The sequence below is a fragment of the Methylorubrum aminovorans genome, assembly GCF_022179725.1.
GTDB classification, from domain to species: Bacteria; Pseudomonadota; Alphaproteobacteria; order Rhizobiales; family Beijerinckiaceae; genus Methylobacterium; species Methylobacterium aminovorans.
In genome coordinates, this window is record NZ_BPRC01000001.1 from 1 (window position 1) to 112408 (window position 112408).

104 protein-coding genes (1 of these 104 cut by a window edge) are annotated in these 112408 nt (G+C 69.3%); 49 read left to right on the forward strand and 55 right to left on the reverse strand.

The genetic code is table 11. The features are described 5' to 3' along the window. Window positions 1-133 precede the first annotated feature (133 nt). The 4 genes from MFF24_RS00005 to MFF24_RS00020 form a co-directional block, all read right to left on the reverse strand. Complete coding sequence (locus MFF24_RS00005; protein ID WP_238221476.1) at window positions 134-1624, reverse strand: DegQ family serine endoprotease; 1491 nt, start codon at window positions 1622-1624, stop codon at window positions 134-136. Window positions 1625-1816: 192 nt separating this feature from the next. After that, complete coding sequence (locus MFF24_RS00010) at window positions 1817-2635, reverse strand: phasin family protein (protein WP_238221479.1); 819 nt, start codon at window positions 2633-2635, stop codon at window positions 1817-1819. A 193-nt stretch (window positions 2636-2828) separates the two neighbouring features. Continuing rightward, entirely contained in the window at window positions 2829-3182 is a 354-nt protein-coding gene (locus MFF24_RS00015; protein ID WP_108940139.1) for a phasin, read from the reverse strand. A 273-nt stretch (window positions 3183-3455) separates the two neighbouring features. After that, window positions 3456-4718 (reverse strand): glycosyltransferase, encoded by a 1263-nt coding sequence (locus MFF24_RS00020; protein WP_238222851.1) that lies wholly within the window; start codon window positions 4716-4718, stop codon window positions 3456-3458. Window positions 4719-4948: 230 nt separating this feature from the next. Between MFF24_RS00020 and MFF24_RS00025 the strand changes: the two genes are divergently transcribed. Further along, window positions 4949-6223, forward strand: coding sequence for a glycosyltransferase family 4 protein (locus tag MFF24_RS00025; RefSeq protein ID WP_238221481.1), 1275 nt, complete (start codon window positions 4949-4951; stop codon window positions 6221-6223). Window positions 6224-6319: 96 nt separating this feature from the next. Continuing rightward, window positions 6320-6520 carry a hypothetical protein gene (locus tag MFF24_RS00030; RefSeq protein WP_108940141.1) on the forward strand — a complete coding sequence of 67 codons (201 nt, stop codon included), beginning with the start codon at window positions 6320-6322 and terminating at the stop codon, window positions 6518-6520. Between the two features lie 39 nt (window positions 6521-6559). On the opposite strand, the gene MFF24_RS00035 is transcribed toward MFF24_RS00030, so the two are convergent. From MFF24_RS00035 to MFF24_RS00045, 3 genes are all read right to left on the reverse strand, one after another. Beyond that, complete coding sequence (locus tag MFF24_RS00035) at window positions 6560-8893, reverse strand: putative bifunctional diguanylate cyclase/phosphodiesterase (protein ID WP_238221483.1); 2334 nt, start codon at window positions 8891-8893, stop codon at window positions 6560-6562. Between the two features lie 224 nt (window positions 8894-9117). After that, entirely contained in the window at window positions 9118-10806 is a 1689-nt protein-coding gene (locus tag MFF24_RS00040) for an acyl-CoA dehydrogenase family protein (RefSeq protein ID WP_238221485.1), read from the reverse strand. A 116-nt stretch (window positions 10807-10922) separates the two neighbouring features. Further along, on the reverse strand, window positions 10923-11813 hold the full coding sequence (locus tag MFF24_RS00045; protein WP_133089340.1) for a DMT family transporter: 891 nt from the start codon (window positions 11811-11813) through the stop codon (window positions 10923-10925). Between the two features lie 191 nt (window positions 11814-12004). Here MFF24_RS00045 and MFF24_RS00050 point away from each other — a divergent pair, with 191 nt between their 5' ends. Continuing rightward, window positions 12005-12907, forward strand: coding sequence for a YihY/virulence factor BrkB family protein (locus MFF24_RS00050; RefSeq protein ID WP_133089339.1), 903 nt, complete (start codon window positions 12005-12007; stop codon window positions 12905-12907). Here MFF24_RS00050 and MFF24_RS00055 read toward each other — a convergent pair. The 4 genes from MFF24_RS00055 to MFF24_RS00070 form a co-directional block, all read right to left on the reverse strand. Further along, window positions 12819-13859, reverse strand: coding sequence for an alginate O-acetyltransferase AlgX-related protein (locus MFF24_RS00055; RefSeq protein ID WP_238221487.1), 1041 nt, complete (start codon window positions 13857-13859; stop codon window positions 12819-12821). The two genes, MFF24_RS00050 and MFF24_RS00055, sit on opposite strands and share 89 nt — an antisense overlap. Window positions 13860-13936: 77 nt before the next feature. Beyond that, complete coding sequence (gene cysN / locus MFF24_RS00060) at window positions 13937-15343, reverse strand: sulfate adenylyltransferase subunit CysN (protein ID WP_238221488.1); 1407 nt, start codon at window positions 15341-15343, stop codon at window positions 13937-13939. Then, entirely contained in the window at window positions 15343-16269 is a 927-nt protein-coding gene (gene cysD / locus MFF24_RS00065; RefSeq protein WP_373322633.1) for a sulfate adenylyltransferase subunit CysD, read from the reverse strand. The genes cysN and cysD overlap by 1 nt, the downstream gene beginning before the upstream one ends. Next, entirely contained in the window at window positions 16269-17078 is an 810-nt protein-coding gene (locus tag MFF24_RS00070; RefSeq protein WP_238221491.1) for a phosphoadenylyl-sulfate reductase, read from the reverse strand. The genes cysD and MFF24_RS00070 overlap by 1 nt, the downstream gene beginning before the upstream one ends. A gap of 243 nt (window positions 17079-17321) precedes the next feature. Here MFF24_RS00070 and MFF24_RS00075 point away from each other — a divergent pair, with 243 nt between their 5' ends. The 3 genes from MFF24_RS00075 (at window position 17322) to MFF24_RS00085 (ending at window position 21687) form a co-directional block, all read left to right on the forward strand. Then, a complete protein-coding gene (locus MFF24_RS00075; RefSeq protein WP_133089335.1) occupies window positions 17322-17825 on the forward strand; it encodes an Lrp/AsnC family transcriptional regulator in 504 nt (167 codons plus the stop codon). A 112-nt stretch (window positions 17826-17937) separates the two neighbouring features. Continuing rightward, complete coding sequence (locus MFF24_RS00080) at window positions 17938-19710, forward strand: diflavin oxidoreductase (RefSeq protein ID WP_238221493.1); 1773 nt, start codon at window positions 17938-17940, stop codon at window positions 19708-19710. A 138-nt stretch (window positions 19711-19848) separates the two neighbouring features. Further along, window positions 19849-21687 (forward strand): NADPH-dependent assimilatory sulfite reductase hemoprotein subunit, encoded by a 1839-nt coding sequence (locus MFF24_RS00085; protein WP_238221494.1) that lies wholly within the window; start codon window positions 19849-19851, stop codon window positions 21685-21687. Between the two features lie 65 nt (window positions 21688-21752). On the opposite strand, the gene MFF24_RS00090 is transcribed toward MFF24_RS00085, so the two are convergent. From MFF24_RS00090 to curA, 6 genes are all read right to left on the reverse strand, one after another. After that, window positions 21753-23855 (reverse strand): TonB-dependent siderophore receptor, encoded by a 2103-nt coding sequence (locus tag MFF24_RS00090; RefSeq protein WP_238221497.1) that lies wholly within the window; start codon window positions 23853-23855, stop codon window positions 21753-21755. A gap of 455 nt (window positions 23856-24310) precedes the next feature. After that, entirely contained in the window at window positions 24311-25168 is an 858-nt protein-coding gene (gene panC / locus MFF24_RS00095) for a pantoate--beta-alanine ligase (protein ID WP_238221498.1), read from the reverse strand. 75 nt (window positions 25169-25243) lie between these two features. Beyond that, window positions 25244-25603, reverse strand: a complete 360-nt coding sequence (locus tag MFF24_RS00100) for a hypothetical protein (protein WP_166059308.1) — start codon at window positions 25601-25603, stop codon at window positions 25244-25246. Between the two features lie 83 nt (window positions 25604-25686). Next, the gene (locus MFF24_RS00105; protein WP_108940156.1) at window positions 25687-26292 is read right to left on the reverse strand and encodes a helix-turn-helix domain-containing protein; all 606 of its coding nucleotides are present in this window, start codon (window positions 26290-26292) and stop codon (window positions 25687-25689) included. A gap of 267 nt (window positions 26293-26559) precedes the next feature. Then, complete coding sequence (gene ssb, locus MFF24_RS00110; protein WP_133091127.1) at window positions 26560-27123, reverse strand: single-stranded DNA-binding protein; 564 nt, start codon at window positions 27121-27123, stop codon at window positions 26560-26562. Window positions 27124-27328: 205 nt separating this feature from the next. Further along, complete coding sequence (gene curA / locus MFF24_RS00115; RefSeq protein WP_238221500.1) at window positions 27329-28345, reverse strand: NADPH-dependent curcumin/dihydrocurcumin reductase; 1017 nt, start codon at window positions 28343-28345, stop codon at window positions 27329-27331. Window positions 28346-28436: 91 nt separating this feature from the next. On the opposite strand from curA, the gene MFF24_RS00120 reads away from it, so the two are divergent. Next, on the forward strand, window positions 28437-28856 hold the full coding sequence (locus tag MFF24_RS00120; protein ID WP_238221503.1) for a DUF4174 domain-containing protein: 420 nt from the start codon (window positions 28437-28439) through the stop codon (window positions 28854-28856). Between the two features lie 58 nt (window positions 28857-28914). On the opposite strand, the gene MFF24_RS00125 is transcribed toward MFF24_RS00120, so the two are convergent. Beyond that, on the reverse strand, window positions 28915-29487 hold the full coding sequence (locus MFF24_RS00125) for a hypothetical protein (protein WP_238221504.1): 573 nt from the start codon (window positions 29485-29487) through the stop codon (window positions 28915-28917). 255 nt (window positions 29488-29742) lie between these two features. Between MFF24_RS00125 and MFF24_RS00130 the strand changes: the two genes are divergently transcribed. Next, entirely contained in the window at window positions 29743-30528 is a 786-nt protein-coding gene (locus tag MFF24_RS00130) for a phosphodiester glycosidase family protein (protein ID WP_238221505.1), read from the forward strand. Window positions 30529-30623: 95 nt separating this feature from the next. Here MFF24_RS00130 and MFF24_RS00135 read toward each other — a convergent pair whose 3' ends face one another. Beyond that, entirely contained in the window at window positions 30624-31742 is a 1119-nt protein-coding gene (locus tag MFF24_RS00135; RefSeq protein ID WP_238221506.1) for an NADH:flavin oxidoreductase/NADH oxidase, read from the reverse strand. 169 nt (window positions 31743-31911) lie between these two features. Here MFF24_RS00135 and MFF24_RS00140 point away from each other — a divergent pair, with 169 nt between their 5' ends. From MFF24_RS00140 to MFF24_RS00160, 5 genes are all read left to right on the forward strand, one after another. After that, complete coding sequence (locus MFF24_RS00140; RefSeq protein WP_238221507.1) at window positions 31912-32904, forward strand: glutathione S-transferase family protein; 993 nt, start codon at window positions 31912-31914, stop codon at window positions 32902-32904. Between the two features lie 72 nt (window positions 32905-32976). After that, window positions 32977-33507: a hypothetical protein gene (locus MFF24_RS00145; RefSeq protein WP_238221508.1), complete on the forward strand. Its 531-nt coding sequence runs from the start codon at window positions 32977-32979 to the stop codon at window positions 33505-33507. Between the two features lie 118 nt (window positions 33508-33625). Further along, the gene (locus MFF24_RS00150; RefSeq protein ID WP_133091119.1) at window positions 33626-34534 is read left to right on the forward strand and encodes a thioredoxin family protein; all 909 of its coding nucleotides are present in this window, start codon (window positions 33626-33628) and stop codon (window positions 34532-34534) included. A gap of 85 nt (window positions 34535-34619) precedes the next feature. Then, entirely contained in the window at window positions 34620-35288 is a 669-nt protein-coding gene (locus MFF24_RS00155) for an LON peptidase substrate-binding domain-containing protein (protein ID WP_133091118.1), read from the forward strand. Window positions 35289-35355: 67 nt separating this feature from the next. Continuing rightward, entirely contained in the window at window positions 35356-35562 is a 207-nt protein-coding gene (locus MFF24_RS00160) for a Trm112 family protein (protein ID WP_096485204.1), read from the forward strand. Window positions 35563-35766: 204 nt separating this feature from the next. On the opposite strand, the gene MFF24_RS00165 is transcribed toward MFF24_RS00160, so the two are convergent. The 6 genes from MFF24_RS00165 to MFF24_RS00190 all read right to left on the reverse strand — a co-directional run bounded on the left by MFF24_RS00165 (window position 35767) and on the right by MFF24_RS00190 (window position 41925). After that, a complete protein-coding gene (locus MFF24_RS00165; RefSeq protein WP_238221509.1) occupies window positions 35767-36747 on the reverse strand; it encodes a Tim44 domain-containing protein in 981 nt (326 codons plus the stop codon). 157 nt (window positions 36748-36904) lie between these two features. After that, complete coding sequence (locus tag MFF24_RS00170) at window positions 36905-38023, reverse strand: ATP-binding protein (RefSeq protein ID WP_238221511.1); 1119 nt, start codon at window positions 38021-38023, stop codon at window positions 36905-36907. Between the two features lie 112 nt (window positions 38024-38135). Next, window positions 38136-38837: a transglutaminase-like cysteine peptidase gene (locus MFF24_RS00175; protein WP_238221512.1), complete on the reverse strand. Its 702-nt coding sequence runs from the start codon at window positions 38835-38837 to the stop codon at window positions 38136-38138. Window positions 38838-39071: 234 nt separating this feature from the next. Beyond that, the gene (locus MFF24_RS00180; protein ID WP_238221514.1) at window positions 39072-39731 is read right to left on the reverse strand and encodes a transglutaminase-like cysteine peptidase; all 660 of its coding nucleotides are present in this window, start codon (window positions 39729-39731) and stop codon (window positions 39072-39074) included. Between the two features lie 586 nt (window positions 39732-40317). Next, a complete protein-coding gene (locus tag MFF24_RS00185) occupies window positions 40318-40941 on the reverse strand; it encodes a PilZ domain-containing protein (RefSeq protein ID WP_108940170.1) in 624 nt (207 codons plus the stop codon). Between the two features lie 348 nt (window positions 40942-41289). Beyond that, window positions 41290-41925, reverse strand: a complete 636-nt coding sequence (locus MFF24_RS00190) for a PAS domain-containing protein (protein ID WP_238221516.1) — start codon at window positions 41923-41925, stop codon at window positions 41290-41292. A gap of 250 nt (window positions 41926-42175) precedes the next feature. On the opposite strand from MFF24_RS00190, the gene MFF24_RS00195 reads away from it, so the two are divergent. The 3 genes from MFF24_RS00195 (at window position 42176) to MFF24_RS00205 (ending at window position 44878) form a co-directional block, all read left to right on the forward strand. After that, a complete protein-coding gene (locus MFF24_RS00195) occupies window positions 42176-42997 on the forward strand; it encodes a rhomboid family intramembrane serine protease (RefSeq protein ID WP_238221518.1) in 822 nt (273 codons plus the stop codon). A 335-nt stretch (window positions 42998-43332) separates the two neighbouring features. Continuing rightward, window positions 43333-44217, forward strand: a complete 885-nt coding sequence (locus tag MFF24_RS00200; RefSeq protein WP_108940172.1) for a transporter — start codon at window positions 43333-43335, stop codon at window positions 44215-44217. Window positions 44218-44446: 229 nt separating this feature from the next. Beyond that, window positions 44447-44878 (forward strand): CBS domain-containing protein, encoded by a 432-nt coding sequence (locus MFF24_RS00205; protein ID WP_108940173.1) that lies wholly within the window; start codon window positions 44447-44449, stop codon window positions 44876-44878. A 36-nt stretch (window positions 44879-44914) separates the two neighbouring features. On the opposite strand, the gene MFF24_RS00210 is transcribed toward MFF24_RS00205, so the two are convergent. Genes MFF24_RS00210 through folE form a run of 3 tightly spaced genes read right to left on the reverse strand, consistent with a single transcriptional unit; the run spans window position 44915 to window position 47174 of the window. Beyond that, a complete protein-coding gene (locus MFF24_RS00210) occupies window positions 44915-45985 on the reverse strand; it encodes a patatin-like phospholipase family protein (protein ID WP_238221520.1) in 1071 nt (356 codons plus the stop codon). Further along, window positions 45982-46404, reverse strand: a complete 423-nt coding sequence (gene hisI, locus MFF24_RS00215; protein WP_238221522.1) for a phosphoribosyl-AMP cyclohydrolase — start codon at window positions 46402-46404, stop codon at window positions 45982-45984. Before hisI ends, MFF24_RS00210 begins: the two co-directional genes overlap by 4 nt. Window positions 46405-46424: 20 nt before the next feature. Continuing rightward, window positions 46425-47174: a GTP cyclohydrolase I FolE gene (folE, locus tag MFF24_RS00220; protein ID WP_486291635.1), complete on the reverse strand. Its 750-nt coding sequence runs from the start codon at window positions 47172-47174 to the stop codon at window positions 46425-46427. Between the two features lie 284 nt (window positions 47175-47458). Between folE and MFF24_RS00225 the strand changes: the two genes are divergently transcribed. Both MFF24_RS00225 and yidD read left to right on the forward strand, forming a co-directional pair. Next, window positions 47459-47935 carry an iron-sulfur cluster assembly scaffold protein gene (locus MFF24_RS00225; protein ID WP_238221524.1) on the forward strand — a complete coding sequence of 159 codons (477 nt, stop codon included), beginning with the start codon at window positions 47459-47461 and terminating at the stop codon, window positions 47933-47935. A 106-nt stretch (window positions 47936-48041) separates the two neighbouring features. Further along, window positions 48042-48362, forward strand: coding sequence for a membrane protein insertion efficiency factor YidD (gene yidD / locus MFF24_RS00230; protein ID WP_238221526.1), 321 nt, complete (start codon window positions 48042-48044; stop codon window positions 48360-48362). Window positions 48363-48601: 239 nt separating this feature from the next. Here the strand turns inward: yidD and MFF24_RS00235 are convergent, their stop codons facing one another. The 3 genes from MFF24_RS00235 to MFF24_RS00245 form a co-directional block, all read right to left on the reverse strand. Then, a complete protein-coding gene (locus MFF24_RS00235; protein ID WP_108940178.1) occupies window positions 48602-49378 on the reverse strand; it encodes a Bax inhibitor-1/YccA family protein in 777 nt (258 codons plus the stop codon). 216 nt (window positions 49379-49594) lie between these two features. Continuing rightward, the gene (locus MFF24_RS00240) at window positions 49595-52177 is read right to left on the reverse strand and encodes an ABC transporter permease (RefSeq protein WP_238221528.1); all 2583 of its coding nucleotides are present in this window, start codon (window positions 52175-52177) and stop codon (window positions 49595-49597) included. A 142-nt stretch (window positions 52178-52319) separates the two neighbouring features. Then, a complete protein-coding gene (locus MFF24_RS00245) occupies window positions 52320-53735 on the reverse strand; it encodes a sensor histidine kinase (protein ID WP_238221530.1) in 1416 nt (471 codons plus the stop codon). Between the two features lie 168 nt (window positions 53736-53903). Here MFF24_RS00245 and MFF24_RS00250 point away from each other — a divergent pair, with 168 nt between their 5' ends. The 7 genes from MFF24_RS00250 (at window position 53904) to MFF24_RS00280 (ending at window position 59735) form a co-directional block, all read left to right on the forward strand. Further along, window positions 53904-54653 (forward strand): pyridoxine 5'-phosphate synthase, encoded by a 750-nt coding sequence (locus MFF24_RS00250; RefSeq protein WP_133091106.1) that lies wholly within the window; start codon window positions 53904-53906, stop codon window positions 54651-54653. Continuing rightward, complete coding sequence (acpS, locus tag MFF24_RS00255; RefSeq protein WP_133091105.1) at window positions 54650-55060, forward strand: holo-ACP synthase; 411 nt, start codon at window positions 54650-54652, stop codon at window positions 55058-55060. Before MFF24_RS00250 ends, acpS begins: the two co-directional genes overlap by 4 nt. A gap of 165 nt (window positions 55061-55225) precedes the next feature. Next, complete coding sequence (gene lepB / locus MFF24_RS00260; protein WP_108940183.1) at window positions 55226-56032, forward strand: signal peptidase I; 807 nt, start codon at window positions 55226-55228, stop codon at window positions 56030-56032. Further along, window positions 55995-56825 (forward strand): ribonuclease III, encoded by an 831-nt coding sequence (gene rnc, locus MFF24_RS00265; RefSeq protein ID WP_373322635.1) that lies wholly within the window; start codon window positions 55995-55997, stop codon window positions 56823-56825. Before lepB ends, rnc begins: the two co-directional genes overlap by 38 nt. Before the next feature lie 20 nt (window positions 56826-56845). After that, complete coding sequence (gene era, locus MFF24_RS00270) at window positions 56846-57790, forward strand: GTPase Era (RefSeq protein WP_108940185.1); 945 nt, start codon at window positions 56846-56848, stop codon at window positions 57788-57790. A gap of 276 nt (window positions 57791-58066) precedes the next feature. Continuing rightward, entirely contained in the window at window positions 58067-58993 is a 927-nt protein-coding gene (locus MFF24_RS00275; RefSeq protein WP_238221532.1) for a class I SAM-dependent methyltransferase, read from the forward strand. A gap of 13 nt (window positions 58994-59006) precedes the next feature. Continuing rightward, the gene (locus MFF24_RS00280; protein WP_238221534.1) at window positions 59007-59735 is read left to right on the forward strand and encodes a pseudouridine synthase; all 729 of its coding nucleotides are present in this window, start codon (window positions 59007-59009) and stop codon (window positions 59733-59735) included. Between the two features lie 55 nt (window positions 59736-59790). On the opposite strand, the gene MFF24_RS00285 is transcribed toward MFF24_RS00280, so the two are convergent. Beyond that, window positions 59791-60414, reverse strand: a complete 624-nt coding sequence (locus MFF24_RS00285; RefSeq protein ID WP_238221536.1) for a Pr6Pr family membrane protein — start codon at window positions 60412-60414, stop codon at window positions 59791-59793. A gap of 107 nt (window positions 60415-60521) precedes the next feature. Between MFF24_RS00285 and MFF24_RS00290 the strand changes: the two genes are divergently transcribed. After that, window positions 60522-61313 carry a hypothetical protein gene (locus tag MFF24_RS00290; protein WP_238221538.1) on the forward strand — a complete coding sequence of 264 codons (792 nt, stop codon included), beginning with the start codon at window positions 60522-60524 and terminating at the stop codon, window positions 61311-61313. A gap of 210 nt (window positions 61314-61523) precedes the next feature. Then, window positions 61524-61826 carry a hypothetical protein gene (locus tag MFF24_RS00295; RefSeq protein WP_238221540.1) on the forward strand — a complete coding sequence of 101 codons (303 nt, stop codon included), beginning with the start codon at window positions 61524-61526 and terminating at the stop codon, window positions 61824-61826. Between the two features lie 6 nt (window positions 61827-61832). Here MFF24_RS00295 and MFF24_RS00300 read toward each other — a convergent pair whose 3' ends face one another. The 8 genes from MFF24_RS00300 to rlmH all read right to left on the reverse strand — a co-directional run bounded on the left by MFF24_RS00300 (window position 61833) and on the right by rlmH (window position 71921). Beyond that, window positions 61833-63755 (reverse strand): potassium transporter Kup, encoded by a 1923-nt coding sequence (locus MFF24_RS00300; protein ID WP_238221541.1) that lies wholly within the window; start codon window positions 63753-63755, stop codon window positions 61833-61835. Between the two features lie 94 nt (window positions 63756-63849). Further along, window positions 63850-64503 carry a DUF2939 domain-containing protein gene (locus tag MFF24_RS00305; protein WP_238221543.1) on the reverse strand — a complete coding sequence of 218 codons (654 nt, stop codon included), beginning with the start codon at window positions 64501-64503 and terminating at the stop codon, window positions 63850-63852. 27 nt (window positions 64504-64530) lie between these two features. Continuing rightward, complete coding sequence (locus MFF24_RS00310) at window positions 64531-65115, reverse strand: RNA pyrophosphohydrolase (protein ID WP_238221545.1); 585 nt, start codon at window positions 65113-65115, stop codon at window positions 64531-64533. 142 nt (window positions 65116-65257) lie between these two features. Further along, entirely contained in the window at window positions 65258-66946 is a 1689-nt protein-coding gene (locus tag MFF24_RS00315; protein ID WP_238221547.1) for a methyl-accepting chemotaxis protein, read from the reverse strand. A 411-nt stretch (window positions 66947-67357) separates the two neighbouring features. Next, the gene (locus MFF24_RS00320; protein WP_238222853.1) at window positions 67358-68557 is read right to left on the reverse strand and encodes a divergent polysaccharide deacetylase family protein; all 1200 of its coding nucleotides are present in this window, start codon (window positions 68555-68557) and stop codon (window positions 67358-67360) included. Window positions 68558-68707: 150 nt separating this feature from the next. Next, a complete protein-coding gene (locus MFF24_RS00325) occupies window positions 68708-70030 on the reverse strand; it encodes a S41 family peptidase (protein ID WP_108940196.1) in 1323 nt (440 codons plus the stop codon). Continuing rightward, the gene (locus MFF24_RS00330; RefSeq protein ID WP_238221548.1) at window positions 70030-71427 is read right to left on the reverse strand and encodes a murein hydrolase activator EnvC family protein; all 1398 of its coding nucleotides are present in this window, start codon (window positions 71425-71427) and stop codon (window positions 70030-70032) included. Before MFF24_RS00330 ends, MFF24_RS00325 begins: the two co-directional genes overlap by 1 nt. After that, complete coding sequence (gene rlmH, locus MFF24_RS00335) at window positions 71424-71921, reverse strand: 23S rRNA (pseudouridine(1915)-N(3))-methyltransferase RlmH (RefSeq protein WP_238221549.1); 498 nt, start codon at window positions 71919-71921, stop codon at window positions 71424-71426. The genes MFF24_RS00330 and rlmH overlap by 4 nt, the downstream gene beginning before the upstream one ends. Window positions 71922-72164: 243 nt before the next feature. On the opposite strand from rlmH, the gene MFF24_RS00340 reads away from it, so the two are divergent. After that, window positions 72165-73475 carry an MFS transporter gene (locus MFF24_RS00340; RefSeq protein WP_238221552.1) on the forward strand — a complete coding sequence of 437 codons (1311 nt, stop codon included), beginning with the start codon at window positions 72165-72167 and terminating at the stop codon, window positions 73473-73475. A gap of 242 nt (window positions 73476-73717) precedes the next feature. Next, window positions 73718-75670 (forward strand): putative bifunctional diguanylate cyclase/phosphodiesterase, encoded by a 1953-nt coding sequence (locus tag MFF24_RS00345; protein ID WP_238221555.1) that lies wholly within the window; start codon window positions 73718-73720, stop codon window positions 75668-75670. A gap of 46 nt (window positions 75671-75716) precedes the next feature. On the opposite strand, the gene MFF24_RS00350 is transcribed toward MFF24_RS00345, so the two are convergent. After that, on the reverse strand, window positions 75717-76343 hold the full coding sequence (locus MFF24_RS00350; RefSeq protein ID WP_108940201.1) for a 2-hydroxychromene-2-carboxylate isomerase: 627 nt from the start codon (window positions 76341-76343) through the stop codon (window positions 75717-75719). A 174-nt stretch (window positions 76344-76517) separates the two neighbouring features. Here MFF24_RS00350 and MFF24_RS00355 point away from each other — a divergent pair, with 174 nt between their 5' ends. Continuing rightward, a complete protein-coding gene (locus MFF24_RS00355; RefSeq protein WP_238221556.1) occupies window positions 76518-77759 on the forward strand; it encodes an argininosuccinate synthase in 1242 nt (413 codons plus the stop codon). A gap of 208 nt (window positions 77760-77967) precedes the next feature. Here MFF24_RS00355 and MFF24_RS00360 read toward each other — a convergent pair whose 3' ends face one another. The 3 genes from MFF24_RS00360 to gph all read right to left on the reverse strand — a co-directional run bounded on the left by MFF24_RS00360 (window position 77968) and on the right by gph (window position 80719). After that, window positions 77968-78963 carry a DUF4424 family protein gene (locus tag MFF24_RS00360; protein WP_238221558.1) on the reverse strand — a complete coding sequence of 332 codons (996 nt, stop codon included), beginning with the start codon at window positions 78961-78963 and terminating at the stop codon, window positions 77968-77970. 85 nt (window positions 78964-79048) lie between these two features. Then, on the reverse strand, window positions 79049-79714 hold the full coding sequence (locus MFF24_RS00365; RefSeq protein ID WP_166059343.1) for a hypothetical protein: 666 nt from the start codon (window positions 79712-79714) through the stop codon (window positions 79049-79051). Between the two features lie 303 nt (window positions 79715-80017). Then, window positions 80018-80719, reverse strand: coding sequence for a phosphoglycolate phosphatase (gph, locus tag MFF24_RS00370; protein ID WP_238221561.1), 702 nt, complete (start codon window positions 80717-80719; stop codon window positions 80018-80020). Between the two features lie 195 nt (window positions 80720-80914). Between gph and MFF24_RS00375 the strand changes: the two genes are divergently transcribed. The 5 genes from MFF24_RS00375 to gorA all read left to right on the forward strand — a co-directional run bounded on the left by MFF24_RS00375 (window position 80915) and on the right by gorA (window position 85567). Beyond that, entirely contained in the window at window positions 80915-81397 is a 483-nt protein-coding gene (locus tag MFF24_RS00375; protein ID WP_373322636.1) for a hypothetical protein, read from the forward strand. A gap of 183 nt (window positions 81398-81580) precedes the next feature. Then, a complete protein-coding gene (gene rpiA / locus MFF24_RS00380) occupies window positions 81581-82291 on the forward strand; it encodes a ribose-5-phosphate isomerase RpiA (RefSeq protein WP_238221565.1) in 711 nt (236 codons plus the stop codon). 41 nt (window positions 82292-82332) lie between these two features. Beyond that, window positions 82333-82929, forward strand: coding sequence for a DUF2059 domain-containing protein (locus tag MFF24_RS00385; protein WP_238221567.1), 597 nt, complete (start codon window positions 82333-82335; stop codon window positions 82927-82929). A gap of 68 nt (window positions 82930-82997) precedes the next feature. Next, on the forward strand, window positions 82998-84155 hold the full coding sequence (locus MFF24_RS00390) for an O-antigen ligase family protein (RefSeq protein WP_238222855.1): 1158 nt from the start codon (window positions 82998-83000) through the stop codon (window positions 84153-84155). An 11-nt stretch (window positions 84156-84166) separates the two neighbouring features. Beyond that, window positions 84167-85567 carry a glutathione-disulfide reductase gene (gene gorA, locus MFF24_RS00395; protein ID WP_238222857.1) on the forward strand — a complete coding sequence of 467 codons (1401 nt, stop codon included), beginning with the start codon at window positions 84167-84169 and terminating at the stop codon, window positions 85565-85567. Between the two features lies 1 nt (window position 85568). On the opposite strand, the gene MFF24_RS00400 is transcribed toward gorA, so the two are convergent. Further along, on the reverse strand, window positions 85569-86978 hold the full coding sequence (locus MFF24_RS00400; RefSeq protein ID WP_238221569.1) for a TAXI family TRAP transporter solute-binding subunit: 1410 nt from the start codon (window positions 86976-86978) through the stop codon (window positions 85569-85571). Window positions 86979-87073: 95 nt separating this feature from the next. Here MFF24_RS00400 and MFF24_RS00405 point away from each other — a divergent pair, with 95 nt between their 5' ends. The 6 genes from MFF24_RS00405 to MFF24_RS00430 all read left to right on the forward strand — a co-directional run bounded on the left by MFF24_RS00405 (window position 87074) and on the right by MFF24_RS00430 (window position 92945). Next, entirely contained in the window at window positions 87074-87712 is a 639-nt protein-coding gene (locus MFF24_RS00405) for a RecX family transcriptional regulator (RefSeq protein ID WP_238221571.1), read from the forward strand. A gap of 86 nt (window positions 87713-87798) precedes the next feature. Further along, window positions 87799-88230, forward strand: a complete 432-nt coding sequence (locus tag MFF24_RS00410; RefSeq protein ID WP_108940208.1) for an OsmC family protein — start codon at window positions 87799-87801, stop codon at window positions 88228-88230. A gap of 107 nt (window positions 88231-88337) precedes the next feature. Further along, window positions 88338-89549 (forward strand): putative DNA modification/repair radical SAM protein, encoded by a 1212-nt coding sequence (locus MFF24_RS00415; RefSeq protein WP_238221572.1) that lies wholly within the window; start codon window positions 88338-88340, stop codon window positions 89547-89549. Beyond that, on the forward strand, window positions 89549-90985 hold the full coding sequence (locus tag MFF24_RS00420; RefSeq protein ID WP_238221573.1) for a UdgX family uracil-DNA binding protein: 1437 nt from the start codon (window positions 89549-89551) through the stop codon (window positions 90983-90985). Before MFF24_RS00415 ends, MFF24_RS00420 begins: the two co-directional genes overlap by 1 nt. A 175-nt stretch (window positions 90986-91160) precedes the next feature. Next, window positions 91161-92333 carry a zinc-dependent alcohol dehydrogenase gene (locus MFF24_RS00425; protein WP_231346813.1) on the forward strand — a complete coding sequence of 391 codons (1173 nt, stop codon included), beginning with the start codon at window positions 91161-91163 and terminating at the stop codon, window positions 92331-92333. A 36-nt stretch (window positions 92334-92369) separates the two neighbouring features. Continuing rightward, complete coding sequence (locus MFF24_RS00430) at window positions 92370-92945, forward strand: cyclase dehydrase (protein ID WP_238221575.1); 576 nt, start codon at window positions 92370-92372, stop codon at window positions 92943-92945. Between the two features lie 188 nt (window positions 92946-93133). Here MFF24_RS00430 and MFF24_RS00435 read toward each other — a convergent pair whose 3' ends face one another. Further along, the gene (locus tag MFF24_RS00435; protein WP_238221577.1) at window positions 93134-94747 is read right to left on the reverse strand and encodes a DUF2336 domain-containing protein; all 1614 of its coding nucleotides are present in this window, start codon (window positions 94745-94747) and stop codon (window positions 93134-93136) included. Then, window positions 94744-95850 carry a transglycosylase SLT domain-containing protein gene (locus MFF24_RS00440; RefSeq protein ID WP_238221579.1) on the reverse strand — a complete coding sequence of 369 codons (1107 nt, stop codon included), beginning with the start codon at window positions 95848-95850 and terminating at the stop codon, window positions 94744-94746. The genes MFF24_RS00435 and MFF24_RS00440 overlap by 4 nt, the downstream gene beginning before the upstream one ends. A gap of 177 nt (window positions 95851-96027) precedes the next feature. On the opposite strand from MFF24_RS00440, the gene MFF24_RS00445 reads away from it, so the two are divergent. After that, a complete protein-coding gene (locus MFF24_RS00445; RefSeq protein WP_238221581.1) occupies window positions 96028-96666 on the forward strand; it encodes an aldolase/citrate lyase/malate synthase family protein in 639 nt (212 codons plus the stop codon). A gap of 37 nt (window positions 96667-96703) precedes the next feature. After that, the gene (locus tag MFF24_RS00450; protein WP_238221583.1) at window positions 96704-97291 is read left to right on the forward strand and encodes a glutathione S-transferase family protein; all 588 of its coding nucleotides are present in this window, start codon (window positions 96704-96706) and stop codon (window positions 97289-97291) included. Window positions 97292-97456: 165 nt separating this feature from the next. Here MFF24_RS00450 and MFF24_RS00455 read toward each other — a convergent pair whose 3' ends face one another. From MFF24_RS00455 to MFF24_RS00465, 3 genes are all read right to left on the reverse strand, one after another. Then, entirely contained in the window at window positions 97457-97738 is a 282-nt protein-coding gene (locus MFF24_RS00455; protein ID WP_238221585.1) for a hypothetical protein, read from the reverse strand. Between the two features lie 151 nt (window positions 97739-97889). Beyond that, window positions 97890-98498 (reverse strand): flavin reductase family protein, encoded by a 609-nt coding sequence (locus tag MFF24_RS00460; protein WP_238221587.1) that lies wholly within the window; start codon window positions 98496-98498, stop codon window positions 97890-97892. Between the two features lie 7 nt (window positions 98499-98505). Next, complete coding sequence (locus MFF24_RS00465; RefSeq protein WP_238221589.1) at window positions 98506-99093, reverse strand: nitroreductase family protein; 588 nt, start codon at window positions 99091-99093, stop codon at window positions 98506-98508. Window positions 99094-99239: 146 nt separating this feature from the next. Between MFF24_RS00465 and MFF24_RS00470 the strand changes: the two genes are divergently transcribed. Next, window positions 99240-100160, forward strand: coding sequence for an RgsD C-terminal domain-containing protein (locus tag MFF24_RS00470; protein ID WP_238221591.1), 921 nt, complete (start codon window positions 99240-99242; stop codon window positions 100158-100160). A gap of 6 nt (window positions 100161-100166) precedes the next feature. After that, window positions 100167-100559 (forward strand): hypothetical protein, encoded by a 393-nt coding sequence (locus MFF24_RS00475; protein ID WP_238221593.1) that lies wholly within the window; start codon window positions 100167-100169, stop codon window positions 100557-100559. 6 nt (window positions 100560-100565) lie between these two features. On the opposite strand, the gene MFF24_RS28765 is transcribed toward MFF24_RS00475, so the two are convergent. Continuing rightward, a complete protein-coding gene (locus tag MFF24_RS28765) occupies window positions 100566-100697 on the reverse strand; it encodes a hypothetical protein (RefSeq protein ID WP_283214466.1) in 132 nt (43 codons plus the stop codon). A 125-nt stretch (window positions 100698-100822) separates the two neighbouring features. Between MFF24_RS28765 and MFF24_RS00480 the strand changes: the two genes are divergently transcribed. The 3 genes from MFF24_RS00480 (at window position 100823) to MFF24_RS00490 (ending at window position 104589) form a co-directional block, all read left to right on the forward strand. Then, window positions 100823-102217, forward strand: a complete 1395-nt coding sequence (locus tag MFF24_RS00480; RefSeq protein WP_238221595.1) for an aminotransferase-like domain-containing protein — start codon at window positions 100823-100825, stop codon at window positions 102215-102217. A 113-nt stretch (window positions 102218-102330) separates the two neighbouring features. Continuing rightward, window positions 102331-102558, forward strand: coding sequence for a hypothetical protein (locus MFF24_RS00485; protein ID WP_238221597.1), 228 nt, complete (start codon window positions 102331-102333; stop codon window positions 102556-102558). 36 nt (window positions 102559-102594) lie between these two features. Further along, complete coding sequence (locus MFF24_RS00490) at window positions 102595-104589, forward strand: polyamine aminopropyltransferase (RefSeq protein WP_238221599.1); 1995 nt, start codon at window positions 102595-102597, stop codon at window positions 104587-104589. A gap of 1 nt (window position 104590) precedes the next feature. Here MFF24_RS00490 and thrS read toward each other — a convergent pair whose 3' ends face one another. From thrS to MFF24_RS00510, 4 genes are all read right to left on the reverse strand, one after another. Then, entirely contained in the window at window positions 104591-106618 is a 2028-nt protein-coding gene (gene thrS / locus MFF24_RS00495; RefSeq protein ID WP_238221600.1) for a threonine--tRNA ligase, read from the reverse strand. A gap of 319 nt (window positions 106619-106937) precedes the next feature. Beyond that, a complete protein-coding gene (locus tag MFF24_RS00500; protein ID WP_238221601.1) occupies window positions 106938-107732 on the reverse strand; it encodes a hypothetical protein in 795 nt (264 codons plus the stop codon). After that, window positions 107729-108646, reverse strand: a complete 918-nt coding sequence (locus MFF24_RS00505) for an ROK family protein (protein ID WP_238221602.1) — start codon at window positions 108644-108646, stop codon at window positions 107729-107731. The genes MFF24_RS00500 and MFF24_RS00505 overlap by 4 nt, the downstream gene beginning before the upstream one ends. Window positions 108647-108653: 7 nt before the next feature. Then, the gene (locus MFF24_RS00510) at window positions 108654-110054 is read right to left on the reverse strand and encodes a dicarboxylate/amino acid:cation symporter (protein ID WP_238221603.1); all 1401 of its coding nucleotides are present in this window, start codon (window positions 110052-110054) and stop codon (window positions 108654-108656) included. Between the two features lie 513 nt (window positions 110055-110567). Here MFF24_RS00510 and ileS point away from each other — a divergent pair. Next, a protein-coding gene (ileS, locus tag MFF24_RS00515) for an isoleucine--tRNA ligase (RefSeq protein WP_238221604.1) crosses the window boundary here: on the forward strand, window positions 110568-112408 show its 5' portion. The gene runs 1141 nt beyond the window's last position; the window shows 1841 of its 2982 coding nt (coding positions 1-1841); it begins with the start codon at window positions 110568-110570; the stop codon falls past the right edge of the window.

Here is a 112408-nt window from a genome sequence, read left to right on the forward strand (position 1 = left end):
CATCCGCTCCCACTGCGCGTCGCTGAGAACCAAGCGATCCTGAACGCTCAAGGCTGTCCTCCAAAAGACAGCCTTGAAGCACCGCTTACCCCGTCCGTGAACCCCAAGAGTCCACGCGGCCTAAGGCGATGCTCTACCCACCGAACACCGAGGTGAGCACCTCGCCGCCGCGCTTGATCGCGACCTCCCACAGGCCGAGATTGCGCTGCGTCAGCCGATCCAGATCCTTGGTCGAGGCGATCGGCATGCCGTTGACGGCCACGATCACGTCGCCCTTGCGGAAGCCTGCCCGGCCCGCGAGCGAGCCGTCGTCGACGGCGGTCACCGCCACGCCTTCCTCCGGCAGATCCGCCTGAAGCTCCTCGCTCACCGCGGGTGAGGTGTTGACGAAGGTCGCGCCCGAGAACGGCGTGCGGGTGCGGACCTTGAGGCTGTCGCGGGGGCGCGTCTCCGGGGCCGGGCCGAGCTTGACCGCAATCGTCTGCCGCTTGGTGCCACGCAGGATGCCGAGATCGGCCGTGCCGGAGATGCCCTTCAGTGCGTAGCGGTAGCCGAAGGCCTCCGGATCATCGACGCTCTGACCATCGACCGAGAGGATCACGTCACCGCGCTTGAGGCCGGCTTCCTCGGCCGGGCTCTTGGCCTGCATGCTCGCCACCAGCACGCCGGTCGGCCGGTCGAGCCCGACGCTATCGGCGATGTCGGGGGTCACCGTCTGCACCCGCGCCCCGAGCCAGGGCCGGCGCACGAGGCTGCCGCCGCTCTTGGCAGTCTCCACGACCGCGCGGACCATGCTGGCGGGGATGGCGAATCCGATGCCGTGGCTGCCGCCCGACTGCGAATAGATCGCCGTGTTGATGCCGACGAGGTGGCCCTTGAGGTCCACCAGCGCGCCGCCGGAATTGCCCGGATTGATCGCCGCGTCGGTCTGGATGAAGAACTGGTAATCCGAGGAGCCGACTTGGGTGCGGGCGAGTGCCGAGACGATGCCCTGCGTCACGGTCTGTCCGACACCGAAGGGATTGCCGATCGCCATCACGAAGTCGCCGACCTCGAGATGGTCGGAATCGCCGATCGGCATCGGCGCGATGTCGGCCGGGCTCTTGATCTTGAGCACGGCGAGGTCGGTCCGGGGATCGCGCAGCACGAACTGCGCCTCGAACTCGCGCTTGTCGGCGAGCGCCACCTTCACCTCGTTCATGTTCTCGATGACGTGGTTGTTGGTGATGACGAGGCCCGAGGCATCGACGATCACGCCGGAGCCCAGGGAGCGCTGTGCCCGCTCGCCGGGCATGCCACCGGGGCCGCCGGGGCCGCGGCCCGGACGGTCCTCGCCGAAGAAGCGGCGCATGAACTCCTCCATGGCGTTGGAGCGCGCGGAGCGCTTCTCGACATGCGAGGCGTAGACGTTGACGACGGAGGGCGCCGCCCGCTTCACCACGGGGGCGAAGGAGAGCTGGATCTCGCCCTTCGACAGGGGCACCGCCTTGTCCGAGGATTTATCCGACGCCGCCTTCTCGGGCGCGGGCTTTCCGGGCGTGTTCGCCATCTGCGCGCCGACGGGCGCGGCGGCGAGGAGCAGCGCGGATACGAGGCAGGCCGGCAGAAGCGGCGAGGACGGCATGCGGGGTCTCCCGGAGGTCGCTGGAGCAGTGCGGGCTATGTAGACCCCGCCGCGGCGGGGGGCGAGGGGCGGGAGCGCACCCCTCTCACCCGCTTCACCCGGCCGCGCGGCGGGAGAGGCGCGGACGAAAAAAAGGCAGCCGCCCATCGGACGACTGCCCCGATCGTTTCCGGTGATGCGCGAGCGCCGGCTTCAGTGCCGACGGGCGCTGTCGCTCAGGCGGTTGGCGCTGCGGACGATCTCGCTGAAGCAGGTCAGAGACGCGTCGGCCGCGCGCTGCATCTCGGTCACCTGGAGCCGGAGCGCCTCCGCCGGTGACTTGGCGCGAGCGAGCGCCTGGATGTGGGCGAGGGCGGCCTCGCCCTCGCCGCGGGCGAAGGCGAACAGCTTGGCATTGATCTCGGTGATGGGCGCGAAGCTGGGCACGAAGGCGAAGCTCGCACCGATATGGACGCTGTGCGACTGCGGCGCGGCCCCCTTGGTCGCCTTGGTCTCGGCCAAACCCGGCAGCAGCGCGGTCTCGGCCAGCGTTTGCGCGAGCGTCTCATTCGTCGTCTCGACCGCCGTCTGTGCGGTCTCCGCCGCGGCCTCGGCCGCCCCGGACACGAGGGACTCCGGAGCGGACGGTGCCACGGGTGCATCGTCCGGCACGGCGGCGGCCTCTACCGCGTCCTGAGCCGGCGGCTCGATGGGCTGATCGTTCTCGTCAGCCTGCGCCTCGACGGGAGCAGACCCGGTGGCAGAAACGGTGGCCGGCTCCGTGGAGGATGCACCGGTTTCGGCGGAAGCATCCCCGGCCGGCGGCTCGGCGGCGGCCTCGACGGCCGGAACTTCCGTCACCGCCGTCTCCGGCTCCTGTTCGGATGGCCGGGATTCGTTTTCCTGGCCCTTATCGGCCGAGGTCTCGGCCAGCAGCGCGTCGGCGACCTCGGATTGAGGCGCGGTCAGTGTCGGCGGCTGGGAATTGGCGGGCGCTCCCGGTGGGCGTCCTCTACGGCGGCTCGACGACATGGGCCTTCTCCTCGTTCGAAACCCTCAGCCTCAGCGCGATCCCGAGACGGCTGCAGAAGCCCGATGGCGCGCTGGGGCGGAGCATAGCGTCGGAGCACGGGGTGTGCCGAGCCCGCAGGTTGCGGGTTCGGCGCCTCGTGCTCCCGCAACAGGCCGTGGCGCCCTGGACGCCATGGCCCGAAGCCGGACCGGATTAGCGGGCGGCGCTCTGAGCGAGGGCACCGTATTCCTTGGCCTGGGCCTGGAACGCGGCAAACTGGGTCTTCAGGAACTCGGACTGGATCTCGAAGGCCTCGCGCGGGTCCTTCGCGCGCACGACGCGCTGCGCGTAGTCGAAGGTGGTTTCGGCGTTCGCCTTGGCGTGGTCGAGGCTCTTGAGAACCGCGGCATGCAGGGTCGATTGGACGGTCGAGGCCGAGTTCCGGAGCTGCTCGGAGGTCTTCACCGCGCCGTTCAGGAACGTGCCGAAGGCGTTGCGAGCCTGGTCGACGCTCTTGTCGGCGAAGTCACGGAACTCAGCGGGGATCTCGAAGCTCTGGGTGCTCATCTGTCTCTCCTGTCAGACGGACCGGGAGATTTCGGTTTCGGGGAACCTTGAAGGCCTCCCCGCGGCTAACCGGCCCGCACCTCGTATGTTGCGGTGCAACATAAAAGTCAAGGACAGTTTCCGACAGGTGATGAGCACTGTCCGGCCAACATCGCGGCCGCGCTTATGCTTTTGTTATAAATTCAGATTCAGCTGCGGGAACCTGTTCCCAAAGAGATTCGATGGTCGGCATTATAGTGACAAGAAACGTCCCTTGCCAAGGGTTCTGCCACTTTAATAAGCGGAGGCGGGCAGCGCGGCGGACCCCATCATGCCGCACTGCCGCATATTGTATTCTTCCTCCAGTCGCCGATAGAGAAGCAGCAGGGATTGGGCGTGGACGGCAAGCGTCATTGGCGCCCGCCAGTACCGGTCGTAGGCTTCCTGGCCGAGGTGGGCGGTCGTGGCATCGTCCTTGAGGCTGTTGAATGCGCTGGCGAGCGCCGCCACCTCCGGATCGACAACGAAGCCGGTCCGGCCGTCCACGACCTTCTCCGCGGCGCCGGAGCGCCGCGAGGCGACGATGGGGATGCCCTGAGCCAGCGCCTCGTACACGGTGAGCGGCCCGGTCTCGAACCAGCGCGAGGGAGCGCAGACGGAGCGCGCTCGTCGGCGCAGGATCGTCGCAACCGCCTCCGGGCTGCACCAGCCGAGCACTTCCGCGCCCTCCGCCCGCAGCCGGGCCTCCAGCGGCCCGGCACCGATGAAGAGCGCGGGCAGGCCGGCGCGGCGCGCGGCCTCGGCGACGAGGTCCGCACCCTTTTCCGGGGTGAGACGCCCGACATAGACGACGGCATCGCCGGCGGCCGGCTCCGCCGGCGCCTGCCGCTCCACCCGCACGGGGTTGTCGATGCGGTGGTGCCGCACGCGCAGGGCGCCGAGCCGTCCCTCCATCCGTGCCCGGCTGCCGTCGCAGACATGGACGACATCGAGTTCGGCCCGCCTCAGCCTCACCCGCAGGGCGGCGGAGCGGCCGACGCGCACCAGCTTGTGCAGCCGGCTCTTCGGATCGCAGGGCGCTGCGAGGCAGGCACCGGAGAGCGGGACGAGGGCGCAGGGCGCGCTCCGGTCGAAGCGGTAATCGACGCCGTTCGGGCAGGCGAGCGCGTAGTCGTGCAGCGTCAACACGACCGGAACGCCGCGGCCGAGCAGCACCGGCAGCACGGCGGGCGAGAGCGCGCGGGTCCACTGGTGCAGGTGCAGGCAATCGGGCGCGCGCGGCAGGCCGTCGAGCGCGGAGGCCAGGCGTGCGGCCGCCGCGCCGTTCCAGATCCCTGTGGCGGCCCCGCGCCATACTGGCAGCGACCACACGTCCGGTAGGCCGAGCTCGATCCGGCGCAGGCGTGGATGGTCGAGCAGCGGATCGACGGGTCCGCAGATCGCCTGGATGTAGGTCACTTCCGCGCCGGCCTCGGCCAGGGCACGGGCGGATTCCACGGCGACCTTTTCGGCTCCGCCGCTGGCGGCGGCAAATTCCGCTAGGATCACCACGTGCATCGCGACGTCCCGCCCCGAGGCGGGTGCGTCGTCGCGCGGGAGGATCCGGTTCTCGGACAAGGACGGCGCTCCGCAGGTGAGGCCGCGACGGCGCGGCGAACGTCCACCGGCAAGGGTTTACGGGCGATCAACTGCCGGCTGGTAAACGGAGGACGGGATCGTTCGCGGATCGTCGCGAGAGCGGGTTACCGGCTCTCGCAACGGCGCGTGGGGAAGGATAGGGAGCCGCCGTGCACGTCGTCCTCATTCTCGACCATGCTCACATCAACGGTGGCCAGGCCAAGGTCGCTCTCGATTCGGCCGTGGGCCTGTGCCGGCGCGGCCATCGGGTCACGGTCTTCGCCGCGGTCGGCCCGGTCGATCCCCGGCTGGCCGAGAGCGGAGCAAGGGTGATCTGCCTCGGGCAGGACGACATCACCACCACCCAGAACAAGCTCGCCTTCGCCGCCCAGGCGATCTGGAATCCCCGCGCGTCCGCCCGCCTCGCCGCGGAACTGAGGCTGTGCGATCCCCGCGACACGCTAGTCCACGTCCACGCCTTCGCCAAGGCGCTCTCGCCCTCGATCGGCACGGCGATTCGGCGCTCGGGTCTCCCGTGCCTTTACACGATGCACGAGTTCTTCCTCGTCTGCCCGAACGGCGGCTTCTACGAATATCCGGCCGACCGAATCTGCCACCGCACGCCGATGTCGGCGGCCTGCCTCACCACGAATTGCGACGCGCGTTCCTATCCGCGCAAGCTGCTGCGGGTGGTGCGCCATCTCGGCCTGGAGCACGTCGCCGGGCTGCCCGGCCTGTTCCGCCACGTGGTCACGATCAGCGCGCTGCAGGAGCGGGTGATCGCGCCGCTGCTGCCGCCCCGCACGGTGTTCCACCGGATCGACAATCCGATCTCGGTCGAGCGGCAGCCGCCGCAGCGCGAGGGGCGCGGCGATTTCCTGTTCGTCGGTCGCATCTCGACCGAGAAGGGCGCGCCGATCTTCGCCGAAGCGGCGCGGCGGGCCGGCCTCCGCCCGGTCTTCGTCGGCGACGGTCCGAGCGCGGCGGAGCTGAAGGCCCGCTATCCCGAGGCGGTCATGCTCGGCTGGAAGACCGGACCCGAGGTGCAGGCCCTGATGCGGCGGGCGCGCGCGCTGGTCTTCCCGAGCATCTGGTACGAGGGGCAGCCGCTCACCGTCTACGAGGCGCTCGCCTGCGGCTGCCCGGTCATCGTCTCAGACGCCTGCGCCGGGCGCGAGGCGGTCGAGGACGGCGAGAACGGGTTCTGGTTCCGCTCCGGCGATCCCGGCGCGCTCGCCGCCCACCTGACCCGGATGTCGGACGACGCGCTCGCCACCCGCATGGCCGAGCGCGCCTACGAGCGCTACTGGTCGGCCCCGCTCAGTGTCGATGCGCATCTCGACCGGCTGGAGCAGGTCTACGGCCTCGTGATGCGCGAAGTCCGTCCTGTTCCGCAACCGACGGGACGGCCGGGCCTGCACGGCGCCGCGCCTGCGGGACCCTGACCGCGGGACCCTCACCGAACGCGCGTTTGAACGAAACAGGAAGGCCGCGCTCGCGTTGGTCCGCATCGCAGCCGCTTCAGAGATGGATGGCGGCGCATGACGACAGACCGTGAGGTGACCGTGTCCGACAAGACCCAACCGACCGACGAGACCAAGTCCAAAGGCTTTCAGCAGGACGGCAAGGGCGACAAGTCCATCCCCGAGAACGCGAAGGACGAGAAGGACGAGCGCCTCGACGAGGCGCTGGAGGAGACCTTCCCATCGAGCGACCCGGTCTCGGTGAAGATCACCAAGTAGGAGGCGGATGACCCGCGCTCTGATCCGGTGCGATCGGGCTCATGCCGCGAGATCCGGCTCGCGCTGCATCAGAGCGCGGGCTGCCGTGGCGGGGCTCGGCCTGCCGAACAGGTAGCCCTGCACCTCCCCGCATCCCTCTTCGCGCAGATGCGCGAACTGCGCCTCGGTCTCGACGCCCTCGGCCACGGTGACGATGCCGAGGCTGGCACCGAGGCCGATCACCGCCCGCACAATCGCCGTCGAGTGCGGATCCTCGCCGAGCCGGCTCACGAAGGAGCGGTCGATCTTGATCTTGTCGAAGGGAAACTTCTGCAGGTAGCTCAGCGAGCAGTAGCCCGTTCCGAAGTCGTCCATCGCGATCCGCACGCCGAGATCCCTCAGGGCATGCAGCGTCGCCACGTTGGCCTCGCTTGCGGCGAGGAGCACGGATTCGGTCACCTCCAGTTCGAGGCGCTGCGGGGCGAGCCCGGACAGCGCGAGCGCCTCGCGCACCGTCGCGACCAGACCGGGATCGCGGAACTGCACCGGTGAGAGGTTCACCGCAACCCGCACCGGATCGGCCCAGAGGCTGGCTTCGGCGCAGGCCTGCCGCAGCACCCAGGCGCCGATCGGCACGATCAACCCCGTCTCCTCGGCAAGCGGCACGAATTCGGCCGGCGGGACCATGCCCTCGGCGGGATGGTGCCAGCGCAGCAGCGCCTCGAAACCCACGATCGTCCGTGCCCGGACATCGACGACCGGCTGATAGGCCAGGGCGAGATCACAGCGGGCGAAGGCTTCGTGGAGGTCGGTCTCCCGACGCCGCCGGGAACGCGCCCAACTGTCCATCGCCGCCTCGAAGCAGTGGGCGAGGCTGCCGCCCTCCGCCTTCGCCCGGTAGAGCGCGAGGTCGGCGTTGCGCAGCAGGGTATCGGACTCGGTCCCATGCTCCGGCAGGCGGGCGATGCCGATGCTCACCCCGATCTGGCAGTCCCGGTCGCCGAGCCGAACGGGGCGGGCCAGCGCCTCGATGATCCGGCCTGTGATGGTCTCCACCGCTCCGGCGTCGGGATTGCGCAGCAGAACGGCGAACTCGTCGCCGCCGAGGCGAGCAACCAGATCCTCCCGGCGCAGGCAGGCCGTGATCCGCTCCGCCACCTGCCGGAGCAGCGCGTCGCCTGCCGGGTGGCCGAGGGTGTCGTTGACGAACTTGAACTTGTCGAGATCGAGGCACAGCAGCGCGGCCTTCGCGCCGGTGCGGGCGTGCTCGGCGATGGCCTCGATGAGGCAGGCGGAGAACAGCACGCGGTTCGGCAGGCCCGTCAGCGCGTCGTGATGGGCCATGTGGGTGATGCGCGCCTCGGCGCGGCGCTGCTCGGTCACGTCGATGGCCGCCCCGAGCACGGCCGGGCGGCCCTCGAAGGCGAGGGAGCGCTCGAACAAGGTCACCTCGATCAGCGATCCGTCGGCCCGAAGGTGACGGTGCAGGCCGCCGTCGCGGGCGAAGCCGGAGAGGCCGGATTCCGATAAGTCGGACAGGCCGCGTGCGAGGAAAGCCTCGCGGCTGTAGCCGTAATGGCTGACCGCGGCCTCGTTCACGGCGACGAAGCGAGCGGTTTCCCCATCGACGAGCCACATCGGCAGCGGATTGTTCTCGAACAGGAACCGGAACGAGGCCTCGCGCGCCTTGATGTCCCCGATATCGGTCATGGCCACGGCGATGAGGTCGCCGATGGCCCGCGCCTCGACCTTCAGGTGCAGCATCGTCCCGTCGGCCCGCGGGAAGGCGGTCTCGAACACGGCCCGCTCGGTGCGCCCGAGAATGCCCGACAACAGCCCCGTCACGCCGAGCCGCGGCGGGACGAGATCGCCGAGGCGCTGCCATTGCAGGCTCGCGGCCGGCCGCCTGAAGATTTCGGCGGTGCCCTGGTTCGCGGCGACGATCTTGAAGTCGACCACCGAACCCTCGGCGTCGCGGATGGCGCCGACCGCCATCAGGCCCTGACCCGTTGCGCCGAACATCGCCTGCACCAGCTCGGTGCGCACGCCCTCCTCGTCCACATGGATAAGGAGGAGGGGCATTCCGCCACCCTTGGCGAGCGGAACGCCGAGAAGACTCCAGGTGGTGACGATGCCGTCGGTGATGCGGTCGCAGCGCGCGCTCGCCGGCTCGCCGCTGCGCAGGGCCCTGACCGCAATCTCCTCGACCGGGCGGCGGATCTCGTCGGGCGTGCCGCTGAGGGGCCGGTCGTGGATCTCGTCCTCGAACCAGTCTCGAAATCCCGCGCCGCCCCATAGGATGCGCTCGGCCCGGCCGTCGCGGGTGGTGATGAGGGCGCAGCGGTCGCCCAGACGGCCGAGCCGACCCAGGACGACGTCGTCGTAGCTCGGCATCGCCCCAGGCCGGGTGCGGCAACTGCGCCAGTGCTGGATCAGCGCGGCGGCACGCGCATCTGATGTCGGGATTGGCAAACGAAAGCCGTGCTCCGAGGGGATCGGAACACGGCTTAAAGGACGTTCGTTGAAGGGAAGTATATGAGCCGGCTATTCAGGCCGATTCCAAGGCATTGCCTGTTTTGGCCCAGTCAAGCCCCGTCTAAATTTCGGACTAATAGTTCCTATTGCTCCAGCAGGCGGCGGGCAATGACCTGAGCCTGGATCTCGGCGGCACCCTCGAAGATCGAGAGGATGCGCGCGTCGCAGAGCACGCGGCTGATCGGGTATTCCAGCGCGAAGCCGTTGCCGCCATGGATCTGCAGGGCGTTGTCGGCCGCCGCCCAGGCGACGCGGGCGCCGAGCAGCTTCGCCATGCCGGCCTCGAGGTCGCAGCGCTTGCCCTCGTCCTTCTCGCGGGCGGAGAAGTAGGTGAGCTGACGGGCGATGTTGATCTCCACCGCCATCATCGCGAGCTTGTCGGCCACGCGCGGAAACTCGACCAGCGCCTTGCCGAACTGCACCCGCTCCTCGGCGTAGCGCAGGCCGATATCGAGGGCCGACTGGGCCACGCCGATGGCGCGGGCCGCGGTCTGGATGCGGGCCGACTCGAAGGTCTGCATGAGTTGGGCGAAGCCCTTGCCCTCGACCTCGCCGAGCAGGTTCCCGGCGGGCACCGAGAAGCCCTCGAAGGAGAGTTCGTACTCCTTCATCCCGCGGTAGCCGAGCACCTCGATCTCGCCGCCGGAGAGGCCGTCGACGGGGAAGGGGTTCGCGTCGTCACCGCGCGGCTTCTCCGCGATCAACATCGAGAGGCCGCGATGGCCCTTCTCCTCGGGCTTGGTCCGCACCAGCACGGTCATGATGTCGGCGCGCACGGGGTGGGTGATCCAGGTCTTGTTGCCCGTGATCTTCCAGACGTCGCCCTCCTTCACCGCCTTGGTGCGCAGGGATGCGAGATCGGAGCCGGTGTTCGGCTCGGTGAAGACGGCCGTCGGCAGGATCTCGCCCGAGGCGATGCCCGGCAGGAAGCGCTGCTTCTGCTCCTCGGTGCCGCCGCACAGGATCAGCTCGGCGGCGATCTCCGAGCGGGTGCCCAGCGAGCCGACGCCGATATAGGCGCGCGACAGCTCCTCCGAGACCACGCACATCGCGGCCTTGGGCATGCCCATGCCGCCGTATTCCTCGGGAATGGTGAGGCCGAACACGCCGAGTTCGGCCATCTTCTCGATGATCGACATCGGGATGTAGGCGTTCTCGCGGTGCCATTCCTGGGCTTGCTCCACCACCTCGGCCTTGCCGAAGCGGCGCATCTCGCTGCGGATCGCCTCCATGTCCTCGTCGAGACCCGACACGCCGATGGTGGCCGCCCCCGAGGTCGTGGCCTCGCGGATCCTGGCCACCAGCGCGGCGCGGTTGGCCGGCGTGTTGCCCTCGGCGATTGCGGCATCGATGGCCGGCGTGCGCAGGGAGGCAAGTTCCGCGCTGGTGAAGCCGAGCGCCGTCGGACGCACGATCTCGCCCTGGCTCATCGGAATGCCGCCGAACATCTGGTCGAGATACTCGCCGACGCCGATCTTCACGAGCAGCGCCTCGGTCTGGCCGAAGGTCCCCTCGCCCTGCAGCCGCTCGGCATAGCCGGCGAGTTCGCGCACCGCTTCGCCGTAGGTGGCGAGCCAGGACAGGCCGTGGGCGGCGTGCTGCTCGCGCTCCAGTGCACCCGCATCGAGCTTGCCCTCGGGGCCCATGACACGTGCCTTCACGCGGGCGGTCGCCTCGGCGACGAGCGCCTTGGCACCCGCGGCAGCGTCCTTGGCCAGGGCGACGAAATCGGTCGGGTCGTTGGCGGGCTGGACAGCGGGGGATGCGGCCATGTGGGACTCTCTTCTATGAAAGCGGATCGATGGTTCCTTTATAGATCGGATCGCCGGCACAATAGTGGTTTCTCATCGCCGCATCCCCCGTCTTTAGGCTGAATTCATCATACGGTTCACCGTGTTGCGCGCGTCTGAGGTCTGCTCGCCAAGCCGACTCCGGCGGCCGCCACCGTCATGCCGGCGATCTGCACCAGGGTCAGCGTCTCGCCGAACAAGAGGTAGGCGATTACCGCCGAGACCGGCGGCACGAGGAAGAGCAGCGAGGCGACGCCGGCCACCGCGCCGCGCCGGATCAGCGCCAGCAAAAGCAGGATGCCGCCGACCGAATTGACCAGGACCGACCACGCCATGCCGAGGCCGAGCGGGAGGCTTGGGCTCAGATGGGTCTCGCCGGCGACGAGGGCGAGCGGGACCGCGAAGGCGGTGCCGCCGATGAATTGCAGGCAGGCATTGGAGACGAGGTCGGCACCGGCGCCCTTCCGCTTCTGCCACAGCGTGCCGGCGGTGATCGCCAGCATGGCGGCGACCGAAACGGCCAGGGCGACGGGCGGAATGCCGGCGGCATCGACCGCACCGAGCTTCGGCCCGAGCACCAGCCCCGCCCCGAGAAACCCGAGCCCGATTCCGGCCCAGCGCCGCGGCTCGACGCGTTCGCCGAGCAGCGGCTGTGACACGGCCGCCGTCAAGAGCGGTTGGAGGCTGCCCACCAGCGCCGCGATGCCGGCGGGCAGGCCACGATGCACCGACCAGAACACGCCGGCCACGTAGATCCCCTGCATCAGCACGCCCGCGACCATACCGTCGCGCCAACCGGCCATCGTGCGCGGCCAGCGGGCGCGCAAGGCCAGCGCGATCCCCGCCAGAACGAGCGCGACCAGGGCCAGCCGCACGGCGACGAAGGCCAGCGGCTCGGCATAAGGCGCCACGTAGCGCGCGGCGACGAAGCCGCTCGCCCAGATCAGCACGAAGGCGGCCGGGATCAGGCTGGAGAGAACGCTCGACATGGCGCCCGGCAGGCAGCACGTGGGTGATCTGAACGCAATCGGGGAAACCTGAGGGCGGCTATGCTCGGCCCGCACCCGAGGCCGCCTGAGTGGGATCGCCGAGCGAGATCGGCCGAGATTGACGCGCCGCTTCCGATGGCCCGTATGGAGCGGCCCGACTCGACTCAGCCAGAAGACGCCGGTCCAGCCCCTTGAGCCGCCTCAAAAAGATCCTCGACGTGACGGGGCTGGCCGCGCAGCGCTTCGTCGCCCATGACGGCTGGGCGATCGCCAGTCACATCGCGCTGTCGATGCTGACCTCGCTGTTTCCGTTCCTGATTTTGCTCGCGGCACTCGCAGGCCTGATCGGCACCAAGTCGCTGGCCGACGAGGCCGGTACGCTCATCTTCGACGCGGTGCCGCGGGAGGTCGCCAAACCCATCGTCGGCGAGGTGCATCGGCTCCTCACCGAGCAGCGCGGCGGCGTGCTGACGATCGGCGCGCTGCTGGCCCTCTATTTCTCCTCCTCCGGCGTCGAATCGCTCAGGGTCGGGCTCAACCGCGCCTACGGCATCCGCGAGATGCGGCCCTGGTGGCTCACCCGGCTCGAGTCGATCGGTTACGTCGTCTGCGGCGCCTTTGCGATGCTGGCCTTCGCACTCCTCGTGGTGCTCGGGCCGCTGATCTGGCGCCAGCTCGTCTTCGTGGCGCCGGGGCTCGAACCGCTCGGGCTCACGGTTGCCATCGGCCGCATCGGCGTCACCGCTTTCCTGATCGCGCTGGTGCTGGTGATCGCCCACAAATTCGTGGCCGCCGGACGCCGGCCGGTTCTGTCGGTGCTGCCGGGCATCGCCGTGACGCTAGGCCTGTGGTTCCTTGCCGGTCTCGGCTTCGGCTACTATCTCGACCGGTTCTCGAACGCCTACGCCTCCACCTATGGGGGCCTCGCCACGGCGATGATCTTCCTCGTGTTCCTCTACTGGCTCGCGGCGATGTTCCTGTTCGGCGGCGAGATCAACGGCACCGTCATCGCGGCGCGGCGCCAGCGGCTTCAGGCGCGGATGCGGGCGCGCCAGGCGGAGGCGGCGCGGGTGACGGCGAATCCATTGCCGTGATCTCGCCCATCAGCTTGCGCTCGCGGGCGAGTTCCGCGAGCCGCTCGATGCGGATGTTGGCGGGCGGGACGTCGATCACGAAGCGCTCGGCCATCTCGCCGAGGACGAAATCGGGTCGGACCGTTTCGAGGTAAGCCCAGTCGATCCCCGTCGACCACAGGAAATGCACCTCTCGGAACGTGTCGGCGAAGAGCGCGGTCAGCGTCGCGATCGGGCTGCGGGCGGTGTGCTGCGCATAAGAGTCGCCGAAGATCACGAGGCGGCGCGGATCGGCCATTGGGTCATCGTTGCGGAACACGGCGTGGGTGCCGAGATGGGCGTCACCGCCGCGCCCGAGCGCCTCCATCTCCCGCAGGAGATCGTTGGCGTGGACGCGCCGGGCCGCGCTTGCGAACGCGCTACCCTCCGCAAGCTCCGTGTGATGGGGCGCAAACTTGCGGCCGAGATCGCCCGAGAAGGGGAGGGCGGTGCGCTCGCGCCGCGCTTCGATGTCCTCGCGCGGCGGAACGCCCATCCGCGACAGGATCGTCCGGTAGGCCAGTGCGCAGCCGTCAAACGTCCAGTGGGTGTCGGTGCGCAGATAAAGCGGCGAGCCGTCCCGCGCCGCCCGGAAGGCTCCGGTGAGATCGACCCAGGCGCGAGCGCCCGGCGAGGCGGTGAGCCAGCGGGCGAGCCGGAGCGACGGGGCGCGGGCGGGGTCGAAGACGAGCCCCTCGGCCCATTCGGGATAGACGGTGAGCTTTTCCGGGGCGAGCGCGTGGAGGTAGGTCGTGCCGAGTCCGGCGCAGCGCCGCACGCGGGTCTCGATGATCCGCCGCCAGCGCCACAGCGTCCCCCGCGAGACCCCCGGCCGGCCGTATTGTTGCAGCACCCGGTTGTTGCCACGAATCAGGAACAGCCAGCCGTCCCGGCCCTCGTACACGTCGGCGGCCGGATCGGGAGCGGGCGTCATCGGATGGTTCTAGCGGGTAGCCGGATAGGCCGCCAGAAAAACCCTCCCCCGTAGAGGGGGAGGGCAGGGTGTCCCATTCAGCCGCCGAACAGCCGCTTGATGCCGGCGAGGAGGCCGCCGCTGCGGGCGGGTTCCTGCGATGCCGTCGGGGATGCGACCGGTGCGGACGCCTTCGCCGGGGCCACGGCCGTCTGGACGAGGCCGAGCGCGGCCGTATCTGTAGTCTCGCGATCGATCAGGATCAGGCTGCCGGTGTCGCGGTTCTCGACATAGGGATCGACGGCGATCTGACGATCGAGGGTCAGGGTCACGTCGCCGATATCGTTGACCGCGAGCTTGTCCGCCGGGCCGGCCTGTCCGGTCTCCGGGTCGATCCGGCGATGCACCGCCTTCACCACCGCGTTGACCGTCTGCGTGCCGACCTTCGCCCACAGGTTGGCGCCGGGAACGAGATCGGTCTCGGCGGCCCAGAACAGGCGCACGTCGAGGTTGTCGGTGAGCGTCAGCGGCGCATCCGAGGTGGCGATCACCGCGCCGCGCGAGGCGTCGACCTCGTCGGCCAGCACCAACGTGACCGACTGACCCTCGCTCGCCCGGTCCAGATCGCCGTCGGCGGTGAAGATGCGGGCGATCGTCGAGGTCTTTCCCGACGGCGCGACGGTGACGGCATCGCCCGGCGCCACGGAGCCGGAGGCGATCAGGCCGGAAAACCCGCGGAAATCCGAGTTCGGGCGGTTCACCCACTGCACCGGCATGCGGAAGGCGGCGGCACGCTCCTCCGACTTCACCGGCACCTCTTCGAGGTAGCGCAGCAGCGGAACGCCATCGTACCAAGTCGCGGCGGTGCCCGGCAGGACGACGTTGTCGCCGTTCTTGGCCGAGAGCGGGATCGCCCGCACCTCGGAAAAGTTCAGCGGCGCGGCGAAGGCCTGGAAACCGGACAGGATCGCCTCGAACTTGTCCTGCGACCAGCCGACCAGATCCATCTTGTTGATGGCCAATGCCACGCGGTGGATGCCGAGCAGCGAGACCAGCAGCGCGTGGCGCCGGGTCTGGCGGGTGAGCCCGTGGCGGGCGTCCACCAGGATCACGGCGACGTCGGCGGTGGAGGCGCCGGTCGCCATGTTGCGGGTATACTGCTCGTGGCCGGGGGTATCGGCGACGATGAAGGAGCGCCGGTCGGTCGAGAAGAAGCGGTAGGCGACGTCGATGGTGATGCCCTGCTCGCGCTCGGCCTGGAGGCCGTCGACGAGCAGCGCGAGATCGACCTCGCCGCCCTGCGTGCCGTGCTTGCGCGAATCGCGCTGAAGCGCGGTGACCTGATCGTCGAAGATCTGCTTGGTGTCGTGCAGGAGCCGCCCGATCAGGGTCGACTTGCCGTCATCGACCGAGCCGCAGGTGATGAAGCGCAGCACTTCCTTGGACTGGTGCTTGTGCAGGAAGGCGTCGTAGCCGAACGCTTCCGGGGACTGATGGATCGTCATCAGAAGTAACCCTCCTGCTTCTTGCGTTCCATGGCGCCGGCGCCGTCCTTGTCGATGACCCGGCCCTGGCGCTCCGAGGTGCGGGCGGCCAGCGTCTCGCCGATGATCTCCGGCAGGGTCGCGGCCGGGCTCTCGACCGCGCCGGTCAGCGGGTAGCAGCCGAGCGTACGGAACCGGACCTGCCGCTGCTGCGGGGTCTCGCCCGGCTCCAGCGGGAAGCGGTCGTCATCGACCATGATGAGCTGGCCGTCGCGCTCGACCACCGGCCGCTCGGCCGCGAAATAGAGCGGCACGATCGGGATGTTTTCCTGCTCGATGTAGAGCCAGATATCGAGCTCGGTCCAGTTCGAGAGCGGGAACACGCGGAAGGACTCGCCGCGCCGCTTCTTGAAATTGTAGAGGTGCCACGGCTCGGCGCGCTGGCGCTTCGGGTCCCAGCGATGCTGCGCGTTGCGCAAGCTGACGATGCGCTCCTTGGCCCGGCTCGCCTCCTCGTCGCGGCGAGCGCCGCCGAAGGCCACGTCGTACTTGTACTTGTCGAGCGCCTGCCGCAGGGCCTGCGTCTTCATCACGTCGGTATGCACCTCGGAGCCGTGGCTCACCGGGCCGATGCCCTTGGCGAGTCCGTCCTGATTCGTGTGCACGATCAGTTCGAGGCCGAGTTCCTTGGCGCGCCGATCGCGGAAGGCGATCATCTCGCGGAACTTCCAGGTGGTGTCGATGTGCATCAAGGGGAACGGCAGGCGCCCCGGCGCGAAGGCCTTCAGCGCCAGATGCAGTAGGACGGACGAGTCCTTGCCGATCGAGTAGAGCATCACCGGGTTCTCGGCCTCGGCGACCGCCTCCCGGAAGATGTGGATGCTCTCGGCCTCGAGACGCTGGAGATGCGTCAGGCGGGTGCGCGCGGGCGCGGCAACGGCGCTCATCAGACCAGTTCCCTTCTGTGTTCGCGTGCGGCCGCGGCACCGGCCGGCTCCTCGAAAGCGGCGGCTTCCTGACCGGGCGCCACGTCGCTTTCGGGCCTGTGCAGATGCAGGCCGCATTCCTTCTTGGATTCCTGCTCCCACCACCAGCGGCCGGCCCGCTCGTCCTCGCCGATCTTCACGGCGCGGGTGCATGGCGCGCAGCCGATGGACGGGAAGCCGCGGTCGTGCAGGGTGTTGTAGGGGATGAAGTTTTCGCGCACGAAGGCGTCGACGTCGGCCCGCGTCCAGTCGGCGAGCGGGTTGACCTTGATCAGGCCGCGACCCTCGTCGGCCTCGGCCAGCGGCGTGTCGGCCCGGTTGGCCGATTGACCGGCGCGAAGCCCGGTGAACCACGCCGTCGCGCCTTCGAGGGCGCGTCCGAGCGGCTCGACCTTTCGGAAGCCACAGCAGGCCTGCCGCGCGGCGACCGAGTGGCGAAAGCCGTTGATGCCCTCACGCGCGACGAAGTCTTCCTCGGCCGTGCGCTCCGGCGCGTAGGCGCGGATGCGGATGCCGTAGGCGGCCTCCGTCTCGGTCCAGACGTCGTAGGTCTCGGGGAAGAGCCGGCCGGTATCGAGCGTCACGATCTCCGTGCGGCCCTTGTTCAGGGCGAGCGCGTGCGTGAGCGCCTGATCCTCGATGCCGAGACTGGTGGTGAAGACGAGCCGACCCGGGATGCGGTCCTCCACGAGGCGGATGCGCCCCCGGAGGTCCAGCCCCGCCATCTCCCTGGCGAGATCCCCGGCCGCCCGAACGAGGGCAGTGGTCATGTGCGTAAAATCGAATTGCCTGCTTGTCGGAGCTCTGAAATGTTCGCTATAACGAACGCTGTCAAGGCGCTGCAGCCGCTGCACACGCAATCCTGTGCTGCGGCGCGAATGAACCGGCAACGGTCCTCAGGACGGATCGTTGCCCCTGATAGAAAATAATCTTCTCAGCGCGCCTCGATCGGCCCTGCATCCGGCAGGGCGTTTCTGAGAGACGACCCTCGCCACGAGCTTCGGAGAGGCCCCTTGGACTCCATCGACCTGAAGATCCTCGCGCTCCTGCAGAAGGACGCCACGCTCTCCATCGCCGCCATCGGCGAGCAGGTCGGGCTGTCGCAGACCCCCTGCTGGAAGCGGATCCAGCGCCTCGAGGCCGACGGCGTGATCGACCGGCGCGTCGCTGTGCTGGACCCCGTGAAGCTCGGCCTCGGGCTCACCGTCTTCGTCTCCATCGAGACGGCGGATCATTCGAAGGACTGGCTGGAGCAGTTCGCCGGCCGCATCTCGGCAATGCCGGAGGTGCTCGAATTCTACCGCATGGCCGGGGACGTCGATTACATGCTGCGCGTCGTCGTGGCCGACATGGCCGCCTACGACACGTTCTACAAAAACCTGATCGCGACGCTCCCCCTCAAGAACGTGACCTCACGCTTCGCGATGGAGAAAGTGAAGTCGACCACGGCCTTGCCGCTGCCGGCGCCGCCTCCACGAGGCCGCGCCGAGCCGCGACTCGCGGTGGTCGGAGAATAATCTTCCTTTTTGCGACGCAGCAACGAACAATCTCTTCTCTCCGCGGGGCGTTCTTTAAAACGGACGTTTCGACGTTGACAGCGGCGCTCCGGCGGACGACATGGCACCCACGATGTCCAGGCAAGCACTCCTCCCCCGCACCGCCCCCTTCGGCGACCAGGAACGGGCTCATCTCGACGCGGCGCTCGGCGCGGCGACGCCGATCCAGCGCGCGTGGCTGACCGGCTTCCTCGCCGGGCTCGACGCCGCCGGCCAGCCGGCCGCGGCCATCGCCGCCCCGGCCGCGCCACCGAAGGCGGCCGAGCCGTTGACGATCCTGTTCGCCTCCGAGTCGGGCAATTCGGAAAAGCTCGCGAGCGACGTGAGCAAGCTCGCGCGCAAGCAAGGCTTCAAGCCGAAGGTCGTCGATTTCGCCGACCTCGATCTCGCCACCCTGCCGAAGGCCGGCAAGGTCATCGCCATCGCCGCGACCTGGGGTGAGGGCGAGCCGCCGGCCCGCGCCGTGCGGGCCTATGGCGACTTGATGGGCGACGGCGCGCCGCGGCTGGAGGGCGTTCAGTTCGGCGTGCTGGCGCTCGGCGACACCAGCTACGCGGAGTTCTGCGCCATCGGAAAGGCGCTCGATGCGCGCTTCGAGGCGCTCGGCGCCAAGCGTGCCTACGACCGCGCCGACCTGGACCTCGATTTCGACAAGCCGGCGGCCGAGTGGATCAAGGGCGCGCTGAAGGCGCTGGCGCCGGCCGAGAGCGCGGCCGACAACGTCGTGGCCGTCGATTTCCGCGCCGGTGCCGAGGACGAGGACGGCGAGGTCAGCCGCGAGCCGGCGGTGGTCGAGGTGATCGATCACGTGAACCTCAACTCCTCGCGCTCTGACAAGGAAACGATCCACCTCGCTCTCGAATTCGAGGACGGAGCGCCTGCCTACGAGCCCGGTGATTCGCTGGAGATCTTCCCGGAGAACGATCCGCAGCTCGTGGAGGAGATTTTGCGCGCCACGGGGCTCTCCGGCGACGAGGGCCTTCGCAAGGCGCTGCTCGCGGAGCGCGACATCACCACGCTCTCGGCCACCACGGTCGAGCGCTTCGCCAAGGCTACGGGCCACGCCGACGCGCAAAAGTTCGTGGAGAGCGGCGAGGTCAAGGCCTGGATCGAGGGGCGCCACCTGATCGACCTGATCGAGCGCTTTCCCGCCGCGCTGACCGCCGAGCACCTCAACACCGTGACCCGGCCGCTGCCGCCGCGGGCCTATTCCATCGCGTCCTCACGCAAGGAAGTCGGCGAAGAGGTGCATCTCACCGTCGCCGCCGTGCGCTACGAGACCCACGGCCGCGCCCGCGCCGGCGTCGCCTCGGTGCACGTGGCCGACCGGATCAAGAACGGCGCCAAGCTGCGGGTGCGGGTGAAGCCCAACAAGCATTTCCGTCTGCCCTCCGACGGCGCCACCGACATCATCATGGTCGGCCCCGGCACCGGCGTCGCGCCGTTCCGCGCCTTCGTGCAGGAGCGCCGCGCGACGGAAGCGGCCGGCCGCTCGTGGCTGTTCTTCGGCGACCGCCACTTCACCCACGACTTCCTGTACCAGCTTGAATGGCAGGACGCGCTGGAGGACGGTTCGCTGACGAAGATCGACGTGGCCTTCTCGCGCGACCAGCCGGAGAAGATCTACGTGCAGGATCGGATCGACCAGCACGCCGCCGAGGTGGTGGCGTGGCTCGATGGCGGCGCCCACTTCTACGTCTGCGGCGATGCCAAGAACATGGCGCGGGACGTGCGCGCCGCCGTGGTGCGCGCCTTCGAGAGTGTGAAGGGCCTGAGCCATTCGGATGCGGAAGCGCATGTCGCCTCGCTGGAGCGGGCCAAGCGCTACCAGCAGGACGTTTACTGAGGGGGTTCGTCCCTCCCCCTTCCGGGGAGGGGTCGAGGGTGGGGGTGGTGCAGGAGGCACCGCCCGCGCCTCATCCTGCACCACCCCCACCTCCGCCTCCTCCCCCCAGGGAGGAGAGATGCCAATCGGATCACCGCCATGGACGACCACAGCCCGATCGACACCCCTGACGGCCCCGCCGTGGAGACACCCGGCATCGGCGCACGTCGCTACGAGGCGCCGCCGACCGAACGGCCGATCACGGATGCGGAAGCCGCGAAGGCCGCCGGCCTCGCCCATAACGAGCACCTCAAGATCGCCAGCGGCTATCTTCGCGGCGGCCTCGCCGACGGGCTCCTCAAGCACGCCACCGGCGCGATTTCCGAGGATGACGGCCAGCTCGTCAAGTTCCACGGCATGTACATGCAGGACGACCGGGACATCCGGGCGGAGCGCACCAAGAAGAAGCTCGAGAAGGCCTACAGCTTCATGATCCGCCTGCGCATCGCGGGCGGCGTCGTGACGCCGAAGCAGTGGCTGATCCTCGACGATATCGCCACGACCTATGCCGGCGGCGCCCTGCGCGCGACCACGCGCCAGACGTTCCAGTATCACGGCGTGATCAAGTCGAACCTCAAGCGCACGATGGCGGCGATCGACGCGGCCTTGCTCGACACCATCGCCGCCTGCGGCGACGTCAACCGCAACGTCATGGCCTCGACCAACCCCGCCCAGGCCGGCGCCCACAAGGCCGCGCTGCAACTCGCCAAGGACATCTCCGACACCCTGCTGCCGAAGACCGGCGCGTGGCGCGAGATCTGGCTCGACGGCGAGCGCGTGGTCGGCGGTGAAAACGCGGCCGAGGTCGAGCCGATTTACGGCAAGACCTACCTGCCGCGGAAGTTCAAGACCGTGGTCGCGGTGCCGCCCTCGAACGAGGTCGATATCTTCGCCCACGACCTCGGATTCATCGCCATCCTCGACAAGAAGAACCGGGTGACGGGCTGGAACGTCACCGTCGGCGGCGGCATGGGCATGACCCACGGCGAGACCGACACGTTCCCGCGCACCGCCGACGTGCTCGGCTTCGTCAAGCCCGAGGACGCGCTGAAGGCGGCGGAAGCGGTGATGACGGTCCAGCGCGACTGGGGCAACCGCAAGAACCGCAAGAACGCCCGCCTCAAATACACGATCGAGCGCTTCGGCCTCGACGCGTTCCGTGAGGAGGTCGGTAAGCGCATCGGCAAGCCGCTGGCCGAGCCTAAGCCCTTCACCTTCGACAACAACGGCGACCGCTATGGCTGGGTCGAGGGCGAGGACGGGCGCCACCACCTGACGCTCTACGTGCCGTCGGGCCGGATCAAGGATATCGACGGAGGCCCGCAATTCCTCTCGGGCCTGCGCCGCATCGCCGAGGTGCACGAGGGCGATTTCCGCCTCACCGGCAACCAGAACGTCATCATCGCCAACGTGCCGGCGGGCAAGCGGGCCGAGATCGACGCGCTGGTCGACGAGTACGGCCTGACCCGGGGCGCCTCGGCGCTGCGCCGCAACTCGCTCGCCTGCGTCGCGCTGCCGACCTGCGGGCTGGCGCTGGCCGAGAGCGAGCGCTACCTGCCCGACCTGCTGACCGAGCTGGAGGAGAGTCTCGCCCGCCACGGTCTGCAGGACGAGCCGATCACGATCCGCTCGACCGGTTGCCCCAACGGCTGCGCCCGGCCGTTCATCTCGGAGATCGGCCTCGTCGGCCGCGGCCCCGAGCGCTACCACCTCTATCTCGGCGCCGCCTTCGACGGCTCCCGTCTGAGCAAGCTCTACCGCGAGGACGTGCTCGCCAGTGAGATCAAGGATACGCTGGAGCCGCTGTTTGCCGCCTATGCCCGGGACCGGCAGCCCGGCGAGCATTTCGGGGATTTCGTCATCCGCGCCGGCTTCGTCGCCAAGACGAGCAACGGCCCGGATTTCCACGAGCACACGGGGCCGCTGCGGGCGGCCTGACCGCCTCGGCTCGGTCTCCATCGGGAACGGCGCGGATCCTCCCGCGCCGTCCCAGAAGCCGGATCTCACCAGGAAACCCGGGCCGTCATCAGCGCTTGGAACGGCTCGCCGACCGCGACCAGCACGTTGCTGGCTCCCGAGGACGGGTAATAGGTCTCGTCGAGGACGTTCTTGAGATTGAGCTGGAGCGCGGCGGGCAGGCCGTTGACGCTGGTCCGGTAGCTCAGGAAGGCGTCGCAGACGACGTAGTCGGGCAGGGTGAAGGTGTTGCCGGCATCTCCCGGCCGCTCGCCGACATAGCGTGAACCGAACCCCACTTCGAGGAAGCCGTCGCCGAGGCTCAACGATCCCACGGTCGTGGCCGGGGCCACGAGTCCGGCCTGATGCGTCAGGAAGAGCGACGCGGTCGTCCGCGGCGTGTTGAGCAGCCGGTTTCCGGCGAGTGTCGGATCCTCGGTGACGATGGCATCGGTGAAGCCGTAGCTCCCGATCACCGACCAATCCGGCAGGATCTGCCCCGCCACGTCGAGCTCGAAGCCGCGCGAGCGCGCCTTTCCGGCGGTCGCCGCCGTGCGGATACCGTTCACGACCTGCGTCACGAGCACGTTGGTCTTCTCGGTGTCGTACACCGCGCCGGTCACGAGCAGGCCGGCCCCCAACTCCGCTTTGACGCCGACCTCGTAGGCGTCCCCCTCCTCGGGCAGCAGCGTGCCGGTGCGATCGAGATCGGTCACGTTCGGGCGGAACGACTGGGTGTAGCTGCCGTAGACGGAGATGTGGGGTGCGATCTTGTAGACGAGACCTGCGCGCGGCAACGGTTTGATTCCGTTGATATCCGTCGAGGTGACGGCCGGAACGCCGGCATAGGCCAGTTGATCGTAGAACTGGGCGCTGGCGCCTGCCACGAGGATGAGTTGGTCGGTCAGGTGGATCGAGTCCTGAAGGTAGAGGCTCGTGTTGATGAGGCGATCGCGGTTGTTGCTCGCCGGAAGCGACAGGCGGTTCGAGGCGCCAATCCGGCCGTAGACCGGATCGAAGACGTTGAAGCCGCCCTGGTTGGCGCCGCGGTAGCTCTCCCTGCGGTAGTAATCGACGCGCTCATGCATCGCCCCGACCAGCAGGTCGTGGCGCAGGCCCAGCGCCTCGAACCGGCCGACGAGATCGATCCGGGCCACCTGAGAATTGAAGTCGGCGCCGCGGGTCGCGTCGGCCCGGCGGGTGAGAAGGCCGGTCGCCGCATTGTAGGAGACCGGACGGATCTGGTTGTCGTCGTAGGTGAGATTGCTGGCGGTGAAGCCGACCAGCATCTTCCAGTCGTCGTTGAAGCGGTGCTCGATATCGAGGCTGCCGAGATGGCTCATCGCCTCGACCCGGCTCAGGGCCTCATCGAAGCGCCGTTCCCGCGGAACTCGCAGAGGGCGTCCGGTGCGGGGATCGAAGGTCGTGCCCCGGTCGAACGGAATGTTGTAGTGGGCGAACTCGTAGCCGATCGTGACGGTGGTGTCGTCGCCCCGCCATGTCAGCGATGGGGCCGCGACCTGACGGCGGATCGTGCCGAAGTTGCGCCAGTAATTGTAATCCTGCACGTCGCCCACGATCCGATAGGCGAGGTTGGTCCCCTCGATCGGGCCGGTGAGATCCGGCTGGATGATCGCGCCGCCGAAGCTCGTCGCGGTGACGTCGAGGCTGTTCTGCCGCGTGAAGAGCGGCCGCTTCGAGACGAGATTGATCAGGCCGCCCGGCTCCGAGATGCCGTAGAGGAGCGAAGCCGGCCCCTTGAGCACCTCGACGCGCTCGATGGTGTGGCTAAAGTTCTGCTGGAGGACCGTGCGGCGTCCGTCCCGCAGGATCGAGCTGTCGCGCGTCGTGCCGAAACCACGGCGGACCACACCCTCCTGCGTGCCGCCGAGGCTGTTGGTCTGGGCGATGCCGCTGACGTTGCGCAGAGCCTCGTCCAGGCTGAGCACCCGCTGGTCGCGCAGCACGGCCTGGGGCACGACGGCGATGTTGGCGGGCGTGTCGAGCAGGGGCCTGTCGGTGCCGGTGCCGAAGCTGCTGCGCCGCGGCCGATAGCCGACCGCGGCGCTGCCGTCGCCCGTCACGCTGAGTTCCTCGAGGGTCAATTCGTCCGGCTTCACGGCCTGGGCCCGCGCCGTGCCGTGGAACACAATCAAGCTCGTCGTCGATAAAAGGACAAGTAAGGCTGCGGCCGAGCGACGATGTTGCAGAATAAAGCAGTTTTGACGCATCGGCCCGGCCCTCGTTATGTTGGTCGAGAGCCGTTATTTTCGCGCAATTAACAAAAATCAAATACAAAGTTCTAGAATTAATACAACTAAACCAATACGAGGATCAGTTCATGATCTATTATTCAGCGATGCATTTATTCTCATATTCGTCGCGGCAGATGAATTCCAGTTTGGCCCGATTCGACGAGTTATCTCATCGGTGCTGTGTCCGACTGGCCATCGGAGAAGTCGCGGCTCGGGACAGCAGCCGGGGCGGGTCCTGCGGGCTTCGGTCGATTCCTGCGCGATCGCATGCGAGGGCGCGGTGTTCAGCGCCGCCCAAGCGCTGCGTGGCGGGGCGAGGCCGGATTCGCTTCGATCAGGCGGACCCCGCTTCAGGCGGGCACCACCGCCACGTTGTCGATGAGCCGCGTGGCGCCGAGATAGGCCGCCACCAGCACCCGCGCCTCGCGCTCGGCCCGGACCACCGGGGCGAGCGTCTGCGCGTCGCGGACCTCCAAATACTGCACGGGGCCGAAGCCCGCCGCCTCCAGGGCGGTCGTGCCCTCGACGATCAGCGGAGCGGCCTCGGCACCGCGGCCGAGGCGCTCGGCCATCTCGGCGAGCACCGCGTGCAGGCGCGGTGCGATCGCGCGCTCGCGCGGGTCGAGGTAGCGGTTGCGGGAGGAGAGGGCGAGGCCGTCCGCCTCGCGCAGGGTCGGCACCCCCTCGATGGTGACCGCCATGTCGAGGTCGCGGACGACCGAGCGGATCACCTGCAATTGCTGAAAATCCTTCTCGCCGAACAGGGCGATGTCGGGCCGCACTTGGTTGATGAGCTTGGTCACGACGGTGGCCACGCCGGAGAAATGGCCGGGCCGGACCGTGCCGCACAGGCCCTCGGCCGCCGGGCCGGGCTCGATGCGGGTGGAAAAACCCGTCGGGTACATGGTCTCGACGGAGGGGAGCCACGCCGCGTCGGCGCTGGCCTGCGCGAGTAGCGCCAAGTCGGTCTCGGTGTCGCGCGGGTATCGCGAAAAGTCCTCGTTCGGACCGAACTGGGTCGGGTTCACGAAGATGCTGACGATGGCTCGCCGACCGATCGCCTTGGCGTGCGCCACAAGTGCGAGATGGCCGGAGTGCAGGGCCCCCATGGTCGGCACCAGCACGATCCGGTCGCCGCCCGCGCGCCACGCATCGACCCGCTCCCGCAAGGATTCGAGGCGGTCGAAGCGGAGGGTCGTATCGGACATGGCGCGGCTCGGAGCTGGAAGATCGCGCCGCAGACGTAGGCGCGGCGGCCGCGGGATGCCAGCGTTCCGGCCCGATCAGGGGCAGTAGCGCAAGGGCCGATCGAAGGGATCGTCGTAGCCGAGGCCGGGGCGGAAGCCGTAATAGCTCGGTTTGCCCAGGCCGTATTCCGACCCGACATAGCTCGGATCGCTCGGCGCGTTGGTCGGCACCGGTGCGGCGCGCGGGGCGCAGCCGACGAGACGCCGGGGGAGGGGGCGGGGAGGCCCGTCGATAAGGGCGTCCCCATCGCCGCGGGGAAAGAAGCGCGGGGCCGACGGCGGCGCGGCGGAATAGCCGGGCTCGAAGACTGGCAGGTCGGCGGCGAGGGCGGGCGACCCGAGGAGACAGGCAAGGGCGAGGAGGCTGCCGAGCACCCGCTGCCGACCCGCCGTCATTGCTTCATTCTCCCGCTCCGTCGCACGATGCCTGGCAGGTCATGGTGAACGGAACGTTACCGCGCCTGCATTCCACCTTTGGCTCACGCCCGCGGATAGACGATGACCGAGAGATAGGTCATCGGCGTCTTGAGCAGTTTGGCCGGACCGTGCAGGCCGTTCGAGTCGAACATCAACGCGTCGCCCGGCTCCAGGTAATAATCCTGGCCTGAATGGTGATAGATCACCTCGCCGGTCAGCATGTAGATGAACTCCGTGCCGGTGTGGCGGAAGCTCGTATAGGCCTCGGCCTCGTCCTGCAGGGTGATGAGGTAGGGCTCCACCACCACGTCGCCGCGGATGCCGGCCCCCAAGAGTTCATAGATATGACCGACCTTGGTGCCGCGCCGCTCGATCGGCACGCCCTGGCCGCGCTTCACGTGGCTGCAGTCGCGGGTTTCCTCGAAGGCGGCGAACAAGGCGGTGATGGGCACGTTGAGCGCCGAGGCGATGGCGTTGATCGAGGCCAGCGACGGCGAGATCGCGCCGTTCTCGATCTTCGAGATCATGCCCGGCGAGATGCCGGCAGCGCTGCCGAGATCGGCCACCGACAGGTCGCGCTCGCGCCGCAGCAGGCGGACCTGATGGCCCAGGGCCTTTTCCAGGGGGCGCTCTTCGACGACGGGCGCGTTCGACGCTGTGCTCAGCATGGATCCCTGGCTGCTCCTTCCGCCGTTGCGGCGCGCAAATCATTATGGCGCAGGAATGCGAGGCCGCCACCGTGGCCGGTAGTTGGGAACAACAAGTCATTTTCGGCCGCAGGCTTGGTTTCAGCAGGCTCAATGTGGCGACCGCGACACTCAAGTTACTGTTTTGGCTCGCGTTCATTCCGGTGCCGGCCGCTTCCCGAGACGAAAAAAGGACCGACGCTGTCGGCGCCGGTCCCTTCGTCGAGCCGTCCTCGATCCCGAAAAATCCTAGAACGGAATGTCGTCGTCGAGGTCGTAGTTCGGCTTGCCGCCGCCACCGCCGCCGCCCGAGGAGGGCCGGCGGTCGCCGCCGCTGGAGCGGCCCGAACCGTAATCGTCGCGGCCGCCGCGATCACCGCCTCTGTCGCCACCCCGGTCGCCGCCGCGGCTGATCTGGCCGCCGCCCTCGTCCTCGCCGGCGAAGTCGCCGCCCCCGCCGCCGCGGCCGTCGAGAATCGTCATCTCGCCGCGGAAACGCTGGAGCACCACCTCGGTGGTGTACTTCTCGACGCCCGACTGGTCGGCCCATTTGCGGGTCTGGAGCTGGCCCTCGATATAGACCTTCGAGCCCTTGCGCAGGTACTGCTCGGCCACGCGGGCGAGGTTCTCGTTGTAGATCACGACCGAGTGCCACTCGGTCTTCTCCTTGCGCTCGCCCGACATCTTGTCCTTCCAGGACTCCGACGTCGCGATTCGCAGGTTCACCACGGGGTCGCCCGAGGCTAGGCGCCGAGTCTCGGGATCGCGCCCGAGATTGCCGACGAGGATCACCTTGTTGACGCTGCCCGCCATCTCATCTCTCCGTCCGATCGATCTCACAGGGCATGTGTTCGATACGCCCGCGAAGGGCGCGACTCTTGAGCATGACGCCCGGCCGGGCAAGCGGCTGTCGGCCGTTGTGCCCGCTAACCACCGAGCGCCTTGCCTGTCGTGAATGTTCTATATCTGTTCTGATTGGTCGGCAAGCGCCGTGGCGCTTGCCGTAGCAGGGCCGGCGTCAGGACACCTTCACCACGAGCTTGCCGAAATTGGCGCCCTTCAGCATGCCGGCGAAGGAGACGGGCGCGTTCTCCAGGCCCTCGACCACGTCTTCGCGCGCCTTGACCTGTCCGGCCTGCAGCCAGCCGCCGACGTCCCGCAGGAAGTCGTCCTGCATCGAGGCGAAATCCCAGACGATGAAGCCGCGCAGGGTCAGCCGCTTGGTGAGGATGGCGCGCATCAGCACCGGCGAGCGGTCGGGGCCGGGGGGCAGCTCGCTGAGATTGTAGCCGGCGACGAGCCCGCAGACCGGGACCCGCGCGAAGTCGTTGAGGAGCGGCAGCACCGCCTCGAACACCGCGCCGCCCACATTCTCGAAGTACACGTCGATCCCGTCGGGGCAGGCGCGGGCCAGCGCCTCGGGGAAGTCGTCGGCACGGTGATCGACCGCGGCGTCGAAGCCGAGCGTCTCGGTCAGGTAGGCGCATTTCTCCGCGCCCCCGGCAATGCCGACGGCCCGCGCGCCCTTGATGCGGGCGATCTGGCCGACGAGGGAGCCGACCGGCCCCGCGGCCGCAGCCACGACAACGGTCTCGCCTGCTTGAGGCCGGCCGATTTCCAGGAGGCCGGAATAGGCGGTCATGCCCGGCATGCCGAGGATGCCGAGGAACTGGCTCGGCGGTCCGTCCGCGGGGTCGAGGCGGCGGAGGTCCCGCCCATCCGAGATCGCGAAATCCTGCCAGCCGGCATAGGCCAGCACGAGATCCCCCACGGCGAAGGCCGGGTTCTCCGAGGCCACCACCTCGCTGACCGTCTGGCCGACCATGGTCTCGCCGATCTCGACCGGCTTGGCATAGGATTTCGCCGCGCTCATCCGCCCTCGCATGTAGGGATCGAGGGAGAGCCAGCGGGTCCGCAGCAGAACCTCGCCCGGCTTCGGGGCCGGGGTGCGCCCCTCTTCGAGGCGGAAATGTTCGGGTTTCGGCTCGCCGTGCGGGCGCGCGGCCAGCACGATCCGACGGTTGACGAGGGCCATGGAGCGCTCCGGCGTTGTTCGAGACGGAACCGGGCAGATGGGTCGCGCGCTGGTTCCGGCAATGCGTGGCAGCGATGTGCAGAGGTGGGCGATGGCCCGGAAGATGGCGGCTCTGAGCGCGACCCTGATGGTCGGGGCCATGGTGACAGGCGACCCCGCCGGAGCGGCGGGGAGCGATCCTCTGGCGGGCTACCGCTGGAAATCGCGGGTGCTGGTGCTGGCCGCGGGCGATGCCGGCGATCCCCGCCTCGCGGCACAGCGACAGGCGCTCGCCTCGGCGCGGACGGGAGCGTCCGAGCGCGATCTCGTCACGCTCGAGGCGGTGGGGCAGGGGGCGGACGCGGTGGCCCTGCGGCGCCATCTCGGCCTGCCGGGGGATGCCTTCCGGGCGGTCCTCGTCGGCAAGGACGGCGGTGCCAAGCTCACCGCGGAGGAGCCGATCCCGCCGCAGCGCCTGTTCTCGACCATCGACGCGATGCCGATGCGGCAGGACGAGGCGAAGCGGCGCTGATCCGGAACAGAAGAGGGGCCGCAAGCGGCCCCTTTCGTCGTCTCCGATGATCTCGCGATCAGTAGCAGCGCTCGACCAGGACGCGGCGGTAGCCGTAGGGTGTCCAGGTCAGCCGCGGAACAGTGTAGCAGCCGGCGCTGTAGTAGGGATCGTAGCCGACGGTCGTGTAGCCGTAGGGACCGCCCCATCCGCCGTAGCCGTAGGGATAGCCGTAGGCGCCGTAGAGGGTGCCCGCCGCGAGGCCGAGTCCCAGCCCGACCCCGACACCGCCCCAGCCGATGCCGCGCCGGTAACCCCAGCCGCCACCGCGCCAGCCGCCGTAACCGCCGCGCCAGCCGCCGAAGCCGGCCCCGCGATAGAACCCGCCCCGGCCGGCAAACCCGCCGCCGAACCGCGGACCGCCGAAGCCGCCGCCCCGGAATCCGCCAAAGCCCCCGCCGAAGCGCGGACCGCCGAACCCACCGCCGCGGAAGCCACCCCCGAAACCACCGCCTCGGAAACCACCGCCTCGGAAACCGCCACCGAAGCCACCGCCGTGGAAGCCGCCGAAGCCCGGACGGGCATCGGCGGTTGCCGGGATCATCATCAGCGCGCCCGCCATGGCGGCCGATGCCAGAACAACCCTTTTCATCAGATCGTCTCCACCCGAGAGAGAACTTTGCCATCCCCCCGTTGGATCTGAACGCTCGACGGGAACAAACGGTCCCTGCGACTTCAGGTTCTAAACATCTCGTGATGCTACTGAACGGCCACGCGGCGTGATCCGGCCGCTTGAAGCACGCGGCGCGAGCCGGCCGCTTGAATGCTGCCATGCTTTCGCGCGAGGAGGGCGCCTCCGGCCGAGCCTGCTCCGGACAGGTGGCCGCCAGACAGGAACCGCCTGCCCGTGACGCGCCGCCCCGCCGTTCAGATCCCCGCCCTCTTGTCCGCGCTCTTCACTGCGCTCGCTCTCGGTCCGCTCGCCCCCGCGCCGGCCCGGGCGCAACCGGCTGCCGCCGCGACCAAGGGGCCGTGCCAGCCGGTCGAGTTCGAGGGGCAGCCCTACACGGTCTGCACCGTCGATCTGCGGCGCGAGCGCCTGCGGCTGTTCTGGCTCGGGGCGGACGGGTTGCCCTACGGCTCGCTGTCGAGCCTGGCCGAGCGACAGGGCCAGCGGCTCAGCTTCGCCATGAATGCCGGCATGTACGACAAGGGGCAGGCTCCGGTCGGGCTCTACGTCGAGGACGGGCGCGAGATGAAGGGCGTCTCCACCGCCAATGGGCCGGGCAACTTCCACCTCAAGCCGAACGGGGTGTTCTATGTGAAGGGCGACCGGGCCGGCGTGCTCGACACCGCCCGCTATCTGCGGGCCAAGCCGGCCCCGGATTTTGCCACCCAATCGGGGCCGATGCTGGTGATCGAGGGCAAGATCCACCCGAAGATCTCGGAGGATGGCCCGAGCCAGAAGATCCGCAACGGCGTCGGCGTGCGCGATGGCGGACGCGTGGCCGTGTTCGCGATCTCGGAGCGGCCCGTGACCTTCGGCGCCTTCGCCCGCCTGTTCAAGGACAGCCTCGGCAGCCGCAACGCGCTGTTCCTCGACGGCAGCGTGTCGAGCCTCTACGCGCCGGGCCTCGGCCGCTCCGACCTCAGCCGCCCGCTCGGGCCGCTGGTCGGCGCGGTGGGGAAGTAGGGAAACAACGCTTCCCCATCCTTGAGCCTCATCCTTCGAGGCTCCGCTTTCGCTGCGCACCTCAGGATGAGGCTCAAGGACGGGAGAAGAGAGCGCTATCGCTGCCCGAAGGCCGCGCTCTTGAACAGGTCCTTGTACTGGTGCGGCTGGCTGCGCCAATACTGCTTGGGTGCCCGCACCTGCGCACCGAGCTCCGCCGCCGCGTGCCAGGGCCAGCGGGGATCGTAGAGCATGGCTCGGGCGAGCGAGACCGCGTCGGCCTTGCCCTCCGCCAGGATGGCTTCCGCCTGGTGCGGCTCGGTGATGAGGCCGACCGCAATGGTGGTGAGGCCGGTCTCCGCCTTGATCCGCTCGGCGAACGGCACCTGATAGCCGGGTCCGATCGGAATCTTCTGCGCCGCCGAGAGGCCGCCGGTCGAAACGTGGATGGCGGCCGCGCCGCGGCTCTTGAGCGCGCGGGCGAGTTCCAGCGTCTGATCGAGATCCCAGCCCTCCTCGACCCAATCCGTCGCCGAGACGCGCATCCAGACCGGCTTGCCCGCGGGCACGGTCTCGCGCACCGCCTCGAAGCATTCGAGCGGGAACCGCATCCGGTTCTCCAGGCTGCCGCCGTAAGCGTCCTCGCGGCGATTGGAGAGCGGTGACAGGAACTGGTGCAGCAGGTAGCCGTGGGCGCCGTGCAACTCGACGCCGTCGATGCCGAGCCGCATGGCGCGCCGCGCCGTGGCGACAAAGCCCTCGCGCACCCGCCTCAAGCCCTCCGCGTCGAGGGCGTGCGGCGGCACCTCGCCCGCGCCGTGTGGAACCGCCGAGGGCGCCTCGGTCAGCCAGCCGTCGACGGCCTCTGGAGCAATCTGCGCGCCGCCCTCCCAAGGGGCCCGGCTCGATGCCTTGCGGCCGGCGTGATTGATCTGGATCGCGACGGGAATTGGCGCGAAGCCGCGCACCGCGTCGAGCACGCGGGCCAGCGCCCGCTCGGTGGCGTCGTCGTAGAGGCCGAGATCGCCGGGCGAGATCCGCGCCTCGGGCGAGATCGCCGTCGCTTCCAGGGTGAGGAGCCCGGCGCCCGACTGCGCGAGCTGGCCGAGATGCATCAGGTGCCAGTCGGTCGCCGCGCCGGCCAGCGCCGAGTACTGGCACATCGGCGCGATGATGATGCGGTTCTCAAGCTCCAGGTCGTCCAGGCGCAGGGGCTCGAACAGGCGGGCGGACATCGGCAGGCTCCGGGAGCGGTGGCGGCAATCGGCGGCCTATCTGGGATATACGGGTCCCGGCCGCCAGCCCGGAACCGTGCATGGGGCACCCGAGATCCGTCTCGCGGCCTTCCCCTGGAGGCTGCCTCCTCCATCTCCTCTCCCGTGCAGGGCGAGAAGGACCTCCGGGATGGGTTTGCTGGTCGAGGGTACGTGGCACGACAAGGGCTACGATACGGCCAAATCCGGCGGGCGCTTCGAACGCTCGGCCGCCGCCTTCCGCAACTGGGTGACGCCCGACGGCGCCCCCGGCCCCTCGGGGGAGGGCGGGTTCGAGGGTAAGGCGGGGCGTTACCACCTCATCGTCGCACTCGCCTGCCCCTGGGCTCACCGCACGCTGATCGTGCGCCGGCTCAAGGGGCTTGAGGCGGCGATCACCGTCTCCGTGGTCTCGCCCTACATGCGCGAGGAAGGCTGGGTGTTTGAGGCCGAGGAGGAGGGCGGCGTACCGGGCTCGACCGCTGATCCGCTGTTCGGCGCCAAGCGGCTGTACGAGATCTATGTCCGGGCGAAGCCCGATTATTCCGGTCGCGTTACCGTGCCGGTGCTGTGGGACAAGCGGCGCGAGACCATCGTCTCGAACGAATCGGCCGAGATCATCCGGATGCTGAACGGCGCTTTCGGCGCGAGCGGGCCGGACCTCTATCCGGAGGCTCTGCGAACCGAAATCGATCAGATCAACGAGCGCGTCTACGACCGGGTCAACAACGGCGTCTACAAGGCGGGTTTTGCCACCACGCAAGAGGCTTACGAGGACGCCTTTACCGCCCTGTTCGCCGAGCTCGACGCCCTCGAAGATCGACTGGACCGGCAGCGCTACCTCTGCGGATCGTCGCTGACCGAGGCCGACATCCGCCTGTTTACCACTCTCGTGCGCTTCGATGCGGTCTATGTCGGGCACTTCAAGTGCAATCGGCGCCGGATCGCCGATTATCCCAACCTGTCGAACTATCTGCGCGACCTCTACGCCCTGCCGGGCGTGGCGGAGACGGTGAACCTCGACCAGATCAAGCGCCACTATTACGGCAGCCACGCCGGCATCAACCCGACGGGGATCGTGCCGCTCGGTCCCGAACTCCATTTTGATGCGCCCAACGATCGCGCCCTGCGCTTCGGCGGTTGAACCGGGCCGCCTTGCAGGAAATATCCATCACGACAAACGGCACCGGATGCCGATCAGGAGGAACACCACGCCATGACGATCCGCTCGCGCGCCCCGCTTCTCGCGCTCTCCGGTGTCGCGTCCTTGGGCCTGCTCGCCGCAGCGCCGGCCACGGCTCAGCAGGGGGCGGAGGTGACGATGACCGGCCAGTGCGAGCGACTGGTGATCGGAGGCCTCGACATCACACAGAACTGCAAGGAGCAGCTCGTCAACACGGTCTCACGCGGGCGCACGACCTTCGACTTCGCGGCCTGGGACGGTCAGACCCTGAGCTTCAGCGGCTCCGGGGCGCAGCACGAGCAGACCGAGGAGACCGAGCAGCTCCAGCCGATCAGCCTCGTGGTGCCGGGCATGAAGAACAAGGACGGCATCGCCCGCAGCCCCGCCCCCGCGGTCGGTGCCTGCAAGTTCTCGAAGCCCGAGCCCGGCAAGACCCGAATCGCCTGCGAGGCGACCTCCCAGGGCAAGACCTATGCGGGGGTGTTCGTGACGGAGACCAAGGCCGGCGCCGGGCCGGGCGGGGAAGCGCCGAAGGCGGGAGCGGCCGGCCAGCCCAAGCCCTGATTGGATTTCGTTCCCGGAAGGGGTTCGAAAACGTCTGGTCAGGTGCGTCCCGAAGCCCCATGTAACGGGCCCGGTGCGGTGCACGCGCCGGACGCGTTTCATGATTTCCGAGGGCTCCATGCTCGACGCCAACGCCGCCGCCGGCGCCCCCGCCGACGGCCTTATCAAGGACACCACCACGGCGGGCTTCCGGCAGGACGTCATCGCCGAATCAATGAACCAGCCGGTGATCGTCGATTTCTGGGCGCCCTGGTGCGGCCCGTGCAAGCAGCTCACGCCGGTCCTCGAGAAGGTGGTGCGGGCGGCCGGCGGCCGGGTGAAGCTCGCCAAGCTCAACATCGACGAGCATCCCGGCGTCTGGCAGCAGATCGGTCAGCAGCTCGGCCTGCAGTCGATCCCGGCCGTGATCGCGATCGACCGCGGCCGGCCGGTGGACGCCTTCATGGGCGCCGTGCCGGAATCCGAGGTGCGCGCCTTCGTCGACCGGCTCGCCGGTCCCTCCGAGATCGATCAGGTGCTCGAAGAGGCCGCCGCGGTCGCCTCGGCCGGCGATCTCGCCTCGGCCTCCGAACTCTACGCCGCGGTGCTGCGCGAGGAGCCGGAAAATCTCAAGGCCGTCGCGGGCCTCGCCAAGACCCAGCTCGAACTCGGTGAGACCGAGAACGCCCGGCAGGTGCTGGCGATGGTGCCGCCGGACAAGGCCGAAGACCCGCTGCTCGCGGGCGTGCGCGCCGCGCTCGAACTCGCCGATCAGGCTGGGAGCCTGGGCGACCTCGCCGGCCTGCAGCGGCGGATCGAGGCCGATCCCAACGATTTCCAGGCCCGTTTCGACCTTGCGCTGGGCCTCAACGGTGCCGGCAAGCGCGACGAGGCGGTCGATCAACTCGTCGCCATCGCCCGGGCCGACCGGAACTGGAACGAGGACGCCGCGCGCAAGCAGCTGCTTCAGTTCTTCGAGGCCTGGGGCCTGATGGACCCGGCCGCCATTCGCGGGCGCCGCCAGCTCTCGACGCTGCTATTCTCGTGAGGCAGAAGCTCCCTCAGAGCGTCACGGCGACCGCAGCCACCGGACGAGACGGCCCGCACCACCTTCCTCAGCAGGAATGCCGCGCATGAGTCCTCAGCCGAGCTGCAAGTCGCCGGCGGAGTGCCCCGCCATCATTCCGGTCTTCCCGCTGCCGGGGGCACTTCTGCTGCCGCGGGGGCAGATGCCGCTCAACATCTTCGAGCCGCGCTACCTCGCCATGGTGGACGACGCGCTGCGCTCCGAGCGGATCATCGGCATGATCCAGCCCGATGCGGAGGGCGGCGGTGCGCCGCTCAGCCCCCGGCTCTACCGGGTCGGCTGCGCCGGGCGGATCAGCCAGTTCGCCGAGACCGGCGACGGGCGCTACCTGATCTCGCTTACCGGCATCAGCCGCTTCCGGGTCGAGAGCGAACTCGCGGTCACCACTCCCTATCGTCGCTGCCAAGTGTCCTACGACAGCTTCGCCCAGGATTTCGAGGCGCGCGCCGGCGAGGAGGCGGTCGATCGCGAGGGCGTCCTGCGGGCCCTGCGCAACTTCATCGAGGCCAACGAGCTCCAGGTCGATTGGGCCGGCATCGAGGAGGCGCCGAACGAGGCACTGGTCAACGCGCTCTGCATGATGAGCCCGTTCGGCGTGCGCGAGAAGCAGGCGATGCTGGAAGCGCCCGATCTCAAGACACGGGCCGAGGTGCTGGTCGCCGTGACCGAGATGGAGCTGGTGCGCGCCAGCGGGGCGGAGCCGACGCTGCAGTGATGTTTTCGAAGTCTCGTGGTCCGTCTCGTGCCGATCGCGGACCAGTCTACCGGAAGTGACAGGAACCATGGCCGACACCTCTGCCCCGCCCGTCGAAGCGACCCGCGTCGATCCCCGCCTGCTCGAACTCCTGGTCTGCCCGCTGACCAAGGAGCCGCTGGAATACGACGCCGCCCGCGAAGAGCTCATCAGCCGTTCCGCAAAGCTCGCCTACCCGATCCGCGACGGCATCCCGATCATGCTGCCGGAAGAGGCGCGCTCGCTGACGGAGTGAGCGCCGTAAGACGCGCCGCCGTCACGACGAGCGGAGCGAAGCGGTGCAGCGGCGCCATCTTCAACGCCGCGGCGGCGTCGACTGCGTGAGGCGAGCCCAGGATTGCTGCGGCTTCGCCTTGCAACGACGTGACCCGTGATACGATCACGAAAAAAGGGCGCCCGGCTCTCGCCGGACGCCCTTTTTGTTGAGCCTCAGAAACCGTTACCGGCCCTGCTGAATCGCCGAGAGCTGCCACGAGCCACCAGGCTCGCGCACGAAGGTCCAGAACTCCTTGGCCTCCTGCGGGCCGTTCTCGACGTGGCGGTTGGTGGAGCGCTCGAACACCTCGTCGCGCAGCGAGAAGCGCATGGCGACGGTCGCGAATTCCACCGGACCCTCGCGCCACGCCTCGGACAGGTCGCCCTGGAGAAGCTTCACGTCCGAGATCCGGTTGACCACGCCGCGGGCGGCGTTGGCACGCAACTCCTCCTCGAAGTAGCCGACCATCTCCGGCGTCGCGAGACGGCGAAGGGCGGCGACATCCTCGCGGCCGAAGGCGCCCTGGATCTCATTGAGCGAGCGCTCGAAGGCCTGGAAGTCCTCCGGCTGGACCTGCACCGGCTGCGTCCGGACGCCGCCGCCGAGGCCACCACCGAGACCGCCAGCAAGTCCGCCGCCCATCGGGTTCGTACCGGGATTCATGCCGTTCTGCGGCGGCAGGCCGGAGCGGGCATGGGGCGCGTTGCCGGCCATGGCGGGCTGGTCGCCCTCACGGCGGCGGCGGAAGAACCGCACGACGAACATGACGAGCAGCGCGATCAGGCCGATCTGGAAGATCAGGCCGATGAAGGAGCCGATGCCGCCGAGGCCGCCCGACAGGCCGGCACCGAGCAGCGCGCCGATCAGGCCGGCGCCAAGCATGCCGCCGAGGAAGCCGCCGCCGAAGCGCCGCCCCTGGTTCTGCGCCGCCATGCCGGGATTGTTGAAGCCGGGGCTCGGGCTCGTCTGCGAACGCTGGATCGGGCCGGTCGCGCCCGGCGAGGTCGCGGTGGAAGGCGGCGCGCTGTAGGTCTTCGAGCCGCGCGAGCCCATACCGCCGCCGCCGCCCGGCCGTGCATCGACGGCGGGCGCCGCCAGGGCGAGCGAAGCCGCGAGCGCGAGGAGGGTCACGACGCGCCGACGGCGCGCGGGGGAGGAAGCCATCGAAAGAACCTCGGTCACCAGAAGGGGCGGATTACCCCGTCTTTATGTGGAGACGTCCGAGGCTGGTTTTTAGTCCCGTTCAAGCTCGACTTTTTTGGCGGTGTGGCCGATTTTTTATCCGCTGGGGTCGATCCGTGACGCGAGCGCCGGGAAAAGATCAGCGCGCGGCGGGGAAGACCAGCCGCACGGTCGCGCCCTCGCCGGGTCGGCTCTCGATCGAGATCGTGCCGTTCTGGCGTTTCATCAAGCCGTGAACGATGGCGAGTCCGGCGCCGCGGCCGGACTCACGCGTCGTGGCGAAGGGTGCGAGTGCCCGCGACAGCATCTCGGGCGACAGACCGTGCCCGGAATCCGACACGATGAGGCCGACGGCCCCGGCCTCGGGGCGCTGCAGCGAGCGGTCGCCGGGCTCGATCGCGAACAGGGCGACGCGGACACGTCCCCGCCCCGCCATCGCCTCGCAGGCATTGGCGAGGATGTGACCGAGCGCCAGTTCGAGCTGGATCGGGTTGCACAGGGCCGGCGGCAGACCCTCGGGGATCGACAGGTCGAGGTCGATCCCCGGCGGCAGGCTCGGGCGCAGCCGGTCGAGGCCCGCCCGCACCGCCGCGCCGAGATCGACCGGCCGCAGGTCGGGGGCGATCCGCCGGGAATGGGCGAGGAGCTGCCGGGTCAGCACCGCCGCCCGCTCGGAGGCTTCGGTGGAGCGGGTGATCGCCCGCTGGATGAACGGCTCGGGCCGGTCGCCGAGGCGCCGCTTCAGCCCGTCGATGTAGCCGATCAGGATCTGCAGGAAGTTGTTGAACTCGTGCGCGACGCTGTTCGTCAGCAGCCCGAGTGCCTCCCGCTGCCGTGACAGGGCGAGGGCATCCTCCGCATCCCGCCGCCGCGTCACGTCGACGATCTGGCCGAGGAAGCGGGGGGCATCGGCGGCGGCAGGAAGGGGAGCGAGGTGGATCTCGCCCCAGAACGAGTCGCCGCCGCCGCGGGCGAGCAGCAGCTCGAAGCAGCCCGCCTCGCTGCGGGCCAGAGCCTCGCGCAAGGGGCCCCAGCCGGCATGATCGCCGTGGCGACAGGCGAGCCGCTCGATCGGCTGCCCGACAAGCTCCGCCTCGCTGAGGCCGGTCAGCGCCAGCAGGGCGGGATTGACCGACCCGATCACCGGTCCGGCCTCTCCCTGTTCCAGAAGCAGCGACGGTAGCGGGAGCATCGCGAGCCGGGCGGGCTGCGCCGTGGCATCCGGCTTTAGCGAGAGAGCTGTGTCGGCGGACGTCATGGCAGGCTGCCGCCAGGGAAGGATTGGCCGGCCGGAGCGGAGGGCAGGAAAGCCGGAACGGTGTCGGAGCGCAGCGAAAGCATGCCCTTCAACGTCCGAACCCCGATCCGGATCAGCGGTTGGCGGTGGTCGTGGGCGAGGTGTCGCTGTTGAGACTCACCCAAGCCCGACCGTCCTGCCCCTCGCGCTTGACGAAGCTGTAGCCGGTGCGCCGCCAGGGCAGCACCGCATTGGTCTTGTTGTCGAGGATCAGGTCGCCCCGGTCGGTGCGCACCATCAGCACCGCGTGGCCCTCGCCGATCTCGTCGATCACCACCGTCATGCGCAACGCCCGGCGGGGCAGGCGCCGCTCCACCAGCATCCGGCGCTTGAGGAGCTGGATGTCCTCGCAATCGCCGAAGCCGTCATCGGGGAAATCCCAGCGATCGACGACGCCCCAATGCGCCATGTCGGTGATCGGCTTGATGCGGGCGTTGACCCGGCGGTTCACGGTCGTGAGCATGTGCCACGTCGCAGGGGTCAAGCTGACGACGGCCGGCTCGCCGGGATCGACGATGCATTCCGACGGGTAGCGGGCGCAGAAATCGTTCCAGGCGGCGACGGGCCGGGCGGGGGCGCCAGGATCGGCGGCGGTGCTTGCCTCGGGCAGACCTGCGGTGCGCGCTTGGCTCGGCTGGACCGGTGCTGCGGCGCCGCCGAGCAGCAGGGTGGCGCCGACGAGGGACAGATGAGCGACCCGGCCGAGGCGCTGTCTCACCGCCCCGCGGAGGAACGCCGATCCGTTGCCGACGCCCCGAAGCACCGCGTACCGCATGGCCGACCGTCTCGCAGCCCCTTGTTTCCCGGCGAAGCTTGCACGGGCCGGCGCCCGGCTCAATACGAAAGTGAAGGAAGGGTGAAGGCGGATTGCCGCTTCCCCGTGCCCGCTTGAGACAACCTCGCTCGGGCTGGCAATCCGGCCACACCGGCCGCCGTTTTCACTGACTCTTCGCGCCGGCCGCAGGGGATCGATCCGGGAAGCACGCCGCCACCTTTCGGGACGATGCTCTCAGCGGTTCGCCGTGGTGACGGGCGAGCTGGCCCCGCCGAGCGAAACCCATGCCAGGGCGTCCTGCCCCTCGCGCTTGATGAAGACGTAGCCGGTCTGGGCCCAGGGCAGCACCGCGTTGGTCTTGTTGTCGAGGATGTAGTCGCCGCGGTCGGTCACCAGGGTGAGGACGGCGTGGCCCTCGCCCTTCTCGTCGATCACGACGGTCATCCGCATCGCCCGGCGCGGCAGGCCGGCTGCTGCCAGCATCTTGCGCTTGAGCAGCTGGAAGTCCTCGCAATCGCCGCGGCCGTCTTCGGCGAGGTCCCACCGGTCGGGCCGGCCCCAATGCTCCTGATCGGTGACGGGGTCGATCGTCCGGTTCACACGGCGGTTGATCGAGACGATGCTCGACCAGACGGCGGGGTTCAGCGTGATCCGGGCGGGCTCGGCGCGGTCGAAGGCGCATTCCGCCGGATAGGACTGGCAGAACTCCGTCCAGGCCAGGATCGGCCGGGCCTCGGCTCCGGCGGTGAGGCCGGCGCTCGCGGCCGGCAGGGCGGCCATGGTCTGGGAGCTCTGGGCTTTCGCGTCGGCGCCGAGGAGGCCGACACAGACGATCAGCATCAGAAGCCCCATCTGGAGCCCCGTCTTGAAATGATCCGTCCCGGTGGTGCGCATCGCGGCGTTTCCTTCGAACGAGGCCAGGATGTCGCCGCACCCCCTCCGCCGCGCTGAAGCCGATCCGCGCAATTTTATCGATTCGCCCCGGCAACGATCCGCCCGTGCGCGAGGGCGAATTGCGGCTCACGGATCTGCGGCAAAAGCGGGTGATCGCGTTAGGGGCCGGGAAACCCTGAGGAGGCAGCCGGCCGCTACAGACGGTTTTCGGGACCATCTCACCCGTCATTCCCGGGACCGCTCAGCGGAAACAGGCATTCCCCGTGACACGACGCGCAAGCCCGGCGTTCAGGCCCGTCGTCGGTCGCATGCCTCCGCTGCGCCCGTTCAGCCGGGGTCGCGGCGCGGGTGAACGGTTCGGGTGTTCGGAATGGGCGTTGCCGGTTCAGCCAAACCGTCGTCGGTTCGGGCGCCGCATCTCGGGCGTTCTCCCGTCCCCGCTGCATGGTCCGGGAATGACGGCGGTGCGCGGCTGAAGAGGGTCGGTCGGCGCGGGAACTCGCGGCTCGTCGGTCCGGCAGGTGCTCAAGCCAAAGCGGCGGGTCCACCGCCGACCGCTACGAAGCGGGGTAGCCCCGCCCGGCGGTCAGAGCGTGATGCCCTCATGGAACCGGTCGGGGGAGATCGGCAGCATGAACTGGGCGCCGATGCCGCCCTCGAAGTAACGCACCACCCGCCCCGGCGTGGAGCCGACCATGATGTGCGTGCCGATCGGCGGCGACGAGGAGGTCGCGAGCGCCACGCCCGACATCGAGATGTCGATGATCCGGGCGGCGATGAAGCGGCCGCTCTCCAGGCGCAGGGTCACGCCGGGCTGGTGAGGCACGAGACGCTCGTTGGTCCGGCCCTCAGGCAGGCCCAGGCTCTCCCGGTTGGCGAGCCACATGAGCTGGGAGGCGATCTTGTCGCGCTTGCGCGGCGTCGCGTTGATCCGCATCGCGAAGCCCCGCGGCGGGTGGCGCACGATCACGCCTTCCAGACGGCCGATCTGTTCGAGATAGAGCACCACGCGCTCGCCGAGCGCGCCGATCACGGCGCAGGTCAGGCGGACCCCGCCCGGCGACATGTCCACGGTCTGGCAGGGATATTCCCGCCGGTCGGCCAGCATGTAGCGGCCGAGCAGAGTCGCGCGCACCCGCTGGTGCCGACGCTGTTCGGCGGCGTAATCCGGCAGAGCGGGGGCTGTCCCGGATCGGGAAAGCTCGGTCATGTCAGCTCGGCGGTCTCGATGTTCCGACCGAATCAGTAGCTGCGCCACGGTTACAAAAGGCTTGCATGCCGGCCAGAGGGCAGCCGCCGATCGCCAAGAATGGGGGATGATACCATTTCCGGTTGATCGCCTCGGCTGGGCACCCACCGTCATTCAGGAGCGCTGACGACCGTCCGCTGCCGGCAAGACGGCCTGCGCCGGCACGATCTCAGCCGCAGGCGGTCTGACTCTCAGTCTGTACGGCTGCGTCCATTCACGGTGGGGCGGATTGTCACGCATGTCGGCTGACAGAGCATTGGAGCCGCCGTCGTCTTGAGCCGATCTTGCCTAAACCTGCGCAAGACCTGGTCATCGATCGATATGGTGCCGGATGCCGCGCCCACCCTCGTGGACCAGCAGGTGGCCGAACCGGACCGGACGGGCATCGTTGGCGGGTGCGGGCAGGGTCTCGACGAAGGTGCGCATCGCCGCCGGCTCCGGCGCGAACCCCTCGAGTACCCTCAGGGACACGGTCTCGAGGCGCAGGATCGGCCGGCTGCCGAGCCATGGCGGGATGCAATGCGGGCTCAAGGAGCCGAGAATGCGCGCTTGCGTCTTGCCGCGGTGGCGCAGCGGCAGGAGCAGCAATTCGAGGTCGAGGGTCTCGTTGCGCACCGTGACGCCGGTCAGTCCGGCCACCACGCCGACGGTATCGCAGGCGACCGTCTCGATGAGATGCCAGGGATCGGTGAAGGGTTGGGACCGCTCGGCCCAGAGATCGACGAAGGCGCTGCCCCGCAATTCGCGCCCGAACAGGGCGCACAGGCGGGTGCCGGCGAGGCGCACCGCGCTCGTGCGCCGCGCCGGATCGGTTTCCAGGATGAAGCTGTCGGCGAGCAGGTTACGGATCTCGCCGGGCTCGATCTCGCCGCGCTCCGGCGCAGCCCGCTCTCCGCGCAGCCGGTCCCAGTAGGCGTGAAGCTGACGACTTGTCGGATGCTTCATGGTGTTCCGCATCGGTACGGCCCAGGTCCGGATGGGCTCTGTTTATGATCGGTCCGGCACGAAAAGCGTCCCCGCGCGCCGTTCGTGGTGATCGTCCGCACACACTATGCCGTCCCATCCGGCCGCGCTCGCGCAACCCATCCTTAACCTTAACGGCGAATGGACGGATTCCCCTGCATTTGAATGACCTCGTCCGATCCCGTGCCGATTGGATCTTGCAGCGCCGCGCTTCCCCCCGACATGGTGCAGCATGGATGCCTCCCCCGACCTGCCGCGCCAGGGCCGTGTGCCCGTCTTCAACCTGCCGGGAATCGTCACCGTCTCGATTGCGGTGCTGGCCGGGATTCACGTCGTCCGCAGCGTTCTGCCGGACGAGACCGACCTTTCGGTTCTGCTCAACCTCGCCTTCATCCCGGCGCGCTGGACCGCCGCCTTCGATCCCAACTCCGCGGCGGACATCATCCGGGCGGCCGGGGAGGGGGCGGGCGGACCCGAGATGGCCTCGGCCCGGCAGGAATTCGCCCGCTACCTCGTGGCCGATCCCTCGGCGATGCCCTGGACCGGGGCGACCTATGCCCTGCTGCACGGCTCTTGGATGCACCTGATCTTCAACGCGGTGTGGCTCGCCGTCTTCGGCACGCCGGTGGCGCGCCGCTACGGCGTGCTCCGCTACGGGCTGCTGGCGCTCGCGGGGATTCTGGCGGGCGCCGTCGTCCACCTTCTGGTCGATCCCTGCAGCCTGATGCCGCTCGTCGGCGCCTCGGCCGGCATCTCGGCCCTGATGGCGGCGGCCGCCCGCTTCGTCTTCCAGCCTCCCCCGCCGTTCGTGGCCGGCGCGCCCTGGCAATTGCCGCCACGGCCGCGGCTTCAGACCATCCCCGAATTGCTGCGCAACCGCTCTGCCGTGCTGTTCCTCGCGGTCTGGCTGGTCACCAACCTGCTGTTCGGGGTCCTGGCCCTGCCCCTCGGCGGCAGCGAGGGGCCGATCGCCTGGGATGCACATCTCGGCGGCTTCGCCGCGGGCTTCTTCCTTCTGCCGCTGATGGAAAGGGGCAGCGGAGGACGGGGCTAGGTCCTCGCCACGCGGGCGCCCGCCTCAATCAAGTCCAGGCGATCAACAGGCCGTATCTCGGACCAAATCCGGTTGTCCCTTTCGGGATGGCGGATTTGGCCGTCGCCCGAGCGCCGCGCAGGCTCGCTGATACGCTCGCCGCTCCGATCGAGCGGAGAGCGTATCAGCCCGTAAAAGGTCGGTCAGGCCGGGCTGTGTCCTTGCTGCCACGTTGTATTCTTTTGCAGTGGAGCCGGAAATAAAAGCAGCCACTCGTCCGTCGATGATGTGAACGGGAGCGGACTAAAAATAACCTAGCAAAAGATCGCTCCGTTCTTGATGGAGAGTGGATCCCGGTGAAACATCGCGCAGCCGTCATCGCCCGTCTCGGGCTTGCCCTATCCGGCGTGTGGGGCCTCGGCGGCACAGCGGCCCATGCCGCCTCCGCTGCCCAGCCCGGCCAGACCGTCGGCGTGCCGTTCGGTGCGCCGTTTCCCAAGGGCTTCTACGCCGTCAACCTGTCGAGCTTCGGCGTGCGGGACACGGCGCCGCGCGATTCCGAGAGCAACGTGAACCTGCCGACCCTGCTCTGGGCGACCCCCTTTTCCGTCCTCGGGGGACAGGTGCAGTTCGTCTTCGTGGCGCCGATCGCCGCCTCCAGCGTGCGCGGCGCGCCCTACAACAGCGGCTGGGGCCAGCCGCTTCTCGCGGGCCAGCTTGCCTGGGATCTCGGCGACGGCGTCGGAGTCAGCTACCTTCTCGGCGGCTACCTGCCCTGGGAAACCCGCTTCCTGACCCAATCTGCCTCGCTGAGCCATCGCTTCGCGATCACCTACGCCGCCAATGACTGGGCGGTCACCGCCAACCTGCTCTACGGCCACATGCTGGAGACGCGCTCGCCCAATGGCGTGCTCTATCCCGACTACCTCAACCTCGACGTCACCCTGACGAAGAAGTTCGGCAAGTGGCAGGTCGGCCCGGTGGCCTTCGGCTCGGTCGATCTCAAGACCAACGTCGTCGGCTACCGGCAGCAGGGCCAGATCGCGGTGGGCGGCCTCGTCGGCTACAATTTCGGTTTCATGAACGTGCAGGGCTACGTCACCCGCGACGTTGCCGAGCGCAATTACGGCGGCAAGGAAACCCGCGGCTGGCTGCGCATCGTCGTCCCGTTCCTGCAGGACAAGGGCGAGGCCCAGCCGAACCGCACGCTGATCACCCGCCGCCAGGCCGAGGGCCGCTGATCGGGGCCGATCCGGCTGCATTCCCGGGAACTTCCTACGGCCCGCCGGCCTCTCCTCCGGTGGGCCGTCTGCATTTTCATGCAGGTCGGCTGTTGGTGGTCTGGCTCCGCCTGCTTGCCAGCACGGCCAAGACGCCACACAATCGCCCGAGAGAGCCGGGCCAACCCGGCCGAGAGGCTTACCGGCGCCGCGGGCTGACGGTGCAGCTCCCAGGGAGGGGAATTATAACATGACCGTTGCGCGTATCCTTGCAGAGAAAGGCGGCTCGGTGGTCACGATGGCGCCGAACCGCACGATCGACGAGGCCATCCACCTTCTTGCCGAGAAGCGGATCGGCGCCCTCGTCGTGGGCGACGCCCAGGGCCACGTGATCGGGATCCTGTCCGAGCGCGACGTGATGCGGGCGCTGGCGACCGAGGGCGCGGCGGCGCTCGATCGGCCGGTCTCGCACTACATGACCGAGAAGGTCGTCACCTGCACCCGGCGGACGACGATCGAGGACGTAATGGAGACGATGACCAACGGCCGCTTCCGCCACCTTCCGGTGGTGGAGGAGGGGCATCTCGTCGGCGTCGTGTCCATCGGTGACGTGGTCGCGCGGCGCATCGCGGCTGTCGAGGCCGAGCATCAGGCGATGCGCGACTATATCACGATGGCCTGAGCACGCGCCGAGGCGACCCGAACCCGTTGCGGCGGCTCAACTGCGCGCCGCCGCACCCTCGATCATGCGCCGGATCTCCGGCAGCGCCGCCCGCACCGCCTGACGGCCGAGGGCGATGCCATCGGCCGCCCGGTGGAACTCGAACTGCCCGAACTCGGCGAGAAGCGGCCGGATCGCGACATCCGGCGGATCGCTGGCGAGCCGCGCCCGCGAGATCCGATCCTGGGTGATGTTGAAGGCGTCGAGCATGACGCGCGCGACGCCGGGGCTCGACCGGCCGACGGACGGGGCCGGCGTGGTTCCGCGACGGCGCATCAAACGGTGGCCCATCAGGCGCCGGCTCGCCCCGCTCAGCAATCCCCACCGTCCGCGGCGGCGCACGGTGGCCTCCAGCGTCTGCTCGATCGCCCGTTCCACCGGCTCCTCGGCCTCAGTGATCACCGGGTCGTCCCTCTCGGGCCGGATCACCATCGCGGGTGGGCGCGTCTCGCAGGCGAGGTTCACGCAGATCACGAGGTCGGCGCCGAGTTCGCGGGCGAGGCGCACCGGTACGGGGTTGACCAGTGTTCCGTCCATCAGGAGACGCCCCTCGAGGGCGACCGGTGGGAAGATGCCGGGAATGGCGTAGGAGGCCCGCACCGCCTCGACGAGGGGGCCGCGCGACAGCCAGACCTCGTGTCCGGTGCCGAGTTCAGTCGCGACGCTCGCGAAGGTGAGGCGCAGATCCTCGATGCGAAAGCCTTCGAGTTCGCGCGAGAGACGGCGGCGCAGGCGCTCGCCGGCGATCAGGCCGGACCCGGTGATGCGCGGATCAAGCATGCCGACCACCCGGCGCCGGGTGAGCGAGAGCGCGAAATCCTTGAGCGTATCAATGCGGCCGGCGGCGTAGGCCCCGCCCACCACGGCGCCGATGGAACAGCCGGCCACGACCTCGGGGAAGATGCCGGCCTCCTCCAACCCCTCGATCACGCCGATATGCGACCAACCGCGGGCAGAGCCGCCGCCGAGGGCGAGACCGATACGGGGAGAGCGGAAGCGGGGCACCACCGGTTCCACTGCCCCATCCGGAAAGCGGGAGGGGAGGGGCCGGGACGCCTCGAACATCATCGCTCCGGATCAGCGGGAACGAGGGTAACGGCGCCGGTCGCGGGGTCGCGCTCGATCGCGCGGTAGAAGCAGGAGCGGCGACCGGTATGGCAGCAGCCGCCGTCGCCGCCGACGTCGACCCGGATCAGGATCGCGTCCTGATCGCAATCGACCCGCATCTCGACGATCCGCTGGATCTGCCCGGAGGTGGCGCCCTTGTGCCAAAGTTCGCCGCGCGAGCGCGACCAGTACCACGCCTCGCCGGTCAGCAGCGTGCGGGCGAGCGCCTCGGCGTTCATGTGGGCGAGCATCAGCACGTGCCCGTTCCCCGCATCGACGGCGATGCAGGCCACGAGCCCGTCGGGGCCGAACCGGGGCGTCAGCCGCGCCCCTTCCTCGACCTCGGCGCGGGAGCCGGGGGAAGCGAATTGCTCGGTCATGATCGGGAGGCCCGGCCGCCTCAGCCCTTCTGATTTCGCACGAAGGTCAGGAAGCGGACCTGCTCGGACGGATCGCCCTTGTAGACGCCGCGGAACTGCGTGGTGATGGTGGAGACGCCGGCCTTCTGCACGCCGCGCATCGCCATGCAGAGGTGCTCGGCCTCGACCATCACGGCGCAGCCGCGGGGCTGGAGGATGCTCTCGATGGTGTCGGCGATCTGGGCCGTCATCGTCTCCTGCGTCTGCAGGCGGCGGGCGAAGGCATCGACCACGCGGGCGAGCTTCGAGAGGCCGACCACGCCCTTGGTGGGGTAGTAGGCGATGTGGGCCAGCCCCATGAACGGCACCATGTGGTGCTCGCAATGAGAGTAGAACGGGATGTCGCGCACCAGCACGGCGTCCGAGTAGCCCTCGACCTCCTCGAACACCCGCTCCAGCAGAGCGTCGGCATCCATGCGGTAGCCGCCGAAGATCTGCTCGTAGGCCTTCACCACGCGGGCGGGCGTGTCGATCAGCCCCTCGCGGGTCGGGTCGTCGCCGGCCCAGCGCAGCAGCGTGCGCACAGCGGCCTCCGCCTCCTGGCGGCTCGGACGGCCGAGCGCCACCTCGTTCGGCACCCGTTGGGCCGATTCGGGCAAGGGGGCGATCTCGGGCGCGCTCTCGGGACGACCGGGATCGTTGGCGCCGCGCATCCCTTGCAGGCCGACCGCGCTCATGCGTCGCTCGTCGTCGCTCATGCCGTAGGACAGGGATTTGAGAGCGGCATCCATGGCATCTCCGGCCTTCGCCACACGCGCCTTCATGGTCGTGCTGTCGGGCTTGGCGTACATCGTCGATCCGTCCCGGCGTCTTAAACCATTTAAGTGCCGACGCCCTCGAACGATCCGAATCCTGGGCCAGGGCGTGACCGGGGTCGACGGTGCCATTCTCGCGGAATGGCGGTATCGCGCCTATATCGTCGCAATCGCGCCGTCGCGCAATGCGTGGCATGCGTATCTGGCTCAACGATTCCTTGAACCTTATCCAACGGACGCCCGCGAAAGGCGTGTCAGCGATGATCGACGACATCTACAACCGCCGCATCCTGGAACTGGCCGCCGACATTCCCCGTCTCGGCCGGCTGGAGGCGCCGGACGCCACCGCCACCGCCCATTCCAAGCTCTGCGGCTCGACCGTGACCGTCGATCTGACGCTCGAGGCGGACGGCGTCACGGTCTCCGACTTCGCCCATGACGTGAAAGCCTGCGCGCTAGGCCAGGCCTCTTCCTCGCTGATGGCCCGCCACGTCGTCGGCGCCACCGCCGACGAGCTGCGCGCCGTCCGCGCCCGGATGCGGGACATGCTGAAGGAGAACGGTCCGGCGCCGGACGGAAAGTGGGCCGACCTCGCCGTGCTGGAGCCGGTGCGCGATTTCCGTGCCCGCCATGCCTCGACGCTCCTGACCTTCGACGCCGTGGTGGACGCCCTCGATCAGGCCGCCGCGCGGAAGAAGTCCGGTGAGAACGGCTCCGGCGCAACCGAGGCGGCCTAGAGCATCACCCCGAAAGGGGGTCGCCGGCTTTCGGAAAAAGATGATGCGAAACAATCATCTCGAGCATCGTCCTGGATCCGATATCCAGGACGATGCTCAAGCCGCCATGGTTCGCCGGGCGGCACATTGGGCCATCCGCGGCTATCAGCTCACCCTCTCCGGGCTGATCGGGCGCCAGTGCCGGCACTGGCCCTCCTGCTCGAGCTACACCGACGAGGCGATCCAGCGGCACGGCCTCTGGGCCGGCGGCTGGATCGGTGTCGCCCGCATCTGCCGCTGCGGCCCGTTCGGCACCCATGGCATCGACCTCGTGCCCGAGCGCCTGCCGGAGCGAGCTGCTTGGCACCGGCCCTGGTCCTACGGCCGCTGGCGCGGCGTCGAGGCGCCGCCGCCTCTGGTCTGCGAGGCGGTGGAGGAGGGGAAGTAGCGGGGCGCGGCTCGCCGCATCGACCCTCCCCCTTGCGGGGAAGGGTGCCTCGTGGATGCGAGGCGGGAGAAGCGAGCGACGCTGCCGGAATAAACCTGATCCGGCCCCTCGCCCGACCCCCTTGGGGCCCCACCCCCTCCCGCAGAGGGGAAAGGGATATCCGAAGTCCCTTACGTCCACGAAAAAGCCCCGGCCTTTCGGCCGGGGCTCTTCCTTGTGTCCGGTCCTTGCACCGTCGCTTAGCGGCGGTCGCCCAGCAGCTGCATCAGGAACTGGAACATGTTGATGAAGTCCAGGTACAGCGTCAGCGCGCCGTTGACGGACATCTTGGCCGCGCCCTCAGCGTCGAAGCCGCTGTAGAGGAACATCTCCTTGAGCTTCTGCGTGTCGTAGGCGGTCAGGCCGGCGAAGATGAGCACGCCGAGCACCGAGATCGCGAACTGAAGCGCGGAAGAGGCCAGGAAGATATTCACCAGCGAGGCGATGATGATGCCGATCAGGCCCATGATCAGGAACGAGCCCATGCCCGACAGGCTACGCTTCGTGGTGTAGCCGTAGAGGCTCAGGCCGCCGAACGTCGCCGCCGTGATGAAGAACACCCGCACCACGCTGGCGCCCGTGAACGCGAGCAGCAGGGTGGACAGCGAGGCGCCCATCACCGCAGCGAAGGCCCAGAACGCGGTCCGTGCCGAAGCCGCCGACATCCGGTCCATCCGGAAGGTGAACACGAAGATGAAGGCGAGCGGCGCCAGCATCAGGACGTACTTGAACCACGAGCCGTAGATGAACACGCCCAACTGGTTGAGCGGAATGCCCTTGTAGTTGGCGACGATCGTGCCGGTCTGGACGGCCATGTTGAGGGCCAGAGCCACGAGACCCGAAATCCCGAGGCCGACGACCATGTTGTTGTAGACGCCCAGCATGAAGCTGCGCAGGCCCTGGTCGACTTCGACCTGAGAGCCGGCGTACCCCTGCGGCTGGGCGCCGTAGCGGAACGGGCTGTTGTCGAATGCCATGAAAGTTTCCCTTGGAAGCTCTCGGCGTGGAGTTTGTCGAGGTCCACACGCAACCCCTGGCGCGTCGAGCGCGCCTCGTGGCCGAATATGTTCGCTGGAACAGTCACAAACAAGTGGGGCTCGGCCGAATGGCCGCGTTTTCAAGCCTTACAGAGGCGTGAGTTTTTTATGATTCTTCGCGGATTAAACCTGCTCTTCGAACGTGATTAAGCATCTTCAAAACTGCCGCAGGTAGGGTGCCGGCTTCTGCCCGAGGATGCGCCATGTCCCCGCGAGCCCGGCCCCGATCGCGAAGATAACGGCGAACGCGGCCACTGCCAGCGCCCCGGCGGCATCGGGTGCGAAATCGAGGCGCATGACGCGGGAGACGATGACCCAGCCCGCGGCCGAACCGGCCAGGATGCCGAAGAAGGCGGTGGCGAGCCCCAGTGCGCCGTATTCGAGGGCGTAGGCCGAGAGCAGGCGCATCCGCGTGGCGCCGAGCACCTTCAGCACCACCGCGTCGTAGAGACGGGCGCGGTGGCCGGCGGCGAGCGCGCCGGCGAGCACCAGCAGGCTCGCCAGCACGGCGACGACGCTGGCGCCGCGGATCGCGAGCACAAGCTTGTGGACGAGGTCGTTGACCGCCTCCAGCGCATCCTTCACCCGCACGCTCGTCACCGAGGGAAAGGCTTTTGCCGCGTCGCGCACCACCTCCGCCTCCAGCTTCGGGTCGGGCCCGTCGGGCAGGGTCAGGGTGGCGAGATCGGCGTGCGGCGCACCCCGGAAGGTGCCGGGCGAGAATACCATCACGAAGTTGATGCCGAGCGAGCGCCACTCGATCTTGCGCAGGTTGGCGATCCGAGCGGTGATCGAACGACCGAGCACGTTCACCGTGATCGTGCTGCCGACCTTGAGCCCGAGTGAGCGCGCCAGCTCGACATCGAAGGAGACGAGCGGCTTGCGACCCTCTTCCTCGTTCCACCACGTGCCTTCGATGATCGACGAGCCGTCGGGTGGCGTCTCGGCGTAGGTGATGCCCCGGTCGCCATCGAGAACCCAGGCGGCATCTTCCGGCGGCTTGATCTGGCCGGCCGGCACGCCGTTCAGCGCGGTGATGCGGCCGCGCATCATCGGCACCCGCTCGATCTTGGCATTCGGCGCATGCGCCCCGAGAAAAGCCGAGAAGGCCTCCGCGTCGCGCGAGGGCACGTCGAGGAAGAACAGGCTCGGGGCGCGGCCCGGCAGCGAGCTTTCGAGCGCGCGGGTGATGTTGCTGTCGATGGCGCTGAGCGTCACCAAGAGCGTCGTGCCGAGGCCGAGCGAGAGCACCACCGCCGGGGTCAGGGCGCCCGGGCGGTGGAGGTTGGCGAGCGCCATGCGCGGCACCATGCCCTTCGGCCGGGGCAGGCGGGCGGCCAGCGCCATCAGGCCCGTGGCGACAAGGCGCAGGGCCCCGAAGGCGAGGGCTGCCGCCGCCATGAAGATCAGCGCGACCTTGCGGTCGAAGGCGGTGAACAGGGCCAGACCGGCGAGCGCGAGCAGGGCGGCGGCGAGCACGGCGAGATAGCGCCAGCGCGGCCGGCGCGCGGACGGATCGACGGCATCGCGAAACAGCCCGGCGACGGAGATGTCGTGGGCGCGCCCCAGCGGCAGGATCGCGAAGGCGAGCGCGGTCAGCAGCCCGTAGGCGCCTGCCAGGGCGAGGCGGGCCGGGGCGATCTCGGGGTTGAGCGGCAGCGGAAGCTGGTCGCGCAGCGCCAGATCGAGCCCGAATGGTAGGGCCGCACCGATGAAGAGGCCGAGCACGGTGCTGATGGCGGCGATCAGCATCACCTGGATCAGATAGAGCCCGACCACCTGCGAGCCCGGCGCGCCGACGCTCTTGAGGGTGGCGATGGAGGCCTGCTTGCCGTCGACGAAGGCGCGCACGGCATTGGCCACCCCGACCCCGCCGACGATGAGCGCGGTGAGCCCGACGAGCGTCAGGAATTGCGTGAAGCGCTCGATACCCTTGGCGAAGCGCGGGTCGGCGTTGTCGCGCGCGCGCATCTCGAATCCGGCTTCCGGCAGGGCCTTCTGCACCGCCGCGTTGACGGCGGTCAGGCGGGCGTCGTCGGCCTGCGGCAGTTGCAGGCGGTAGCTGAAGCGATTGAGGCTGCCGGGCTGGACCAGGCCGGTGGCGCGCAAGGCGCTGAGCGAGACGAGCAGGCGCGGCCCGAAGCCGATGCCCGAGCCGATCCGGTCGGGCTCGGAGACGAGGGCGGCGCGGATCTCGATCGGAAAACCGCCGAGCGTCACCCGCTCGCCGACCTTGAGCCCGAGGCGGGTCAGCAGGGCCGGGTCGGCCACCGCGCCGTAGACGCCGTCCCGCTCGGCGATGAGCGTCTGGACCGGCGCTGGCGGATCGGTCTCGACCGTGCCGACCGCCGGATAGCTCGGATCGACCGCCTTCAGCTCGACCAAGGCCGCGCCGCCGTCACCGGCCACCGCCATCGCCCGCAGGCTCGCTACCTCCGAGATCGGCGCTTGGCTCTCAAGGGCGGCGCGCTCGGCCGGCGTCGCCTCGCGGTTGATCAGGCTGTAGGTGATGTCGCCGCCCAGGATCCGCCGCCCCTCGCGCCCGAGCCCTCCGGAGAGCGAGGCGGCGATCGAGGTGACGCCGCTGATCGCGGCCACACCCAGCGCGATACAGGCGATGAACACGCGGAAGCCGGCGAGTCCCCCGCGCAGCTCGCGCAACGCCAACCTCAAAGTCAGCGGCAGCCGGGAGGACGGGGCCGGCTTCGGTCGATCCGGCTGGGACAGCGTGCCGTGCATCGGGACTCGTGCGTTTCGTCGCCGGTCGGGCCGGCCAAGCCTATCTGGTGCAAGCCAATCTGGTCATTGGCGCGGCCGGCGCAACTGCCCGCACCGCCGCATCGGGATGACGCGGGCGGGATGGCACGGGGCCGCGGCAGGGTTACGGCACGGCCGCGGGAAGCTCGATCGTCACCTGGGTGCCGACGCCCTCCTCGCTCTCGATGGTGATCTGCCCACGCAGGGTCGAGACCACGAGATTGTAGACGATGTGCAGGCCGAGCCCGGTGCTGCCCTTGTCGCGGCCGGTCGTGAAGAACGGATCGAAGATGCGCTGCAGGTTCTCCCGCGGGATTCCGCGCCCGTCGTCCCGCACCACCATCCGGATCTGAGACTCGCCGAGGCGGGTGACGTCGATCGTGAGCGTGCCGGGGCGATCCGCGTCGAAGGCGTGGACGCTGGCGTTGAGGGCGAGGTTGCTGACGATCTGCGCCAGCGCGCCGGGATAGGAATCGAGCACGATGCCGTCGGGGCAGGCGAGTCGGACGGCGTGGCCCTTGCGTCGCAGGACCGGATCGAGCGTGCTCATCAGCTCGAAGAGCCAGGACCGGACCTCGAAGCGGCGCCGGTCCTCCGTCGCCTGATCGACCGCGACCTGCTTGAAGTTGTGCACCAGATCGGCGGCCCGCGTCAGGTTGGCGAAGACCAAGGCCGCGCCCTCAGCGAGCCGCTCGACGCTCTGCGTCAGGTCCGAGCGCCGAATCTGCCCGGAGGCGATGGTCCGGCGCAGCCGGGCGAGATCGTGGTCGAAAGCGGTCGAGGTCGTCAGCGCGAGGCCGATGGGCGTGTTGATCTCGTGCGCCACGCCCGCCACGAGTTGACTCAGCGCGGCGAGCTTCTCGGCCTGGACCAGATGGGCCTGGGCGGCCCGCAATTCGGAGAGCCGCGCCTCAGAGCGCTCCGTCTCGACCTGCAACTCCTGCGTCGTCCGGAACTGGCGTCGGGCGCGAAACTCGCGGGCCGCGACCCCGTAGAACGAGAGCGCGTAGGCGGCGCCGAGTTCGGCATTGTTCACCAGCGCCAGACCGGGATTTTCGTGCGCCGCGATCGTCTCGAACAGGGCGAAGCAGGCCCAGGTCAGGACGGCGAAGACGGCGAAAGAGGGCACCCGCAGCGGCAGCAGCGTCGAGACGAACAGGATCACCACGATCAGGCCCGCCGCGCCGTGGTCGAAGCTCGGCCGCAGGAAGACGTAGATCACGCTGAGCACGCAGCCCGGCACGACGCAGTAGACGAGGTAGATCTGTTCCGCGAAGGGTCGGGCACCGGGCCGGGTCAGTAGCAGGGTCGCGGGCAGCAGAACCAGGATGGCCACGGCGAGCCGGAATGCGGTGGCAACTGCCCAGGCGTCCGGGCTGAGGATCCAGTCCATGGCCGAGAACGAGCAGTAGACGAAGGCGCCGAGCACCATCGCGGCCTGGGTGCGGCCGAGGTCATGCAGCGTGAAGCTGCGGACGAACGACCGTTCCTCGTCCGGGTTGTCGAACCGAAGGCCGAGCTGAATCAGCAGCTTGTGCATCGGCTCAGAGCTATACGCCGACAGCGGGCGCGGGCGACGCGAAACCTGATCCGTACCGTGCCTATCCCCAATCCTTCGACGCGTCCGAGCGTCCCAGGACCCTTCCAAGGTCCGGCGGCAGCCGCTACACCGTCAGCCCTTCGGTCCGCCATGCATCGGAAGCCAGCCGTGTCGTCCCTGCGCCTGGGCGTGAACATCGATCACGTCGCCACCGTCCGCAACGCCCGCGGCGGGTTCGCGCCCGATCCGGTGCGCGCCGCCCATGAGGCCGTGGCGGCGGGCGCCGACGGGATCACCGCGCATTTGCGCGAGGATCGCCGCCATATCCGCGACGCCGACATCGCGGCGCTGCGGAAGCTGCCGGTGCCGCTCAACCTCGAAATGGCGGCGACCGACGAGATGGTTGGCATCGCGCTCGCCACGCGGCCGCACGCCGCTTGCCTCGTGCCGGAGAAGCGCGAGGAGCGCACCACCGAGGGCGGCCTCGACATCATCGCCGGACGCGCGCACTTGGCCCCGCGCATCGCGATCCTGGCGGAAGCCGGCATTCGCGTCTCGCTGTTCGTCGAGCCAGACGAGGCGGTGATGGACGCCGCCCACGCGCTGTGCGCGCCCGTGGTCGAGCTGCATACCGGCTCCTATTGCGAGGCAGTGATCGAGGGCGACGAGGCCCGAATCGCCCGCGAACTCGACCGGATCGTGCGCGCCAGCGCCCACGGTGCCGCGCTCGGCCTCGAGATCCATGCCGGCCACGGCCTGACCGTCGAGAGTGTCGGCCCGGTGGCGGCCCTTGCGCAGATCCGCGAGCTGAATATCGGCCATGCGCTGATCGCCGAGGCGATCTTCGTCGGCCTGCGGCAGGCGGTCCACGACATGCGCGCGGCGATGGACCGGGCGCGGCGGCAGGCTGAGCCGTGATCCTCGGTATCGGCACCGATCTCTGCGACATCCGCCGGATCGCGTCCTCGCTCGAACGCTTCGGCGATCGCTTCACCCACCGCGTCTTCACCGATGGCGAGCGGGCGAAATGCGACCGGCGCGCCGCCCGCGCGCCCTCTTACGCCCGGCGCTTCGCGGCCAAAGAGGCCTGCGCCAAGGCGCTCGGCACCGGCATGAGCCAGGGCGTGTTCTGGCGCGACATGGAGGTGGTCAACCTGCCCAGCGGCCAGCCGACCCTGAACCTGACCGGAGGTGCGCGGGAACACCTCGCCCGCATGGTGCCGCAGGGGTACGAGGCGCGCCTCCACCTCACCCTCACCGACGAGCCGCCCCTGGCGCAAGCCTTCGTGATTATTGAGGCCGTGCCCCTCGCAACACCGTCATAGATCGCGGCATCGGCCCCGGCATCGGCTTTTGCGGTTCCATACGCCTCCATCCTCCGCGTTGCGGGGCGGCGCGGCTTAGTCTAGACCCGCCGCCCAGCACGACAGTCCACCGGCCCATGGGCAGCGGCTGCCGAACGACACGGCGGGGCCGGAGGCACACCACTCATGGATACAGGACAAGCGCGCGTGGACCGCGAGGGCAAGACGGAGATCCGGACGGCCGAGCCCGGAACCTGGGCCAGCATCCGGGAAACCGTGAAGGTCGGCGTTCAGGCGCTGCTGATCGCGCTCGTGGTGCGGACGCTGCTGTTCCAGCCGTTCAACATCCCCTCGGGCTCGCTGATCCCGACGCTCCTGATCGGCGATTACCTGTTCGTCTCGAAATACACCTACGGCTACTCGAAATACTCGCTGCCGCTGTCCGAGTACCTGCCGTTCCAGGCGCATGGCCGGGTCTGGGCAGCCGAGCCGAAGCGCGGCGATATCGCCGTGTTCAAGCTGCCAAAAGACAACGCGACCGACTACATCAAGCGGGTGATCGGCCTGCCTGGCGACAAGATCCAGGTGGTCGACGGTGTGCTCAACATCAACGGCAAGCCGGTCAAGCGCGAGCGCATCGCCGATTACGAGACGCTCGACGCCTTCGACCAAGTGGTGAAGGTGCCGCAATACATGGAGACGCTGCCGGGCGGCGTGACGCACCGGGTGATCGAGCGCGACGGCGATCGCGGCTTCTGGGACAACACGGTGGTCTACACGGTGCCGGCCGGCCACTTCTTCATGATGGGCGACAACCGCGACAACTCGACCGATTCGCGCGACCTCGCCAGCGTCGGCTACGTGCCGTTCGAGAACTTCGTCGGCCGGGCCGAGATGATCTTCTTCTCCATCGACGAGCGCACGCCCGCCTGGCAGCTCTGGCGCTGGCCTTCGGATGTGCGCTGGAGCCGCATCTTCTCGACGATCCACTGATGTGACGAACAAGCAGACCCCGACGGGCGACGCCGACACTCCGACTTCCTTATCCAGCCGCGCCCGGCGCGCGCACCGCCCGCGGCCGAGTCTCGCCGTGCTCGAAGAGCGCATCGGCCACGTCTTCGCCGACCCCACCCTGCTGCCGCTCGCGCTCACCCATGTGAGCAAGGCCGGCCAGTCGGGCCGTGTCGGCAGCTACCAGCGCCTCGAATTCCTGGGCGACCGGGTGCTCGGACTCGCGGTGGCCGAGACGCTGTACCGGGCACTGCCCGATGCGGAGGAGGGCGAGCTGTCGCGCCGCCTCGCCGGGCTCGTGCGGCGCGAGACCTGCGCCGCGGTGGCCGAGGCTTGGGAGGTCGGACCGCATCTCAATCTTGGCCCCGGCGAGATCCAGACCGGCGGCCGGCGCAACCAGACCATCCTGGCCGATGTCTGCGAGGCAATCCTCGGCGCGGTGTTTCTCGATGCCGGCTACGAGGCGACCCGGGCGATCGTGCAGCGCGCCTTCCGCCCCGGCGAGGAGACCGCCGCACCGCGCGGGCGCGACGCGAAATCGGCCTTGCAGGAATGGGCGATGGCGCGCAGCCTCGCGATCCCCGTCTACGAAGTGGTGGAGCGTTCCGGTCCCGACCACGCGCCGGTCTTCCGGATCGCGGTGCGGGTCGAAGGTATTGAACCGGGATACGGCGAAGGCGCCTCGAAGCGCGTGGCGGAGCAGGAAGCGGCTCGTGCCGTCCTCGCCCGCGAGAAGATCGGCGGGACACAAGGACAGGATGGATCAGGTGGTTAGGTCGCGAATGGTCGGATCGAATGTCTGAGAACGAGCCGGAACACGAGACGGACGAAGGTGTCCGGCCGCAGGAGACGCGGGCGGGCTTCGTCGCGCTGATCGGCGTGCCGAATGCCGGCAAGTCGACCCTGCTGAACGCGCTGGTCGGTGCCAAGGTCTCGATCGTGTCCCGAAAGGTCCAGACGACGCGGGCGCTGGTGCGCGGCATCGTCATGGAGGGCGACGCGCAGATCGTGCTGGTAGACACCCCCGGCATCTTCGCGCCCAAGCGCCGCCTCGACCGGGCGATGGTGCATTCGGCCTGGAGCGGCGCGGCCGATGCCGACGCGGTCTGCCTGCTGGTCGATGCCCGCAAGGGGGCGGATGAGGAGGTCGAGACCATCCTGCGCCGCCTGCCCGAGGTGAAGCGGCCGAAAATCCTGATCCTCAACAAGATCGACTTGATCGCCCGCGAGCGCTTGCTCGAACTGGTGGCCAAGCTCAACGCGATGGTGCCGTTCGAGGACACCTTCCTGATCTCGGCGCTCAACGGCGACGGCGTCGCCGACCTGCGCAAGGCGCTGGCCGCCCGGATGCCGCCCGGCCCCTGGCTCTACCCGGAAGACCAGATCTCGGACGCGCCGCTGCGGATGCTCGCTGCCGAGATCACGCGCGAAAAGATCTACGATCGGCTCCACGAGGAGCTGCCCTACCGCTCCACCGTCGAGACCGACCAGTGGCAGGTGCGGCCCGACGGCTCGGTGCGGATCGAGCAGACCATCTTCGTCGAGCGCGAGAGCCAGCGCTCGATCGTGCTCGGCAAAGGCGGCCAGACCATCAAGGCGATCGGGCAGGCCGCCCGCATCGAGATTGCCGAGGTCGCCGAGGCCAAGGTCCACCTGTTCCTGCACGTGAAGGTTCGCGAGAACTGGGCCGACGACCCCGCGCGCTATCGCGAGATGGGGCTCGAATTCCCGACCGGCTGACCGATCTGAGTGTCTCTCACGAAACTCCCGCCGCGCTGTCCTCGCAAGAGCGAGAACGGTCGGTGACCGGGAGTTTGGTAAGGTACTCTTGAGGTCAGCAGCCTCCCACCCACCGCCTCATCCTGAGGTGCCGCGCAGCGGTCTCGAAGGATCCTCCCGTTCCCCGCGCGATCCCTGGAAGATCCTTCGCGGCCGCCGCTTCGCGTCGGCACCTCAGGACGAGACAGGGGATGGGAGGAATGATGCGGATTGCCGCGGTTCCAATTCCAAGCCTCCATGCCCCAGACCGACCCTGACATCCGAGCCATTCTCTACAGCCTCCCGCCCGCCGACCTCGCGGCCGTGCCGGACGGCGCTGCCCAGGTCTCGCCGCTGATCCCCGGCTCGGCGCGGCTGGAGGACATCGCCGAGGCGAGCCTGGAGGCCGCCCTGCTGCTGGCTCCGCCCGGCACGGTGGAGCGGCGATACGTCCTGGCGCTTGCCATTCGCGCCCTGCGGCCCGGCGGGCGGCTCGTGGCGCTGGCGCCCAAGGACAAGGGCGGCACGCGGCTCGCCAAGGAGCTACGCGGCTTCGGCTGCGCGGTGACCGACGAGCCGCGCCGTCACCACCGCACCTGCACCGCGACGCGGCCCGAGACGCCCGCCGGCATCGCGGCGGCCATCGAGGCTGGCGCCCCGCGCCACATCGACAACCTCTCGCTCTGCACGCAGCCCGGCATCTTCTCGTGGGACCGGCTCGACCCCGGCTCCGCCCTGCTGCTGCGCCGCCTGCCAGCGCTCGCGGGGCGCGGCGCCGATCTCGGCTGCGGCCTCGGCATCCTGGCGCGCGAGGTTCTGAAATCCGAGAAGGTCGCCGCGCTCGCGCTGATCGACATCGACCGCCGCGCGATCGAGATGGCCCGGCGCAATGTCGGCGATGCGCGGGCCAGCCTGCACTGGGCCGATCTGCGCGGGTCGGAGCCGGCCCTGTCGGGCCTCGATTTCGTCGTCTCCAACCCGCCCTTCCACGACGGCGGCGCCGAGGACCAGGCGCTGGGACAGGTCTTCATCGCCCGCGCGGCGGCGGCCCTGCGGCCGGGCGGCACGCTGCATCTCGTGGCCAACGCCCATCTCCCCTACGAGGGGCCCCTTCGCGCCGCCTTCCGCACCGTCACACCGGTGGTGACAGAGGGGGGCTACAAGCTGTTCGAGGCGCGCAAATGATCGAGGCCCGCACGTGAAGGCGCTCCGCCTCGACCGGCTGCTGGCCAATCTCGGCTACGGCTCGCGCCGGGAGGTCGAGGGGTTGGCCCGCGCCGGGCTCGTCCGCCTCGAGGGTCAGGCCCTGCGGGACGCCTCGCAGCGCATCCCGCTCGAGCCTGACCTATCCGCCCGAATGACGGTGCAGGGGGAGGCGCTCGATCCGCTGCCCGGCCTCTGCCTGATGCTGCACAAGCCGCTCGGCGTCACCTGCTCGCACAAGGAGGCGGGGCCGCTGGTCTACGGCCTGCTGCCCGAGCGCTGGCGGCGGCGCGATCCGGCGCTCTCCACCGTCGGACGCCTCGACAAGGAGACCTCGGGCCTCCTGCTGATGACGGACGACGGCGCGCTGCTGCACCGGATCATCTCGCCGAAGGCCAAGGTCTCCAAGCGCTACCGGGTGAGCCTGGCCCGCCCGCTCCAGGGCGACGAGGCCGCGATCCTCGCCTCCGGAGCGATGATGCTGGAGGGCGAGGACAAGCCGCTCCTGCCGGTGGAGATGGAGACGGACGACCCGACCCACTGCACGGTGACCCTGCACGAGGGGCGCTACCATCAGGTGAGGCGGATGTTCGCCGCCCTCGGCAACCACGTCGATGCGCTCCACCGCGACCGCGTCGGCGGTCTCGCCCTTCCCGCCGACCTGCCGGCGGGAGAGTTCCGCATCCTGGGCCCCGGCGAGATCGCCACCTTGTTCGAGGGGTAGAGGCGAGAGCTTCGTCTTTTTCCGAAAGCCGGCGGCCACCTTTCGGGACGATGCTTCATCCTTCGGCGACCTTGCGCCGGGCGAGGCGCCGGTCGAGCATCACCAGAGCCCAGCCGACCCCGAGGAAGGCCGCCGCGATCGCGCCGGCATAGGCCGCGACCGGACCCCAGCCGATCTTGCCCACGTCGAGGAACGGGTAGGGATAGCGTGCGTCGTAGGCGCCGCGCACCAGGGTGTAGCCGAGATAGATCAGCGGATAGCTCGCAAACAGCACGAGGTCGCGCCCCGCGAGGCGTCCCTTCGGCACGAAGGCGAGCCAGAACAGCGGCACCAGAACCGGCAGGGCCTGGTGGAGCAGGATGTCGCCGACGAGCGCCCCGCCGCGCAGGGTCTTGAGCCCGTAGAGCAGAAGCCGCTGCACAAGTCCGACGAGCAGGGTCGCGAGCACCGCCGTCGCCACGAGCCGGGGCTGAGCCAGCGCCGGCACCCGCAGGGCGATCGCGCCGAACACGACGAGGACGAGGAGCCCGGTCAGGTTCGTGAAGTAGGCGACCATGATCCAGGCGGTGAGCGGCACCGATCCGGTCCGGCCGAACACGTTCGTGAAGCCGGCGGCAACGCCGAGAGCGGCGCAGAGCGCGATCAGCGCGGCGGCGATGCGGGCGTTTCGGGAATCCATGATCGTTCGCGTTGGAGCCGGGGAGGGAAGGGCGTTCTGGCTCTGCTTCGCGACCAAGACGTGACGCGGCTTGACAGGTCCGGTCCCGTGCCGGACGCCACGCCACCGTGCTGCTCGATCTCCTGCATCTCCTAACCACGCCCGCGCCGGCCGCCCAGCGCCGGCTCGGCTACCTACGCGACAGCGTCTGGCTGATGTCGCGGGCGCGGCGTTGCCGCCGGGCCTGGGCGCCGCATCTGGAGGCGAGCCGGGCGGTGATGCGCGCGGCCATCGCCGCGACCGAGCGGGGCGACACCGCCGTGGTGCTGGGCTCCGGGCTCCTGCTCGACGTGCCGCTGGCGGATCTCGCCGCGCGCTTCCGGCGGGTGGTGCTGGTCGATGCCGTTCATCTGCGGCCGGCGCGGCGGGCGATCCGGGCCTTCGCCAACGTCGAGACCCTGACGGCGGATCTCAGCGGCGCGATGGCGCTGATGACGGGCGCCGCGCGCGACCTCGAACCGTGCTTGCCGCCGGTCTGCACCGAGCCGGGCACCGGCCTCGTCATCTCGGCCAACCTCCTCTCGCAGCTGCCGATCCGCCCGGTCGAGCGGCTGGAGGCCTCGCGTCACCCCCTCGGAGCCTGGACGCCGGAGCACGGCGACGCTTTCGGCCGGCGGATCGTCGAGGGCCATCTCAAGGCCCTGGCCGGCCTGAGAGCGCAGGTCTGCCTCGTCACCGACATCGACGAGACCGAGGAGGACCGGCAGGGCCGCGTCCACGCCCGGCACGATCTCCTCTACGGCGCGCGGCTCGGCAATCCTGAGCGGGAATGGACTTGGGAACTCGCGCCGTTCGGCGAGGCGGCCCGCAATCGCCGCCTGATCCACCGTGTCGTCGCCTTTTCCGATTGGCACGGATGAAGGGCGCATCCGGCTCGGGGGGGGCGGAGCGCTGCGGAACTCTCAGAACAAAATAAGAAGAAGGCTTCCATCTCCAGGATGTTCGACATCCCGGAACGGTTTATCTGGCGAAACGGTCCGATCTGATCTCATCGATTGTATCGAGAGAGGGGTTTGTTCGGAAAATATATGCGGATAATTCAGAAAAACCATCCGGGAGGTTTTAGCACGATGCGCCGCTTCTCTGCCCTGTTCCTCGCCGCCGCCTTCGTGCCCGGCGCCGCCCACGCCCTGTCGATGACCGATACGCTGGAGGCATGGCGGCAGAGTCCGGCCATGGACCGCCTTCAACTCGCGACCCGCTTCGGCAAGTCGTTCGTCTCGGTCAACGAGAGCTTCACCGCCGGCTACTTCGTCAGATGCATCGACGACGTCGCGGGCTATTCGAATGCGCAGAAGGCCAAGATCGAGGACGCGGTTCGCGAATGCGTCGCCTCGCAGCTTCGGATGACCGGGAAGGGGGCGGACGAGTAGCCGTCCTCAAATCTCGATCTCGGTGCCGATCTCGATCACCTGATGCGCCGGCACGCAGAAATGGGCGCCGGTGCGTTCGGCGTTGTTCTGCATCACCGCGAACACCGCCTCGCGCCAATCCGACATGCCGCGTCGGTCGGAGACCGGGATGATCGTCTCGTGGCCGACGAAGACGGTGACATCCTCGGTGAACTCCTTCGGAAGGAGGCCGGCGGCCACGGCGCAGTCGAGCCCTTCAGGAATCGAGGCCGATTGCATGAAGCCGTAATGCAGCACCAGGCGTCGGATCTCGGGGGTGATCTCGGTGACGCAGGCACGCTCCTCGCGCGGCACCGTCGGCGTCTCCTCGAACAGGGCGGTCACGATCAGCACGCGAGCGTGCAGCGCGTGCAGGCGCTCGACGAAGCGCATCATCGGCAGCGGGATGCCCTCGGTCGCCGAAGACAGGAAGACGGCCGATCCCGGCAAGGTCGTCGGTGGGTCGCGGCGCAGATCGTCGAGGAACCGCGTCTCCGGCGGGCGTAGCGCCATGCGCGCCTGTTCCAGGCAGGCATTGCCCTTGCGCCAGGTCAGCATCAGGAAGGCGATGAGACCGGCCAGGAGCAGCGGAAACCAGCCGCCTTCGAACAGCTTCACGCTGTTGGCCGAGAGGAAGATCAGGTCGATGACGAGGAAGAAGCCGTTGACCGCGAGCACGACGGGCAGGGCGTAGCCCCATTTGCGGGCGACGAGGCCGGCGAGCAGGGTGGTGATCGCCATGAGAAGCGACACGGCGATGCCGTAGGCGCCCGCCAGCGCATCGGAGGAGCGGAAGATCAGCACCGCCGAGAGCGTCGCGGCGGCGAGCAGCCAGTTCACCAGAGGCACGTAGATCTGGCCGCTCTCGTCCGGGGCGGTGTGGATGATGCGCAGCGGCGGCAGGAAGCCGAGCTGGATCGATTGCCGGGTCAGCGAGAACACGCCTGAGATCACGGCCTGCGAGGCGATGACGGCGGCGAGCGTCGCTAGCCCGATCAGCGGATAGTGCAGGGGGCCCGGCGCGAGGCGGTAGAACGGGTTCTCGGCCGCGGACGGATCGACCAGCAGGATCGCGCCCTGGCCGAAATAGTGGATCACCAGCGCCGGCAGCACGAGGGTGAACCACGCGACGCGGATCGCCCGCGCGCCGAAATGGCCGAGATCGGCATACATCGCCTCGCCGCCGGTGACCGCGAGGAAGGCGGCGCCCAGCATCGCGAAGCCGACATAGAGTCCGGCATGGGCCGTGAACTCCACCGCGCGCAGCGGATTGATCGCGGTGAGGATCTGCGGCGCCTGCGCGATGCCGCCGAGGCCGAGGGCGGCCAGCACGAGAAACCAGACCAGCATCACCGGTCCGAAGATCCGGCCGATGAAGGCGGCCCCCCGGCGCTGCACGAGAAACAGGCCGACGAGGATCGCGAGCGCGATCGGCACGATGAAGCGGCCGAGAGCGGGGGCATCGACCCGCAGGCCCTCGACCGCCGAGAGAACCGAGATCGCCGGGGTGATCGCGCCGTCGCCGTAGAGCAGCGCGGCGCCGACGAGGCCGACGACCAGCAGCAGCGCCTGCCGCGAGCCGGGTCGCGCATGGCGGGCGCCGAGCAGCGCCAGCATCGCCACGATGCCGCCCTCGCCGCGGTTGTCGGCACGAAGGATCAGCACCGCGTATTTCAGCGCGACGACGAGGATCAGCGCCCACAGGATCAGCGAGACCGCGCCGGTCACCGCGACCGGGCTCGGGGGGCCGCCGGGGCTCGCGGCGCGCACCGCCTCCTTGAGGGCGTAGAGCGGGCTCGTGCCGATATCGCCGTAGACGACGCCGAGGGTGGCGATCAGGAGCCCTGCGCCGAGGCGGCGGCCGGGGCCCGACTCCTCGGCACCCGAACTCTGTGCGGCGTTCTGGCTCAAGGCAGCGCTCCGGAAGCGGGGCCGGTCGTCACGGCTCAGCTATGAGAAGCGAGTCCGGCGTCCAGACCACCTTCTTGAGAACTGTCAGGTGATGTCAGGGGCGCGGAGCGGGCGCTTCCGGCGGCGCCTTGTCCGAGGCGGGGCGCCCGTCGCGCAAGCGGGTGGCTGCGGCGACGGCCTTCTCGGCGATGCGGCGGCGCAGGTCGTCGGACAGCTCGATATCGACGAGGCGCCAGCCCCAGTCGCGCAGGCGCAGGCGGATGCGGAACTGCTCGTGACGCGGATGATCGGGCGGCACGGGGATCACCACGGAGCGGAAGCCGCGCATGTCGGAGGAGACGTAGTAGCGCAGGAGCCGGCCGAGATCGGGGATGCGCAGGCCGTCGCGCCGCTCGTGCCGGTTGGCCGGCGCGGCGAGGTCGGCGCCTTGGGGCCAACCGTCATCGAGGAGGTCGATCACCGCTTGCGGGGTCAGCGCCGATTCCATGACCGGCAGCGCCACCGCCGCCGCCGCGTCGGCGATGCGCTGCCGCTCGCGCGGATCGAGGGCGTTGCTGTCGGCCTTGACCGCGGCGCTGATCTGCCGGGCCAGCGACAGGCGCAGCGTGCGGAAGTTGACGCGCTGCTCGATCGCGGCGGCGTCGCCCGCCTGCACCGCCGCGGCGAAGCCGTAGAGCGACCAGAACGGCGTCAGCGTGTAGGCGAACCAAGCCGCCACCGCGAGAAGGGGAATGAGCCACCACCGCATCGGATCAGCCGCGGATGCGCGGAAGCATCATGCCGAGTTATCCTCGGCGTCTCGCTCGGTGCCTTGCCAGCCGGTCAGCCCGGAGAAAGCGGCGACGACGCCCTCGTAGACCGGACGCTTGAAGGGGATGATGAGATCCGGCAGCGCCTCCAGCCGCTCCCAGCGCCACGCCTCGAATTCGGGCTTGTGGCGACCGCCACCGGGGGCATCCACGTCGATCACCGCCTCGCTGCCGGTCAGGCCGAAGGCGAACCATTTCTGGCGCTGGCCGCGATAGCGGCCCTTCCAGGCCTGCTTCATGACCGCCGGCGGCAGGTCGTAGGCGAGCCAGTCGCGGGTCTCGCCGAGCAGCGTGACGGCGTCGGCCGGCACGTTGGTCTCCTCGTGGAGTTCGCGCAGCGCCGCGGCGAGGGGCTCTTCCCCGTCATCGATGCCGCCCTGCGGCATCTGCCACGCGCGGTCGCCGTCGACGTGCTCGGGGCCCGCCTCGCGCTTGCGCCGCCCGATGAAGACGAGGCCGTCACGGTTGAACAGGGCGACGCCCACGCAGGGGCGATAGGGCAGCGCGCTGCCTTCCGGCAGGCGCAGGAGGTCGTCGTTGGGGCGGGTCATCGCGGGCTCGTGCTGGCGGCGCGACCATAGGTGGCCGAACCGGTGCGGGCAACGCCGACCTGCCGCCCATCGCAGGCCGCAAAACGAAGGCGGGCGCGGCCTCGGCCGCGCCCGCCTTCGTGCCGGCTGTTCCCGCAATCGGTCAGGCGGCGCGCACGTTCGCCAGGAAGCGGCCGACCTCCGTTGAGAGATGCTCGGATTGGCGCGACAGTTCGGAGGAGGCGGCGAGCACTTCGGCGGCGGTCGCTCCGGCCTCCTCGGCGGCCTGGGCCACGCCGGCGATGTTGCTCGTCACCTCGCCCGCGCCCATCGCCGCCTGGGCGACGTTGCGCACAATCTCTTGTGTCGCCGCGCCCTGCTGCTCCACCGCCGCGGCGATCGAGGCGGCCACCGCGCTGATTTCCTCGATCCGCCCGGTGATGCTGCCGATGGCCGAGACCGCGTGGCCGGTGGTCTCCTGGATCCGGCCGATCTGGCCGGAGATCTCCTCGGTCGCCCGCGCGGTCTGGTTGGCGAGTTCCTTGACCTCCGCCGCGACCACGGCGAAGCCTCGTCCCGCCTCGCCGGCGCGGGCCGCCTCGATGGTGGCGTTGAGCGCGAGCAGGTTGGTCTGGCCGGCGATCGTGGTGATCATGGTGACGACGTCGCCGATCTTGGCAACCGCCGCGCTCAGCGCCCGGACATGGGCGGCCGTCTGCGCCGCCTCACCGACCGCGGCCTGGGCGAGGCTCGACGAACCGCTGACCTGCCGGCTGATCTCCTGCACCGAAGCACCCAGTTCCTCGGTCGCCGCGGCGACGGTGTTGACGTTCGTGGCTGCCTCCTCGGCGGCCGCCGCCACGCTGACCGACTGGCTGGCGGTCCGGGTGGCGGCGCCGGTCATGCCGTGGGCCGAGCCCTGCAATTGCGAGGCGGCGGACGAGACGAGGCTGACGACGCCGCCAACGGCGCCCTCGAGCCGCTCGGCCATCTCGCGCATCGCCACCTTGCGCTGCGCCTCGGCGCCGGCGCGGGCCGCGGCACTTTCCTCTTCGAGGCTGCGCATGCGGATCAGGCCGTCCTTGAAGATCTGGACCGCGTCCGCGATCGACCCGATCTCGGTCCGCTGACCCTGATGCGGGATCGAGACCGAGACGTCGCCCGCGGCCAGAGCCTGCATCGGCCCGACAACGGAGGCGATGCCGCGGGTAACGCCGCGAATGATCAGCACGGCGAGCAAGATAGCGAGGGCAACGCCGAGGACGAGAACGGCGAGGCCGATCGTCCGGACGCGCTGGTACATGACCTCGCCCGCTTCCATTGCGCGGGCGGCGCCCTCGTTGTTGAGGGCGATCAGCTTCTCCAGAGCGTTCGACATCGCCCGGCGCGGCGCCAGACCCTTCGCTTCGTAATAGGTGAAGGCCTCCGCCTTACGCCCCTGGCGCGAGAGATCCATCACGTTCCGCCGCTCCGCATCGAAGGCAGCGGCCTCGCGCGCAAAGGTCTCATAGAGCGCCCGCTCCTCCGCAGTCGCGATCAGGGGCTCGTAGGCCGCACGCTTGTCGGCGATCAGCTTGCCGAAGCGCTCGAAATCCTTGTCCATGGCCGGGATCATCTGCGGATCGAGGGCCTGGGTGTGCCGCAGCATCACGCCGTTCATCCGTGCCGACGCGGTGTCGATCTCGCCGAGCAGGCGCACGCTCGGAAGCCAGTTGCGCTCGATGTCGAGCGCCTGATCGCGCATCGTCTGCGTGCCGACGAGACCGAGGATGCCCAGGCCGACAAGGAGGACCGTCAGTAGCGCGAAGGCGCCGATCAGCTTGCTGCGGATGGGAAGCGTTTGGAGGGACACGGATGAGCTCCGACAGGACGACTCGGTCCGAATTGGTCGGTCGAGCGGCATAATCCTGCCGGTAAACACTTACCGGATCACAAATTGCCCATCGAACTTCGTGCTACCGATTGGATTAAAACCGGATGCGATCCTCGCGACGATGGTAAACTATCAAATGATAGGTTAGAAATACCATCCCTGCGTGTAACAATCTGCTGGAAGTCGCGATCGGGTATCGGCCTGTCGAGAATTCGTGATCGACGAGCGGCCGGCAGGAGAAGGTCGGAGGCGATGCGAAGCACCTCGCCCGTGGTCGGCTCCGGTCCCGTTCGAAGCGACGAGCAGGATGCGCGATCCGGTCCGATGCGCCGGAGCCCGGCCTCGTATCGTCCTCTTCGGCGGTCGGTGATCGTCTTTCAGGATGATCGGCTAAGGGGCCGCGCTCGATAATTTGGCGACGCCGCCGGGGCGGCGCAGGATCGCGCTGATCGGCACGAGCCGGATGCCCCGCGCCTCGAGATCACGGGACCAGCGCGACAGGCGGTCGATCGTCAGAGGTGAGGCGCCGGCGGAGGCCAGCACGAGACCCTTCTGCCGAGCCAACGTCTCCAGGCGGGCGAGTTCCGCGTCGATGGCGTCGGGACGGGCGACGGCGTCGATCACCACCTCGGCACGGGCCGTCGGAAGCTTGGTCTTGGCCGCGACACCCGCGGCCTGCGAGCCGGTGGCCGCCCCGTCATCCACGAAACCGAGCCCGCGGGCGGAAAGATCCTTCAGCACCGGCTCCAGGGCGCCGGGCTCGCTCATCAACTTGCCGCCCATGAAGTTCACGGCGCCGATGAAGCCGGGAAACCGGCTCATCGCCCACGCCGCCCGATCGAGGTTCTCGCCCGGTCGGGCCGTGGCCAGAAGCGTCTGCGGTCCGGGATCGCTGTCGGGGTAGTCGAACGGCTCCATCGGCAGTTGGAGCAGGATCTCGTGACCGGCCTCGCGGGCGCGGGTGGCGGTCTTCTCCAAGTCGCCGCCATAGGGCGAGAGCGCGAGGCTCACCGCTGCGGGCAGCCGGGCGATGGCACCGAGGGTGGCGTTCTCGCCGATGCCGAGACCGGAGACGAGGACGGCGATACGCGGCCCGGACCCGGGCTCGTCCGGGCGGGCGTAGATGTCGAGGGGGCGGAGCCGACCCTCGCCGAGGCGGGGCAGGGGCCCGTGGCGCCCGCGCTCGGTCAGGCGCGGATCGGGCGCGGGCGCGAGCTTCACCTGGGAGGCGTTCGGGACGCGGATGATGACCGGTGCATCGGGCGCCGTCGAACCGTCGGGGCGGAAGACGGTGACGCCGGAGGCCTGCTCGACCTCGCTCGCGGATTGGGCGGGACCCTTCGGCGCGGGCGGTGCCACGTCGGTCACGCGGGAGGCCGGGGCTTCGCGGATCTCGATCTGCGCCTGCGCCCGAGGCTCGCCGCCACGGGGATCGCCGGTAAGCGCGATACCGCCTGCCAGGAGGACGAGCGCCAGGACCCCGGCACCGGCGGCCATGCCTGCGGACGGAGGCAGGGCGAAGCGCGGCCGGGCCGCCTTGTCCGCGACACCGAGGGGCTTCGTCAGGATGTCGTCGGCCGCGTCGCTCACCCGCCGTCCCGCCTCTTTGGCGTAGATTGGACGACCGGACCCGGCCTTCAACGAGAAACGGCCCGCAATCCCGGTCTGACCGGTATTGCGGGCCGTCATGGTTAATCTTTCGCTAACTTCGCGGCGGATCCCCGCCGCGGGCCGGCACAATCAGTTCTGCGTCGCCGGCTTCGTCACGTTGGCCGCACCCTTCTGGATGCCATGCAGGAAGTCGACGGCGGCGATGAGCTGCTTGTCCTTGGCCGGATCCGGCGGGATGTAGGCCGAGGAACCGCCGCGCTCCTCGGTGTCCTTCTGCTTCAGGTGGCCCTTCAGGCCGGCCTCGCCCTTGGTCTCGTCCTTGCCCTTAAGATCGTCGGGCACCTCCTGCAGCACCTCCTGATCCGGCTCGATCCCCTTGGCCTGGATCGAGCGGCCGGACGGCGTGTAGTAGCGCGCGGTGGTGAGGCGCAGGGCGCCCTGGCCGCCGAGCGGGATGATCGACTGCACCGAGCCCTTGCCGAAGGAGCGCGTGCCCATGATGGTCGCGCGCTTGTGATCCTGCAGGGCGCCGGCCACGATCTCGGAGGCCGAGGCCGCGCCGCCGTTCACCAGCACGACGATCGGCTTGCCCTTGGCCAGGTCACCGGCCTTGGCGGAGAAGCGCTGCGTCTCGTCCGGGTTGCGGCCGCGGGTCGAGACGATCTCGCCGCGGTCGAGGAAGGCGTCGGAGACCATCACCGCCTGATCGAGCAGGCCGCCGGGATTGTTGCGCAGATCGAGGACGTAGCCCTTGAGCTTGTCGCCGCCGATCTCGCTCTGGAGCTTGTCGATGGCGGTCTTCAGGCCGTCATAGGTCTGCTCGTTGAACTGGGTCAGGCGGACGTAGCCGACATCGCCGCTCTCGACCTTCGAGCGCACGGGGCGGATCTTGATCACGTCGCGCGTTAGCGAGACGTCGATGGGATCCTTGGCCTCCTTGCGGGAGATCTTCAGCTTCACCGTGGAGTTCACGGGGCCGCGCATCTTGTCGACGGCCTGGTTCAGGGTGAGGCCCTGGACCTGATCCTCGTCGATCTGGGTGATGATGTCGTTGGCGAGCAGGCCGGCCTTGGAGGCGGGGGTGTCGTCGATCGGCGAGACCACCTTGATCAGGCCGTCCTCCATCGTGACCTCGATGCCGAGGCCGCCGAACTCACCCTTGGTCGTCGTCTGCATGTCGCGGAAGGCTTTCGCGTCCATGTAGCTGGAATGCGGATCGAGCGAGGTCAGCATGCCGTTGACGGCCGACTCGATCAGCTTTGCTTCCTCGGGCTTCTCGACGTAGTCGGTCCGCACCTTCTCGAACACGTCGCCGAACAGGCTCAGCTGCCGGTAGGTTTCCGCCGAGGCCGCGATGGCGCTCGTGCCGGAGAGGAGCTGGGTCTGGGTCGACAGGGCCGAGGCGCCGATGCCGAGGGCCGCGCCGAGCAACACGAGGGACACTTTGCGCATTATCCGCGAACCTTCTCGCTGGAACTTCTCGCCCACCACGGCTCCGGATCGATGGAGCCGCCGTCTTTTCTGAACTCGACGTACAGGACGGGATCAATCCGATCATCGTCCTTCTGTGACGCAGCCTGCGTCACGTTCGCTGGCGTGCTTGCCGGGGAGCCGCTGCCCTCGCCCATCACGGCCACCGGTTCGCCCGCCAGTACGAACTGGCCGACCTCGACGTTGATCTGATCCATCCCCGCGAGCAACAGATAGTAGCCGTCGCCCGCATTGATGATCAAGAGTCGGCCGTAGGAGCGGAAGGGGCCGGCGAACGACACCCAGCCGTCCGCCGGGGAGGACACGACTGCCCTGGCCCGCGTCCGCAGCGAGATGCCGCGGGTGGTGCCGCCCTGGCCGTCGGGCTGGTTGAAGCCGCGCACGAGCGTGCCGCTCACCGGCCTGGGCAGATCGCCGCGGGCTTCCGTGAACTTCACCTTGGGCGCGAGCCGCGCCGGATCGCGGGCGCTGGCGGCAGCGAACTTGTCCTGGATCGCCCGCTGCTCCCGCTCGGCGGCGGCGCGGACGGCGTCGGTGGCGCGGCGCGCGCTCGACAGCTCGCTCTCCATCCGCTCCACGAGATCCTTGAGGGATTTGGCTTGGGCGCCGAGTTCGGCGCTCTTCTGGCGCTCGGCGGTGAGGCTCGTCTCGACCTCCGCCTGACGGCTGCGGCGGGCGGCGATCAGCGCGTCGAGGCGCTGGCGCTCGGCGGCCCAGCCCGCGAGATCCTTCTTCAGCGCCTCGCGGTCGGCCGCGATGAGGCCACGTACGCGGACCAACTCGGTGAGGTCGCCGGCCAGCGTATCCGCCTCGCCGCGCAGCTCCGGCACCACGGCACCGAGCATCATCGAGGTGCGGATCGCCGCCAGCACGTCCTCGGGCCGCACCAGCACGGCGGGCGGCGGGCGCCGGCCCATGCGCTGGAGCGCGGCCAAGATCTCGGCGATGACCGCCCGGCGCGCCTCCAGCGACTTGCGGATTGCCGCGTCGCTGTCGGTCAGCGCCCGCAGGCGCTCCTCCAGCCGGTTCATCCGGTCCTCAGTCGCCTGGGCCTGGCGCCCGGCATCGAGCAGGGCGGCGCTGAGCTTGGTCCGATCGGAGCCGATCGCGCTGATCTCGGACTCGAGCGCCGCCCGGTTGCCGCTGCTGGCCGCCAGCGCCTCCTCGATCTGCTTCAGGCTCTGGGCGCGCCGGTCCCGCTCCTCCTGCGTGCGCCGCATCGCCTCCGGATCGGGGGGCGTCTGCGCGCACACAGGCAGGGTGGGGCCGCCCGCGAGGCAGGCGAGCGCCATCAGCAGGGCAGCGGGCTTAGCCGTTCGGGTCGTCGGCCTCGGGTCGGCGTTCACCGGTGCTCTCATGCCTCGGGATCGCCCCGGTGGTAGGGGTGTCCGGCCAGGATGGTCAGGGCCCGGTAGACCTGCTCGAGGGCGAGCACGCGCACCAGACCGTGCGGCAGTGTCGCCGCTCCGAAGGCGAGAATATGGTCGGCGCGTGCCCGCACGCTCTCGTGAAGGCCGTCGGCCCCGCCGATGACGAGAACGAGGCTGCTCCGCCCCGCGTCGCGCCAGGCCCCGATTTTGTCCGCGATCCGCTCGCTCGGCCAGTCGGAGCGGCCGCGCTCGTCGCAGGCGATCACCGCCGCGTCGCCCGGCACGAGGGCGAGGATCGCGGCCGCTTCCTCGGCGACGCGGTCGGCGGCCCGGCGCGCGCGCGATTCAGGAATCTCGGCAAGCTCGCAGGCCGCGACGCCGAGGCTCTTGCCGAGCGCGACCGCGCGCTCGCGGTAGCGGGCGGCGAGATCCCGCTCCGGCCCGTTCTTCAGGCGTCCGATGGCGACGACGAGCAGGCGCAAGAGGCGTGGACAGTTTCAAGAGACGCGATACCTGCGCCCGATAGCACGATCGGACCGGGGACCGGGAGCCGGCCGGCTCAAGAAAACGTGGCCGGCAACAGGCGGCGGTCCGGCGCATGCGTCGCCCGGCGGGGGTGGCGGCTTTGCGGCGGCGACCTAACTGCCGCCCGCAACCGACGCGCCTTGCCCGGAACCCGCCTCCCGCCGCGCCTCGACCATCCGGGACCTCACGACAGGATCACGATGCACTCGCCCGTCAGCGCCGCGCCGACGCGCCTCGACCGCAAGGCCGTAGGCGCCGTCGTTCTCGGCAACGCCCTCGAATTCTACGACTTCACCATCTACGCCTTCTTCGCCCAATCGATCGGCGCGACCTTCTTCCCTTCGGACAGCCCGACCGACAGCCTGCTCGCCTCGCTGGCCCTGTTCGGGATCGGCTACGTGATGCGGCCCGTGGGCGGTGTGCTGATCGGCGCGTTCGCCGATCGGGCCGGGCGCAAGCCGGCCATGCTCATCACCATCGCGCTGATGGCCATCGGCATGCTGATGCTGGCGGCTTGCCCCGGTACGGCGACCATCGGTGGCTGGGCTCAGGTGATCGTGATCGTCGGGCGGCTGATCCAGGGGCTGGCGCTCGGCGGCGAGGTCGGGCCTTCGACCGCCTTCCTGATCGAGGCCGCCCCGGCCCGCCACCGCGGCTTCGTCACGAGCTGGCAGATCGCCAGCCAGGGCTGCGCCGCCCTGTTCGCCGGTCTCTTCGCCACCGTGCTGACGGTTATCCTCGGCGATACGGCCATGGCCGATTGGGGCTGGCGGCTGATGTTCGGCCTCGGCCTCCTCGTCGTGCCGGTCGGCCTCGTGATCCGCAGCCACCTGCCGGAGACCGCGGGCGAGGGCCACGACCCCGCCGTCGCCGCCTCTACGGGCGCGGTGCTCGGCCGGCTGCTGCGCCGGCACGGGCGGATGCTCGGCCTCACCTTCCTCGTCATCGCCGCCTCCACCGTGTCGAATGCGGTGGGCACCAACATGCCGGTCTATGCCGGGGCGACGCTCGGCCTCTCGGAGATGGCCGCCAACGCCGTGCCGATCGCGCTGGGACTGGCCTCGGTGATCTTCCCGCTGCTGGGCGGCTGGCTGGCCGACCGGTTCGGGCGCAAGCCGGTCATGGTCTGGCCGAGGGCGCTGATCCTCGTGCTCGCCGTGCCGGCCTTCCTGTGGATGCTGCGGGAGCCGAGCGCGTTCAGCGTCTATGCCGTCACCTTCCTGCTCTCGGCCCTGTCCTCGATCAACGCGGCCGCGATCATCGTCGCCATCCCGGAGGCCCTGCCGCGGGCGGTGCGTAGCGCCGGGCTGTCCATCGTCTACGCCCTGTCGGTCTCGATCTTCGGCGGCAGCACCAACTACGTTGTGAACTGGCTGATCGCCGCGACCGGCGACCGGATGGCGCCGGCCTACTACCTCGCCGCCTTCAGCCTCGTCGGCACCGCTGCCGCCTTGTTGCTGCCGGAGACGCGGGGCCGCGACATCCATGTCGATACGGCAACACGCGGATGAACCGTCCCGACTTTCGTCGCTCTAGGCGGGTGTCGATTGGGCTGCCGGCTGCGGCGCACATGTTGTTGCGAAGCGGCATGTCCTGAAAGGCCCTCAGGTACGACGGTCTCGGCAGCCTATTCATGGGTTGGATTTTTCCAGTGCAATAAAATTTTAGGAGGTATCGGACCAAGTACATTCTACTGGGAAGGATACGTGCTTAACATGTTGCTGGCTCGGTATTCGGTCGTCGGTAAGATACGATGAAATTCATCCGCGGCCGCAAAGAATTGTTGAGTGGGATCGTTTCGGGCTATACCGATCCAGAGGCCTGCATCCATCAGCTTATGGAGTTGCGGAAGCAGATTCCGTCGCTCTACGCGCTGCTCTCCATCAATGCCTGCGCGCTCGCCTTCACCCATTACCCCTTCGCACCGGCTTGGCTGACGATCGGACTGCCCGGCCTGATGATCGCCCTGTGCGTGGTGCGCGCCATCCACTGGTGGCGCCTGCGTCCGCAGGACATCGCCGGAGCCAGGGCCCTGAAGCGGCTGCGCGGTACCAGCCTGCTCACCATCCTGTTCTCGGCCCTCTTCGTCGGTTGGGCGATGATGCTCAATGGGTATGGCGGTCCGTTCGAGCAGGGGCACGTCGCAATCTTCGTGGCGATCACCGTCATCGCCTGCATCTTCTGCCTGACGCATCTCCCGTTCGCGGCTCTGCTGGTGACGTTCATCGTCATCGGCGTGTTCCTGATCCACTGCTTCACGAGCGGGAACAGCGTCTTCATCGCGATCGCGCTGAACACGGCCTTCGTCACCGTGGTGATGGTGCGCATCCTCACCAACAACTTCCTGGCCTTCCTGCAACTGGTCGAGTCCAAGGCGGAGGCGCAGCGGTTGAGCGAGGACAACCGGCGTCTTGCCCACACCGACAGCCTGACCGGACTGCCCAACCGGCGCTACTTCTTCCAGCGTCTCGACGCCCTGATCGCCGAATCGGCCGGCAGCGACACGGCCTTCGCCCTCGCGATCTTCGACCTCGATCGCTTCAAGCCGATCAACGACACCTTCGGCCACACCGCCGGAGACCGGGTGCTCGAAGAGACCGGGCGTCGGCTCCAAACCTTCGCCGGCAACGGCGTGACGATCGCGCGCCTCGGCGGTGACGAGTTCGGCGTGCTGATTCATAGCACCGCCCGCCCGGACGAAGTGCTCGACCTCTGCAATCGGATCTGCACGCGGCTGCACGCGCCGATCGCGCTGGGTGAGACGCAGGTCGTGCCGGGGTGCTCAGGGGGACTCGCGCTCTACCCCCAGGCCGGACGCGCTGCGGACGCCCTGTTCGACCGGGCCGACTACGCGCTCTACCATTCCAAGGAGCGCAAGCGGGGTTCCACGACCCTGTTCTCGCAGGAGCATGAGGACGCCATCCGCGATGCGCGCGCGGTGGAGACGGCGTTGCAGAGCGCCGACCTCGCCGCCGAGATGGAGATGCACTACCAGCCGATCCTCGACACCGTGACGGACCGGATCACCGCGGTCGAGGCTCTGGCGCGCTGGACGAGTCCGAAGCTCGGGCGCGTGCCGCCGGACCGCTTCATCGCCGTGGCGGAGCGCTGCGGCATGATCCATTCGGTGACGCTGCTTCTCCTGCGCAAGGCGCTTGCCGACGCCGCCCGGCTCCCGCCCGAGATCGGCCTGTCGTTCAACCTCTCCTCGCACGACCTCGCCTCATCCGAGACGGTGATCGCCATCCTCGCCGCCGTTCGCCGGAGCGGGCTCGATCCACACCGGATCACTCTGGAACTGACGGAAACGGCGCTGATGCGCGACTTCGAGGGCGCGCAGCAGGCGATCACGCTTCTGCGTGCGCTGGGCATCAAGATCGCGCTCGACGATTTCGGAACGGGCTATTCGAGCCTCAACTACGTCCACCGCCTGCCGCTGGACCGGATCAAGATCGACCGCGGCTTCATGGCCGATGTCGAGACTGATCTCGGCCGCAGCGTCGTGAGCACCATCCTCGACCTGTGCCAGAATCTCGGGCTGGACGGCATCGCCGAGGGAATCGAGACCACGGAGCAGTTGAACGCCGTGCGCGGCCACGGCTGCCGCTACGTGCAGGGCTACCTGATCGGCATGCCGCAGCCCATGGCGGACCTGCTCGACGGCCTCCGGAAGATGACGCCGCCGGCCGAGCCCGTCGTGGTCTGAGAAAATCTGAGTACGGGCCGGGCGCGACGCATAGGCCCCCGGCCTCTCACCGTAACCCGTCGGGCCGGTCCCCGGCGGCCCAGGCCAGAGCCTGTTCCAGGCGGTCGTTGCCCCAGAACAGTTCGCCGTCCCCGGTGAGGAAACTCGGCGCGCCGTAAATGCCGCGGGAGCGGGCCTCCTCCCCCGCAACCTTCAAGCGGCTCTTGTTGGCCTCGGAGGCCGCCGCCTTGAGGATCTGGGTGCCGTCGAGCCCGAGCGAGTCGAGAATCCGGCCGACCGCCGCCGGCTCGGCGATGGAGGAGCCCTTGGCGAAGCTCGTCTCGAACACCGCCTTGGAGAACGGCACCAGCCAGTCCTGGTCGGCGCCGTAGGTCGCCACGCGCACTGCGCTCAGGGAGTTCTGCGGAAACGGGTTCGGGCGCGTGACCGGCGGCAGCCCGAACCGGGCGGCTTCGCGATCGAGGTCGCGCCACATGTTGCGGCCCTTGGCCGGGTAGAGGTTGAACGGCGAGTTGGTCCAGCCCTGCGCCGCGAAGATCGGCCCGAGCAGGAACGGCCGCCAGCGCAGCTCGACATCGGCCGCCTCGGCCAGCGCCTCGATGCGCATGGCCGAGAGGTAGGAATAGGTCGAGGCGAACTCGTACCAGAATTCCAGGGTCGGTCGCCGCGGCATTCGTCGATTCTCCGGATCGGCTCGTCCGTCCTGCCGGCGACCCTACCACGTCTTCGGCGGCGCTCCGGGGCAGGCTGGATTGGAAACGAGGCAACGGGCATGCCGCCCCGCCGGTTGCGCGCCGCGCGCCTCCGCTGTTAATCCGCCTGCACCCTGTTGCCCGAGCCCAACACCATGTCCGACGCCCGCCTGAACAAATCCGTCAAGAAGGTCGTTCTCGCCTATTCCGGCGGCCTCGACACCTCGATCATCCTGAAGTGGCTTCAGACCACCTACGGCTGCGAGGTGGTGACCTTCACCGCCGATCTCGGCCAGGGCGAGGAGCTGGAGCCGGCCCGCCGCAAGGCCGAGCTTCTCGGCATCAAACCGGAAAACATCTTTATCGAAGACCTGCGCGAGGAATTCGTCCGCGACTACGTCTTCCCGATGTTCCGGGCCAACGCCGTCTACGAGGGCGTCTATCTTCTCGGCACCTCGATCGCCCGGCCGCTGATCGCCAAGAAGCAGATCGAGATCGCCGAGCGCGTCGGCGCCGACGCCGTCTGCCACGGCGCCACCGGCAAGGGCAACGATCAGGTCCGGTTCGAACTCGGCTATTACGCGCTCAAGCCCGACCTGACGGTGATCGCGCCCTGGCGCGAATGGGATCTGCGCTCGCGCGAGCAGCTCATCGCGTTCGCCGAGCAGCACCAGATCCCGATCGCCAAGGACAAGCGCGGCGAGAGCCCGTTCTCGGTCGATGCCAACCTCCTGCACGCCTCCTCTGAGGGCAAGGTGCTGGAAGATCCCGCCGTCGAAGTGCCGGACTACGTCTATTCCCGCACCCTCTCGCCGGAGGAGGCGCCGGACCAGCCGACCGTCATCACCATCGGCTTCGAGCGCGGCGACGCCGTCTCGATCGACGGCGAACGGCTCTCGCCCGCCACCCTGCTGGCCAAGCTGAACGAGCTCGGCCACGCCAACGGCATCGGCCGGCTCGATCTCGTCGAGAATCGCTTCGTCGGCATGAAGAGCCGCGGCATGTACGAGACGCCCGGCGGCACCATCCTGCTGCCGGCCCACCGGGCCATCGAGTCGATTACCCTCGACCGCGGCGCGGCGCATCTCAAGGACCAGCTCATGCCGCAATACGCGGAGCTGATCTATAACGGCTTCTGGTTCTCGCCGGAGCGCGAGATGCTCCAGGCGCTGATCGACAAGAGCCAGGAGAAGGTCACAGGCGAGGTGCGGCTCAAGCTCTACAAGGGCGGCGTCCACGTCATCGGCCGGACGAGCCCGCACTCGCTCTACGATCAGGATCTCGTCACCTTCGAGGAGGGCGCCGTCGCCTACGACCACCGCGACGCAGCGGGCTTCATCAAGCTCAACGCCCTGCGCCTGCGCACGCTGGCGCAGCGCAAGAAGCGCGAGGGCTGAGCCGCGCACCTCGGGGGTCGTTTGCGTCGCCTATCCAACACTCGACCTCCATCCTGAGGTGCTGCGGAGCGGCCCCGAAGCAGGCCTCCCGAAATCGCGGAGGCCTCTGGACGTCTCCTTCGAGGCTCCTTGCCGTGGCAAGGAGCACTTCGAGATGAGGCGGGATTGTTGGGATGACCCGCTCTGACCTGATGGGTCGAAGTGGGTCTCAGCGATCTCCCAGGAGAGCCGGATCGTTCGAGACGATGAGCACGCGCAGATCGGAATCCGGCACGTAGTCGCGGGCCTCCCAGACGAAGGTGGTCGGACCGGTCTTGCGCACGCCCTGCCGGCAGAAGCTGACCAGGGCGTCGGCGCGCGCCTTGTCCACCGTCAGGGTGAAGCGGCCGATCCGGCCGGCCCAGTTCCGGGCCGTGGTGACGATGTAGGGCACCTCGAAGGCGCGGGTGTAGCCCTCGGGCTTCGCCGCGGCGAGGCGCCGGATCCCGGCCAGGCCCGCATCGTCGAGGCAGTAGCGGGCACGGAAGTCGCGCGCCGCAGCCTCCTTGGGCGAGAGAAACCAGTTGCCCGCGATCGGCGCGTAGCTGTGGGCGATGCGCAGCTCCGCGTCCGCCGGGAAGGTCTGCTCCCAGTGGAACTTGGCTTCGCTGCGCCACTGGGCGCCGGCATCGGCCGTCTCGTCGGACAGCAGATCGGCCTTGTGCAGGGCCTTGAGGTCGGCGGGCGAGAGGCGCTTGAGCGCCGCCTCCAACTCCTCGCGCCGCAGGGGATTGAGCGGAAGCCCGTGCCGTTTCAGGCGCTCCGTAATCTCCTGCGTGCCGTGGAAGGCGCGCTCCTCCAGGGCCGGCTCGACTGCCTTGCCGTCGGCCTTGACCGTGAAGCCGACGAAGTTGGCGCTGCCTCGCACCGGCAGCGAGAGCGCACTGAACGAGAGTTCGGCCCCGTCGATCGGCGGCAGCGGGAAGGCGAGACGCAGGGTGCGCGGCGCCTTCGAGCGGTTGCGGAAGACGTAATCGACGTCGATGCGGTCGATGGCGATGCGAAGATCCTCGCTCGCCAGCTCGATCGCGTCATCACGCACCAGCACCAGGCCGCCCGCATCGAGGGTCGCCGCGCTGTCGTTGGCCCGGACGGGCGAGGCCAGCGCTGCCAGCGCCAGGATGAGGGCGCCCGGCACCCGTCCCGCGATTGATCCTCGCTTCATCCGGCCTCTTCCTTCGAAATCGCTGCACTGCCCTTCCGCTGTTAGGTGGAGGGAGCAGCGATTCGCAAAGAGGGATCGCCTGCCGTCAGGCCGGTTCCCAGCCGATCGTGCCCTCGGGTTGGCGGAACGGACCCGGCCCGAGATCGCCGTAGCGCAGAAAGATCTGCATCGCCGGCTGCATCTCGCGGTGCAGGCGCTCCAGGCGGCTCTCCTGCTCGTCGGTCAGGATGGCGCGGCCGTCGGCATCCTTTTCCGGCGGCTCACCGAGATGGACCGCCATCTCCACCGTGTACCACGTCATGGCGCCGTAGGGCCGCTTCGGATCGACGCTCGGCACGTCGTACTCGTCGTCCCATTCGAGGCTGAGCTGCGGCAGCAGCCGCAGGTGCTCGTCGGTCACCTCGAAGGTGATGTGCTCGGGCGTCTCGCCGGTGGCCTCGTCGCGGAACACGTCGAAGACATCCGCCGGCGCCAGCTTGGCGAGCGGGTTGTGATACTGGTAGCGGCCGGGCTTCAGCACGGCGTTCTGCAGGAACACGGCGAGCGCGTCGCCCATCGCCCGGTGCTCCTCGTCCGCGCCCTCGTCGTCGCCGGTGACGTTGAAGATGTCGCCGTCGCGGTCGGTGCTGCCGTAGGGCGCGTCCGGATGGATCATCGGCGCGCCGGCCTCCGCCCCATTCCAGGCCACGACCATCCGCCGGATCAGCGCGATGCGCTCCAGCGTCAGGTCGAAGGTATCCGTCTCGCTCATGTCGCCGGTCTGCCTCTCGCGCCCTGCGGGGCGGTTCAAGGCCCCGTCGCAACGCTCAGTGGCCCAGCGCCCGCGCGGGTGCAAGCGGTGTGGGGGTTCAGGCCCAGGGCAATCGCTCGAAGCCGTTTTGGCGGCTTCGCGGCGCGAAGAGCGCCGCGCGGAGCGGGCTTTTCACGACTTCCGTCCTGAAAAGCATCGAGCGGAGCGAAAGCCCAAGAAACCGAGGCTCTCTGCGGAGGCGGGCGCCGGCGACTGAGGCAGGCCAAGAAACCAGGGAAATCGCTTCAAGCGATTGCCCTGGACTCAGGCCGCCGGCTTCACGCTCTCGCGGGCGAGGAGGGCATCGACCGCCTCGGGCAGGGCGTCGAAATGGTCGATGATCCAATCGGGCGCCAAGTCGCGCATCGGCACCGGGGTGTAGCCGAAGGTCACGCCGACGACGGGGATGCCGGCGGCCTTGGCGGCGGCGACGTCGGCCTTGGAATCACCCACCATCACCGCGCGGAGCGGATCGCCCCCGGCGCGCTCGACCGTCAGGGTGATGTGGCGCGGGTCGGGCTTCGAGTAGGCGAAGGTGTCCTTGCCGACGATGGTGCGGAAGCGGTGACCGATGCCCAGTGCATCGAGCAGCGCCACCGCGTGCGACTCGACCTTGTTGGTGCAGATCGCGAGGCGGAAGCCCGCCGCCTCCAGCCGGCCGAGCGCCCCGATCACACCGGGGAAAAGGAACGAATTGTCGGTGAGATGGTCGCCGTAATGCTCAAGGAAGTCCTGGAACAGGGTCTCCAGCCGCTCCGGCGTCAGGCTCGCGCCCGCGACCGTGAAGCCGCGCTGGATCAGGGCGCGGGCGCCCGCGCCGAGCAGGTCGCGGGCCTGTTCGAGGGGAAGCGGCGCGTGGCCCTCGCGGGCGAGGATGACGTTGAGGGTGCCGATCAGGTCGCCTGCGGTCTCGGCGAGGGTGCCGTCGAGATCGAACACGACGATCGGGGAGCTGTTCACGGTCATCGGCGTCCCGGTTCGTTCCACTGTCAAGCTGGCTAGCGGTCGTGTCCCTTACGATCAACCCTGACGGTTGACGCGCGGTTAGCGCGGCCCCTCAGTGTTGCCTCTCTGCCCAAGCTCCGCCACGGAACGGGTGCTTGATCGCGCTCCGCCTCGATTCGCCGCTCGGCCCCCGCAACGGATACGATGTCCCGCCCCATGCGTTCCCTTCCGCGCCCGACCTTCCGCCTGCTCGCCGCCACCCTGGCCCTCCTGCCGGTCGCGGCCGAAGCCGCCGGGCCCTACGAATTCGTGGCCGCCCCCGCGGTCGATCTGAACCGGATCTACCGAATCGACCGCGCCAACGGCGAAGTCACCTCCTGCCAGTACGGCCTGCGCGACGACAGCGTCGGCGTCACCCTATGCTTCGCTGCCGGGGAGGGCGCCGGTCCGCAGACGCCGGGCGAGTACGGACTGATTGCCTCCCGCCACGCCCGCGAATCGGGGATCTACCGCGTCAACTACCGTACGGGCGAAACCAGCGCCTGCTACGTGCAGATCCGCCAGGAACTCGTGGTCTGCACCGAGCAGGCCGGTCCGCCGCCCGCCGGCACCGCGAGCGGGGCGGGTGCGGCCGCGACCGGTCCGGCCCCCGGCCGCGCGGGCCCGAGCGCCACGCCGCCGCAGGGAACGCGGCCCTGAGACCCGGAGGCGGCGAAAAGCCCCGTGTCCTGAGCCGCGACTCGGCCTTGATGCTTCCTTGCGTCCGTCTTTTGCGGTCGCGGAGAGGCGTGCTAGGGCCTGCCTTCTCAATCGCCCCAGATTCGCCGCTCTAGCTCCGACGGTCCGAGTGCTCCCGATGAATTCGATGTCCGAGATCGTGTCGTGAGTGCGCCGGACCTCAAGCGCGCGGCGGCGGAGCGTGCGATCCCGCTGGTCGAGGACGGGATGCGCCTCGGCATCGGCACCGGCAGCACCGCGGCCGCCTTCATCGCGCTTCTCGGCGAGCGCGTGCGCGCCGGCCTGACCGTAACCGGTGTCCCGACTTCGGAGGCGACGCGCATCGCCTGCGAGCGCGAGGGCATCCCGCTCGCCACCCTCGAGGAGCTGCCCGAACTCGATCTGACCATCGACGGGGCCGACGAGGTCGATAGCAATCTGCGCCTCATCAAGGGCGGCGGCGCCGCGCTGCTGCGCGAAAAGATCGTCGCGGTGGCGAGCCGCCGCATGGTGGTGATCGCCGACGCCTCAAAACGGGTCGAGACCCTGGGTGCCTTTCCGCTGCCCGTCGAGGTGAATTTGTTCGGCATCGGCGCCACCACCCGCGCCGTCGAGGCGGCGGTGGCGGGCGCCGGTTGCACGGGCGAGATCGTGCGCCGCTACGACGCCTCCGGTGCGCCTGTCCTGACCGATGGCGGCCATGCCATCCTCGATCTGCGGCTCGGTCGCATTCCCGATCCGGAGGCCCTGTCCGCCCGGCTCTGGGCGGTGCCGGGCGTGGTCGAGCACGGCCTGTTCCTCGGCATCGCCGACGCGGCCATCCTCGCCGCCTCCGACGGCGAGGCGGCGGTCGTCAGCGTCCTCGGCCGCCTCTGACGCTCGGCCGCATCCCTTTCCTGTCCCGGAGCTTCTCCCGCATGGTCCTCCGTCTCGCCGCCCTGGGCGGCCCCGTCCTCGCGGCCCTGCTGTCGCAGGCCTTCCTCGTGCCGGCGGCGCTCGCGCAGCAGCCGGCCGCCAAACCCCCGGCCGCCTCCCCGAAGCCGACCGCGAAGCCCGGCGCGGCCCCGCCGCCGGCGCCCGCGCCGGAGCCGGAGGTCAGCGCCTCCCATCTCACGCTCGCCCGGGAGGTGATGCTGAGTTCCGGCATCGCCCGCTCCTTCGACTCGATCATCCCGACCATGGCCGATCAGATCCGCAAGAATGCGGTGACGCGGCCCGACCTCGCCAAGGATCTGGACGAGGTGCTGAAAAGTCTCGATCCGGAGATGGAGCTGCAGAAGCAGCGGCTGATCAACATCGCCGCGCGCATCTACGCCAAGCGCCTGACCGAGGCTGAGCTGAAGGACATCGTCGCCTTCTTCCGCTCGCCCGCGGGCAAGCGCTACGTCGAGACCCAGCCGCAGGTGCTCGACGACATGGTCGGCGCCATGCAGGATTGGACCCAGGAGGTGTCGGAATACATCATGGTCCGCACCCGTGCCGAGATGGGCAAGCGCGGCCACCAGCTCCAGTGATCGTCGGCCCCGCCGCGGCGGCGCGCCTCTACGCCTCCGGCGCCGTCGCGCTGGCGCTGGTGGCGCCGGTGATGGCGCTGGCCAACCGGTCGAGCCCGCTCGTCGTCGGCATTGCCGCCCTGCTGTTCCTCGCCGGCGCCGTAGCCGAGTATCGGGGGCGGGCGGTGTCCCTGCTAATCGCCCCGCTGCGCTCGCCCCTCGGCCTGGCCGCGCTTGCCTTCCTCGGCTGGTGCCTCGTCTCGCTGTCCTGGAGCCCGTTTCCCGCCCTGTGGTGGCGGGTCCTGTCCGAGTTCCTGCCGACGCTGATCGCGGCTTCGATCCTCGCCCGACTCGCACCGGCCCGGCTGCCAGGCTGGGCGCTGCCGCTCGGCGCGGGCCTGCTGGCCGCTGCCTGCCTCACCATCGTGGCAAGCCTCGCCCTCGATCTCGCGCCGCAGGTCTGGCTCGGGCAGCGCGTCGCTCTGTTCATGTTCAACCGCCCGCTGCTGACGGTGCTGCTGCTCGCCGGGCCGCTCGCCGCCTTCCTCGCCCTGCGCGGCCATCGCCTCGCGGCTGGGGCCCTCCTCGCCGGGGCGGCCCTGGCGATCCTGCGCTCGATCAGCGGCGCGGCCACTCTCGGCCTAATCGCGGGCGGCGGGATGTTCGCGGTCGGGCGTCTCCTCCCGCGCTCCGTGGCCCTTTGGCTCGCGGCGCTGGTGCTCGGGCTCGCCTTCGCCCTGGCGCCGGTCGAGGGCGACATCCTCCACCGGCTGATGCCGGAGGCGGCGCATGAGCGGCTGACGCAGTCCTCGTCGCGGGCGCGGGTCGCCATCGCCCAGAGCTTCGGTGCCGCGGTGGCGCAGGCGCCGTGGATCGGCTCCGGCTACGGCATGGCCCTGCGTTTCGCGGAGGTCCCGGCGGCGCAGGCGCTCGAACCGGAGATGCGGGCGATGCTGGCCGTCGGCCACCCGCACAACACCTTCCTGCAGATCTGGTCCGAACTCGGCCTCGTCGGCGCTCTGCTGGGGGCGCTGGTCGCCTTTCTCGCCCTGCGGGCGGCTTCGGCCCTGCCGCGGCTCTTGTTCGCCACGGCGCTCGGGCTGCTCGGCGCGGCGGTGGCGGTGATGTTCGTCGAGCACGGCGCGTGGCAGGGATGGTGGACGGCGGGCCTCGGGGCGGCCATCACATGGCTGCGGGCGGCGGCGTGCGCGCGGCCCCCATATGAGAGCGCACACGAGAGCGCATGAGCGAGACCAAGATGAGCGAGACCAAGATGGACGAGTCTTGCGACGTCGACCTGTTCGTGATCGGCGGCGGCTCCGGCGGGGTGCGGGCGGCCCGCATCGCCGCCGGCCACGGTGCACGGGTGATGCTGGCGGAAGAGTACCGCGTCGGCGGCACCTGCGTGATCCGCGGCTGCGTGCCGAAGAAGCTGATGGTCTATGCCGGCCGCTTCACCGACGAGTTCGAGGATGCCGCCGGCTTCGGCTGGCACCTCGAGACGCCGCGCTTCGACTGGGCCGCGCTGAAGCGCTCGCGCGACGCGGAGGTGGCGCGACTGGAGGGCATCTACGGCCGCAACCTCGCGGGCGCCGGCGTCGAGGTCGTCGCCGACCGGGCGGTGATCGAGGATCCGCACACGGTGCGCCTCGTCCATTCCGACCGACGCGTTCGCGCGAAGTTCATTCTGATCGCGACCGGCGCGACGCCAGTGCGCGAGCCGCTGATTCCCGGCGCGGAGCTTGCGATCGATTCGAACGGCGTGTTCGAGCTGGAGACCCAGCCGGAGCGCATCCTCGTGGTCGGCGGCGGCTACATCGCCGTGGAATTCGCCGGCGTCTTTGCGAGCCTCGGCTCGAAGACGACGCTGCTCCACCGCGGAAAGAGCCTGCTGCGCGGCTTCGATCCCGAGATCGCCGACGCGCTCGGCGAGGCTTACGCCAAGCGCATGGATCTGCGGCTGGAGCAGACCGTCGAGCGTCTCGAGCGCGACGGCTCGGCCATCCGCGCCACCTTGAGCGGCGGCGAGAGCCTGACCGTCGATTGCGTGCTGGTGGCGACCGGGCGGCGCCCGAACGTCGCCGGGCTCGGACTGGAGCGGGTCGGCATCGACCTCGATGCGCGGGGTGCGATCCCCGTCGAGGCGGATTCGCGCACCAAGGTGCCGTCGATCTACGCCGTCGGCGACGTCAACGGCCGCGCCGCGCTCACCCCCGTGGCGATCCGCGAGGGCCACGCCTTCGCCGACACGGTGTTCGGCCAAAAGCCCTGGTGCGTCGATCACCGCCTGATCGCGACCGCCGTGTTCTCGACGCCGGAGATCGGCGTGGTCGGCCACAACGAGGATGTGGCGCGGCGCTGCTACGGCGAGATCGACGTCTACAAGGCGAGCTTCCGCCCGATGAAGGCGACGCTGTCCGGCCGCGACGAGCGGGTGATCATGAAGGTGCTGGTGGACCGCGCCAGCGACCGGGTGGTCGGCGTTCACGTGCTCGGGCCGGATGCCGGCGAGATCATTCAGGCGGTCGGCATCGCGGTCACCATGGGCGCGACCAAGGCCGATTTCGACCGCACCATCGCCGTGCACCCGACGCTCGGCGAGGAACTGGTCACGATGCGCACGCCGTTCGTGGTGAAGCATCCGGTGGGGGTTGGGTAGCCTACTCGGCCGCCGGAAGGCTCAGCGATAGCAGCCGCGCGGTGCGCGACCGGCTGCCGCTGCTCGGATCGGCGCCGGGCTCGAACGCGCGGCGACCGTCGTCGAGGGCGCCGTTCACCGCGTCGATGGCGAGGATCAGCGCGGAGATCATGCGCGAGTCGATGCTGCGCTCGCGGGCTTGGCGCACCACGTCGGCGATCAGCGCGTCGGTCTCGCGGGTCAGCGCGTCGAGGGCGGCTGCCGACTGCGCCTCGCGGGCCTCGGCCAGGATGTCGAGCAGGCGGTCGAGGATGATGTCGATGCGCTCGCGCCGCTTGCGGGCGAGCCGCTGGCCGATCCACGCGATGCCCGAGCCCACCGTGCCGCCGAAGAAGGCGAACAGGTAGATCCAGTCCTCGTAGCGGTCGAGGAAGGTCTGCTGCTCGCGCTCGAAATAATCCACCGCGCCGGGATGATTGGGGAGCTGCGCGCTCGTGGCCGTAACGGTGGTGTCGTAGTCCGGCGGCTTCATCTGCTGGGCGATCGGGGCGGCGGCGGCGAGCCGCGAGCGCCACTCGAATAGGTGCTGCACCACGGATGCCACGGCGACGCGGCTCACCGCGCCGCGGGCCATCAGCCGGTAGGACACGCCCACCGTCTCGACGTCCTCCACCGGGCGCTTGGGCCGGCCGCCGAAGGTGCCCGCCGAGAGCGTGACCGGCTGGAGCGCCGGCATCCGCTCCACGATCGCCTTGCCGTCCGGCACGCTGACGAGGGCCACCTTGCGCTCCGGCGAGGCAGCCTCGACCGCCCGCAGCATCGCCTGCGCCGGCTTGGCGGTGGGGGAGGCGATGATTGCCACCGCATCGACCCGCTTCGCCTCCAGCGCCCCGGTGATCTCGCTGGCCTTCAGCGGGACGAGGCCGATGCGGCCGGCCGCGAGGGCCTCGCCGCCCAGCGCTTCTGCTTCCGGGGCCGCCTTGAAATCGTAGAAGTCGAGCAGGTTCGTCAGCACCGGCAGGTCGGCTTCGTGGCGCGCGACGACGCCGAGGCGCCGGGTCGAGAGATCGGAAAAGCTCTCGATCTCGTTGGCCTCGGGTGCCGCGACGATCAGCGCCTCGTCGTGGAGGATCGCCAGCGTCAGGCCGTTATCCGGCAGCTTCACGTCCGGCCGCACCACCGCGAGGTCGGCGCGGCCCTGCTCCAGGGCGGCGGCGCTGTCGCGCACGTCGTCGAACGGCACGACCTGGAGCCGCACATCCTCGTGATTGCGGGTGAGCGCCCGCGCGTAGATCTCGATCAGCCCCGCCTCGACACCGTCGCGCGGGCCCACCGCCACGGTGAGCAGCGTGGGACGGGAGAAATAGATGACGAGGCCGGCCACGGCCGCGAACCCGAGGGCCAGCAGCACGTAGAGCCATTCGCGCCTCATGAGCCGGGCCGCCATGCGGCGCCGTAGCCCTCGAAATCGCGTGCGATCCATCCAAGATTCATGAATCGAAAACCTGTCCGGATCGTGAAGAACGAATGATTGCGCGAACCGTTTCAAGCCGACGTGATGGCCCAGGCGAGGGGCAGGGTGAGGGCCGACCCGAACCGAGGCCCGAGCCGCCGGTCACGCCTGCCTGGCTGGAGCGGGTGACGACGCATTATCTTGACCGCTACGGCGCCTCCTCCGAGATGCTGCGGCGGGTGCTCGCCCGCCGAATCGCGCGTCGCTGCCGCTCCCGCGACGAGGATCCGGGCGCGCATGCCGGGCTGATCGAGGAGACGGTCGCCCGCGCCCAGCGCGCCGGGCTGGTCGATGATGCGCGCTTCGCCGCCGCCCGCCTGCGGGGATTGCGACGGCGCGGCACCTCGACCCGTCAGGTCCAGGCGCGCCTTGCCGCCAAGGGGATCGATGCCGAGACGATCGCGGCGACGCTGGCCGAGGAGCGGGAGGAGGCGGAAGGGGCAGAGGGCAGCGAGGCCGACACCGAGGCGCAGGCCGCCCGCGCCTATGCCCGCCGCCGCCGTCTCGGTCCCTATCGCCGGCCGGGCACCCGCGAGGCCAACCGCGAGCGCGACCTCGCCGCCATGGCACGGGCGGGTTTTTCCTACGCCCTGGCCAAGGCCGTGATCGCCGGCGAAGCAGAGGAGGATGAAACAACCCTCGGTGAAGAATGAGGGATGGCCCCCTCGACAGGCTCGCCTGCCGCTCCACGTCGGAGGCCACGCGGATCGCTTCCGCTCCGACGACGAGGACGACGTACATGACCGACCGCCACGCGAGTGCCCATTGGGAGGGCGACGGCAAGACCGGCAAGGGCAAGATCACGACGCAGTCCGGCGTGCTCTCGGACAACCCCTACGGCTTCAACACCCGCTTCGAGAACGAGCCGGGCACTAACCCGGAAGAGCTGATCGCCGCCGCGCATGCCGGCTGCTTCACCATGGCGCTGGCCTTCCAGCTCCAGTCGGCCGGGCTCAAGGCCACCTCCCTCGACACCAAGGCGGTCGTCACGCTGGAGAAGGACGGCGACGGCTTCAAGGTCACGAAGTCGGCCCTTACCCTCAAGGCGGTGATTCCCGGCATCGACCAGGCGAAGTTCGATGAACTCGCCGGCAATGCCGAGAAGGGCTGCCCGATCTCCAAGGTGCTCAACGCCGAGATCACCCTCGACAAGACGCTCGTCCAGGGCTGACGCGTCCCCTCCCGTCGCGCCGGGTTGCGCGGCGGGAGGGCACTTTTCCGGTGCGCGGGCCAACGCGCCGCATTGATCCGGGCGCGGCTGCGTTCATCTTCCGTTCGATGGACGACAAACTCGCGCGCAAGCTGCGCATCCTCGCGGATGCCGCCAAATACGACGCCTCCTGCGCGTCCTCCGGCGCGCCCAAGCGCAAGGCCGGGGCGGACGGGCTCGGTTCGACCACGGGCGCCGGCATCTGCCACGCCTACACGCCGGACGGGCGCTGCGTTTCGCTGCTCAAGATCCTGCTGACCAATTACTGCCTGTTCGACTGCGCCTATTGCGTGAACCGACGCTCCTCGAACGTCGCCCGCGCACGTTTCTCGGTCGAGGAGGTCGTGACGCTCACAATCGAGTTCTACAAGCGCAACTACATCGAGGGGCTGTTCCTCTCGTCCGGCATCATCCGCTCGCCCGACTACACGATGGAGATGCTGACCCGCGTCGCCAAGAAGCTCCGGCGCGAGCACGGCTTTCGCGGCTACATCCACCTGAAATCGATCCCCGAGGCGAGCCCCTGGCTGATCGAGGAGGCGGGGCTCTACGCCGACCGTCTCTCGATCAACCTCGAACTGCCCACGGAAGCGAGCCTGAACCGCCTCGCCCCGGAGAAGGACGGCGCGGCAATCGAAGGCGCCATGGGCCAGATCGGCGAGCGCATCGTCCAGGCGAAAGAAGAGCGCCGCCGCTTCTCGCCGGCCGGGCAATCGACGCAGGTCATCGTCGGGGCGGACGCCACCACCGACGAGGCGATGATTCGGAAATCCGCGCTGCTCTACGGCACCTACGGGCTCAAGCGCGTCTACTACTCGGCCTTCAGCCCGATCCCCGACGCCTCCTCGGCGCTTCCGCCGCATGCCCCGCCGCTGCGGCGCGAGCACCGGCTGTATCAGGCCGACTGGCTGATCCGGTACTACGAGTTCTCCCCCGACGACGTGGCGGGGGCCGCCGACGATGGCATGCTCGCCCTCGACATCGACCCGAAGCTCGCTTGGGCGCTGAAGAACCGGCACCGCTTCCCCGTGGACGTGAACCGCGCCGACCGGGAGATGCTGCTGCGGGTCCCGGGGCTCGGGGCCCGGGCGGTCGATGCCATCATCAAGGCCCGCCGACACGGCCGCCTGCGCCTCGACGACGTGGCGCGGCTCACCTCGGGGCTGAAGCGGGCGCGGCCCTTCCTGATCGCCGAGGATTTCCGGCCGACGACGCTGACCGACCGGCTCGATCTGCGGATGAAGCTCGCGGAGCCGGCTGAGCAGTTGAGCCTGTTCTGATGGGAGCGGCCGCAGCGATGGGAGGGGCGCCGAGCGGCATCCATGTCGTCGGCCTCGCCCCCGGTGCGGATCTCCCCGGCTTCCGCGCCGCCGCGCGCCGCTTGATCGCGGCCGAGATCCCGCCCGAGACCATCGTCTGGCAGACGGAGGCCCCGAGCCTGTTCGGCGCCGACACCGCCCCCGCGGAGGGCCCGCCGCTGCGCCTTCCCCGCGCGGTGACCGAACTGATCCCGATGGTGGTGCCCCACCGCGACCCTGAGCGCTACGGCCTGCTCTACGCCCTGATCTGGCGAGTCCTGCACGGTGAGCGGGCGCTGATGGAAGTCCTGAGCGACCCGCTCGTCCACCGCCTGCATCGCATGCGGAAGGCGATTGGCCGCGACCTGCACAAGATGCACGCCTTCCTGCGCTTCCGCCGAGTGCCGGGGGAGGGGCGGGAGCGTTTCGCGGCGTGGTTCGAGCCCGACCATCATATCCTAGAAGCTGCGGCGCCCTTCTTCGTCGACCGCTTCCGCGCTCTCGAATGGTCGATCCTGACGCCTGAGGGGGCCGCGCATTGGAACGGCGCGCTCAGCTTCGGCCCGCCCGGCCGCCGCGAGGATGTGCCCGACGGCGACGGCTTCGAGGCCGGCTGGCGCGATTATTACGAGAGCACCTTCAACCCGGCCCGGCTCAATCTCGACGCCATGCGCGCCGAAATGCCCCGCAAGTACTGGCGGAACATGCCGGAGACGGCGGCGATTCCCGCTCTCGTGCGGGCGGCGAGTGCCCGCGCCCGGGCGATGATCGAGAAGGAGCCGACCATGCCGGCCAAGCGCGACCCCGTCCGCGCCGTGGCGAAGATGGCCCAGGACGAGCCGAATTCGCTGGAAGCCCTCAACGCGATCATCGCCCGCTCCGAACCGCTGGTGCCGGGGGCGACGCAGGCCGTGCTCGGCGAGGGGCCGGTCGGCGCCCGGATCGCCTTCGTCGGCGAGCAGCCGGGCGATCAGGAGGACCGCCAGGGCCGCCCGTTCGTCGGCCCGGCGGGGCAGCTCCTCTCCCGCGCGCTCGAAGAAGCGGGGATCGATCGGCGCGAGGCCTACCTCACCAATGCGGTCAAGCACTTCAAGTTCACGTTGCGCGGCAAGCGCCGCATCCACGAGAAGCCGACCGCCGGCGAGGTAAGCCATTACCGCTGGTGGCTCGACAAGGAACTCGACTTCGTCGCCCCCAAACTGGTCGTGGCGCTCGGAGCCACCGCGGTGCTGGCGCTCACGGGCAAATCAATCCCGATTACCCGCGCTCGCGGCCCCGCCGAGTTCGGCCGGCCGTTCGAGGGTTTCATCACGGTCCACCCCTCCTACCTGCTGCGCCTGCCCGACGAGGCGGCGAAGGCGGTGGCCTATCAAACCTTCGTCGAGGATCTGCGCCGGGCAAATGCCATGGCCGCGTGAGACGATCCCAGAGGGCGTCTGCCGGACGTACCGCGTGCTGCGGAACGATCAAATGTCGGCAGGCTCAAAGATCATCGATCGAGGTTGAAACAAAAACCCTCATCCCATGGATATCCGGGCAGCGCGTTCAAGAATCCGGCGCGGCCTGAAAAAGAATCCTTGGGAGAGAGATCCGATGAGGGCCCTCGTCTGGCACGGCACCCAGGACATTCGCTGCGACACCGTCCCCGATCCCGAGATCGAGGATGATCGCGACGCGATCATCAAGGTCACTGCCTGCGCCATCTGCGGCTCGGATCTTCACCTCTACGATCACGTCATTCCGGCGATGAAGAAGGGCGACATCCTCGGCCACGAGTTCATGGGCGAGGTGGTCGAGACCGGACGCGGCCTGAACGGCACGCTGAAGAAGGGCGAGCGGGTGGTGATCCCGTTCATCATCACCTGCGGCGAGTGCGACCAGTGCAAGCGCGGCTTCTTCTCGGTCTGCGAGCGCACGAACCGCAACCGGAGTCTGGCCGACAAGGCGTTCGGCCACGGCACCGCCGGCCTGTTCGGCTACTCGCACCTCACCGGCGGCTATAGCGGCGGGCAGGCCGAATATGTCCGCGTGCCGTTCGCCGACCGCACGCATATCAAAGTGCCGGATTCGCTCACCGACGAGCAGGTGCTGTTCCTCGGCGACATCTTCCCCACCGGCTGGCAGGCGGCGGTGCAGGCCGACATCCAGCCCCACGACACCGTAGCGATCTGGGGCGCCGGCCCGGTGGGGCAGATGGCGATCCGCTCGGCGATCCTGCTCGGCGCCAAGCAGGTGGTCTGCATCGACAGCGTGCCCGAGCGCCTCGACATGGCGCGGGCCGGCGGCGCCATCGTCATCGACAACACGCGCGAGAGCCCGGTCGAGCGCCTCAACGAGCTGACCCACGGCAAGGGCCCGGAAAAGTGCATCGACGCGGTCGGCATGGAGGCCCACTCGCCGCGAGCCGTCGAGCAGGTCTACGACCGGGTGAAGCAGGCGATGATGCTGGAGAGCGACCGTGCCTCGGTGCTGCGGGAGATGATCTATGTCTGCCGCCCCGCCGGCATCCTCTCGATCCCCGGCGTCTATGGCGGCCTCGTCGATAAGATGCCGATGGGCGCGGTGATGAACAAGGGCCTGACCATTCGCGCGGCCCAGACCCACGTGAACCGCTGGACCGACGACCTGCTGCGGCGGATCGAGGAGGGCCAGATCGATCCCTCCTTCGTCATCACCCACCGGGCCGGGCTGGAGCAGGGCCCGGAAATGTACCGGACGTTCCGGGACAAGAAGGACAACTGCATCAAGGTCGTGCTGCGGCCCTGACGACGGAATCGACTCAAACTCGAAAGCGGAGGTGTCATGGCCCGCGACAGCGACGGATCGAAGGGCGCGCTCGCCCGGATCGCGCCGGATTCCCGCCGACGGCCCGATCCGGCGACCGAGGGGCTCGCCCAGGGGCTCGGTTGGTTCTCCCTCGGCCTCGGTGCCGCCGAGATCGTCGGTGGAGCGGCGATTGCGCGCTGGCTCGGCAAGCCGGACCTGACGCCGGTCATCCAGGCCTACGGCGTGCGGGAGATCGTCACCGGCGTCGGCATCCTCGGCTCGAAGGATGCGACGCCCTGGATCTGGGGGCGGGTCGGGGGCGATGCCGTCGACATCGCCACCGTGCTGCCGGCCCTGGAGGCGTCCAACCCACGCCGGGGCAACGCGATGATCGCGCTGATGGCGCTGGCCGGCGCCACCGCTCTCGATGTGGTCTGCGCCCGCAACCTGTCGCAGGCGCCGCTCCGGCCCTCGCAGCGCGTGCGCCGCGACTACGGCAACCGCAGCGGCTTCCCCGAACCGCCGGAGGCGATGCGCGGCCGGGCGAGCGATTTCGAGCCGCCCATCGACATCGTCGGGCCGCAGGCGATGCGGGCCTGGACGGCGGCGTAGTCGGGTTTCCGGTCGCTCGCGTGGGACTTCGCTCCACCCCGTCATCGCGAGCCAGAGCCGAAGCGATCCAGCACCCGGCCTTTCCGGATTGTGCGGAGCCCTGGATGGCTTGCGCCGCGCTTCGCAAAGACGGAGTGGATCTGGAGGCGATCAACCCCGAAAGCTCCCTCAGTGGCGGCCCGCCGGCCTCACGCCGCGAGGCGCTGGCGCTCGCGATCCGCGCGGTAGCTGAGGATCAGATCCTCCGGGATCATCCCGGCGGCCACCGCCACGGCGATCGCGCGCGGCCGCGTGCTGCGCTTCGGTTCGACGACGATCTCGGGGATGATCGCGGGCTGGGTCTCCGGCGCGGGGCCTGAGAGCTGCCCGGTCGCCGCGGCCCGCTCAGCCAGGAAATGCGCCATGATCTCATCGGCGAGGCCGGCCAGCACGGTCTCGGCCGTGTCCGGCCCGATCTCGCCCGCCGATTCCCTCACCGCCGCGCCGATCCGCTCCTCGGGCCGGGGCGCCAGCGGCCACGCGGCGGACGCATCGGGCAGAACCGGTTCCGAGACGGAGGCGTCTGCCGAGAGGATGAGGATTTCCGACGGCGCTTCCGAGACGAACCCGTCCACGGCCTCCGGCGCCGTCAGCAGAATGGGTGCCTCGGCCGCTTCCCGTGCCTGGGCCTCGGCCTGCTCGTGCGCCAGGATGCGGGCTTCGTCCCGGGCCGCCTCGGCCTCGAAGCGGGCGAGCAGTGCCATCAGGCCGCGCGCCTCGGCGAAGGGCAGGGTCTCACAGGCGGTCAGCGCCGCCTCGATCATCGAGCGGGCCAGCCGCGGTCCGTCCACGCCGTTGCGGCCGCCATTGGCGTCGCGCCAGACGGTCAGCCCTGCCCGGATCGCCGGCAGCAGCAGCGCGGGCAGACCCGCCCGGCGGTGAAGGGCGGCAAAGCCCGCGCCGTGCGGCTCCAGCATCAGTCCGGCGACGCGGGCACGGCTGAGCCCGCTCAACTCGGCCAGCGCGATCTCGGCGAAGGGCAGGCGCAGGGAGAGAATCGCCCGCAGGATCAGCCCGGCGGTGAGCTGCTCCTGCACCCGCAGATGCGCCACGAGCCGCACGAGCTGCGCTTCCTCGGCCTCGTCGCTGAGCGCGAGGGCGGCGGCGTCGCGGGCCTCGCGGGCGGCGCGGTCGCCGCGCTCGGAAGTAATCCAGCCGGCATCCTGGCCGAAGCGCGAGAGCTGTTCGGCCATCAGCGCAACGATGGCGTGGCGCACCTCGATGGCGAGGTCGGTGCGCGTCAGCAGGGCTTGGCGCAGGTCCGCGTCGTCGCCGTGCCGCTCGACCATCCGCATCAGGGCGGCGGTGCCGATCGCGGCGAGCGGGTTGCGCGCGAGCGCGATCAGCGAGGGGGCGCCGCCCACCTCCGCCAGTGCCGCGGCGACCGGCTTCGACAGATCGGACCGGCCGGCCACCGCCGCACGGGTCTCCTCGCAGCCCATGGCGACGCAATCGACGAGATCGGCATCCATCAGCACGGGAGAGCGCGCCAGAACGAGGCAGGCGATGTCCGGCTGGTCGGAGGCCAGCGCCACGATCAGCGGACGCGGCGCCTGTTCGGAATCGGCGCAGGCCTGCGCCAGCGCCCGGCGCACTGCTGCGGCCGGATCGTCGAGCAGCGCGAGGAGCGCCGTCTTGGCCTCCCAGGCCGCCTCCGGCCCCAGGGTACCCTGGAGATAGCTGCGCGTCAGGGTGCCCGCGGCCTCGGCGCGGCGTTCGGGCGTGGCATTCTGGGTGAGGGCGAGGAATTGGCGGAGGATCATGAGCCGCTCCTGAGCCGCAAGGCGGAGGGGTCGAACAGGGAGTTTTTCGAGGCGGTGGTGCTCGGCCGGTCCGGCATCGGCCCGGCCATGAAGGTGGCAGCCGGCATCGAGGCCGTCGCTGCCGCCAGTCCGGCGGGCCGGCGCGGCGGCAGCGGCACGAGGATCGGTTCCGAAACAGAGGTGGCGTCCGTCACGCTCGCGGGCGCCGTCGCGGCAGGCGGCGCGGCCGTGCCGTCCGCCTCGCCCGATCCGTCGGAGCGCGGGAAATAGGTCGGGGCCGTACGGGCGGCGGCGCTCGCGGCGCGGTTCTGCCAAATCTTGGCGACGCCTTCCGAGATCGCGCCCTGGCGCCGGTCGGTCTGGAACAGCGAGCGCAGGCCGCCCTCCAGCGACGCGTAGGCCGTCGGTACGCTGGTCTCGGCCGTGGCGGTCGCCACCGGAGTCGCCACGCCCGAGGTCGCCTGGCTCAGGAGTCCGTAGAGTTCAGAGGCGCTGCGCGGCCGGCCGGCGCGGTCGTAGAACAGGCTGCGGTTGGCGGCGGCCGCCTCCGGCAGGTCGAGGGCGGCCGGGCGCGACGGGGTCGCCTGCGCCGTGGCGATCAGCGCGCTGGCGCCCTTCGCGCCGAGGACGTGGGCCGCATAGAGATCGCCGGCATTCGGCTCGCGCCCGAGCGCCGCGCTCAGGGCTTCGCCGTTGCGCTGCGTCAGCGCGCCGGCCATCGCTGCCGAGACCTTCGGATCGCGGCGCAGGTCGAGGATTGCCTGCCGCGCCGCCGGGTCGGCCACGGTGTAGCGGCCATCCGCGCCCGCGGTGATCGCGTCGGCGTAGGACGAGAGACCGAGCTTAGGCCCGGCATTCTTCATCACGCCGAGCCAGGTCTGCTCGATGAACTGGAATAGGCCCGTCGCCGTCGAGGTGCTTGCCTTGGCCGAGGGGTTGAGGCTCGATTCGCGCTGCGCCGTGGCGAGCAGGTAGTCGAAGCCGACGCCGCTCGTCTGCGCCCCCTCGCGGATCGCCTCGACGACCTCGCCGTTCGCCGCGGCGGTCCGCGCCGGAGCGGCGGTCTCGCGGGTGGCAATGGGAGCATTGGTGAACAGGAACATGACGCGTCCCGCCGGGACCGTCATTCGGCCCCGCGAGCGCCGACATTCCTGCGCATATGGTAAAGGAAGCTTGAATGATGCCGCTTCCAGCCCGCCGTAATCGCGAAAAGCTTAAGCTTTTCGCCCGCTTGCGGAAGGAGGAGCGGGCCGAATCCGCCGCGATCCCTCGAAGCCCACATGAGACCCGCCCCGGATCATTCCGAGCCTGACGCCGCGCGCAGCTTCGTGATCGACCCGGCCGCTGTCGAAGCGGCGCTGGCGGCGGGGGCGGATGCCCTGGTGTTCGAGATGTCACCGCCGCCGGGCGCGATCGCGGCTCTCAGGGCGCGCCGGCCGGGCCTGACGATCTACGCCGCCCTCGACACGGCCGACGACCCGAGCCTCGAAGGCCTGATGGCGGAGCGACCGGACGGCGTGCTGCTGCGCGATGCCGGCTCCGGCCGCGACGTAGCCGCCCTCGGCGGCTGGCTCGCCGTCTGCGAGGCGCTGGCCGGCCTGGACGATGGTGCGACCGTCATCCTTGCCGCCATCGGCCATCCTCTCGGCGTACTCGAGGCCCGCAGCTTCGCCGGGGCGAGCCCCCGGCTCGCCGGCCTTTCCCTCGACGGGACGGTGCTCGCCGCGAGCCTGCGGGAGGCGGGTGCGCTCGCCCAGGCGCGCGGCCTCGTCCATCTCGCCGCGGCGGCGGCGGGCGTGGCCGTCATCGAAGACATGACACTCGGCGGGGAAGGCTCACCCAAGGGACTTGCGACAGCCACGCCGGATGGCTTCAGGTGGGTCGTGTCGCGGGCCCCGGCGCCCGACGGAACCGGGTGAGGCATCCTTGCCCGCGAGCGGGACAAGAGAGGTTGGCATGCTCACCGTCTACGGCGACCGCAAGTCGGGTAATTGCCTGAAGGTGGCCTGGGTCGCCGCCCGTCTCGGGATCGATCTCGATTGGCGCGAAATCGACATCCTGAAGGGCGAGACCCGCACGCCCGACTTCCTCGCCCTCAACCCGGACGGGCGCGTGCCGACCCTGGTGCTGGAGGACGGGCGCAGCCTCGCCGAGTCGAACGCGATCATCGGCTACCTCGCCCGCGATTCCGGGCTGATCCCGGCGGATGCCTTCGCGCAGGCGAAGATGCGGCAATGGCTGTTCTGGGAGCAGTATAGTCACGAGCCCTACATCGCCGTGCGCCGGTTCCAGCTCCACTATCTCGGCCGCAACGAGGCAGAACTCGATCCGAAGCTGTTCGAGCGGGGTCACGCCGCACTGGCCCTGATGGAGGGCGCGCTGGCGGATCGGCCCTTCCTCGTCGGCTCCGATCTCAGCCTCGCCGACGTGGCGCTGGTGGCCTATACCCGCCTCGCGCACGAGGGCGGCTTCGACCTTGCGCCCTATCCGGCCTTGCGCGCCTGGATCGCCCGCGTCGAAGCCGGGCTCGGCATCACCGATTAAAGGCCCCACCGCAGCGGCCCGCTCGACTTGCCTGTCCGCGAAGCCGAGCAGGCCCGCAAGGCCGATGATGTCGAGCAATCCGTGGAACGTCCCGCGCCCGGAACGAACCACCGAGTGCCGGATCCGGTACGAGACGGGGCGCCGATCGGCGCCCCAGTCCCCATGTCAGTACCGGTAATCCCGGCGCGGATAGGCCTGTCCTGCGCCGTAGCCCGCCCCGCGGGGCTGGACACGGGAGCCGTAGTCGATTTCACGCCGTGCGCGGCGGTTGGCCAGGGCTCGTCCGGCCAGACAGCCGGCCACGGCGCCGACCACGCCGCGCTCGGCCAGATAGTGGCCGGCGACGCCGCCGATGATCGCGCCCTTGATGCAGCCTTTGGCCTCCGCCGTCCCGACGCTGAGCAGCGTCATCACCGTCAGCATCGATGCCGTCGCAAGAACTCGCATGCCGTTCCTCCCACCTCGTGGCGTGAGAAACGGCGCTGTGCCCGGTCGCGTTCCGCGCCGCCGCGGAGGCTGCACGGGCCGTTCTCGGTGAGATCGAGACCGTCGAACGACGATCAGGCCTCGGCGGCTCGGAAGGCCGTCCGCTTTACCCTCAGCCGCCACCCTTCGGCCGTCGCAGCTCGAAGCGGTTCTCGGACTCGGTGGTGAAATAGTCGAAATAGCCGCCGCGCAGGATCGGGCGCATTGCCCCCGTATCGACCCGGCCGTCCTTCACGAAGCGATCGTCGACGTAGATCGAGACCACCTGCCCGATCACCATGAAGTTCGCCGGCTCGCCGCCGCCGAGCGGCACCAGCGGAACGGTCTGGAGCCATTTGCACTCGATCGCCGCAGGCGATTCCGCGACGCGCGGCGGGCGCACGCGAAGCGAGGGCGCGGGGGTGAGCCCGGCAAAGCCGAACTCGCTCTCGCCCCGCGCCAGCGGCGCCGATGTGGCGTTGACGGCCTCGCGCAGGTCGAAGGTGGCGAGGCTGCAGACGAACTCGCCGCCCTCTTCCGCGAACGTCATCGCGTCCTTGCGGCCGGATGATGAGAACATCACCATGTCGGGCTCGCCGCCGACGGCGTTGAAGAAGGAGTAGGGCGCAAGGTTCACCCGGCCCGCCCGGTCCATGGCGCTGATCCAGCCGATCGGGCGCGGGGCGACGATGGCTTTGAGCGGATTGTGCGGCAGGCTGGGTTTATCGGCCTCGTAATGCATGGGGGCCTCAGAGCCGCGTGACGATCTGCGCGAGGTCCGGCCGCGGCCGGTCGGAGGGCACCTCCCGCGCCCGGCCGATATGGATGAAGCCGGCGATCCGCTCGGCCGGGTCGAGGCCGAGCGCGTCGAGCACCCGGCGGTCGTAGGCGAACCACTCGGTGAGCCAGGAGGTCGCGTAGCCCGCGGCGTTGGCCGCCACCACGAGGTTCATGCAGACGGCGCCGGCCGAGAGCACCTGCTCCCATTCGGGGATCTTCACGTGCGGCCCGGCGCGGGAGACGACGCCCACCACGACCGGCGCGTGGGCCAGCCGCTGCCGCTCCTGGGCGCGCCGCTTCTCATCGGCTTGCGGAAAATCCGCGAGAAACGTCCGCTCGATGAGGGCGCCGACGCGCTCGCGCGCCTCGCCCTCGATCACGAGGAAGCGCCAGGGGCTGAGCTTCCCATGGTCGGGCACCCGCGCGGCGATCGCGAGCCAGCCATCGAGGTCTTCCGGCGTGGGGCCGGGTCCGTCGAGCAGCATCGGCGGCACCGAGCGGCGGGTGCGCAGCAGGTCGAGGGTGCTTCCGTCGGCGGTGTCTCGAATCTCGGTCATGGACAATCCGCGTGCAGGGGCTGAAGGATGCGGGCATTCGCAACACGACCGCCATGCCGCCGCCACGGTCGGGTTTCAAGAGCGCGAAGGTGCCGAGTTGGTGCTTGAGATGGCCTCCGGCGAGGCGAGCGGAAGGATCGGGGACGATGGGACGCGGGTCCGCAGGCTGCACGATCATCGCCTCGGCCGTCTCCCTGGCCGCCCTCCTCACGGCCGCGCCGGTCGCCGCGCAGGCGCCGTCGCCGTTCGGGCCGGGCCTGCCCTCGCCGGGCGTGACCGGGCCGATGCTGCCCCCGCCCGCGGCCGAGGGCGAGGCGGACCTCACGCTCTCGGCGGTCTTCGTCGGCGCGAACGGACCGATCCGCTCTGGCCTGACCTGGCGCATCTACGGGGAGAATGGCGACGGCACCCGCCCCGCCATCGTCGCCCGCTCGAACGATCCCGCCCCGACCTTCAAGCTCGCGGCCGGCGCCTACGTCGCCACCGTCACCTACGGCTACGCCAGCGCCTCGAAGCGGATCACTATGGCGGGCACCGCCAACACGGATCAGCTCCGCGTCGCGGCGGGCGCGCTCAAGCTGTCGGGCGCGGTCGGCGACCAGAAGATTCCGGGCAATCAGCTCGGCTTCTCGGTCTACGTGCCGATCGGGACGAATTCGGAAGGACGCCTCGTGCGCAGCGGCATCAAGGCCGGCGAGATCGTCCGCCTGCCCGAGGGCACCTATCACGTCGTGTCGAGCTACGGCGATTCGAACGCGATCCAGCGTGCCGATCTCCGGGTCGAGAACGGCAAGGTCACGGACGCGACCATGAACCACCGCGCCGCCACCGTGACCCTGAAGCTCGTGGCCGCTCCCGGCTCCGAGGCGTTCGCCGGCACCGCCTTCAGCGTGCTGACGCCTGGTGGCGACACGATCCGCGAGGCGATCGGGGCCTTCCCCTCTGTGACGCTGGCGGAGGGCGACTACGTGCTGATCGCCCGGCATGACGGGCAGGTCTTCACCCGCGAGTTCAAGGTGGAGAGCGGGATGGACCGCGACATCGAAGTCGTCGCCAAAGGAAGCTGAAGCCCGATGCGTCTGCGCAAGACCGCCCTGACGGCCCTCCTGATCCTGTCCGGCCTGCGCGGGGCGGAGGCGCAGACCGTCGTGGACGGTTCGGAGGCCGGTGTCGGAGCGGAGGCGGCGCACACCGCGCTGAGCCTGATCGAGCAGCAGATGCGCGATCCTGAGGCTCGGGTCGCCGGCCTGCGGATCGGCCGGGCCGGGGCGCTCTGCGGCACGGTCGATGTGAGGAACCGCATGGGCGCCTATACCGGCCCCCGCCCGTTCGTCGCCGATCTCTCCGAAAAATTTCTCGGGCGCCTGCCCGAGGGGCCGGAACTGCGCAGCCCCGGCTCCATGGTGGCGTTCCGGGCCATGGAGCGGGCGCGGGCGCTGTTCGAGGCGAACTGCACTGCCGGCTGAGTCGGCTCAGGCGAACGGCACGATCAGCGGCAGCGCTAGCACGGCGCCGAGGGCCAGGACGAGGACGTCCCGCAGGCGCCGGCCGAGCCAGGCTCGGGTGCCGGGTTGGCGCGAATGGGTGTCTTCTGAAAGCGTCATGGTCTGTGTCCCGTCTCTCGGTGGCTCCGATATGAGACGATTGCCGCTTCTCCGACAGGGACGGTTGCGGTACGATTTCGACGAACTGTCCAGGACGAACGCCGGTACAGTTCGGAGGGACAATCATGACGGTGACGGTCGCGGAGCCGGCCCTCTCGCGGGTCGAGACGGTGATGCGCGCCATCGAAGCGCGGATCGAGGGCCGGGCGCTCGGACCCGGCGCTCGGCTGCCGTCGGTGCGAGGGCTGGCCGAGAGCATGCAGGTCTCCAAATCGACCGTGGTCGAGGCCTATGACCGGCTGGCGGCGCGCGGTGCCATCCTCTCCCGGCCGGGCTCCGGCTTCTTCGTCTCCGCCCGGCCGGAGCCGCTCTCCCTCGCCGCGATCGGGCCACGGCTCGACCGGGCGGTCGATCCGGTCTGGATCACCCGGCAGTCGCTGGAGGCGCGGCCGGACTCATTGAGGCCCGGCTGCGGCTGGCTTCCGCCGGATTGGCTGCCGGAGGCGGAGTTGCGTCGGGCGCTACGCCAGGTCGCGCGGCAGAGCGATGCGGTGATGTTCTACGACACGCCGCAGGGCCACGCGCCGCTCCGCCAGCATCTCGCCCTGCGGCTGACCGAGCGCGGCATCCGCGCCCATCCCGACCAGCTTGTGCTGACCGATTCGGTCACCCATGCCCTCGATCTCATCATCCGCTTCCTCGCCGAGCCCGGCGACACGGTGCTGCTCGACGATCCCTGCTACTTCTCGTTCCAGGCGCTCGCCCGCGCCCACCGCTTGCAGATGGTCGGTGTGCCGTTCGGGCCGGAGGGACCGGATCTCGCCGCCTTCGAGGCGGCGCTGAACGAGCACAAGCCCCGCTTCTACATCACCAATTCCGGCCTCCAGAACCCCACCGGCGCCACGTTGAGCCCGGTCGCCGTCCACCGCATCCTGCGGCTGGCCGAGATGCACGGCACGCTCATCGTCGAGGACGACGCCTACGCCGATTTCGAGGCCGAGCCGGGTCCGCGGCTCGCCGGCTTCGACGGCCTCGACCGGGTGATCCATGTCGGCGGCTTCTCGAAGACGATCTCGACCGGCGCCCGTGTCGGCGCGATCGCGATCCGCGACGACTGGGTCGAGCGCCTCGTCGATCTCAAGCTCGCGGTCTCGCTCAGCGACAACCATCTCACCGCGGCCACCGTCCACCGCTTCCTCGCGGAGGGCAGCTATCGCCACCACGTCGATGCCATGCGCACCCGGCTGGCGGAGGCCCGCGGCACGGTGGTGCGGCGGCTCGCCGAGGTCGGCGTCGCGGTGCCGTTCGTGCCGACGGGGGGCATGTTCCTCTGGGGGCGCCTGCCGGACGGACTCGACGCGACCGAGGTCTCCCGCCGTGCGCTCGCCCGCGGCGTGGTGCTGGCGCCGGGCAACGTCTTCTCGCTGAGCCAGGGCGCCGCCGACGCCATGCGCTTCAACGTGGCGCAATGCGCCGACCCGCGGGTGTTTTCGGAACTGGCGCGGGCGATGAAGGGATAGACGGTTCGCCTGCAAGCCGAGTCTTAAGCTTTCTCGCCTATCCCAGGACGCGCGGAGTTCAGGGACAGGCGATGGCGTTCGTCGGGACATCTCGGGAGCGGGAGCAGGACGGCTTGTCCCTCCCTCCAGCGGTTCGCATCGCCGGCCGTATCGGTCTCGTCGGCCTGTTTTCCGGAACGCTCGGCCTCGCGGCTGTGCTTCTGTTCAGCCTGCAGCCGATGTTCACCAAGCGTGTCTTGCCGATCCTCGGCGGCTCGCCCGCCGTGTGGTCGGTGGCGATGGTCGTGTTCCAGGCCCTGCTGCTGGCCGGCTACGCCTACGCGCACGCGCTGACACGCTAGCTTCGACCGCAGGCGGCGCTGGCCACGCACATTCTCGTGCTGCTGACCGGCTTCCTCTTCCTGCCGGTCACCGTGGCCGCGGGATTCGGGGCGCCACCGGCCGAGGGCGAGGCGCTCTGGCTCGTCGGCCTGTTCCTCGCCTCGATCGGGCTGCCGTTCTTCGCGCTGTCCGCGAGCGCCCCTCTTCTCCAGGCATGGTTCGCCCGTTCGGGCCATGCGCGCAGTGCCGACCCGTACTTCCTCTACCGCGCCTCGAATGCCGGCTCATTCATCGCGCTCCTGGCCTATCCATTGCTGGTCGAGCCCCTCCTCGGCCTCGACGCACAGGCCCGGCTTTGGTCACTGGGTTACGCTGTTCTGACCTGCGCCGTGCTGGCCTGCGGCTTGCGCCTGAGCAATAGATCGCCCGCTGCCTCGACCGCCGATGGTGGAAGTACCGATTACCCGAGCGCGGGTCGCCGACTAGCCTGGATCGGTCTTTCGGCGGTGCCGTCGGGTCTGCTGGTCGCAACGACCGCCCACATTTCGACGGACGTCGCGGCGATTCCGCTGATCTGGGTCGTTCCGCTCGCGCTCTACCTCGCGAGCTTCATCCTCGCCTTTCGTCCCTCACGCCCGGAGCGCGCTTGGCTGGGCTCGGTGCTCAGTGTGCTGCAGATCGCAGGTACGGCCGTCGCTTTCGGCGCGATGTTCATCGGGCACACGTCGTTTCTGTTCGACCTCGGCGTGACCCTCGGCCTGCTCCTCGTCAACGCCCTGATCGCCCACGGTTCCGTCTATGCCCTGCGGCCCTCCGCGGCCCGGCTCACCGAATTCTACCTCTGCACCTCTCTGGGCGGCGTCATCGGCGGCATCTTCGCCGCGCTTGTGGCGCCGGTCATCTTCTCCGGCGTGCACGAGTATCCGCTTCTTCTCGCCGCCGCCTTGCTATGTCGGCCCGCCATCGTATCCGGCACGTTCCGAGCGGTGGCCGGAGGAGCAGCCCGCACCATCGTGATCGTGGTCTGTGCCGTCCTTGCGGCAATGCTGGCCACCATCGCGGGGGGCCCTTCGTTCGGGAAGGGCACGCTGCTGATCAGTCTTCTGCTCTGCTTCGCGACGACGTGGCGTAGCTCGATCCGGTTTGCGCTGATGGGAAGTGCCGTTGGTGCCGTCGCCGTCCTGTTTCAGCTCACGGCCTCAACTGACGCTGGGCAGTACCGCAGCTTCTTCGGCCTCCACCGTCTCCAAACCACGCCGGACGGACGCTACCGCGTCCTTGCGCACGGCACGACCATTCACGGCGCCATGCGACTGCGCGAGGACGACGGCACGCCGAGCATCGGACGCCCTGTGCCGGCCACCTACTACGCCCCCGGCGGGCCGCTCTCGAATGTGTTCGAGATCAGCCGACGGGTTAACGGAGCGACCCCAGTGGTTTCCGTGGTCGGGCTCGGAGCCGGTAGCCTTGCCTGCTATGCGCGCGCTGGCGAGACGTGGTCGTTCTACGAGATCGACCCGGTGGTGATTCGCTTTGCCCGGGACGCGAAGCTCTTCCGATTTCTGTCCGAATGTGCTCCCGAGGCCCAGACTGTCCAAGGCGATGCGCGTCTAACCCTCGCTGACCGGATCGGACAGGCGCGGATCCTGATTATCGACGCCTTCTCCTCGGATGCGATCCCGGTCCATCTCCTGACCAGCGAGGCGCTTGCCGTGTACCTTGCCCATCTCGACCAACACGGTCTGCTCGCATTTCACATCAGCAACCGTCACTTTGACCTGCGGCAGGTTTTGGCACGGCTGGCGGCTGAGCGGGAATTGACTCTGCTGGCGCGCATGGAATCGTCCCAGGGGAAGGACGTCCAGATCGAGCGGACGAAATCCAGCGTCGTCCTGATGACGCGCGATCCTGCGACGATACGCGAGGCACAGGATCTAGGCTGGAGCGTGGTCGCGCCCGATATGTCCCGTCGGCCCTGGAGCGACGATTACGCCAACGCTCTGGAAGCGATGCGCGACCGTTGGCGCGCACCGCTCCCGGCGACGCCCTGAACTACGGCGCCGGAACCTCGACGTGGCGGCCGTCGAGCACCGCGTCGGTGCTCGGCAGGCTGTCGGCGACGGCGTCCGCGCGGCGGCGATCCGGGGAGGTCGCCTCCTCGATGAAGGCGGCAAGCGCCGCATCAAGCGCCATCGTGGTCGTCTTCTGGCTTCCCATGCGCCGCACCGAGACCGTGCGCTCCTCCGCCTCGCGGCGGCCGAGCGCCAGCAGCACCGGCACCTTGGCCAGCGAGTGCTCGCGGACCTTGTAGTTGATCTTTTCGTTGCGGAGATCCGCCTCGACCCGGAGCCCCGCGCGCTCCAGCACCCGCACCACCTCGCGGGCATAGGCGTCGGCATCGCTGGTGATCGTCGCCACCACCACCTGCACCGGCGCGAGCCAGAGCGGGAAATGCCCCGCAAAATGCTCGATCAGGATGCCGGTGAAGCGCTCCATCGAGCCGCAGATGGCGCGGTGGATCATCACCGGCGGCTTCTTCTGACTGTCGGCGTCGATGTAGCTGGCGTCGAACCGCTCCGGCAGGTTGAAGTCGACCTGCGTCGTGCCGCACTGCCAGTCGCGGCCGATGGCGTCGCGCAGCACGTACTCGAATTTCGGCCCGTAGAAGGCGCCTTCGCCGGGGTTGACCGCGGTCTTGATCCGCCCGGCCGACTGCTCCTCGATCTGCGCCAGCACCTGGGTCATCACCGCTTCGGCGTGGTCCCACAGGGCGTCGGAGCCGACGCGCTTCTCGGGGCGCGTCGAGAGCTTCACCAGGATCTGGTCGAAGCCGAAATCGGCGTAGGTCGAGAGGATCAGGTCGTTGATCTTCAGGCACTCGGCGGCGAGCTGGTCCTCGGTGCAGAAGATGTGCGCGTCGTCCTGGGTGAAGCCGCGCACGCGCATCAGGCCATGCATGGCGCCCGACGGCTCGTAGCGGTGAACCACGCCGAATTCGGCCATGCGCAGCGGCAGGTCGCGGTAGGATTTCAGGCCATGCTTGAAGATCTGCACGTGGCCGGGGCAGTTCATCGGCTTCAAGGCGAACCAGCGCTTGTCCTCGGCCTCCTCGCCGGCGGATTGGGCCGCAAACATGTTCTCGCGGTACCAGCCCCAGTGGCCCGAAGTCTTCCACAGCGACTTGTCGAGGATCTGCGGCGCGTTCACCTCGGCGTAGTCGCCCTTCAGGCGGCGGCGCATATAGGCGATCAGCTCCTGGAAGATCGTCCAGCCCTTGGCGTGCCAGAACACGACGCCCGGCCCCTCCTCCTGGAAGTGGAACAGGTCCATCTCACGTCCGAGCCGCCGGTGATCGCGGCGCTCGGCCTCCTCCAGCCGGTGCAGGTAGGCGTCGAGATCGGCCTGAGAGGCCCAGGCGGTGCCGTAGATGCGCGTCAGCATCGGGTTGTTGGAATCGCCCCGCCAATAGGCGCCTGCGACCTTCATCAGCTTGAAGGCCGCGCCGACCTTGCCCGTCGAGGTCATGTGCGGGCCGCGGCAGAGGTCGAACCATTCGCCCTGGCGGTAGATCTTCAGATCCTCGCCCGGCGGGATCGCATCGACCAGCTCGACCTTGTAGCTCTCGCCTTTGTCGGCGAAGAGCTTCTTCACGTCGTCGCGAGTCCAGACCTCCTTGGTGAAGGGCACGTCACGCGAAATGATTTCGCGCATCTTCGCCTCGATCTTCGGGAAGTCCTCGGGCGTGAAGGGCTCGTCCTTGGCGAAGTCGTAGTAGAAGCCGTTCTCGATCACGGGGCCGATCGTCACCTGCGTGCCGGGCCAGAGCGCCTGCACGGCCTCCGCCAGCACGTGCGCGCAGTCGTGGCGGATCAGTTCGAGCGCGCGCGGGTCGTCGCGCGAGAGGAACTCGATAGCGGCATCCGCTTCGATCGTGTCGTCGAGGTCGCGCACCGTGCCGTCGAGCGCCATGGCGACCGTGCGCTTGGCGAGCGACTTGGCGATGCCCTCCACCACGGTCCGGCCGGTCACCGCGGCGTCGTACGCGCGGGTGTTGCCGTCGGGGAAGGTCAGGATGGGCATGATGGGACCGTGATTTTGCGAAGCGCGCCCCGCGGTGGGGACGGCGGGTTTTCGGAAGGCGGGCGGGTGAAGTCAATGCTGACGTGACGTGCGAGCCGTGCGCCGGCCCTACAGATCGGTCGATGGGACCTTTTCCGATATCCGCGCCGCTCCTCATGTTGAGGTGCCGCGCAGCGGCCTCGAAGCCCATTGCGACATCGGCCCTATCAAACCGATGCCGGCGGATCGACCGTTCCGGGGGCTTCGAGGCCGAGCATTGGCTCGGCACCTCAGCATGAGGAGCGATGAGCCTCCCGAAGACTTAGCTCGGATAGGGGCGTCACAGATCGTCCGGGCCCCAGCCGAGGCGCAGGGCGATCGCTCGGGCCTCGGCGTCGTCGAGGAACAGCACCAGTCCCGCTCCGCCGTCGGCGGCGATCCGGAAGCGGCGCGTCTCGCCCGCCGGCCGGTGCGCGTCGAGCTGTTCGAGCAGGCTCCAGTCGAAGTTCTTGTCGGCTGGAAAGGTGAGGGGCGGGATCGGCGGCTCGGTCTCGAACGCGACGCGGAAGCCGTGACCGTAAGGGCCGAGTCCCGGCACGCGAGAGACGGTCACGCCGCGGTCGGTCCAGACCCCGGCGACCGCGATCAGCCGAGCGAACAGGTCGCGATAGGTGTCCGCGTCGGCGCCGTCGTAGCAGTGATCGACGAAGATTACCGCGTTGGCGAACTCGTCCTCGACCCCGTCCGCCAGGGCGCGATAACTCCACAGGATGTCGATCGAGAGCGCCTCCGGGCTGCGCTCCGTCAGCGACAATGTCTCGTTGTCGTCGCCCAGTGCGAACTCGGGATGTTCCGCCATCACCCGCGCGACCGCGCGCCGGTCCATCCCCTCATAGTGTGGACCGAGTCGGAGCCCGGCTGCGATCAGGCTCTCAAGGGCCACCTCGACGGCGTCGATCTCCGCCTCGCTGCGGTGTTGCGGCGGCTGAGGCGTCGGCTCCCAGAGCGCCACAGGTGGGGTTGGAGCGTCGATCGCCGCCTCGCCGCGCCCCTGCGGCGGCCTCCAGACCACTGTGGGCGGAGCCGGCGCGGGCGGGCGATCCCAGCCGAGCAGGCGGCGAAGCCAGTCGATCATGCCGTCCCCCAGAGCCAGGCCGCGCCGCGTACGCCCGAGGCGTCGCCGTGCCGGCTCGCCCGGACCGGCGTGTCGAAGGTGTCGGTGAAGACATGTGGCGCGATCGCTTCGGGCAAAGCCGCGACGAGGCCCTCGACCCGCGACAGGCCGCCGCCGAGCACAATCACGTCGGGGTCGAGGAGGTTGACCACGTGGGCGATGCCGCGTCCGAGCCGGTCGCGGTGGCGCGCCATCGCCGCAAGGGCGACCGCATCGCCGCCTTCGGCACGCGCGACGATCTCCTCGCCGCTCCGGCTTTCTCCCGTGCGGCGGAAGAAGTCGGCGGAAAGGCCCGGGCCGGAGAGCCAGGTCTCTAGGCAGCCGTGGCGGCCGCAATAGCAGGCGGGGCCGGGGCGTTCGTCGTCGCGTGGCCAGGGGAGGGGATTGTGGCCCCATTCCCCGGCGATGGCGTTGCGGCCGGTCAACGCCTGCCCCTGCAGTGCGATGCCCGAGCCGACGCCGGTGCCGAGGATGATCGCCCAGACGATGGCTTCGCCCGCGCCGGCTCCGTCCACGGCTTCCGAGACGGCGAGGCAGTTGGCGTCGTTCTCGACCCGAACCGGGCGGCCGAGGCGCGCGGCGAGGTCCTCCGCGAAAGGCCGGCCGTTCAGCCAGAGCGAGTTGGCGTTCTTGATCAGGCCCGTAGCGCGGGAGATCGCGCCGGGCATGCCGACGCCGACGCTTGCCCCCGCGGTGCCGGCCTGACGCTCCAGCGCCGCAACGAGGCCGGCGATGGCGTCGAGCGTCCCTTCGTAATTGCCGCGCGGGGTCGGCACGCGAGACTCTGCCCGCGTCGCCCCGTCGGCGTCGAGAACGATCCCGGCGATCTTGGTGCCGCCGAGATCGATTCCGATCCGCAAAGCGTCGGAGCCCAAGGCTGGTCTACTGCGCCGCGACGGCCTTCGGGGTCGTGGGCGAGTGCTCCTCGCCGGGGCCTTCGGGCGCCTCGTCCGAGATCTCGGTGCCGATCGAGAACGGATGCGCCATCACCTCGGCGAGCTTGGTCTTGTCGAGCTCGCCCTCCCACCGGGAGACGACGACGGTGGCGACGCCGTTGCCGATGAGGTTGGTGAGCGCGCGGCACTCCGACATGAACTTGTCGACGCCGAGCACCAGGGTCATCGCCGCCACCGGCACCGGGTTGCCGGGGATGGCGGCCAGCGTCGCGGCCAGCGTGATGAAGCCGGCGCCGGTCACGCCCGAGGCGCCCTTCGAGGTCAGCATGGCGACGAGGAAGATCGTCGCGTACTGCCCGACCGAGAGGTCGGCGCCCACCGCCTGCGCCAGGAACAGGGTGGTGAGCGTCATGTAGATGTTGGTGCCGTCGAGGTTGAACGAGTAGCCCGTCGGGATCACGAGCCCCACGACCGAATCCGAGGCGCCCAGGCGCTTCATCTTGGTCATCATGTGCGGCAGCACGGTCTCGGAGGACGAGGTGCCGAGCACGATCAACAGCTCGTCCTTGATGTAGGCCAGGAACTTGATGATCGAGAAGCCGGCGAACGCCGCGATGCCGCCGAGGACGACGAAGATGAACACCAGCGAGGTGGTGTAGAAGGTGCCGACCAGCCAGGCGAGGTCGATCACCTTGCCGATGCCGTACTGGCCGACCGTGAAGGCCATGGCGCCGAAGGCGCCGATCGGGGCGAGCTTCACCACGAGGCCGATGATGCGGAAGAACACCTGACCCGCCGCGTCGATGCCGCGGGTGATGCCGGCGCCCTTCTCGCCCATGCCGGTGAGCACGACGCCGGTGAGCACCGAGATCAGCAGGACCTGCAGCAGGTCGCCGGTGGCGAAGGCGTCGAAGAAGCTCTTGGGGATGATCGCCAGGATGTGAGCGATCGTGGAATCGGCCGCCGCCTTGCTGGCGTAGCCCTCGACCGCCTTGGCATCGAGCTTCGACACGTCGGCGCCGAAGCCGGCACCCGGCTGGATCACCTCGCCGACGATGATGCCGATGAGGAGTGCCAGGGAGGAGACGACCTCGAAATAGATCAGCGCTTTGAGGCCGACGCGGCCGACCTTCTTGAGGTCGCCGATCGAGGCGATGCCGTGGACGATGGTGCAGAAGATGATCGGCGCGATCAGCATCTTAATCAGGGCGATGAAGGCGTCGCCGAGCCACTTCATCGACTTGCCCCATTCCGGGCTGAGCCAGCCGAGCAGGACGCCGATCACGATGGCGATCAGCACCTGGATGTAGAGCACCCGGTACCAGGGCACGTGGGCGGCCGGCTGCGCGCCGTGGGCGCCCGCATCAGGCGTTGCGGAATGGGCCATGTTTCCTCACCGATACCGTGTCGCGCGGCCTCGCCCGGGCGGCTTTGGGCGGACGCTAGTCTCTTTAATTTCAGTGCTCAATCGCACATCGGTAGTCAGGGCCGCCTTTGTAACTGACGACACCTTGGTCACTCCGGCATCGTCTCGCTGCCGGCCGGAGCCCCTGTTGCGCGCGGCTGATGGCAAGGATGCAGGGGCTGTGCAAGGGGTGGGCGCTCCGATGTCGCAGTCCTGGCGACGGATTAACAGGAACCGAGAAACGTGGGGCCCCGCGCCCGGCCTCCCGTTCCGCGATCGTCCCGGTCCGCGTTTGGGGCGTCTTCTCGGCTCTTCCCCTTGGCCGGAGAGCGCTTTAGAAGCACGGCATGTTCGGCCTCATCTCCCCCGCGACGCGAATTACGGGCCCGGCCTCCGCGTAAGGCGCCGCACTGGCGGCCGCCCCGGATGCCGGGTGAAGCCTTCTGCCTGTTTCCCTGATCGCCGTCCCCCTGCGACGAGAATTCTGCCGAACCCATGAGCGACCAGACCGACGCCGCCCCCGCGGCCGCCCGCGACTATTCGCGGACCCTGTTCCTGCCGAAGACCGACTTCCCGATGCGCGCGGGGCTGCCCACCCGCGAGCCGCTCCTGCTGGAGCGCTGGAAGGAGGTCGGCCTGTACGAGAAGATCCGCGCCGCCGCGAAGGGGCGTCCGCGCTTCGTGCTGCATGACGGGCCGCCCTACGCCAACGGCAACATCCATATCGGCCACGCGCTCAACAAGATCCTCAAGGACGTGGTCGTGCGTTCGCAGGGCGCGCTCGGCCGCGACGCGGATTACGTGCCGGGATGGGACTGCCACGGCCTGCCGATCGAGTGGAAGATCGAGGAGCAGTACCGCGCCAAGGGCAAGAACAAGGACGAGGTGCCGGTGCTGGAATTCCGCCAGCAATGCCGCGCCTTCGCCGCCGAGTGGCTGAACATCCAGCGCGAGGAGTTCAAGCGGCTCGGCGTCACCGGCGATTGGGATCATCCCTACTCGACCATGGCCTACCCGGCCGAGGCGCGCATCGCCGCGGAGCTGATGAAGTTCGCCGCCTCCGGCCAGCTCTACCGCGGCTCGAAGCCGGTGATGTGGTCGGTGGTGGAGAAGACCGCGCTCGCCGAGGCCGAGGTCGAGTACGAGGAGCATGTCAGCGACACGGTGTTCGTGGCGTTCCCGATCCGTGAAGGGGCGCCGGCCGAACTGTCGAACGCCCGCGTCGTGATCTGGACCACCACGCCCTGGACCCTGCCGGCCAACCGCGCCGTCGCCTATTCCAAGCGCGTGGCCTACGGGCTCTACCGCGTCACGCAAGCCGCCGACGACAACTGGGCGAAGGCCGGCGACACCTATCTGCTCGCCGATGCGCTTGCCGAGGGCGTGTTCAAGGCCGCCCGCGTCGAGGCGTTCGAGCGCGTGGCCGACGTGGCGGCGGCGGATCTCGCCGGGCTCACCCTGTCGCATCCGCTGGCACCCTTCGATCCCGGCTACGGCTTCCCGGTGCCGATGCTGGAGGGCGAGCACGTCACCGACGAAGCCGGCACCGGCTTCGTTCACACGGCGCCGAGCCACGGCCGCGAGGATTTCGAGGTCTGGATGGCCAATGGCCGCCGCCTCACGGAAGCCGGCATCGACACCCGCATCCCCTACACCGTCGATGCCGACGGCATGCTGACCAAGGAAGCGCCGGGCTTCACCGGCCGCTTCGTCTTCACCGCCAAGGGCGAGAAGGGCGACGCCAACAAGGCGCTGATCGCCGCGTTGACGGAGGTCGGCGCGCTGGTCGCCCGCGGGGTGCTGCGCCACCAATACCCGCATTCTTGGCGCTCGAAGAAGCCGGTCCTGTTCCGCAACACGCCGCAATGGTTCATCGCCATGGACCGGCCGGTGGACTCCTTGGGCAACCGGACCCTTCGCGAGACCGCTCTTCACGCCATCGAACAGACGCAGTGGGTTCCGCCGCAGGGAAAAAACCGCATCAACGGTATGGTGGCGGGGCGGCCCGACTGGGTGGTCTCGCGCCAGCGCGCCTGGGGCGTGCCGATCACCGTCTTCGTCGAGCGCGAGACCGGAAAGGTGCTGCGCGACGAGGGCGTCAACGCCCGCATTGCCGAAGCCTTTGCGGCGGAAGGCGCGGACGCATGGTTCACGGAGGGCGCCACGGAGCGCTTCCTGGCGCCCGAGCACGATCCGGCGAACTACGAGAAGGTCACTGACGTCCTCGACGTCTGGTTCGATTCCGGCTCGACCCACGCCTTCGTGCTGGACGACGCGCAAGCGTTTCCCGGCCTTGCCGGCATCCGCCGCGCGGTCGATGGCGGACCGGACACGGT

What these genes read in the sequence shown, in the direction of transcription:
- ssb (WP_133091127.1), bottom strand. Translation starts at nt 27,123, where the DNA reads ATGGCGGGCAGCGTCAACAAGGTGATCCTCGTCGGCAATCTCGGGCGC.
- MFF24_RS00425 (WP_231346813.1), top strand. Translation starts at nt 91,161, where the DNA reads ATGAGGGCCCTCGTCTGGCACGGCACCCAGGACATTCGCTGCGACACC.
- MFF24_RS00480 (WP_238221595.1), top strand. Translation starts at nt 100,823, where the DNA reads ATGACGGTGACGGTCGCGGAGCCGGCCCTCTCGCGGGTCGAGACGGTG.
- MFF24_RS00015 (WP_108940139.1), bottom strand. Translation starts at nt 3,182, where the DNA reads ATGAGCACCCAGAGCTTCGAGATCCCCGCTGAGTTCCGTGACTTCGCC.
- MFF24_RS00055 (WP_238221487.1), bottom strand. Translation starts at nt 13,859, where the DNA reads ATGACGCCCGCTCCCGATCCGGCCGCCGACGTGTACGAGGGCCGGGAC.
- MFF24_RS00445 (WP_238221581.1), top strand. Translation starts at nt 96,028, where the DNA reads ATGAGACCCGCCCCGGATCATTCCGAGCCTGACGCCGCGCGCAGCTTC.
- MFF24_RS00430 (WP_238221575.1), top strand. Translation starts at nt 92,370, where the DNA reads ATGGCCCGCGACAGCGACGGATCGAAGGGCGCGCTCGCCCGGATCGCG.
- hisI (WP_238221522.1), bottom strand. Translation starts at nt 46,404, where the DNA reads ATGACCGAGCAATTCGCTTCCCCCGGCTCCCGCGCCGAGGTCGAGGAA.
- MFF24_RS00295 (WP_238221540.1), top strand. Translation starts at nt 61,524, where the DNA reads ATGCGCCGCTTCTCTGCCCTGTTCCTCGCCGCCGCCTTCGTGCCCGGC.
- MFF24_RS00475 (WP_238221593.1), top strand. Translation starts at nt 100,167, where the DNA reads ATGCGTCTGCGCAAGACCGCCCTGACGGCCCTCCTGATCCTGTCCGGC.
- MFF24_RS00225 (WP_238221524.1), top strand. Translation starts at nt 47,459, where the DNA reads ATGATCGACGACATCTACAACCGCCGCATCCTGGAACTGGCCGCCGAC.
- cysN (WP_238221488.1), bottom strand. Translation starts at nt 15,343, where the DNA reads ATGACGATCCATCAGTCCCCGGAAGCGTTCGGCTACGACGCCTTCCTG.
- MFF24_RS00330 (WP_238221548.1), bottom strand. Translation starts at nt 71,427, where the DNA reads ATGAGAGCACCGGTGAACGCCGACCCGAGGCCGACGACCCGAACGGCT.
- MFF24_RS00345 (WP_238221555.1), top strand. Translation starts at nt 73,718, where the DNA reads ATGAAATTCATCCGCGGCCGCAAAGAATTGTTGAGTGGGATCGTTTCG.
- MFF24_RS00510 (WP_238221603.1), bottom strand. Translation starts at nt 110,054, where the DNA reads ATGGCCCATTCCGCAACGCCTGATGCGGGCGCCCACGGCGCGCAGCCG.
- MFF24_RS00305 (WP_238221543.1), bottom strand. Translation starts at nt 64,503, where the DNA reads ATGCGGTGGTGGCTCATTCCCCTTCTCGCGGTGGCGGCTTGGTTCGCC.
- MFF24_RS00085 (WP_238221494.1), top strand. Translation starts at nt 19,849, where the DNA reads ATGGACGACCACAGCCCGATCGACACCCCTGACGGCCCCGCCGTGGAG.
- gph (WP_238221561.1), bottom strand. Translation starts at nt 80,719, where the DNA reads ATGACCGTGAACAGCTCCCCGATCGTCGTGTTCGATCTCGACGGCACC.
- panC (WP_238221498.1), bottom strand. Translation starts at nt 25,168, where the DNA reads ATGTCCGATACGACCCTCCGCTTCGACCGCCTCGAATCCTTGCGGGAG.
- MFF24_RS00310 (WP_238221545.1), bottom strand. Translation starts at nt 65,115, where the DNA reads ATGACCCGCCCCAACGACGACCTCCTGCGCCTGCCGGAAGGCAGCGCG.
- MFF24_RS00005 (WP_238221476.1), bottom strand. Translation starts at nt 1,624, where the DNA reads ATGCCGTCCTCGCCGCTTCTGCCGGCCTGCCTCGTATCCGCGCTGCTC.
- MFF24_RS00180 (WP_238221514.1), bottom strand. Translation starts at nt 39,731, where the DNA reads ATGCGCACCACCGGGACGGATCATTTCAAGACGGGGCTCCAGATGGGG.
- MFF24_RS00120 (WP_238221503.1), top strand. Translation starts at nt 28,437, where the DNA reads ATGGCCCGGAAGATGGCGGCTCTGAGCGCGACCCTGATGGTCGGGGCC.
- MFF24_RS00340 (WP_238221552.1), top strand. Translation starts at nt 72,165, where the DNA reads ATGCACTCGCCCGTCAGCGCCGCGCCGACGCGCCTCGACCGCAAGGCC.
- MFF24_RS00205 (WP_108940173.1), top strand. Translation starts at nt 44,447, where the DNA reads ATGACCGTTGCGCGTATCCTTGCAGAGAAAGGCGGCTCGGTGGTCACG.
- MFF24_RS00410 (WP_108940208.1), top strand. Translation starts at nt 87,799, where the DNA reads ATGACCGACCGCCACGCGAGTGCCCATTGGGAGGGCGACGGCAAGACC.
- MFF24_RS00435 (WP_238221577.1), bottom strand. Translation starts at nt 94,747, where the DNA reads ATGATCCTCCGCCAATTCCTCGCCCTCACCCAGAATGCCACGCCCGAA.
- MFF24_RS28765 (WP_283214466.1), bottom strand. Translation starts at nt 100,697, where the DNA reads ATGACGCTTTCAGAAGACACCCATTCGCGCCAACCCGGCACCCGAGCC.
- MFF24_RS00175 (WP_238221512.1), bottom strand. Translation starts at nt 38,837, where the DNA reads ATGCGGTACGCGGTGCTTCGGGGCGTCGGCAACGGATCGGCGTTCCTC.
- MFF24_RS00360 (WP_238221558.1), bottom strand. Translation starts at nt 78,963, where the DNA reads ATGAAGCGAGGATCAATCGCGGGACGGGTGCCGGGCGCCCTCATCCTG.
- MFF24_RS00450 (WP_238221583.1), top strand. Translation starts at nt 96,704, where the DNA reads ATGCTCACCGTCTACGGCGACCGCAAGTCGGGTAATTGCCTGAAGGTG.
- MFF24_RS00165 (WP_238221509.1), bottom strand. Translation starts at nt 36,747, where the DNA reads ATGGCTTCCTCCCCCGCGCGCCGTCGGCGCGTCGTGACCCTCCTCGCG.
- MFF24_RS00045 (WP_133089340.1), bottom strand. Translation starts at nt 11,813, where the DNA reads ATGTCGAGCGTTCTCTCCAGCCTGATCCCGGCCGCCTTCGTGCTGATC.
- MFF24_RS00140 (WP_238221507.1), top strand. Translation starts at nt 31,912, where the DNA reads ATGGGTTTGCTGGTCGAGGGTACGTGGCACGACAAGGGCTACGATACG.
- MFF24_RS00440 (WP_238221579.1), bottom strand. Translation starts at nt 95,850, where the DNA reads ATGTTCCTGTTCACCAATGCTCCCATTGCCACCCGCGAGACCGCCGCT.
- MFF24_RS00160 (WP_096485204.1), top strand. Translation starts at nt 35,356, where the DNA reads ATGGCCGACACCTCTGCCCCGCCCGTCGAAGCGACCCGCGTCGATCCC.
- MFF24_RS00240 (WP_238221528.1), bottom strand. Translation starts at nt 52,177, where the DNA reads ATGCACGGCACGCTGTCCCAGCCGGATCGACCGAAGCCGGCCCCGTCC.
- cysD (WP_373322633.1), bottom strand. Translation starts at nt 16,269, where the DNA reads ATGAGCGCCGTTGCCGCGCCCGCGCGCACCCGCCTGACGCATCTCCAG.
- MFF24_RS00285 (WP_238221536.1), bottom strand. Translation starts at nt 60,414, where the DNA reads ATGGATTCCCGAAACGCCCGCATCGCCGCCGCGCTGATCGCGCTCTGC.
- yidD (WP_238221526.1), top strand. Translation starts at nt 48,042, where the DNA reads ATGGTTCGCCGGGCGGCACATTGGGCCATCCGCGGCTATCAGCTCACC.
- MFF24_RS00415 (WP_238221572.1), top strand. Translation starts at nt 88,338, where the DNA reads ATGGACGACAAACTCGCGCGCAAGCTGCGCATCCTCGCGGATGCCGCC.
- MFF24_RS00400 (WP_238221569.1), bottom strand. Translation starts at nt 86,978, where the DNA reads ATGAGGCGCGAATGGCTCTACGTGCTGCTGGCCCTCGGGTTCGCGGCC.
- MFF24_RS00155 (WP_133091118.1), top strand. Translation starts at nt 34,620, where the DNA reads ATGAGTCCTCAGCCGAGCTGCAAGTCGCCGGCGGAGTGCCCCGCCATC.
- MFF24_RS00105 (WP_108940156.1), bottom strand. Translation starts at nt 26,292, where the DNA reads ATGCTGAGCACAGCGTCGAACGCGCCCGTCGTCGAAGAGCGCCCCCTG.
- MFF24_RS00350 (WP_108940201.1), bottom strand. Translation starts at nt 76,343, where the DNA reads ATGCCGCGGCGACCGACCCTGGAATTCTGGTACGAGTTCGCCTCGACC.
- rnc (WP_373322635.1), top strand. Translation starts at nt 55,995, where the DNA reads ATGTGCGCTGGAGCCGCATCTTCTCGACGATCCACTGATGTGACGAAC.
- MFF24_RS00210 (WP_238221520.1), bottom strand. Translation starts at nt 45,985, where the DNA reads ATGATGTTCGAGGCGTCCCGGCCCCTCCCCTCCCGCTTTCCGGATGGG.
- MFF24_RS00100 (WP_166059308.1), bottom strand. Translation starts at nt 25,603, where the DNA reads ATGACGGCGGGTCGGCAGCGGGTGCTCGGCAGCCTCCTCGCCCTTGCC.
- MFF24_RS00150 (WP_133091119.1), top strand. Translation starts at nt 33,626, where the DNA reads ATGCTCGACGCCAACGCCGCCGCCGGCGCCCCCGCCGACGGCCTTATC.
- MFF24_RS00470 (WP_238221591.1), top strand. Translation starts at nt 99,240, where the DNA reads ATGGGACGCGGGTCCGCAGGCTGCACGATCATCGCCTCGGCCGTCTCC.
- MFF24_RS00070 (WP_238221491.1), bottom strand. Translation starts at nt 17,078, where the DNA reads ATGACCACTGCCCTCGTTCGGGCGGCCGGGGATCTCGCCAGGGAGATG.
- MFF24_RS00035 (WP_238221483.1), bottom strand. Translation starts at nt 8,893, where the DNA reads ATGCCGAGCTACGACGACGTCGTCCTGGGTCGGCTCGGCCGTCTGGGC.
- folE (WP_486291635.1), bottom strand. Translation starts at nt 47,174, where the DNA reads ATGGATGCCGCTCTCAAATCCCTGTCCTACGGCATGAGCGACGACGAG.
- MFF24_RS00190 (WP_238221516.1), bottom strand. Translation starts at nt 41,925, where the DNA reads ATGAAGCATCCGACAAGTCGTCAGCTTCACGCCTACTGGGACCGGCTG.
- MFF24_RS00080 (WP_238221493.1), top strand. Translation starts at nt 17,938, where the DNA reads ATGTCCAGGCAAGCACTCCTCCCCCGCACCGCCCCCTTCGGCGACCAG.
- MFF24_RS00020 (WP_238222851.1), bottom strand. Translation starts at nt 4,718, where the DNA reads ATGCACGTGGTGATCCTAGCGGAATTTGCCGCCGCCAGCGGCGGAGCC.
- MFF24_RS00385 (WP_238221567.1), top strand. Translation starts at nt 82,333, where the DNA reads ATGGTCCTCCGTCTCGCCGCCCTGGGCGGCCCCGTCCTCGCGGCCCTG.
- MFF24_RS00245 (WP_238221530.1), bottom strand. Translation starts at nt 53,735, where the DNA reads ATGCACAAGCTGCTGATTCAGCTCGGCCTTCGGTTCGACAACCCGGAC.
- MFF24_RS00185 (WP_108940170.1), bottom strand. Translation starts at nt 40,941, where the DNA reads ATGACCGAGCTTTCCCGATCCGGGACAGCCCCCGCTCTGCCGGATTAC.
- MFF24_RS00465 (WP_238221589.1), bottom strand. Translation starts at nt 99,093, where the DNA reads ATGACCGAGATTCGAGACACCGCCGACGGAAGCACCCTCGACCTGCTG.
- MFF24_RS00455 (WP_238221585.1), bottom strand. Translation starts at nt 97,738, where the DNA reads ATGCGAGTTCTTGCGACGGCATCGATGCTGACGGTGATGACGCTGCTC.
- MFF24_RS00405 (WP_238221571.1), top strand. Translation starts at nt 87,074, where the DNA reads ATGATTGCGCGAACCGTTTCAAGCCGACGTGATGGCCCAGGCGAGGGG.
- curA (WP_238221500.1), bottom strand. Translation starts at nt 28,345, where the DNA reads ATGGCCCTCGTCAACCGTCGGATCGTGCTGGCCGCGCGCCCGCACGGC.
- MFF24_RS00365 (WP_166059343.1), bottom strand. Translation starts at nt 79,714, where the DNA reads ATGAGCGAGACGGATACCTTCGACCTGACGCTGGAGCGCATCGCGCTG.
- MFF24_RS00195 (WP_238221518.1), top strand. Translation starts at nt 42,176, where the DNA reads ATGGATGCCTCCCCCGACCTGCCGCGCCAGGGCCGTGTGCCCGTCTTC.
- thrS (WP_238221600.1), bottom strand. Translation starts at nt 106,618, where the DNA reads ATGCCCATCCTGACCTTCCCCGACGGCAACACCCGCGCGTACGACGCC.
- MFF24_RS00125 (WP_238221504.1), bottom strand. Translation starts at nt 29,487, where the DNA reads ATGAAAAGGGTTGTTCTGGCATCGGCCGCCATGGCGGGCGCGCTGATG.
- lepB (WP_108940183.1), top strand. Translation starts at nt 55,226, where the DNA reads ATGGATACAGGACAAGCGCGCGTGGACCGCGAGGGCAAGACGGAGATC.
- MFF24_RS00460 (WP_238221587.1), bottom strand. Translation starts at nt 98,498, where the DNA reads ATGCATTACGAGGCCGATAAACCCAGCCTGCCGCACAATCCGCTCAAA.
- MFF24_RS00500 (WP_238221601.1), bottom strand. Translation starts at nt 107,732, where the DNA reads ATGATCGACTGGCTTCGCCGCCTGCTCGGCTGGGATCGCCCGCCCGCG.
- MFF24_RS00040 (WP_238221485.1), bottom strand. Translation starts at nt 10,806, where the DNA reads ATGGCCGCATCCCCCGCTGTCCAGCCCGCCAACGACCCGACCGATTTC.
- MFF24_RS00420 (WP_238221573.1), top strand. Translation starts at nt 89,549, where the DNA reads ATGGGAGCGGCCGCAGCGATGGGAGGGGCGCCGAGCGGCATCCATGTC.
- MFF24_RS00275 (WP_238221532.1), top strand. Translation starts at nt 58,067, where the DNA reads ATGCCCCAGACCGACCCTGACATCCGAGCCATTCTCTACAGCCTCCCG.
- MFF24_RS00235 (WP_108940178.1), bottom strand. Translation starts at nt 49,378, where the DNA reads ATGGCATTCGACAACAGCCCGTTCCGCTACGGCGCCCAGCCGCAGGGG.
- MFF24_RS00355 (WP_238221556.1), top strand. Translation starts at nt 76,518, where the DNA reads ATGTCCGACGCCCGCCTGAACAAATCCGTCAAGAAGGTCGTTCTCGCC.
- MFF24_RS00325 (WP_108940196.1), bottom strand. Translation starts at nt 70,030, where the DNA reads ATGCGCAAAGTGTCCCTCGTGTTGCTCGGCGCGGCCCTCGGCATCGGC.
- MFF24_RS00010 (WP_238221479.1), bottom strand. Translation starts at nt 2,635, where the DNA reads ATGTCGTCGAGCCGCCGTAGAGGACGCCCACCGGGAGCGCCCGCCAAT.
- MFF24_RS00145 (WP_238221508.1), top strand. Translation starts at nt 32,977, where the DNA reads ATGACGATCCGCTCGCGCGCCCCGCTTCTCGCGCTCTCCGGTGTCGCG.
- MFF24_RS00375 (WP_373322636.1), top strand. Translation starts at nt 80,915, where the DNA reads ATGCGTTCCCTTCCGCGCCCGACCTTCCGCCTGCTCGCCGCCACCCTG.
- MFF24_RS00170 (WP_238221511.1), bottom strand. Translation starts at nt 38,023, where the DNA reads ATGACGTCCGCCGACACAGCTCTCTCGCTAAAGCCGGATGCCACGGCG.
- gorA (WP_238222857.1), top strand. Translation starts at nt 84,167, where the DNA reads ATGAGCGAGACCAAGATGGACGAGTCTTGCGACGTCGACCTGTTCGTG.
- MFF24_RS00135 (WP_238221506.1), bottom strand. Translation starts at nt 31,742, where the DNA reads ATGTCCGCCCGCCTGTTCGAGCCCCTGCGCCTGGACGACCTGGAGCTT.
- era (WP_108940185.1), top strand. Translation starts at nt 56,846, where the DNA reads ATGTCTGAGAACGAGCCGGAACACGAGACGGACGAAGGTGTCCGGCCG.
- MFF24_RS00030 (WP_108940141.1), top strand. Translation starts at nt 6,320, where the DNA reads ATGACGACAGACCGTGAGGTGACCGTGTCCGACAAGACCCAACCGACC.